At 69.1% G+C, this 115,343-nt stretch carries 76 protein-coding genes (1 of these 76 only partly in view); 44 read left to right on the top strand and 32 right to left on the bottom strand.

The genetic code is table 11. The annotated features are described in order from the left end of the window. Together IU450_RS31450 and cobF are read right to left on the bottom strand one after the other, a co-directional pair. On the bottom strand, positions 1–66 hold the beginning of the coding sequence (locus tag IU450_RS31450) for an Fpg/Nei family DNA glycosylase (protein ID WP_195153362.1). Its footprint begins 804 nt before the window's first position; the window shows 66 of its 870 coding nt (coding positions 1–66); it begins with the start codon at positions 64–66; its stop codon lies off the left edge, out of view. A gap of 60 nt (positions 67–126) precedes the next feature. After that, positions 127–870: a precorrin-6A synthase (deacetylating) gene (cobF, locus tag IU450_RS31445; protein WP_195153361.1), complete on the bottom strand. Its 744-nt coding sequence runs from the start codon at positions 868–870 to the stop codon at positions 127–129. 110 nt (positions 871–980) lie between these two features. Here cobF and IU450_RS31440 point away from each other — a divergent pair, with 110 nt between their 5' ends. The 7 genes from IU450_RS31440 (at position 981) to IU450_RS40210 (ending at position 7,305) form a co-directional block, all read left to right on the top strand. Then, on the top strand, positions 981–1,808 hold the full coding sequence (locus IU450_RS31440) for a thymidylate synthase (protein WP_195153360.1): 828 nt from the start codon (positions 981–983) through the stop codon (positions 1,806–1,808). Beyond that, entirely contained in the window at positions 1,805–2,311 is a 507-nt protein-coding gene (locus IU450_RS31435; RefSeq protein WP_195153359.1) for a dihydrofolate reductase, read from the top strand. The genes IU450_RS31440 and IU450_RS31435 overlap by 4 nt, the downstream gene beginning before the upstream one ends. Positions 2,312–2,510: 199 nt before the next feature. Then, on the top strand, positions 2,511–2,837 hold the full coding sequence (locus tag IU450_RS31430) for a cupin domain-containing protein (protein ID WP_195153358.1): 327 nt from the start codon (positions 2,511–2,513) through the stop codon (positions 2,835–2,837). Positions 2,838–2,894: 57 nt separating this feature from the next. Further along, a complete protein-coding gene (locus IU450_RS31425; protein WP_195153357.1) occupies positions 2,895–3,953 on the top strand; it encodes a Dyp-type peroxidase in 1,059 nt (352 codons plus the stop codon). Next, positions 3,950–4,750 (top strand): family 1 encapsulin nanocompartment shell protein, encoded by an 801-nt coding sequence (locus IU450_RS31420; RefSeq protein ID WP_195153356.1) that lies wholly within the window; start codon positions 3,950–3,952, stop codon positions 4,748–4,750. Before IU450_RS31425 ends, IU450_RS31420 begins: the two co-directional genes overlap by 4 nt. A 102-nt stretch (positions 4,751–4,852) precedes the next feature. Next, complete coding sequence (locus IU450_RS31415; protein WP_195153355.1) at positions 4,853–5,383, top strand: hypothetical protein; 531 nt, start codon at positions 4,853–4,855, stop codon at positions 5,381–5,383. 77 nt (positions 5,384–5,460) lie between these two features. Next, a complete protein-coding gene (locus IU450_RS40210) occupies positions 5,461–7,305 on the top strand; it encodes a TerD family protein (protein ID WP_228835406.1) in 1,845 nt (614 codons plus the stop codon). A gap of 3 nt (positions 7,306–7,308) precedes the next feature. Here IU450_RS40210 and IU450_RS31405 read toward each other — a convergent pair whose 3' ends face one another. Next, on the bottom strand, positions 7,309–7,983 hold the full coding sequence (locus IU450_RS31405; RefSeq protein ID WP_195153354.1) for a TetR/AcrR family transcriptional regulator: 675 nt from the start codon (positions 7,981–7,983) through the stop codon (positions 7,309–7,311). 205 nt (positions 7,984–8,188) lie between these two features. Here IU450_RS31405 and IU450_RS31400 point away from each other — a divergent pair, with 205 nt between their 5' ends. From IU450_RS31400 to IU450_RS31385, 4 genes are all read left to right on the top strand, one after another. Then, a complete protein-coding gene (locus tag IU450_RS31400; protein ID WP_195153353.1) occupies positions 8,189–9,724 on the top strand; it encodes an amino acid permease in 1,536 nt (511 codons plus the stop codon). A 48-nt stretch (positions 9,725–9,772) separates the two neighbouring features. After that, positions 9,773–10,558, top strand: a complete 786-nt coding sequence (locus tag IU450_RS31395; RefSeq protein WP_195153352.1) for a DUF1989 domain-containing protein — start codon at positions 9,773–9,775, stop codon at positions 10,556–10,558. Then, on the top strand, positions 10,555–11,169 hold the full coding sequence (locus tag IU450_RS31390) for an urea amidolyase associated protein UAAP2 (protein WP_195153351.1): 615 nt from the start codon (positions 10,555–10,557) through the stop codon (positions 11,167–11,169). Before IU450_RS31395 ends, IU450_RS31390 begins: the two co-directional genes overlap by 4 nt. Positions 11,170–11,249: 80 nt before the next feature. Then, positions 11,250–13,223 (top strand): 5-oxoprolinase/urea amidolyase family protein, encoded by a 1,974-nt coding sequence (locus IU450_RS31385; protein WP_228835405.1) that lies wholly within the window; start codon positions 11,250–11,252, stop codon positions 13,221–13,223. Positions 13,224–13,283: 60 nt separating this feature from the next. Here the strand turns inward: IU450_RS31385 and IU450_RS31380 are convergent, their stop codons facing one another. Then, on the bottom strand, positions 13,284–14,438 hold the full coding sequence (locus tag IU450_RS31380) for an epoxide hydrolase family protein (protein ID WP_195153349.1): 1,155 nt from the start codon (positions 14,436–14,438) through the stop codon (positions 13,284–13,286). Between the two features lie 62 nt (positions 14,439–14,500). Between IU450_RS31380 and IU450_RS31375 the strand changes: the two genes are divergently transcribed. After that, positions 14,501–15,451: a helix-turn-helix transcriptional regulator gene (locus tag IU450_RS31375; RefSeq protein ID WP_195153348.1), complete on the top strand. Its 951-nt coding sequence runs from the start codon at positions 14,501–14,503 to the stop codon at positions 15,449–15,451. Between the two features lie 199 nt (positions 15,452–15,650). Beyond that, on the top strand, positions 15,651–15,827 hold the full coding sequence (locus tag IU450_RS31370; RefSeq protein ID WP_195153347.1) for a hypothetical protein: 177 nt from the start codon (positions 15,651–15,653) through the stop codon (positions 15,825–15,827). Between the two features lie 13 nt (positions 15,828–15,840). Here IU450_RS31370 and IU450_RS31365 read toward each other — a convergent pair whose 3' ends face one another. Next, positions 15,841–16,851, bottom strand: a complete 1,011-nt coding sequence (locus IU450_RS31365) for an NAD(P)-dependent alcohol dehydrogenase (protein ID WP_228835386.1) — start codon at positions 16,849–16,851, stop codon at positions 15,841–15,843. Positions 16,852–16,941: 90 nt separating this feature from the next. Between IU450_RS31365 and IU450_RS31360 the strand changes: the two genes are divergently transcribed. Then, the gene (locus IU450_RS31360; RefSeq protein WP_195153346.1) at positions 16,942–17,595 is read left to right on the top strand and encodes a TetR/AcrR family transcriptional regulator C-terminal domain-containing protein; all 654 of its coding nucleotides are present in this window, start codon (positions 16,942–16,944) and stop codon (positions 17,593–17,595) included. 3 nt (positions 17,596–17,598) lie between these two features. On the opposite strand, the gene IU450_RS31355 is transcribed toward IU450_RS31360, so the two are convergent. Further along, positions 17,599–18,072 (bottom strand): MarR family winged helix-turn-helix transcriptional regulator, encoded by a 474-nt coding sequence (locus IU450_RS31355; RefSeq protein WP_195153345.1) that lies wholly within the window; start codon positions 18,070–18,072, stop codon positions 17,599–17,601. A gap of 104 nt (positions 18,073–18,176) precedes the next feature. Here IU450_RS31355 and IU450_RS31350 point away from each other — a divergent pair, with 104 nt between their 5' ends. After that, positions 18,177–19,313 (top strand): GDSL-type esterase/lipase family protein, encoded by a 1,137-nt coding sequence (locus IU450_RS31350; protein WP_195153344.1) that lies wholly within the window; start codon positions 18,177–18,179, stop codon positions 19,311–19,313. Between the two features lie 40 nt (positions 19,314–19,353). Here the strand turns inward: IU450_RS31350 and IU450_RS31345 are convergent, their stop codons facing one another. Further along, complete coding sequence (locus tag IU450_RS31345) at positions 19,354–19,965, bottom strand: TetR/AcrR family transcriptional regulator (RefSeq protein ID WP_195153343.1); 612 nt, start codon at positions 19,963–19,965, stop codon at positions 19,354–19,356. Positions 19,966–20,039: 74 nt separating this feature from the next. Between IU450_RS31345 and IU450_RS31340 the strand changes: the two genes are divergently transcribed. From IU450_RS31340 to IU450_RS31330, 3 genes are read left to right on the top strand one after another with little or no spacing between them, the layout of a single operon-like run. After that, positions 20,040–20,597 (top strand): peroxiredoxin-like family protein, encoded by a 558-nt coding sequence (locus tag IU450_RS31340; protein WP_195153342.1) that lies wholly within the window; start codon positions 20,040–20,042, stop codon positions 20,595–20,597. Beyond that, entirely contained in the window at positions 20,594–21,076 is a 483-nt protein-coding gene (locus IU450_RS31335) for a DUF1772 domain-containing protein (protein WP_324197897.1), read from the top strand. The genes IU450_RS31340 and IU450_RS31335 overlap by 4 nt, the downstream gene beginning before the upstream one ends. Further along, the gene (locus IU450_RS31330) at positions 21,073–21,687 is read left to right on the top strand and encodes a YHS domain-containing protein (RefSeq protein ID WP_195153341.1); all 615 of its coding nucleotides are present in this window, start codon (positions 21,073–21,075) and stop codon (positions 21,685–21,687) included. Before IU450_RS31335 ends, IU450_RS31330 begins: the two co-directional genes overlap by 4 nt. 106 nt (positions 21,688–21,793) lie before the next feature. Here the strand turns inward: IU450_RS31330 and IU450_RS31325 are convergent, their stop codons facing one another. The 4 genes from IU450_RS31325 to IU450_RS31310 all read right to left on the bottom strand — a co-directional run bounded on the left by IU450_RS31325 (position 21,794) and on the right by IU450_RS31310 (position 68,752). Then, positions 21,794–22,393: a Uma2 family endonuclease gene (locus IU450_RS31325; RefSeq protein ID WP_195153340.1), complete on the bottom strand. Its 600-nt coding sequence runs from the start codon at positions 22,391–22,393 to the stop codon at positions 21,794–21,796. Positions 22,394–22,516: 123 nt separating this feature from the next. Next, on the bottom strand, positions 22,517–66,241 hold the full coding sequence (locus tag IU450_RS31320) for a non-ribosomal peptide synthase/polyketide synthase (protein ID WP_195153339.1): 43,725 nt from the start codon (positions 66,239–66,241) through the stop codon (positions 22,517–22,519). A gap of 917 nt (positions 66,242–67,158) precedes the next feature. Continuing rightward, a complete protein-coding gene (gene cobM, locus IU450_RS31315) occupies positions 67,159–67,926 on the bottom strand; it encodes a precorrin-4 C(11)-methyltransferase (RefSeq protein WP_195153338.1) in 768 nt (255 codons plus the stop codon). A gap of 400 nt (positions 67,927–68,326) precedes the next feature. Next, complete coding sequence (locus IU450_RS31310) at positions 68,327–68,752, bottom strand: PPOX class F420-dependent oxidoreductase (protein WP_195153337.1); 426 nt, start codon at positions 68,750–68,752, stop codon at positions 68,327–68,329. 174 nt (positions 68,753–68,926) lie between these two features. Here IU450_RS31310 and IU450_RS31305 point away from each other — a divergent pair, with 174 nt between their 5' ends. Both IU450_RS31305 and IU450_RS31300 read left to right on the top strand, forming a co-directional pair. Continuing rightward, positions 68,927–69,754, top strand: coding sequence for an alpha/beta fold hydrolase (locus tag IU450_RS31305; protein ID WP_195153336.1), 828 nt, complete (start codon positions 68,927–68,929; stop codon positions 69,752–69,754). A gap of 152 nt (positions 69,755–69,906) precedes the next feature. Continuing rightward, positions 69,907–70,314, top strand: a complete 408-nt coding sequence (locus IU450_RS31300; RefSeq protein ID WP_195153335.1) for a hypothetical protein — start codon at positions 69,907–69,909, stop codon at positions 70,312–70,314. 228 nt (positions 70,315–70,542) lie between these two features. Here the strand turns inward: IU450_RS31300 and IU450_RS31295 are convergent, their stop codons facing one another. Then, positions 70,543–70,776, bottom strand: coding sequence for a hypothetical protein (locus IU450_RS31295; protein ID WP_195153334.1), 234 nt, complete (start codon positions 70,774–70,776; stop codon positions 70,543–70,545). 758 nt (positions 70,777–71,534) lie between these two features. Between IU450_RS31295 and IU450_RS31290 the strand changes: the two genes are divergently transcribed. Next, the gene (locus IU450_RS31290) at positions 71,535–71,954 is read left to right on the top strand and encodes an ATP-binding protein (RefSeq protein ID WP_195153333.1); all 420 of its coding nucleotides are present in this window, start codon (positions 71,535–71,537) and stop codon (positions 71,952–71,954) included. 3 nt (positions 71,955–71,957) lie between these two features. On the opposite strand, the gene IU450_RS31285 is transcribed toward IU450_RS31290, so the two are convergent. Then, positions 71,958–72,200, bottom strand: a complete 243-nt coding sequence (locus IU450_RS31285; protein ID WP_228835384.1) for a MerR family transcriptional regulator — start codon at positions 72,198–72,200, stop codon at positions 71,958–71,960. A gap of 411 nt (positions 72,201–72,611) precedes the next feature. On the opposite strand from IU450_RS31285, the gene IU450_RS31280 reads away from it, so the two are divergent. Both IU450_RS31280 and IU450_RS31275 read left to right on the top strand, forming a co-directional pair. Next, positions 72,612–72,899, top strand: a complete 288-nt coding sequence (locus IU450_RS31280) for an ANTAR domain-containing protein (protein WP_324197896.1) — start codon at positions 72,612–72,614, stop codon at positions 72,897–72,899. 730 nt (positions 72,900–73,629) lie between these two features. After that, on the top strand, positions 73,630–74,097 hold the full coding sequence (locus IU450_RS31275; protein WP_195153332.1) for an RICIN domain-containing protein: 468 nt from the start codon (positions 73,630–73,632) through the stop codon (positions 74,095–74,097). A gap of 640 nt (positions 74,098–74,737) precedes the next feature. Here IU450_RS31275 and IU450_RS31270 read toward each other — a convergent pair. Next, positions 74,738–75,817, bottom strand: coding sequence for a pentapeptide repeat-containing protein (locus IU450_RS31270; RefSeq protein ID WP_195153331.1), 1,080 nt, complete (start codon positions 75,815–75,817; stop codon positions 74,738–74,740). Between the two features lie 191 nt (positions 75,818–76,008). Further along, the gene (locus tag IU450_RS31265; RefSeq protein ID WP_195153330.1) at positions 76,009–76,341 is read right to left on the bottom strand and encodes a hypothetical protein; all 333 of its coding nucleotides are present in this window, start codon (positions 76,339–76,341) and stop codon (positions 76,009–76,011) included. 550 nt (positions 76,342–76,891) lie between these two features. Between IU450_RS31265 and IU450_RS31260 the strand changes: the two genes are divergently transcribed. The 3 genes from IU450_RS31260 (at position 76,892) to IU450_RS31250 (ending at position 78,604) form a co-directional block, all read left to right on the top strand. Continuing rightward, positions 76,892–77,479 carry a DUF4190 domain-containing protein gene (locus IU450_RS31260; RefSeq protein WP_228835383.1) on the top strand — a complete coding sequence of 196 codons (588 nt, stop codon included), beginning with the start codon at positions 76,892–76,894 and terminating at the stop codon, positions 77,477–77,479. A 237-nt stretch (positions 77,480–77,716) separates the two neighbouring features. Next, complete coding sequence (locus IU450_RS31255) at positions 77,717–78,103, top strand: hypothetical protein (RefSeq protein ID WP_195153329.1); 387 nt, start codon at positions 77,717–77,719, stop codon at positions 78,101–78,103. Positions 78,104–78,127: 24 nt separating this feature from the next. Further along, entirely contained in the window at positions 78,128–78,604 is a 477-nt protein-coding gene (locus IU450_RS31250) for a hypothetical protein (protein ID WP_195153328.1), read from the top strand. Between the two features lie 90 nt (positions 78,605–78,694). On the opposite strand, the gene IU450_RS31245 is transcribed toward IU450_RS31250, so the two are convergent. From IU450_RS31245 to IU450_RS31225, 5 genes are all read right to left on the bottom strand, one after another. After that, positions 78,695–78,985: a hypothetical protein gene (locus IU450_RS31245; protein WP_195153327.1), complete on the bottom strand. Its 291-nt coding sequence runs from the start codon at positions 78,983–78,985 to the stop codon at positions 78,695–78,697. Positions 78,986–79,114: 129 nt separating this feature from the next. Then, on the bottom strand, positions 79,115–79,387 hold the full coding sequence (locus IU450_RS31240) for a hypothetical protein (protein ID WP_195153326.1): 273 nt from the start codon (positions 79,385–79,387) through the stop codon (positions 79,115–79,117). A gap of 345 nt (positions 79,388–79,732) precedes the next feature. Beyond that, positions 79,733–80,923, bottom strand: coding sequence for an FAD-dependent oxidoreductase (locus tag IU450_RS31235; protein ID WP_195153399.1), 1,191 nt, complete (start codon positions 80,921–80,923; stop codon positions 79,733–79,735). 1 nt (position 80,924) lies between these two features. After that, entirely contained in the window at positions 80,925–81,524 is a 600-nt protein-coding gene (locus tag IU450_RS31230; protein ID WP_195153325.1) for a TetR/AcrR family transcriptional regulator, read from the bottom strand. Between the two features lie 152 nt (positions 81,525–81,676). After that, complete coding sequence (locus IU450_RS31225; protein ID WP_195153324.1) at positions 81,677–82,117, bottom strand: hypothetical protein; 441 nt, start codon at positions 82,115–82,117, stop codon at positions 81,677–81,679. Between the two features lie 118 nt (positions 82,118–82,235). On the opposite strand from IU450_RS31225, the gene IU450_RS31220 reads away from it, so the two are divergent. Next, complete coding sequence (locus IU450_RS31220; RefSeq protein ID WP_195153323.1) at positions 82,236–83,540, top strand: helix-turn-helix domain-containing protein; 1,305 nt, start codon at positions 82,236–82,238, stop codon at positions 83,538–83,540. 50 nt (positions 83,541–83,590) lie between these two features. Here IU450_RS31220 and IU450_RS31215 read toward each other — a convergent pair whose 3' ends face one another. Then, positions 83,591–84,517 carry a LysR family transcriptional regulator gene (locus IU450_RS31215; protein ID WP_195153322.1) on the bottom strand — a complete coding sequence of 309 codons (927 nt, stop codon included), beginning with the start codon at positions 84,515–84,517 and terminating at the stop codon, positions 83,591–83,593. Between the two features lie 368 nt (positions 84,518–84,885). Here IU450_RS31215 and IU450_RS31210 point away from each other — a divergent pair, with 368 nt between their 5' ends. The 3 genes from IU450_RS31210 (at position 84,886) to IU450_RS31200 (ending at position 88,770) form a co-directional block, all read left to right on the top strand. Further along, a complete protein-coding gene (locus IU450_RS31210) occupies positions 84,886–86,370 on the top strand; it encodes a purine-cytosine permease family protein (protein WP_195153321.1) in 1,485 nt (494 codons plus the stop codon). Positions 86,371–86,641: 271 nt separating this feature from the next. Next, entirely contained in the window at positions 86,642–88,027 is a 1,386-nt protein-coding gene (locus IU450_RS31205) for an MFS transporter (protein ID WP_195153320.1), read from the top strand. Continuing rightward, entirely contained in the window at positions 88,024–88,770 is a 747-nt protein-coding gene (locus IU450_RS31200) for a 3-hydroxybutyrate dehydrogenase (RefSeq protein ID WP_195153319.1), read from the top strand. The genes IU450_RS31205 and IU450_RS31200 overlap by 4 nt, the downstream gene beginning before the upstream one ends. Positions 88,771–88,778: 8 nt before the next feature. Here IU450_RS31200 and IU450_RS31195 read toward each other — a convergent pair whose 3' ends face one another. Then, positions 88,779–89,372, bottom strand: coding sequence for a TetR/AcrR family transcriptional regulator (locus IU450_RS31195; protein WP_195153318.1), 594 nt, complete (start codon positions 89,370–89,372; stop codon positions 88,779–88,781). Positions 89,373–89,465: 93 nt separating this feature from the next. Here IU450_RS31195 and IU450_RS31190 point away from each other — a divergent pair, with 93 nt between their 5' ends. The 6 genes from IU450_RS31190 (at position 89,466) to IU450_RS31165 (ending at position 97,734) form a co-directional block, all read left to right on the top strand. Beyond that, a complete protein-coding gene (locus IU450_RS31190; RefSeq protein WP_195153317.1) occupies positions 89,466–91,064 on the top strand; it encodes a carboxyl transferase domain-containing protein in 1,599 nt (532 codons plus the stop codon). 5 nt (positions 91,065–91,069) lie between these two features. Continuing rightward, positions 91,070–93,124: an acetyl/propionyl/methylcrotonyl-CoA carboxylase subunit alpha gene (locus tag IU450_RS31185; protein ID WP_195153316.1), complete on the top strand. Its 2,055-nt coding sequence runs from the start codon at positions 91,070–91,072 to the stop codon at positions 93,122–93,124. Next, positions 93,121–94,281: an acyl-CoA dehydrogenase family protein gene (locus tag IU450_RS31180; protein WP_195153315.1), complete on the top strand. Its 1,161-nt coding sequence runs from the start codon at positions 93,121–93,123 to the stop codon at positions 94,279–94,281. Before IU450_RS31185 ends, IU450_RS31180 begins: the two co-directional genes overlap by 4 nt. Beyond that, a complete protein-coding gene (locus tag IU450_RS31175; protein WP_195153314.1) occupies positions 94,278–94,763 on the top strand; it encodes a MaoC family dehydratase in 486 nt (161 codons plus the stop codon). Before IU450_RS31180 ends, IU450_RS31175 begins: the two co-directional genes overlap by 4 nt. Positions 94,764–94,941: 178 nt before the next feature. After that, positions 94,942–95,754: an HpcH/HpaI aldolase/citrate lyase family protein gene (locus tag IU450_RS31170; protein WP_195153313.1), complete on the top strand. Its 813-nt coding sequence runs from the start codon at positions 94,942–94,944 to the stop codon at positions 95,752–95,754. Between the two features lie 30 nt (positions 95,755–95,784). After that, positions 95,785–97,734 carry an acetoacetate--CoA ligase gene (locus IU450_RS31165; protein ID WP_195153312.1) on the top strand — a complete coding sequence of 650 codons (1,950 nt, stop codon included), beginning with the start codon at positions 95,785–95,787 and terminating at the stop codon, positions 97,732–97,734. A gap of 134 nt (positions 97,735–97,868) precedes the next feature. Here IU450_RS31165 and IU450_RS31160 read toward each other — a convergent pair whose 3' ends face one another. After that, entirely contained in the window at positions 97,869–98,051 is a 183-nt protein-coding gene (locus IU450_RS31160) for a hypothetical protein (RefSeq protein WP_195153311.1), read from the bottom strand. Positions 98,052–98,838: 787 nt separating this feature from the next. Between IU450_RS31160 and IU450_RS31155 the strand changes: the two genes are divergently transcribed. The 3 genes from IU450_RS31155 to IU450_RS31145 all read left to right on the top strand — a co-directional run bounded on the left by IU450_RS31155 (position 98,839) and on the right by IU450_RS31145 (position 102,503). After that, positions 98,839–100,080: a TetR/AcrR family transcriptional regulator gene (locus IU450_RS31155; RefSeq protein ID WP_195153310.1), complete on the top strand. Its 1,242-nt coding sequence runs from the start codon at positions 98,839–98,841 to the stop codon at positions 100,078–100,080. A gap of 149 nt (positions 100,081–100,229) precedes the next feature. Next, positions 100,230–101,468: a TetR/AcrR family transcriptional regulator gene (locus IU450_RS31150; RefSeq protein WP_195153309.1), complete on the top strand. Its 1,239-nt coding sequence runs from the start codon at positions 100,230–100,232 to the stop codon at positions 101,466–101,468. 147 nt (positions 101,469–101,615) lie between these two features. Beyond that, positions 101,616–102,503 (top strand): aldo/keto reductase, encoded by an 888-nt coding sequence (locus IU450_RS31145; RefSeq protein ID WP_195153308.1) that lies wholly within the window; start codon positions 101,616–101,618, stop codon positions 102,501–102,503. 144 nt (positions 102,504–102,647) lie between these two features. Here the strand turns inward: IU450_RS31145 and IU450_RS31140 are convergent, their stop codons facing one another. From IU450_RS31140 to IU450_RS31115, 6 genes are all read right to left on the bottom strand, one after another. After that, positions 102,648–102,899 carry a hypothetical protein gene (locus IU450_RS31140; RefSeq protein WP_195153307.1) on the bottom strand — a complete coding sequence of 84 codons (252 nt, stop codon included), beginning with the start codon at positions 102,897–102,899 and terminating at the stop codon, positions 102,648–102,650. Between the two features lie 500 nt (positions 102,900–103,399). Then, a complete protein-coding gene (locus IU450_RS31135) occupies positions 103,400–104,479 on the bottom strand; it encodes a hypothetical protein (RefSeq protein WP_195153306.1) in 1,080 nt (359 codons plus the stop codon). Between the two features lie 37 nt (positions 104,480–104,516). Next, the gene (locus IU450_RS31130) at positions 104,517–104,996 is read right to left on the bottom strand and encodes a hypothetical protein (RefSeq protein WP_195153305.1); all 480 of its coding nucleotides are present in this window, start codon (positions 104,994–104,996) and stop codon (positions 104,517–104,519) included. Between the two features lie 358 nt (positions 104,997–105,354). After that, entirely contained in the window at positions 105,355–105,669 is a 315-nt protein-coding gene (locus tag IU450_RS31125; RefSeq protein ID WP_195153304.1) for a hypothetical protein, read from the bottom strand. After that, positions 105,666–105,914 (bottom strand): hypothetical protein, encoded by a 249-nt coding sequence (locus IU450_RS31120; protein WP_195153303.1) that lies wholly within the window; start codon positions 105,912–105,914, stop codon positions 105,666–105,668. The genes IU450_RS31125 and IU450_RS31120 overlap by 4 nt, the downstream gene beginning before the upstream one ends. Before the next feature lie 76 nt (positions 105,915–105,990). Beyond that, positions 105,991–106,479, bottom strand: coding sequence for a DNA-directed RNA polymerase subunit beta (locus IU450_RS31115; protein ID WP_195153302.1), 489 nt, complete (start codon positions 106,477–106,479; stop codon positions 105,991–105,993). A 265-nt stretch (positions 106,480–106,744) separates the two neighbouring features. Between IU450_RS31115 and IU450_RS31110 the strand changes: the two genes are divergently transcribed. Beyond that, positions 106,745–107,923: a helix-turn-helix transcriptional regulator gene (locus IU450_RS31110; protein WP_195153301.1), complete on the top strand. Its 1,179-nt coding sequence runs from the start codon at positions 106,745–106,747 to the stop codon at positions 107,921–107,923. A 420-nt stretch (positions 107,924–108,343) separates the two neighbouring features. Here IU450_RS31110 and argS read toward each other — a convergent pair whose 3' ends face one another. Further along, complete coding sequence (argS, locus tag IU450_RS31105; protein ID WP_324197895.1) at positions 108,344–110,110, bottom strand: arginine--tRNA ligase; 1,767 nt, start codon at positions 110,108–110,110, stop codon at positions 108,344–108,346. 286 nt (positions 110,111–110,396) lie between these two features. After that, positions 110,397–110,975, bottom strand: a complete 579-nt coding sequence (locus tag IU450_RS31100) for a dihydrofolate reductase family protein (protein ID WP_195153299.1) — start codon at positions 110,973–110,975, stop codon at positions 110,397–110,399. A gap of 152 nt (positions 110,976–111,127) precedes the next feature. Here IU450_RS31100 and IU450_RS31095 point away from each other — a divergent pair, with 152 nt between their 5' ends. The 4 genes from IU450_RS31095 to IU450_RS31080 all read left to right on the top strand — a co-directional run bounded on the left by IU450_RS31095 (position 111,128) and on the right by IU450_RS31080 (position 114,812). Then, on the top strand, positions 111,128–112,147 hold the full coding sequence (locus IU450_RS31095) for a sigma-70 family RNA polymerase sigma factor (RefSeq protein WP_195153298.1): 1,020 nt from the start codon (positions 111,128–111,130) through the stop codon (positions 112,145–112,147). A 321-nt stretch (positions 112,148–112,468) separates the two neighbouring features. Further along, on the top strand, positions 112,469–113,392 hold the full coding sequence (locus IU450_RS31090; RefSeq protein WP_195153297.1) for a trypsin-like serine peptidase: 924 nt from the start codon (positions 112,469–112,471) through the stop codon (positions 113,390–113,392). Then, the gene (locus tag IU450_RS31085) at positions 113,389–113,643 is read left to right on the top strand and encodes a carboxypeptidase-like regulatory domain-containing protein (RefSeq protein WP_195153296.1); all 255 of its coding nucleotides are present in this window, start codon (positions 113,389–113,391) and stop codon (positions 113,641–113,643) included. Before IU450_RS31090 ends, IU450_RS31085 begins: the two co-directional genes overlap by 4 nt. 35 nt (positions 113,644–113,678) lie before the next feature. Beyond that, positions 113,679–114,812: a S8 family serine peptidase gene (locus IU450_RS31080; protein WP_324197894.1), complete on the top strand. Its 1,134-nt coding sequence runs from the start codon at positions 113,679–113,681 to the stop codon at positions 114,810–114,812. 203 nt (positions 114,813–115,015) lie between these two features. Here IU450_RS31080 and IU450_RS31075 read toward each other — a convergent pair whose 3' ends face one another. Then, on the bottom strand, positions 115,016–115,282 hold the full coding sequence (locus IU450_RS31075) for a hypothetical protein (protein ID WP_324197893.1): 267 nt from the start codon (positions 115,280–115,282) through the stop codon (positions 115,016–115,018). Between the last annotated feature and the right edge of the window lie 61 nt (positions 115,283–115,343).

The following is a 115,343-nucleotide window of genomic DNA, read 5'->3' as shown; positions in this document are numbered from 1 at the left end:
CACGGCGCCGACCGCATGCTCCCGCAGGAACTGCGCCAACGCCTCCACTTCCGGTAGCTCTGGCACGGGGACCAGACTACCCAGCCCCGCCGACAACCTCCCGGTTCTCGCGCGGCGCCGTGCGGCTCACGCGCCGCGGCGCAGCAGGTAGATGTCCATGATCCAGCCCTTGCGCTCGCGCAGCTCGGCGCGGCGGCGGACGATCCGCTCCCGCACCGCCGGCAGCGGCCCCTCGATCAGCGTCTCGTCCGGCATACCGAGATAGGCGCCCCACCAGATGTGCACGTTCTCGTCCGCGATCGCCGTGAACGAGCACTCGCCGTCCAGCATCACCAGCGCGTTCTCCGCGCCGAGTCCCTCCTCGCGCAAGCGGCGGCCGGTGGTGATGCACACCGGTTCACCGATTCCGTGCAGCACGATCCGATGCCGCGCGGCCAGCGCCTGGGCACTGGTGATGCCGGGAACGACCTCGTGCTCGAAGTGCACCACGCCACGGGCGAGCACCCGTTCGACCATGCGCAGCGTGCTGTCGTACAGCGCGGGATCGCCCCAGACCAGGATGCCGCCGACGCCGTCGGCCGCGGCGAACGCCGACTCCAGCAGCGCCGAGCGGCGATCGTGCCAGTCGTCGACCACGTCGAGGTAGTCGGCGGGCGTCCGGTCGCGCGGCGGGTCGGCGATCGGCACGATCCGGTACGGCCGGTCCATGTGCGCGTCGAGGATCGCGGTCCGCACGTCGACCAGCTCCCGCTTGGCCTCGCCCTTGCCGATCACGAAGAACGTCTCGACCCGGCGCATCGCCTTGATCGCCTGTACGGTGACCTGGTCGGGATCACCGGCGCCGATGCCGATCACGTAGAGCTTGCGCATGGGTTCGAGCTTGCCAGGTGGGCGGTGGACTACCGGGGCCGGGCGGCGACGGGGACGCGGCCGATCCGGCTCGCCGAGCTCGGCGAGGGCGACGACTAGAGTGGCGAGGCGTGGCTCATGACGCGCTCGATCCGGCTTTCGCCCCCGACACCCAGTACGAAGACCTGCTGCGGCTGGTACTGGCGTCCGGCACGAAGAAAGCCGATCGCACCGGGACGGGAACCCGCAGCATCTTCGGTCACCAGTTGCGCTACGACCTCTCGGCCGGGTTTCCGCTGATCACCACGAAGAAAGTCCACCTGAAGTCGATCGTCTACGAGTTGCTGTGGTTCCTGCGCGGCGACTCCAACGTCGGCTGGCTGCGCGACCACGGCGTGTCCATCTGGGACGAATGGGCCGACGCGAACGGCGAACTCGGGCCGGTCTACGGCGTGCAGTGGCGGTCATGGCCGACGCCGGACGGCACCCACATCGACCAGATCTCCCAGGTGCTGCAAACCCTGCGCACTGACCCGGACTCCCGGCGCATCATCGTCTCCGCGTGGAACGTGGCCGACCTGGACAAGATGGCGCTGGCGCCTTGCCACGCGTTCTTCCAGTTCTATGTGGCCGACGGCAAACTGTCCTGCCAGCTCTACCAGCGCAGCGCCGACCTGTTCCTGGGCGTGCCGTTCAATATCGCCAGCTACGCGCTGCTGACCCACATGGTCGCCCAGCAGGCCGAGCTGACGCCGGGCGACTTTATCTGGACCGGCGGCGACTGCCACGTCTACGACAACCATCTCGACCAGGTCGCCGAGCAGCTCAGTCGCGACCCCTACCCGTTTCCCACATTGCGGCTGCGTCCCGCGCCGACGCTGTTCGACTACCGCTACGAAGACGTGGAAGTGGTCGACTACCGGCACCACCCGGCCATCAAAGCTCCGGTGGCGGTGTGAGCAAGAGCCGCACGATCGGATTGATCTGGGCGCAGACCCTGGACGGGGTGATCGGGTTGCGCAACACCATCCCGTGGCGGTTGCCCGAGGACATGGCGCAGTTCAAGGACGTCACCTGGGGACATTGCGTGGTGATGGGCCGAAAGACCTGGGATTCGCTGCCGCCGCGGTTCCGGCCGCTGGCCGGGCGGCGCAATATCGTGGTGACCAGGCAGCCGGACTGGTCGGCCGAAGGCGCCGAGCGCGCGGCGTCGGTGTCCGAGGCGCTGGCCCGGTGCGCCCCGCACACCGTCTGGGTCGCCGGTGGCGGTGAGATCTACCGCGCCGCACTGGAATTCGCAACCGACCTGCGCGTCACCGAGATCGACACCGCGGTCGAGGGCGACGCCTTCGCGCCGCCGATCGGGCCGCAGTGGCGACCGGACGACCCGGAGCCCTGGCGGACCTCGGCCACCGGTCTGCGGTTCCGCATCAGGCACTACGTGCGCGAGCGACCCGCCTGACGCTCGCAGCCGTCGACGCCACGCCGCGTCGGCCCCGGGAACGCCGCCCCCAGCGGCGGGGCCGGTCAAACCCGGCCCGCACCGCGGCCGACTCGGGCATACTCCTCGTTATACGGCGATCGGACCCGTGTCCGGTCGGACGCCTCGAGCCGTTGCCACCAGCCCGGCATCGGCTGTGGTGATCTGCGAAAGGCGACCCATGGAAAAGAAATCGCTGACTGCGGTAGCGCGCCAGCAGCTGAAGCTGGCAGCCGTCGCCACGAGCGGACGCAGTTCACAGACACTCTATGGCGGCCATGCGCACTCGCTGCGGCAGACGGTGGTCGGCCTGACGGCCGGGCAGAGCCTGGCCGAGCACGACAACACGGGCGAGGCGACCTTGCTGGTGCTCAGCGGCACCCTGATCCTGATCAGCGGCGCCAACGAGTGGAAGGGCTCCGCGGGCGACCTGATCGTGGTCCCCAAGGCCCGCCACAGCGTCAAGGCGATCGACGACGTCGCGTTCCTGCTGACCGTGGCGATGTAGTCGCCACGGCGCGGGTCCGCACCGCGGCCGGACCGGCCGGGCGTTAGGGTGTCGATCATGGGTGAGCCGCAGCCGATCCTCGAACCGCTCACGCCGTCCGCGATCTTCTTGGTCGCCACGATCGACGAGGGTGGCGAGGCAGCGGTCCGCGATTTGCTCGCCGACATCACCGGCCTGCGCCGGTCGGTGGGCTTTCGCCTGCCGGGGGCGAACCTGACCTGCGTCACGTCGATCGGCTCCGACGCGTGGGACCGGCTCTTCGCCGGGCCGAAACCCGCTGAGCTGCATCCGTTCCCCGGTTACGTGGGCGCACGCCACACCGCGCCCGCGACACCGGGCGACCTGCTGTTCCACCTCAAGTCCGAGGTGCAGGACGCCTGTTTCGAACTGGCCATGGCCATCGCCGACCGGCTCGCGGGCGCGGGGACGATCGTGGACGAGACCGTCGGCTTCCGCTACTTCGAGCAGCGCGACCTGCTCGGCTTCGTGGACGGCACCGAGAACCCGGAGGGCCGTGCGGCCGCCGCGGCCGCGCTGGTGGGCGAGGAAGACCCGCGGTTCACCGGCGGCAGCTACGTCATCGTGCAGAAGTACACCCATCCGCTGGCGGACTGGCGCGCGCTGTCGGTCGAGGAGCAGGAGCGGGTGATCGGCCGCACCAAGCTGGACGATTTCGAGCTCCCCGACGAGATCAAGCCCGCCGACTCGCACGTCGAGGTCAACACGCTGATCGATCCGGACGGCACGGAACGCCAGATCCTGCGCGGCAACATGCCCTTCGGCAGCGTGCGCGAGGGCGTGTTCGGTACCTACTACATCGCCTACGCGGCCACGCCGAGCGTCACCGAACGCATGCTCACCCGCATGTTCCTCGGCACCGACGAGGCCGCCTACGACCGCATCCTGGATTTCTCCGTCGCCCTCACCGGCACCTCGTTCTTCGCACCCACCGTCGATTTCCTCGACGATCTGCCACCGGCGCCGTGGGAAACGGCGGAACCCGCGGTGTCCGTGGACACCGACGGCGCCGGTCCAGCGGATCTGCCCGGCACCGCCGCGCCCACGGGCGACGGCGCCCTCGGTATCGGCTCGTTGAAAAGGAGCACCCGGTCATGAACAACCTCCATCGCGAACTGGCGCCGATCACCGCCGAGGCGTGGGCGGCCATCGAGGAGGAGGCGACGCGCACCTTCAAGCGGCACATCGCGGGCCGTCGCGTCGTCGACCTGTCCGGCCCGCACGGCATCGACTACTCCGCGGTGAGCACGGGGCACACCACGGCGATCGACTCGCCCGACGCCGGGGTCTTCGCCCGGCAACGGGTGGTCGCGCCGCTGATCGAACTGCGCGTGCCGTTCACGCTCTCCCGCGAGGAACTCGACAATGTGGAGCGCGGCGCCCAGGACGCCGACCTGGACCCGGTGAAGGACGCCGCCAAGAAGATCGCGTTCGCCGAGGACCGCGCGATCTTCGAGGGGTACCCGGCCGCGCAGATCACCGGCATCCGCGCCAGCTCGTCCAACGAGCCGATCACGCTGCCCGGCGACACCCGGCTGGTACCCGAGGCGATCGCGCAGGCGCTGAGCGCCCTGCGGCTGGCCGGTGTCGACGGGCCGTACTCGGTGCTGCTCAGCGCCGAGCTGTACACGGCGGTGAGCGAGACCTCCGACCACGGCCACATGATCCGCACGCACATCGAGCGCCTGATCCCGGAAGGCGAGATCATCTGGGCGCCCGCCATCGACGGCGCGATCTTGCTCACCACCCGCGGCGGCGACTTCGATCTGCGCATCGGCCAGGACCTGTCCATCGGCTACCTGTCGCACGACAGCACGTCGGTCCAGCTGTACTTCCAGCAGAGCCTGACGTTCCTGGTGTACACCGCCGAGGCCGCGGTCCCGCTGAACGTCTGAGCACCGCCCGTCGCATCGGCCACAGCTGGGAAACGGCCAGGTGTGCGCCGGTGCGCGAGGCGGTAGCCTGAGCCGGAGATGCGCCCGAGGCAGGTAGGTGAGATGACAACGGTGCGGGCAGGTGTGGTCCCGACCCAGCGCGCCGCGCTCTACAGCGTGTTCGGCGTCCTGGCGACCGTCACGATCTGTGGCTCGTTCGTCGTCGCGTTCGGGGTGAACCGGGTGTTCACCGGCCTGCTGGCCGGGGCCGTCGTCGGAATCGCGGTGCTGGCCGCGCTGTTCACCAGAGACGCGATCGTGCTCACCGACCACGCCATCTACCGGCGCACGCCGTGGACGGTCTCCAGCATCCCGTGGGACCGGGTGGTGGCCGGGCGGTTCACGCTCGACGAGCGCGCCCGCTGGTCGCTGGCGCTGGATCTGTCCGGTGGCGACGAACCGCACGGCGAACTGGTCCTGCTGTCCATCCCGCCGGTGGTCCGCCCGGTCGCGGGCGCTTACGACCTGCGCAAACGCGACCAGGTGACGGAGATCCGGGCGATTCTGCGGCACAAGCGGATTCCGGTGACCGTGCTGCCGCAGATCGCGGGGGCACTGCAGGAACACTGGCAGATCGCGCCGCCGACGCACTGAGACCGCGTCGGCGTCCGGCAGAGCGCGCGGATGCGAGACGCCGTACGCCGGTTTCGGTTACGTTGACAGACGTGTCCATGCCGAAGGGCGCCAACGTGCCGGTGCCGAGTTCCGCCGTCCGGATCGAAGTGGGCCGGCGCGCCGGGGCGGGTGCGCCGGACGCCGATGCCTCCGCACTGCTCGTGGTGTCCGGAAAGGTGCGCTCCGACCGCGATTTCGTCTTCTACAACCAGCCCGCCCACCCCTCCGGCGCGGTCCGGCACGAAGGCAAGCGGCCGGGATCGATCGTGCTGGACGTGCTGTCCGCGGACTTGGCGCAGATCGAATCGCAGATCGACGGCATCGTGATCGCGGCGTCCACCGAGGGCGGCACGGTCGGACTGCTGGAGGGACTGTTCGTGCGCGTCGTGGACGCGGGAACCGGAGCGGAGCTCGCCCGCTTCGACGGCATCGGCGCGACCAGCGAGACCGCGGTGGTGCTCGGCGAGCTGTACCGGCGCGACGGCGGGTGGAAGTTCCGCGCGGTGGGCCAGGGGTACACGTCGGGTCTGGCCGCCCTTGCCGCCGACTACGGCATCGCCGTGGACGACGCGCCGGCCCCGCCCCACGAATACACGCCACCGCCACCGCCCCCCGCGCCGCCGCACGAGTTCACGCCGCCACCGCCACCGACCGCACCGGTGCCGCCGGAGCCGGGTCGGCTCGTCGCGCCCGTTCCCGGGACCGGCTCCACCGACCCGCACCAGGTCCCATCACCGCCCGGCACACCCTCACCGCCGTTCGCTGGACAGCCGCCATCGGTCTCCGCACCGGGTCCCGGTACCGGTCAGTCCGCCGTGCCGCCACCGATGACCGAACCCGACCGGTCCGGCCCGGCGACCGGCCCAGGCACCAGCCAGTACGCCCCGGCGGGCGGTCACACACCACCGCCCGCCCCGCCGAGCCCACAGACGATGCCGCACCAGCCCGACCCGTCCGGCGCGACGACATGGCAGGCCCAGGCCGTACCACCACATGGTCAGTACGGCCCGCCGGGTGGGTACGCACCGCCCTCCGGTTCATCCGGGTCTTCCGGCCCAGTCCCAGGACCGCCGAGCGGTTTCGCACCACCGGGGCAGCCGATACCGCCGGGCTCGTATGCGCCCTTCGGTCAAAGCACGCCCGGCAGTTACCCGCCACCCGGCCGGTACCCGGCATCCGGGCACCACGCGTCGCCCCCGGCGTACTACCCACCTGGCGCGTACATGCCAGCGGGACAGTCGGTGCCGCACGGACGCAACGTTCCCGGCTGGGTAGCGGCGACCGGACAGTCTTCCGGCAAGCTCTCGCTGACCGAGGACTTCCCCTCGGTGTCGCTGACCGCGCTGGGCGCGACCTCCGGCATCATGCGGGTCAACCTGAGTTGGACTTCTCCGTCGGGCACGAGCGAGGGCGCCGCGCTGGATCTGGACCTGTGCTGCTTCTGGGAATTGGCCGACGGCCGCAAGGGCGATATCCGTCCGGTCGGCGACTTCGGTTCGCTGGAGCGGCCGCCGTTCATCCGGCTGGACGCGGACGACCGTTCCGGGACCGGCGCCGCCGGGGAGAACCTGGAGATCGATCTCGGCCACACCGCCGAGTTCCGCCGAATACTGGTCTTCGCCACCCTTTACGACGGCGCGGCCGACTTCCGCGGTATCCGGGCGACCGCCGCGCTGTACCCGGCAGGCGTGCCGCCGATCGAGCTGACCGTGGACGGTTGCACGGACGGCTCCAGGGATGTGGTGCTGGTGCTCATCGAGAACACCGGCGCGGATCTGGTGCTGCGCCGGGAAGGACGCTTCGTCCCGCCACCGCCGAACCGGCCGCGCTGGGGCGTGACCGAGGTGGACAAGGCGTACCACTGGGGGCTGGACTGGGTAAGGGGCACCGGCAAGTCCTGACGCTCAGACAGCGGGGGCGGCCAGCCGGTCCAGCAGGACGACCGCCTCCGCCCGTATCGCGTCGAGGTCCCCGGTCCAGCCGAGCGCGCGCAGCACCGCCCCCGGGATGGTCCGCTCCGCGTACCTGGGCGCGGCGCCCTCGTCGGAGCGGATGCTGATCACGGTCTCCACCAAGCGGAACGGCAGCAACTCCGTGCCGGGCACGCTCGGCGCGCCGCCCTCGGCGAGCACCTGCGCGGCCAGAGTCTCGTACTGCCCGCGCAATTCGTCGCGGCGCAAGCGGAAGGCGGCGAACCGCTCGGTGCGCAGCTCCGGCAGCAGATACAGCGCACCGAGGTTCCAGCGCGAGGCGCACAGCTGCCGCACGTCGAACACGGCCAGCGCGTACAACCGGACCGGCGCCGGGTCGGGCGCGGCGCGCAGCCGCTGCGCCAGTTCGATCGGGGCGGCGACGGTTTCGGCGAGCAACGCGTCCAGGATGTCGTCCTTGGCCGCGAAATGGTGGTAGAGCGAAGCCTGCCGGATCCCGACGGCGTCGGCGATCGCGCGGGTGGAGGTGTTGGCGTAGCCGTTGGTGGTGAACAGTTCGCCTGCGGCGTCCAGGATCTCGGCGCGCGGCGTCGATCCGCGTCGGCGTCGCTGTTCGACGCGCGGCCGTCCGGGACCGAGGTTCGCCACTGTCCCATTCTGGCAGGTGGGCGGGCGGCGGCCGTCCGCGCCGTGCGTGAACGGCCGGCGTGCGTTTCCTGTCACTTGATAGAAATAGCGGCAACACAAAAGTTACCGGAGGTACCGGAAGCGATACATCGAGGTCACCGAAAGCGCGATCACGGACGCAAAACTGTCACCTGATAGTTATTGGCCGCACGCCGAAGGACCGCCCATGGCCACCACGCTCGCCCCCACCCCGCCCTCCGACCTCAGCGGCGACGGCGCCGACCTCGCCCGGTTCGGCTACCAGCCCGTCCTGCACCGCAAGCTCGGCCGCTACGCCTCGTTCGCGGCCGGCTTCTCGTTCGTCTCCATCCTCACCACGATCTTCCAGTTCTTCGGCTTCGGCTATTCGTTCGGCGGAGCCGCCTTCTTCTGGACCTGGCCGATCGTCTTCGCCGGGCAGTTCCTCGTCGCGCTGAACTTCGCCGAACTGGCCGCGCGCTACCCGATCTCGGGCTGCATCTACCAGTGGTCACGACGGCTCGGCGGCGAACTCGTCGGCTGGTTCGCGGGCTGGATGATGATCATCGCGCAGATCGTCACGGCCGCCGCTGCGGCGATCGCCCTACAGGTGGTACTGCCCTCGATCTGGAGCGGATTCCAGCTCGTCGGCACGGACACCGCGCTCAGCTCGCCGTCCGGCGCGACCAACGCCGTGCTGCTCGGCAGCATCCTGCTCATGATCACCACGCTGATCAACGTTTTCGGCATCGATCTGATGGCGCGGATCAATTCGATCGGCGTCACCGTCGAGATCGTCGGCGTCCTCGCGATCATCGCGCTGTTCTTCACCGGCACCGAGCGCGGGCCCGGTGTGGTGCTGCAGACCGATCAGGCCGCGCCGGGACCCTACTGGGCCGCGTTCCTGGTGTCCGGGCTGATGGCGGCTTACGTCATGGTCGGATTCGATTCCGCGGGCGAGCTTTCCGAGGAGACCAAGAACCCGCGCCGCGTGGCGCCGCGCACCATCCTCACCGCGCTGGCGGTCTCGGCGCTGGGCGGTGGGCTCATGCTGCTGGGCGCGCTGATGGCCGCGCCGAGCCTGTCCGACGGTGCGCTGGCCTCCGACGGACTGGCCTACGTGCTCACCGCGAAGCTGAACAGCCCGGCGGGCAAGGTGCTGCTCGGCTGCGTCGCGGTCGCGATCACGGTGTGCACCTTGGCGATCCAGACGGCTGGTTCACGGCTGATGTTCTCCATGGCACGGGACGGGAAGCTGCCGTTCGCGGGCAGGCTTGCCGCCGTGCACCCGCGATACGGCACGCCGGTGCTGCCCGCCGTCGTGATCGGTGCGCTCGGCATCGGCCTGCTGGTGCTCAATCTCGGCAACGCCGCGATCTTCGCGACGCTGGCAAGCGTCTGCATCGTCACGCTGTACCTGGCCTACCTGCTGGTGACGGTGCCGCTGCTGGTTCGCAGGTTCACCGGTCTGCCGGACGCGGACACCGACGCGCGGCTGTTCAGCCTGGGCCGGTTCGGCATTCCGGTCAACGCGCTCGCCGTGGTCTGGGGGGTCGCGATGGTGGTGAACCTGGCCTGGCCGCGGGCGGAGGTCTACGCGCCGGACGGCGGCGGGTGGTGGATGCGCTGGGCCGCACCGCTTTTCGTGCTCTTGGTGCTGTCCGTCGGCGTGGTGGTGCATCGCTTCGTCGTCGGTTGGTCACGCGACGTCGCGAGCGGCGAGCCCGCACCGCAACCGGCCTGAGCGACCCGGTGCGGCGGTGCACCACCCGGCGCCGCCGCACCCGGCCGCATGCCCAGGACAACCAGCACGAAAGGAATCACCGTGACAAGCACTGCGGACACCTCCGGCGCGCGAGCACACGCCCGAGCGCAGGCCGCGGCCGCGACCATCGCGCAGCCCGCGCTGCCCGCCGGGGTCCTCGCCTCGAAGATCACCTTCGCCCAGCGGATTCCGGCAGGCGGCTACGCGAACATCGCGCTCGGCCGCGGTACCCGGATCCGCCTGCGCGACCCGGACGGCGCGGCCTGCGCGCACCTGCTGCTGGTGCGCACCGAAGCGCCGTGGGAGCGGCTGAATGTCGCCGACACGATCAAGGTGCCGTGGCAGGCGTACCTGGGCAGCGGTCACCCGCTGCTGTCGGACCAGGGTCGCGTCCTGGCGACCGTGCTCGCCGACACCTCCGGCCACCACGACACACTCTGCGGACCAACCGCCCAGGCCCGTGACCTGCTGCGGCTGGCTGGCGCCAAGCACGGGCTGCATCCGGCGGACATCGGGCCGACGGTCTCGTTGTTCCGCGGCGTGCGGGTGCAGCGGGACGGAGCGCTCACCGCCACCGGCAGCGCCGCTCCCGGCTCGTCGGTCGATCTGCTCGTGCACCTGCCGGTCACCGTGCTGATCGCCAACGCCGCCCATCCACTGGACGACCGGCCCGCGACCGATCTCGATGTCGTCGCGTGGGCCGCGCCGGAAGACCTCGCCGTACCCGCAAACCAGGACCCGGAATACCGACGGGCCGTGCAGAACACCGAACAAGCCTGGACGGCCGCGCTGACCATGGAGGCAACCGCATGACTTCGGCCCGCACCATCGTGCTCGACGAGACCGTCCCCGCCCGCGCGCCGTGGTCGGCCGTGGTCCGTGCGGGCGAGCACCTGGAGATCATCGATCTGCACGGCAACCAGGCGGTGGACTGCCTGCTGTACTCGGCGGCCGACCACTGCGACCGCTACAGCGCGCAGGCCACGGTCGCCGCCCAGCGCAACATCTTCCTCACCACAGGCAGCGAACTGCGCACCGACGCGGGCACCACTCTGATGACCGTGGTGGCCGACGAGGTGGGCAATCACGACACCATCGCGGGCGCCTGCTCCCAGGAGTCGAATACGCTGCGCTACGGCCACCACACCCGCCACCAGCACGCCTGCGTGGAGAACTTCTTGACCGAAGCTCTGCGCTGGGGTCTGGGCAAACGCGACCTGGTGTCGAACATCAACTGGTTCATGAACGTTCCGGTCGAGGCGGACGGCACGCTGGGCATCGTGGACGGACTGTCCGCGCCGGGCAAGCGGGTCACACTGCGCGCCGAGGTCGACACGCTGGTGCTGGTCTCCAATTGTCCGCAGATCAACAACCCCTGCAACGGCTTCGACCCGACTCCGGTACGCATGGTGGTGTCGCGATGACGGTCGCCGAGCTACCGGTGGCCGGGACGGCGCAGGCCGAACCGCCGCACCCCAGCCGGGTGGAGGTTGTTCGCCCCGGCATGCTCACCACCGTGCAGGACTGGCCGGGCCGGGTCGGGTACTGGCACGTCGGCGTCCCGCCGTCGGGACCGATGGACGATCTGTCGTTCCGTCTGGGGAATCGTGCGCTCGGCAACGACGAGGGCGCCGCCGGGCTGGAATGCACCCTCGGCGGCCCCGCGCTCCGGTTCACCGCGCCGACCTGGGTCTGCGTCACCGGCGCCCCGGCGGACGTCGTGCTGGACGGCGTCCGGGTGCCCCAGTGGCGCACGGTCCGGGTGCCCGACGGCGGCGTGCTCGACGTCGGCGCGGTGCGCGGACCGGGCATGCGCTGCTACGTCCTGATCGCGGGCGGCATCGACGTGCCCGAATACCTCGGCAGCGCGGCCACCTTCACCCTCGGACGCTTCGGCGGCGGCACCGGGGGCGCGGTGCGCGCTGGTGCGTCGCTTCCGCTGGGCGCGCACCGCGGCCGGGTCGCGACCGCCGTGCCGATGGACGAGCAACCGGTGCTCACCAGGCATTGGGAACTCGCGGTCACCGAGGGGCCGCACGGCGCGCCGGACTTCTTCACCCGCGCCGACTTCGACACCGTGATCGGTACCGACTACGAGGTGCACTTCAACTCCGACCGCACCGGCGTCCGGCTGATCGGGCCGAAGCCGGAGTGGGCCCGCGCCGACGGCGGCGAGGCGGGCCTGCACCCGTCCAATATCCACGACACCCCGTATTCGGTCGGCGCGCTGGACTTCACGGGCGACACCCCCATCCTGCTGGGCCCCGACGGGCCGAGCCTGGGCGGTTTCGTCTGCCCGGTCACGGTCGTGGCGGCCGACCGCTGGAAGCTGGGCCAGTTGTCGCCCGGCGACCGGGTGCGCTTCGTGCTGGTCCGCAGTGACCGCGCCGCCTCGATCCGCGAGCTCGGGGCCGCGCGCCGCGCCGCATGGCCCACCGTGCTGTCGGCGGGCGGCGACGGCGACGACGGCGTGCTGCGCCGCGCCGAGGTCGACGACGAGACCGCGGTGACCTACCGCCGCGCAGGCGACGACGGCGTGCTCGTCGAATACGGCGCGATGACGCTGGATCTCGGCCTGCGCGCCCGGGTGCACGCCCTGCACCAGCATCTGCTGGCCGCGGCAGTGCGTGGCGTGACCGAGCTGACCCCCGGCATCCGCTCGTTGCAGATCCGGGTCGATCCGCACGTGCTGCCGGTGCCCGCACTGCTCGACCAGCTCGCCGAGGCCGAAGCGCGGCTGCCCGCCTCCGATCGGCTCGTCGTGCCCAGCCGGGTCGTCCATCTGCCACTGTCCTGGGACGACCCGTCCACCCGCGAGGCGATCACCCGGTACATGCACGGGGTGCGGGCAGACGCGCCCTGGTGCCCGTGGAACATCGAGTTCATCCGCCGCGTGAACGGCCTGGCTGACGTATCCGACGTCTACGACACGGTTTTCGGCGCCGAGTACCTGGTGCTCGGCCTCGGCGACGTCTACCTCGGCGCGCCGGTCGCCACCCCCACCGATCCCCGCCACCGGCTGGTCACCACGAAGTACAACCCCGCCCGCACCTGGACGCCGGAGAACGCGGTCGGCATCGGCGGCGCCTACCTGTGCGTCTACGGCATGGAGGGACCGGGCGGCTACCAATTCGTCGGGCGCACCACGCAGGTGTGGAACCACGGGGCGGGCGCGGCGCCCGCGGTGCCCCCTGGTGCCGACCGCAGCGGATCCGGAGGCGAAACACCCTGGTTACTGCGCTATTTCGACCGAATCCGCTGGTATCCGGTGGAGGCGGAGGAACTGCTCGACATGCGCGCCGACTTCGCCGCGGGCAACGTCCGGGTGCAGGCGGAGGACGGCGAATTCCGCCTCGCGGAGTATCGGACGTTCCTTGCCGACAACGCCGAAGACATAGCGAGCTTCCGCGCGAAGCAAGCCGAAGCTTTCACCGCCGAACGCAATTCCTGGCGCTCGGCGGGTGAGCTCACGGCGTGAGTTCTCAGCGCAGGTCCTGACCGCCCGGAATCTCAGCGCAGGTTCTCACGGCGTGACCGCTCAGCGCAGGCTCCGAAAGAACTCGCGGATGTCGGTGGTGAGCAGTTCGGGTTCCTCCATGGCGGCGAAATGGCCACCGCGGTCGACGTCGTTCCAGCGGGTGATGGTGTTCTCGGTCTCGGCGTAGCGGCGGATGCCGATGTCGTGCGCGAAGACCAGGGCGGCCGTGGGCACGCCGGAGTTCTGCTTCGGCTCGCCCCACGGGGCGTTCTGGGCGTAGCCGACGTAGGCCGCCGAGCCCGCCGTACCGGTGAGCCAGTAGAGCATCGCGTTGGTCAGCAGCCGATCCCGGTCGAGGATCTTGTCCGGCTCGACACCGCGCGGGTGGGTCCACTCCCGGAACTTGTCCATGATCCAGGCCAGTTGCCCCACCGGCGAGTCGACCAGTCCGTAGGCCAGCGTCTGCGGGCGGGTGGACTGGATGGCGATGTAGCCGAACTCCTCCTGCATGAACGCCTCGATCCGCCGGATGCGATCGCGTTCCAGATCGGTCAGGCTCGCCAGTTCTTCCTCCCCGAGCGGCAGCGGCGGAAACGGACCGGGCCCGCCGTTGGTGTGCACGCCGACGACCCGGCCCGGCGCTGTGCGGCCGACCTGCGGGCTCACCGCCGCTCCGATGTCGCCGCCCTGCACGCCGTAGCGTTGGTAGCCGAGCCGGTCCATGAGTTCGGCCCACGCCGCGGCGATGCGCTCGACGGCCCAGCCCGCCTCGGCGACCGGCCCGGAGAACCCGAATCCAGGCAGCGAGGGAATCACCAGGTGGAAGGCGTCGGCCGGGTCGCCGCCGTGCGCCCCCGGGTCGGTCAAAGGCCCGATGACGTCGAGGAATTCGGCCACCGAGCCCGGCCAGCCGTGCGTCAGCAGCAGTGGCAGGGCGTCCGCCTCGGGCGAGCGGACGTGCAGGAAGTGGATGGTCTGCCCGTCGATCACCGTCGTGTACTGCGGGTGACCGTTCAGCTGCGCTTCGGCGGCCCGCCAGTCGTATCCGGTGCGCCAGTAGTCGACCAGCTCGCGCAGCCAAGCGGCCGGTACGCCGGTGTCCCAGCCGTCGCCGGGGAGCGGGGCGGGCCAGCGGGTGGCGTCGAGCCGGGAGCGCAGATCGTCGAGCTGCTGCTGCGGGATGTCGATGCGAAAGGGGCTGATCTCGTTGCTCATGAAATAGACGGTATGACCCGCCTAGGACAACTTCCGCCCTAGGTTTCGGGCAGACTTTTCCCATGTTGGAATCCTCGGCGCGACTGTTGCGTCTGTTGTCGCTGTTGCAGACACCCCGTGACTGGACCGGCGCCGAACTGGCCGAGCGACTCGAGGTGGACGTGCGCACCGTGCGCCGGGACATCGACAAGCTGCGCACGCTGGGTTATCCGGTGGACGCGACGCCCGGCGTCGCGGGCTACCGGCTCGGCGCGGGAGCGAATCTGCCGCCGTTGCTGTTGGACGACGACGAGGCGGTGGCGGTGGCGCTCGGCTTGCGCACCGCGGCGGGCGGCACCATCGCGGGCATCGAGGACAGTTCGCTGCGCGCTCTCGCCAAGCTCGAGCAGGTGCTGCCTTCTCGGCTGCGCCACCGCGTCGGCATGCTCCAAGCGGCCACGGTCACGGTGCCCGCGGGCGGCCCGACGGTCGACCCGGACGTGCTCACCGCCGTCGCGGCCGCCATCCGCGACTGCCATCGCCTGCGGTTCGACTATCGCGCGCACGACGGCGCGATGTCCCTGCGCACCACCGAGCCACATCGCCTGGCGCACACGGGCAGGCGGTGGTACCTGATCGGCTGGGACGTCGATCGCGCGGACTGGCGCACCTACCGCGTCGACCGCCTGCACCCACGCATCCCGACCGGCCCCCGCTTCACCCCACGCGAAGCCCCCGACGCCGACCTGTCCGGGTACCTGTCCCGCGGCGTGACCACCGCGCCGTACCGGTACGAAGCCCGCGTCACCCTGGGTGTCCCCGCCGAGGTGGCCGCCGAGCGCATCGCACCGACCGTCGGGGTGATCGAGGCGTCGGACGCCGAGAACTGCGTGCTGCGAACCGGCTCCGACTCGCTGGACGAGCTGGCGATCTATCTCGCCACCTTCGGTTTCCCGTTCCGGGTGCACGAACCGCCGGAACTTCTCACGCACATCCGCGAACTCGCCGCGCGTCTCGGCGCGGCGGTCGACTGACGCGCTTCGGGCCACACCGGCGGCGAGGGCTTCCACGAATCGATTCGCCGGTCCTGCGAGCGCTGCGCCCCGCGCCCACCGGTGCGGTCTACGGCCTTGGCGGCGGGAGATGAGTCGCGACCGGGGACAACGCGACGATCGACGCCGTCGCCACCCGGCCACTACTGATCCCGGAACTGCGACGCGACAGCGCTACCGGATGGCCACTCCCGAAGCGGCCGCGACCCTGCCGACACCCGCCCGCCACGCCATCCTCCGGTTCTCCATCCGCGTGTGCGCAGACGACGATCGCGGCCTGCTGTTCATCGACTCCTGTCTCGGCCGCCGCTGGCGCTCGAACCTCGCGCAGCGGGCGGGCGCCGTCCGGGCCGGATGACCGGCCGACCGGCTCAGACGACGATCACCGTCTTGCCCTGGGCGTGCCCTTCGGCGACATGGCCCACCGCCGCGGCGGCAGCGGTGAGCGGACAGCGCCGCTCGATCACCGGGCGCAGCTTGCCTTCCGCGGCCAGCCCGGCAAGGAATTCGAGGTCCGCCCGGCGCGGGCGCATCAGCAGGGGGCGCATGGTCTGGCCGACCACCAGGCCGGTGAGCACCACCTTGCCCACCCACAGCACCGGTCCGAGCCAGTCCCCGCCGGGCGCACCCGCCGAGGAGACGAAGACGCCCTTCGGTGCGAGCACCCGGCGGCAGGCGGTCAGCGACCGGTTGCCCACCAGATCCAGCAGGACGTCGTATCGATCGGTGTCGCGCGTGAAATCCGCCGTGGTGTAGTCGATCACCCGGTCCGCGCCCAGCGAGCGCAGCGTCTCGACGTGACGCGTGCTGCACACGGCCGTCACCTCCGCCCCGAGCGCCTTGGCAATCTGCACCGCGCTCGTTCCCACGCCGCCCGACGCGCCGTTGACGAGCACTTTCTGCCCGGCACGCAGTCCGCCGACATCGCGCAAGCCCTGGAGCGCGGTCATTCCGGAATCCGGCAGGGCCGCAGCCTCCGCCATGGTCACACCGTCGGGGACGCGCGCGAGCCGCTCGACCGGGACGCACACGTACTCGGCGAAGGCCCCCGCGTCGACAGCGCCGAAAACCGGTTCTCCGCACTCGAACTCGACAACTCCCGCGCCGACCTCGACCACTTCGCCTGCTAGATCGTGCCCGATGATCGGGTCCTTCGGCCGCCGCAGCCCGAAACCGAGCCGGATCGCGTAGGGCTTGCCGGTGAGCAGGTGCACGTCACCGCTGCACACCGCCGCCGCGCGCATGCGAACCAGTACCGAACCGGCGCCTGCGACAGGGCGCGGCACCGTCTCCGTTCGGAGGACTTCGCTGGAGCCGTAGCGCGGCGCGACGACCGCGCTCATCGTCGCGCGCTCGAGGGTGGACTGCTGGCCGTCGGACATGACATTCCTCGTCTTCACCGGGCACTTACAGTGTAAGTGCGACACCGCCGACGGTACGCTTACGCTGTAAGTGCGTCAAGAGGGGAAACCATGCCGGAGGCTCGCCCGCCGCTCACCAGGGACGCGGTGCTGCACGCCGCCGTCCGGCTCGCCGACGAGTACGGCTTGCCCGCGCTGTCCATGCGACGCCTGGCGCAGACGCTCGGCGTCGAGGCGATGTCGCTGTACAACCACGTGCGGAACAAGGACGACCTGCTCGACGGCATCGCCGATCTGGTGGTCGCTGAGATGACGCCGCCCGCCGTCGGCGGCGATTGGCGGGCCGCCCTGCGCGCCCGGTCGGTTTCGGCCCACGAGGTCCTGCTGCGCCATCCGTGGGCGACCGGGCTGATCGGCACCAGGATCAACGTGGGCCCCGCCATGCTGCGCTACGTCGACGCCACCGTGGGCTGTCTGCGCGCAGCGGGCTTCTCCCTGCCCCAGGCGGACCGTGCGTGGAATGCGCTGGACAGCCATCTCTACGGCTTCACGTTGCAGGAGTTGAGTTTTCCGCTCGAGCCGTCCGAATACGGCTCCGCCGCAGAGCAGTTCCTGCCGCGCATACCGGCCGACGAGTATCCACACATGCACGCGCTCGCCCAGCTGGTGATCGACGGAAAGCACTCGGGCCTCGCCGATTTCGCCTTCGGACTCGAACTGATCCTGGACGGCCTGGAGCGGCTGCTCGCCGCGAAGGCGGACTGACGTTCAGTCCATCCGGAACGTGGCCTCGGGGTTGGCCGTGTCCCGGACGACCCGCAGCGCCTCGGACAACGCCGCGAGCTGGGCCGGAGTCAGCAACCCGACGAACCAGCGGTCGACGGCGGCGAGATAGTCCGGCAACACCTGCGCGAGCCGCGCCGCGCCCGCCTCGGTGAGCACCGCATAGGCGCTGCGCCGATCCGCTGTGTCCAGCTCGCGTTCCACCAGGCCCGCACGGGCCAGCCGATCGACCAACCGGGTCACGCCGCTGGTGGACAGCGCGGTCTGCACCGCCAGCTCCGACATGCGCAACCGACGGCCGGGCGAACGACTCAGCCGCATCAGGGCGTTCAGATCCAAGCCGGACAGGCCGTGGGCTTTCCACACCGGCTCCAGCTTCGCGACCACGCCACCGTACGCCTCGAACAGCAGGCCCATCGTGGTCAGGCGCGGGTCGTCGAAAAGCTCGGTCACGGTCATGGGGGGAACCTACCCGAAGATCGTCGAATAGTTGACACGCGGAATAACTAGCCGGTAGAAATATGCATACGCATTATTCCTCGCGTCAACTAGTGGAGGTTCCCATGTCACAGACCGCCTGGATCGCCGGATTCCGCACCGCGGTGATCCGTCCGGATGAGCAGATCAAGTTCGCGGACTCGCGCGCGTTCACCGACCAGACGGTGCGCCAAGTACTGCACCTGGCGGGCGGCGGCGCGCAGGTACGGGTGGGCCTGACCAACCGTTACGGGAAGACGCCACTGGTCGTCGGCGCGGCGCGGATCGCCCTCCGCAAGACCGGCAACGAGATCGTCGCCGAGACCGACGCCGTGCTGCGGTTCGACGGCGCCGAGCGGGTCGTCGTCCCGGTGGGCGGCGAAGTTTTCAGTGATCCGGTCGATCTGGCCGTCTCGGCGGGAGCGGATCTGGCGTTGAGCCTCTACCTGCCCGGCCCCACCGGTCTGGCGACGTTCTCACACCAGCCCGGCGAAACCGCGTACATCGCCGACGGTGACGTCACGGCCCAGCCCGCGCTCACCGTCGTCGAGGAGGTGCCCGCGCGGTTCTTCGTCGTCGGCGTCGACGTGCTCGCGCCCGCGGCAACGCCGGTGGCCGTGGCGTTCGGCGATTCCTGGTTCGAAGGCGTCGGCACCACGCTCGGCGCGAACCGCCGGTCGGTGGACGTGCTCAACGCGCGCCTGGACCGCGGCTGGGTGGTCAATCAGGGCATCGCGGGAAATCGGCTGCTGACCGACGTGGTCGGCGAGCCCGGCCTGGCGCGCTTCGACCGCGACGCGCTCGGCGTGCCCGGCGTGACCAGCGTCCTGGTCAACTTCGGCATCAACGACCTCAGCCTGGGTGGCATGCTCGGCCAGCCGCCGGCGACCGCGGACGACCTGATCGCGGGCTTCACCACCCTCGCGCGGCGGGCGCACGCCGCCGGACTCACCATCCACGCCGCCACGATCGGCCCCTACGCCGGCGTCATCTACGAAGGGCTGCACGTCGACGAGGCGCAGCCGACCCGTCGGCGCGTGAACGAATGGCTGCGCGCCAGCGACGTCTTCGATTCGGTGTTCGACGTGGCGCGCGCGGTCGAGGATCCGCAGCGGCCGGACTTCATCCGCCCCGAATTCGACAGCGGCGACGGCATGCACCTCAACGACGCCGGAGCCCGCGCCATGGCCGAAAGCGTCGACGTGACGGCAATTTTCGGCTGAAGAGCGCACGCGGGGCGGCGGGGCGCGACCCGGCCGGCTCCTAGGGCTCGAGACCGCGCAACACGATCTCGACACCACCTCGGAATTCGTCCTCGGCCGACATGCCCTTGGCCTGCCCCGCGGTCTGCGCCAGATGCGGATAGTCCGCGGCGGGGAGATCGGCCATCACGATCGTCCCCCGCCCCGGCAACGGCGCGTAGTGCTTGTTCTGGAGGTAACCGATCAGGAAGGCGACCAGCGTGCGCTGGGCGATGACGCGGGCGCGTCCGGTGAATCCGCCCTCGGTGAGCACGGCGAGCATCGCCTCCATCACGCGCAGCGATTCCACCGACGACTGCCGATGCCGCAGCACGAGCGGCACAGCGGCCGGATGGGCCGAGAACCCGTCACGGATGTGCTCGAGCAGCGCCGTCACCCGCGCTTTCCAGTCGCTTCCGGCGGGCAGCGACGTGTCGATCGAAGCGAACACGTGGTCTGCCACGAGCACCTCCAGCGCATCGCGGTCGCGGACGTAGCGGTACAGCGCCATGGTGGCCGTGCCGAGTTCCTTCGCCACCGCACGCATCGTGAGCGCGGACAAGCCGTCGCGGTCCAGCACGGCGAGGGCCGCCGCGGCGAGATCGGCGGTGGTCAGCGAACGGGGACGGGGCACGGATTGACAGCGTACAAGCTACGCGCATACTTGTCGTAGGCGTACGAAGTACACCTACGACGAAGGAGCCCATCATGTCGCTGCCGACCGCAGTCTCCGGTCGCACCCTGCTCACCATCTCCGGTGCGCGAGTCCGGATACCGGACCCGGACCGCCTGATTCACCTCCAGTTCCGGCGCTTCGCCGGATGCCCGGTGTGCAGCCTGCACCTGCGTTCGATCGTCACCCGGCGCGACGAGATCGCCGCCGCGGGTATCCGCGAAGTGGTCGTCTTCCATTCCAGCGCGGAGGAATTGCGCAAGTACACCGCCGAACTACCGCTGGACGTGATCGCCGACCCGGACCGCAAGCTGTACCGCGAATACGGCGTCGAGACCTCGCCCCGCGCGCTGCTCGACCCGCGCGGCTGGCCCGCCATCCTGCGCGGCGTCGCCCACGCCGCTTACGCGACCCTGCGCCGCAGGCAGGTCGCTCCGCCCGTCAAGCCCGAGGGCGGCGCCCTCGGACTGCCCGCCGACTTCCTGATCTCCCCCGACGGACGCGTGCTGGCCGCGAAGCACGGCGCGCATGTCGACGACCAGTGGTCGGTGGACGAACTGCTCACGCTCGTCCCGGCGGAGCGTCGCGCGTGAGAATTGCCGAAAGACCCCTGCCGGCACGGGCATTCGCGTTGCTGTTCGGTGGGCTGCTCGCCGGTGCGTTCGGCTATGGAGCGGTCAACGTCCTCTACGCGTTCCGCAAAGTCCCGCTGGAAGTGCGCTTCACCTTCCACACCGCCTTGATGAGCGTGAACGGCCTGGTCATGCAATCGCTGATGGGCCTGACCATTCTCAGCACGGCGGTGCTCGCCATCCGTTCCACGGGCCGGTCCCGCCTGCTCGCCGGTGGCGCGGGCATTCTCGCTGTCGCGGCGTTCCTCATCACCCGCCTCGGCAACGTCCCGATCAATCAGAAGATCAAGGCGTGGGCGGTCAGCGGCCCACCGGCCGACTACGCCGAAATCCTCAGCCGCTGGGAGGCTTTCCACTTCGCGCGCACCGCATGCGCGCTGGTGGCGTTCCTCCTCGTCGTGCTGACCACCCTGCTTTCCGCGAAAGAAGCACGCCCATGATGACCGTCGAACTGTTCGTCTCCGACCCCGCTCTCACCACCGACCGCAAACGCGCCCTCGCCGACAGCATCCTGCGCGTCTTGACCACCGAGCCCAGCGCTCCGGACTCGGTCATGTCCAAAGCCCGCGAACTGACCCACGTCCTGGTGCGCGACACCGACGTGTGGGCGACCGGCGGACCGGCCCTGGACGACGCGCCGCGCTACCTGGCGCGGCTCACCGTCCCCGGATCATGGGCCAACAACACCGAATTCGGCGGCCACGTCATCCCGCTGATCACCGAAGCCATCGCCGCAACCGAGGCCGACCCGGACCGCCTGACCCGAGACCCGCACTGCGTGGTCCAGATCATCGGCCTGCGCGAGAACAACCTCGGCACCTTCGGCCACACCCTCACCGCCACCGAGATCACCAAACTGATGACCGAGGACTACCGAGCCTCCGGCACCCCCACCGACGCTCCCGAAGGTCACGCCATCGACCCCGTCTGCGGCATGGCCGTAAACCTGTCCACCGCCCGCTTCACCCTCACCCACAACGGCACCCACTACGCCTTCTGCGCCCCTGTCTGCCGCAAGGTCTTCGCCGAAGACCACGCCGTCCCCCTCTGAACCGTCCCGCGAGTGGTACGTGGCGGAGAGGCCTCCTCGCACCTTGCCGCAGCCATGGGCCACTCGCGGCTACTTCGAGCTTTGCGGCGGCTTGCGCGAGAGGTGGTCAGGGCTGTTCGAGTACGTCGAATGGAATGGTCGCCTCGACCGGGTCGTCGAGGAGCAGAACACGTCGGTGAACCGTGTGGGCAAGATAGCGGCGACCGGACCAGTCGAGACGGTATTCCTCGATTTCTTCGATGCGTTCTTCCTTCTGATCGAGCCGGACGATCAGATACCGGGGGATACCCGCGGCTGCGTATTGAATTCGCTTGTCGCTTATATCGGCGTCGATGGTCGACTCGGAAGTGACCTCGACCACCAGCAGTAGGTGCTCACGCACGGTGTTGACGTCGTAAGGTTCACAGTCCCGGATCCAGATGTCGGGGTAGCGGATGTTCAACCGCCGATCGGCGGCTGTGGATTCCGCGTCAGCGAATCGTGCGGCAACGTCGGAGTCCACGACCATATACGGCCCGCCGTCGCGCCGGGCCGTCTCCAGCATCCCGGCCAGCCGCCGCACCACTCGGCTGTGCACGGGGCTCTGGGCCATCAGTCGCACCACACGCCCGTCGACGATCTCGATGTCACCGAGCTCGGCAGTCGCCCCTTCGGCGAACTGCTCGGCCGTCACACGCAGTATCTGTTGCTCGTCGGGAGCGCTCATAGCGGACATCATTGCAGTTCGAATCCGAGCAGACGAGCCCCTCCCGTTCAGAGGGGACTCGTCTGCTCCGACTGGCAACACCTGATCCGGGTGCTCATCCAGAGCCCACGGAGCTGGACTCGCCTATTCCGCGATGACGATCCGAATCTCGTCGCCCGCCGCGTCGGTCGCTTCGCCCGGCGCCGCGAACCAGTGGGTGACCTCGCCCTCGGAGAGGTCGGTGTCGGGGTCGCCGGTCGGGACGACGGACAGAGCGCCCGCGGTGGCGGAGGTGAGGAACTCGAGTATGGCGGCGCGGCCGGATACGGCGGTGGTGTACGTGGTCGACTCGTAGTCGATCTCGTACTCCTCGCGTACCCGTTCGGCCTCGTCCAGCGCCTCGGACTGGGTGATCGCGACCACCCCGTCCGCCGTGGTGACGACGAACGCGGGGTGTTCCTCGCCGAGCGGGCGCACCCGGTCGGCGTAGGACACCGGGTGCGACGGGGCCGCGGCGATGTCCTGCTTCACCTGCGCGTCGGACAGCGCCACCCAGCGGATGTCGCTGTCGGCCACCGGTTCGGAGGAGATCCCGAACCCGGCGCCCGCGCCGGTCAGCTCCTCGGCGGTGAGGTCGCCCGCGAACAGGCATGCCGCACCGGCCTTCTGCACCGCCCAGGCCGCGACCACCGCGTCCACCGAACGCGGCAGCGACACCGCGACGACGTCGCCCGGTCCGGCACCGCGATCGATGAGCACCCGGGCCAGCTGGGAGGAACGCCGGTCCAGCGTGTGGAAGGCGACTTCGTCCTCGCCTGCCAGCAGCGCGGGGGCCTCCGGGTCCTCCTCGACGACCTCGGCGAGCACCTTGGCCACCGTGCGCGCACCGACCCGGCCCACCGGCTCCGGCGTGGAAGTCGCTGCCGCGACCCCGGATTCGACCAGCAGCCGCGCCCGTTCGCCCTCGTCCAGGATGTCGATGTCGCCGACCAGGGCGTCCGGATCGCCGATCAGCGCCTCCAGCACCCGCACCAGCCGCTCGGCCAGTGTCTCGACCTCTTCGGCGGTGAACCGGCTGCCCAGGTACTTCAGGGTCAGCTCGATCGTGGACTCCGAGATCACCAGCAGCGTCATCGGGTAGTGCGTGGCGTCGTTGACGCCGACACCGGTCACCGACATGCCGTCGATCGAGCTGGCGGCCGAGATCGCTTCCTTGTCCATCGGGTAGGACTCGAACACCAGCAGCGTGTCGAACAGCGACCCGGTGCCCGCCACCCGCTGGATGTCGGTGAGCCCCACGTAGTGGTGCTCGAGCAGGCCGGCCTGATCGCCCTGCAACCGCGCCAGCAGCTCGCCGATCGACTGACGGTCATCGATGCGCAGCCGCACCGGCAGCGTGTTGATGAACAGACCCACCATCGACTCGACGCCGGGCAGCTCGGCCGGGCGGCCGGACACCGTCGCGCCGAACACCACGTCGCCCCGGCCGGTGAGACGCCCGAGCAGGATGCCCCAGGCCGCCTGCACCAGCGTGTTCACCGTGACGCCGAGTTCGGCGGCGTGCTTGGTGATCCGGCGCGTGCGGTCGGCGTCGAGCTCGGTGACCACCTTGCCGATCTCGTAGCTCTCCGCGCCCCGCGGTTGCGGTGCGAGCTGGGTGGGTTCGTTGACGCCTTCCAGCGCCGCCGACCAGGCGCGCAGCGAGGCGTCCCGGTCGCGCCCGGCCAGCCAGCCGAGGAAGTTGCGGTAGGAGGCCACCCGCGGCAGCGCGGTCTGGTCGCCGCGCACCGCGTACAGCACCAGCAGGTCCCGCATGAGCAGCGGCATCGACCAGCCGTCCAGCAGGATGTGGTGGGTGGTGATGGCCAGGTGCCATTGCGCCTCGTCGCTGCGGAACAGGGTGAACCTGATCAGCGGCGGGGTGGCCATGTCGAAGTGCGTCGCCTGGTCGGCCGCGACCTGCCTGCGCAGTTCCGCGGTCCGCTGCTCGGCGGGCAGATCGGTGAGATCCACTTCCCGCCACGGCGCCTCGACGCGATCCAGCACCACCTGCACCGCCTGCCCGTCGGCGTCGGTGACGAACGCGGTGCGCAGGTTCGGGTACCGGTCGACGATGCCCTGAGCCGCCGCCCGCAGCCGTACCGCGTCCAGCGCGCCACCCAGGTCCACCACGGCCTGCATGGTGTACACGTCCACGGTGGACTGGGTCATCATCGCGTGGAACAGCAGACCGGACTGCAGCGGCGAGAGCGGCCACACCTCGGCCAGCGCCGGGTAGGTCCGTTCCCACTGCTCGATGTCGTGCTGCCCCACCCGCACCAGCGACATGTCCGACGGCGTGAAGCCGCCCGCGTCCGGCCGCCGCGCGTGCGTGGCCAGCGCGGTGAGCGCCTCGACCCAGAGATCGGCGAACTCCTGGACCCGCTCCTTGGTCAGCAGACCGGTCGGGAAGGCGAACGACGCGCCCAGCCGCGGCCCCTCGTCGGAGTCGGTGACGATCGCGTTGATGTCGATCGTCGCGTTGGCGGGCATGTCGAGGTCCATGTCGACATCCAGCTGTCCCAGGTCGGCCACCGGCACCCAGCCGATCTCGGCGAGCTGCTCGGGGATCTCCCCGGCCGACATCCGGCCCAGGTAGTTGAAGCTGATCTGGCCGGACGAGCCCAGACCCGCCGCGGTCTCCGGATTCAGCTGCCGCAGCAGGCCGTAGCCGAGGCCCTTGTCGGGCACCGCGAGCAACTGCTCCTTGATCGACTTCACGACCTCGCCCAGCGCGGCGCCACCGGCGAACGCGTCGGTGAGGTCGGCACCGGCCAGATCGAGCCGGACCGGGTAGGCCGAGGTGAACCAGCCGACCGTGCGCGACAGATCCGCGCCCGGCACCACGTCCTCTTCACGACCGTGGCCTTCCAGCTTGACCAGTGCGGCCTGCGAGCCATCCCCGCGCCAGCGCGCGACCGCCATGGCCAGCGCCGAGAGCAGGCCGTCGTTCACACCGCCCCGGTACAGGCCGGGGATCGCGGTGAGCACCGCGTCGGTGACCTCGGCGGGCACGGTGACCTCGACCCGTTCGACGGTGGCGAACGTATCGACCGCCGGGTCGAACGCGCGCTCGCCGAGCAGCGGGTCCGGCGTGGCCGAAACCTGCTGCCAGAACGGCAGTTCCGCGACCCGGTCCGGGGCGCTCGCCGCCTCGACCAGGCTGTGCGCCCAGCGCCGCATCGACGTGCCGTTGGCCGGCAGCGCCACCGGCTGACCGGCGACCAGCTGCGACCAGGCGACCGCCAGATCCGGGATCAGGATGCGCCAGGAGACGCCGTCGACCACGAAGTGGTGCGCGACGATCAACAGCACGTCCCGCCGCGGGCCTTCGAAAGCGAACCAGACGAACTGCGCCATCGCGGCGTTCGCCGGATCGAGCCTGCCCAGCGCGCCGTCGAGCGCCTCGGTGGCGACCCGGGCCAGCTCCGCCTCGTCGACGTCGGCGGCCAGGTCGACCCGGTGCACCAGGGCGTCGACGTCCACCGCGCCGTGCGGCAACGCCTCGAACGTCCAGTCGGAGCCGTTGCGGCGCAGCCGCGAACGGAGCACGTCGTGGTGGTCGAACACCGCCGCGATGGTGGCGACCAGGGTCTCCCGGTCGATGCCATCGGGCAGCCGCAGCGCCATGGTCTGCGAGAACCGCTGGTAGGACGAGCCGCTCGCGAGGATCTGCCGCATGATCGGGGTCAGCGGGATCTCGCCGACACCGCCGCCGGGCAGCTCCTCCAGCTTCGCCTGCTCCGTGCCCGTGCCGAGCGCCGCGATCTCGGCCAGCGAGGCCACACTGCGCCGCTCGAACACGTCACGCGGAGTGAACAGCACGCCGCGCGCCTTGGCCCGGGACACCAGCTGGATCGACAGGATGCTGTCGCCGCCGAGTGCGAAGAACGAGTCGTCCAAGCCGATCTGGTCGACGCCGAGCACCTCGGCGAACACCTCGGCGATGACGGCCTCGACCTCGCTGGCCGGCGCGCGGAACTCGCGCGGGGCCAGCTCGGGCTCGGGCAGCGCCTTGCGATCCAGCTTGCCGACCGGGGTCAGCGGGATCTCGTCGATCACCACGATCGCGGTGGGCACCATGTGCGGCGGCAGGCTGCGCGAGGCGTACTCGGTCAGCCTCGCCGTGTCGATCTCACGGCCGGGCGCGGCCAGCACGTAGGACACGAGAATCGTCGCGCCCGCATCGGTCTTGCGGCCGATGGTGATCGCGTACTCGACGTCCTCGTGGCTCGCCAGCACGGTGTCGATCTCGCCGAGCTCGATGCGGAAGCCGCGGATCTTCACCTGGAAGTCCGAGCGGCCCACGTAGTCCAGCTCCCAGCGCACCGACGGCAGCGCGGCGTTGCCCGCCCGCTCGCCGGGTTCGGCGAACCAGCGCACCACGTCACCGGTGCGGTACATCCGCGCGCCCTCGTTGCTCCACGGGTTGGCCACGAACCGTTCCGCGGTGAGGTCGGGGCGGTTGTGGTAGCCACGCGCCAGCGCGCCACCGGCCAGGTACAGCTCGCCCGCGACGCCCGGCGGCACCGGGTTGAGCCGGTGGTCGAGCACCAGCGCGGACATACCGCGCACCGGGCGGCCGATGGTGATGTGCCTGCCCGGCGTGAGCTGGGCGTAGGAGGAGATGATCGTCGTCTCGGTCGGGCCGTAGGCATTGAAGTACTTGCGGCCCGGCCACCACTTGGCCAGCAGTTCCGCCGTGGTGACGTCACCGCCGACGGAGGCCACCTCGAGCGCCTCCATGCCTTCCGGATCGACCGTGCCCAGCACCGCGGGGGTGATGATCGTGTGGCTCACCCGCTCGGTGCGCAGCAGCTCCGCCAGGTCCGGGCCGCCGATGATGGTCGAGGGCACGACCACCAGCGTGGCGCCGGTGTATGCGGCGCACAGCCACTCCAGCACCGACGGGTCGAAGCTGGGCGAGCAGATGTGCAGGAACCGGTGGTGCGATTCCAGCTGGTACAGGTCGGTCGCGACGCCGACCAGGCCGCCCATTCCCGCGTGGGTCACGGTGACGCCCTTGGGCATACCGGTCGAGCCCGAGGTGTAGATGACGTACGCCGGGTGGCGCATGGCCAGCGAGGAGATCCGGTCGGCGTCGGTGACCTGCTCGGCGGACTGGCTCTCGATCAGCTCGCCCAGTGCCGGGTCGTCGATCCGCAGCCACTCGACGTCGCGCGGCAGCCGGTCCACGTACTCGCTCGCGGTGATGCCGATGACCGCGCCCGAGTCGTTGACCATGTGCCGCATGCGGTCTTCGGGGTAGGTCGGGTCGATCGGCACATGCGCGCCACCGGCCTTCGCCACCGCCCAGAACGCGGCGACCATCTCGTAGGAACGCGGGAACGACAGCGCCACGATGCGCTCCGGTCCCACGCCGCGCGCGATGAGCACCCGCGCCAGGCGCGAGGAGTACTCGTCCAGTTCGCGGTAGGTGATCGAGCGGCCCTGGTAACGCACCGCGATCTGCTCGGGGTCCAGCCGCGCGCCGTACTGCAGCAGGTCCGGCAGCAGGCCGGTGGCCATGACGTCCTCGCCCGCCACGTGTGTGAGCAGGTGGTACTCGGCCGCGTCCAGCATCGGCAGGTCACCGATCGGGGTCTGGCGGTCGGCGGTGATCGCGGTGAGCAGCCTGGTGAAGCGCTCCGCGAACACCTGCACCGTCTCGTCGTCGAACAGGTCGCGCGCGAAGGAGAACTCCGCGTACATGCCCGCCTCGTCGGGATTCTCCCCCGCCTCGCGGATGGTCAGCGACAGGTCGAACTTGGCGGTGTCGACGTCGAAATCGACCGCGCCCACGTGCAACCCGGGCAGTTCGAAGCTGCTCTCGGGCAGGTTCTCGAACGACAGCGCCACCTGGAACAGCGGGTGGCGCGCGGTGGAGCGCTCCGGGTTGAGCAGTTCCACCAGCCGCTCGAACGGCAGGTCCGCGTGCGCGAACGCCTGCAGGTCGGCGTCCTTGGTGCGGGCCAGGAACTGGCCGAAGGTCAAGTCGCCGTCCACGTGCGAGCGCAGCACCAGGGTGTTGACGAACATGCCGATCACGTCGTCGAGTTCGGCTTCGCCACGGCCCGCGATGGGCGTGCCGATGGCGATGTCGTCGGTGCCGGACATGCGCGCGAGGAACAGCGCGAGCGCGGCGTGCACGACCATGAACAGCGTCGCGTTCTGCTCCCTGGCGATCTCGGTGAGCATGCGGTGCAGCTCGCCGTCGATCGGGAACACCACGCGCCCACCGGCGAACGACTGCGTCGTCGGACGCGGCCGGTCGGCGGGCAGGTTGAGCTCGTCGGGCAGCCCGGCCAGCGCGGTGCGCCAGTACTCGGCCTGCTGCGAGATCAGGCTGTCGGGGTCGGTCTCGGAGCCGAGCACGTCGCGCTGCCAGAGGCTGAAGTCGGCGTACTGCACCGGCAGCGGCGCCCAGCCCGGTTCCACGCCGGCCGAGCGGGCCGCGTAGGCCAGCATCACGTCGCGGGTCAGCGGGCCCATCGACCAGCCGTCCGCGCTGATGTGGTGTGCGACGAACACGAGCACGTACGCGGTGTCGGCTTCCGAGCCGCCCGCATCGGTCACGCGGAACAGCTTGGCCCGCAGCGGAACCTCGGTGGTCACGTCGAATCCGGCCGAGATCACCTCGATGATCCGATGCCGGATGTCCCCGGGTGCGACCGCTTCCGGCGTCAGGTCCGGCAGAGCCCGCTCGACGGGCACGATCACCTGATGCGCCGTGCCGTCCTGTTCGGGGTAGACGGTGCGCAGCGTCTCGTGCCTGGCGATGACGTCGCCGACCGCCGATTGCAGCGCCTCGACATCCAGTTCGCCGGTGAGCCGCACGGCCACCGGGATGTTGTTCACCGCCGAAGCGGTGTCGAACTGGTTGAGGAACCACATGCGTTGCTGTGCCAGCGACAGCGGAATCCGCTCCGGTCGCGGGCCCGCGACCAGTTCGCGACGGCCACCGGCGCCCGCGTGCTGCTCGACCTTGGCGGCGAGCCCGGCCACGCTGGAGGCCTCGAACAGCACACGCACCGGAACACGCGCGTCCAGCGCCGCGCCGATACGCGCCGCGACCTGCGTCGCCAACAACGAGTTACCACCCAAAGCGAAGAAATCATCATCCGCGCCGACACGCTCCACACCGAGCACCTCGGCGAACACCGTCGCCACGATCTCCTCGATCGGAGTCGACGGCGCACGGAACACCTGAACCTCGAACTCCGGTTCCGGCAACGCCCTGCGATCCAACTTGCCGTTCACATTCAACGGCAACGCGTCCAACACCACGAACGCCGACGGCACCATGTACGACGGCAAACCGGCAGTCAGCTCCGACTTCACCTGCGCCACATCGACACCGGCATCAACATCCGCGGCAACCAGGTAAGCCACCAGGCGGTCACCGGTCCTCGGATCCGACTTGGCGATCACCGCCGTCTGCGCGACCACCGGCAACGCCAACAAAGCAGCTTCGATCTCACCCAGCTCGATACGGAAACCACGGATCTTCACCTGGAAATCCGTACGACCCCGATACTCGAGTTCACCGTTGCCGTTCCACGCGACCAGGTCACCTGTGCGGTACATCCGAGCACCGGGCTGGAACGGGTTGGCCACGAACCGATCCGCGGTCAGATCCGCACGACCGAAGTATCCGCGTGCAAGCTGCGCACCGGCCAGGTACAGCTCACCGGAAACACCGTCCGGCACGGGCCGCAAGCGGCCGTCGAGGACGTAGACCTGGCTGTTCCATTCCGGCGCACCGATCGACACGGATGTCTCATCGGCGAGGGTGACGCGGTGGCTGGTGATGGACACCGCCGCCTCGGTCGGACCGTACAGGTTGAACAACTCGGTGCGCGGGTTCTCCCGCAAGAACCGCTGCGCCACCGAACCCGGCAACGCCTCACCGATCGCCAACACCCGCCACAGCGAATTCGGCATACCAGCCGTCAACAACGCATCCAACATCGACGGCACCACATGCAACGTGGTGACCCACTCGCGTGCCATCAACTCGTTCAGATACGCCGGATCCCGATGACCGTCGGGCGATGCGATGACCAAACGACCACCACACACCGCCGCCGACCAGAACTCCCACACCGAGAGGTCGAACGTCGCGGCGGTCTTCAGCAGAATCGCATCCGCAGCGTCCAAACCGAACTCGATGTTCTTCCACTGCAACTGGTTCGCGATCGCGCCATGCGGAACGGCGACGCCCTTCGGGCGACCGGTGGAACCGGAGGTGAAGATCACGTACGCCGTGTTCTCCGGACGCAACGGAGCGACCCGATCAGCATCGGCGATCGGGGTGGCGGGGATACCCGACAGATCCAGTTCATCGATGCGCACCACCTCGGCGACATCGGTGCTGAACTCGGCATCGGCGTTGGTCAGTACACAGACCGGTGCCGCCGTCTCCAGGATGTAACTCGTGCGCTCGGCAGCCTGATCCGGATCCACCGGCACATACGCACCACCGGACTTCGCCACCGCGTACATCGCCACGATCAAATCGACCGAACGACGCAACGCGAGCGCGACCCGCGACTCCGGGCCGACACCCATCGAAATCAAGTGCCGCGCAAGCCGGTTCACCCGAACATCGAGCGCACCGTAGGTGATCGACTCGCCGTCCTCGGTGACGAGCGCGACTTCCTTCGGTCCGGCCGCCACCGTGGCGTCCAGCAGCGACACCAGCGTGGCGGAGGTGTCCACCGGCTGGTCGGTCGCATTGCGTGCGGTGAGCAGGCGGGTCCGTTCGGCGGCGTCGAGCAGTTCGAGGTCGCCGACCGGGGTGCGCGGCGCGGCGACGATCTCGCCGAGCAGACGCGCGAACCGGTCCACGAAGCCCTGCACCGTCGCGCGATCGAACATGTCGGTCGCGTAGGTGAAGAACCCGGTGATGCCCTCGGGCGCGCCGCCGTCGTCGTAGCGGTCGGTCGCGATCAGATGCAGGTCGAACTGGGACAGCTCGGTGTCGATGTCCAGGCCGGACACGCTCAGACCGGGCAGCTCCAGCGCGGACTGCGCCAGGTTCTGGAACGACAGACCCACCTGGAACAGCGGGTGCCGCGCGGTCGAGCGCACCGGGTTGAGCACCTCGACCAGGCGCTCGAACGGCACGTCGGCGTTGGCGAACGCCTGGATGTCGGTCTCGCGCTGACGGGCCAGCAGGTCGGTGAACGCCTCGCCCGCCTCGACCCGGGTGCGGAACACCAGGGTGTTGACGAACATGCCGATCAAATCGTCCAGCGCGGCTTCGCCACGACCCGCCATCGGCGTGCCGATCGCGATGTCGTCGGTGCCCGACAAGCGGGCCAGCAGCACCGCGAGCGCGGTGTGCACGACCATGAACAGCGTCGCGCCCTCCGCACGCGCCAGCTCGATCAGCGCCTGATGGGTCTGCGCGTCCACCCGCAGCTCGACCTTGCCGCCCGCGAACGACTGCACCGCCGGACGCGGCCGGTCCGAGGGCAGGTCCAGCTGGTCGGGCAGCTCGGCCAGCGCCTGCTTCCAGTAGGCGACCTGCTTGGCGGCCAGCGATTCCGGATCGTCCTCGTCGCCGAGCAGTTCGCGCTGCCAGATGCTGTAGTCCGCGTACTGGACCTGAAGCGGCGCCCAGTTCGGCGCCTCGCCCGCCGCGCGCGCGGCGTAGGCGATCATCAGGTCCCTGGTCAGCGGGCCGACCGAGGAACCGTCACCGGAGATGTGGTGCACCACCATGGCCAGCACGTAGTCCACCGACCCGTCCGGCCCGGTCGGCGCGCCCTCTCCGGCGATCTGGAACAGCGCGACCTTCATCGGCACCTCGGTGGTGACGTCGAAGATCGTCGACGTCAGCGCCACCACGGCGGACTCGATCTGCGTGGGCGCGACCACCCGCACCTCGAGACGCGGCATCGCCTGCGCGGGCGGCAGGATGACCTGCACCGGACCGGACTCGGTCTGCGGGTAGACGGTGCGCAGGATCTCGTGGCGGCTCACCAGGTCCGCGATGGCGGCGCGCAGCGCGGCCACGTCCAGCGCGCCCGACAGCCGCACCGCGATCGGCACGTTGTAGGCCGCCGACTGGGTGTCGAACCGGTTGAGGAACCACATGCGCTGCTGCGCCAGCGACAGCGGAATGTGCTCCGGCCGCTGCCCCGCGGTCAGCGCGCGGCGGCCGCCCATGTCGGCGTGCTGCTCCACCCGCACCGCGAGCGCGGCGACGGTGGACGCCTCGAACAGCAGGCGCACCGGCACCCGCGTGTCCAGCGCCTCGCCCAGGCGGGCGGCGACCTGCGTGGCCAGCAGTGAGTTACCGCCCCAGGCGAAGAAGTCGTCGTCCAGGCCGAGGCGCTTGGACTCGCCACCGTCACGATCGGAGATGCGCAGCACCTCGGCGAAGGTGTTCGCCACGATCTGCTCGATCGGGGTGACCGGCGCGCGGAATACCGCCTTCTCGAAGGTGGGCTGCGGCAGCGCCTTACGGTCCAGCTTGCCGTTCGCGTTGAGCGGCAGCGCGTCCAGCTCGATCAGCATCGACGGCACCATGTACGACGGCAGCTCGGCCGCCAGCGCGGACTGCAACGCGCGCTTGTCCAGCGTGCCGGTCCTGGGCACCACGTAGGCGACCAACCGGTCGCCGATGCTCGGATCGTTGTGCGCGACGACGGCGGCCGCGCTCACCACGTCCTGCCGCAGCAGCGCGGCCTCGATCTCGCCGAGCTCGATGCGGAAGCCGCGGATCTTCACCTGGAAGTCGGTGCGGCCGCGGTAGTCCAGTTCACCGGTGGCGCTCCAGGCCACCAGGTCGCCGGTACGGTACATCCGCTCGCCCTGCGCGCCGAACGGGTCGGCGACGAACCGGTCGGCGGTCAGGTCGGCGCGACCGAAGTAGCCGCGCGCCAGCTGGGCACCGGCCAGGTACAGCTCGCCGGAGACGCCGACCGGCACCGGCCGCAGGCGGGAGTCGAGCACGTAGACCCGGCTGTTCCACTCCGGCGCGCCGATCGAGACCGCCGCCTCGTCGGCATCGGTGACCAGGTGACTGGTGATCGACACCGCCGCCTCGGTCGGACCGTAGAGGTTGTGCAGTTCGGCGGCGTTGTTGCGGCGCAACCGCTGGGCGGTCGCGGCGGGCAGCGCCTCACCGATGGCCAGCACGCGCCGCAGCGAGGCCGACAGGCGGCCACCGGATTCGGTGAGCAACGCGTCCAGCATGGACGGCACCACATGCAGCGTGGTGACGCCGGTGGCGCGCATCAGCTCGTTCAGGTACGCCGGATCGCGGTGCCCGTCGGCCGCCGAGATCACCAGGCGGCCACCGGAAACCGCGGCCGACCAGAACTCCCACACCGACAGGTCGAACGTCGCCGCCGTCTTCAGCAGCACCGCGTCCTCGGCGCCGAGCTCGAAAACGGCCGTCTCCCATTGCAACTGGTTGACGATCGCGCCGTGCGGGACGGCGACGCCCTTCGGCTGGCCGGTCGAGCCGGACGTGAAGATCACGTACGCGGTGTTCGCGGGGGTCAGCGCACCCGTGCGCTCGGCCGCGGTCACCGGCGTGTCCGCGTACCCGGCGAGGTCGAGCCCGTCGATCTGCACGGTCTCGGCCGCCGCGGTGCGGAAGCCGTCGCGCGCGGTGGTCAGCACGCACACCGGCGCGGCGGTGCCGAGGATGTAATCGGTCCGCTCGGCGGGCTGATCCGGATCGATCGGCACGTAGGCCGCGCCGGCCTTCGCGACCGCGTACATGGCGACCACGAGATCGCTGCTGCGGCGGATCGCCAGCGCGACCCGGTCCTCCGGGCCGACGCCGCGGCCGATCAGGTAGCGGGCCAGGCGGTTGACCCGCGCGTCCAGCTCGGCGTAGGTCAGCTCGCGGCGCCCGGTCGACTCGTCGGCGACCAGCGCCACCGCCTCCGGCGTCGCGGCCACGGTGGCATCCAGCAGCGACACCAGCGTCGCGGTGCGCGTGGAGCCCGCGGAACGCGCCGCGAGCAGAGCGTCGAGATCGTATTCGGTGTCGTTCCAGGCGGTGAGGATGCGCTCGCTCTCCTGCGGCGCGAGCAGATCGATCTCGCCCACCAGCACCGAGGCGTCGGCCAGCACGGCGTCGAGCACGCGCAGGAACCGGTCGGCGAAGCCCTGCACCGTGTCCTCGTCGAACAGGTCGGTGGCGTAACCGAATTCGGTGATGATCTCGGCCGGTGTGCCGTCCTCGGCGTACCGGTCGTACAGCGTGACGTGCAGGTCGGTCTTGGCCAGCTGCGAGTCGAAGTTGACCGCGCTCACGGTGAGCCCGGGCAGCTCGAAGGTGGTCTCGGCCAGGTTCTGGAACGACAGGCCCACCTGGAACAGCGGGTTGCGCGCGGTCGAGCGCACCGGGTTGAGCACCTCGACCAGGCGCTCGAACGGCACGTCGGCGTTGGCGAACGCCTCCAGGTCGCGTTCCTTCACGTCACCGAGCAGGTCGGCGAAGCGCTCGGCGGGCCGCACCCGGGTGCGGAACACCAGGGTGTTGACGAACATGCCGATCAGGTCGTCGAGTTCGCGTTCGCCGCGACCGGCGATCGGGGTGCCGACCGCGATGTCGTCGGTGCCCGACAGCCGCGACAGCAGCACCGCCAGCGCCGCGTGCACCACCATGAACAGCGACGCGTTGTGCGCGCGCGCCAGCTCGTGCAGGCGGGCGTGCCGCTGCGGGTCGATCTCGAAGCGGATCGCCTTGCCCTGGAACGACTGCGCGGGCGGGCGCGGGCGGTCGGCGGGCAGCTCCAGCTGATCGGGTAGATCGGCCAGCGCCGAGGTCCAGTAGGCCACCTGCCGCGCGGCCAGCGATTCCGGGTCGTCCTCGGATCCGAGCACCGCGCGCTGCCACAGCGCGTAGTCGGCGTACTGCACCGGCAGCGGCTGCCACTGCGGCGCCTCGCCCTGCACACGGGCCACGTAGGCGGCCATCACGTCGCGGGCCAGCGGGCCCATCGACGAGCCGTCGGCCGCGACGTGGTGCACGGTGAACGCGAGCACGTGGTCGCTGTCCGAAATACGGAACAGCGCCACCGCAAGCGGCACCTCGACGGTGACGTCGAAGGTGGTCAGCGCGAAGCCGATGACGGTGCCGAGCAGATCCTCCTCGGCGACGTCGATCGGGGAGAGCGCCGCCGCGGACCGGTCCGCGGGACGGATCACCTGGTGCGGCCCGTCCGCCGAACGCGGGTAGGTGGTGCGCAGCACCTCGTGGCGGGCGAACACGTCGCCGATGGCCTGTTCCAGCGCGGCCACGTCGAGCGTGCCGGACAGCCGGACGGCCAGCGGGATGTTGTCCACCGCCGAGGTGGCCGTGTCGAACTGGTTGAGGAACCAGTACCGCTGCTGCGCGGGCGACAGCGGGATGCGCGCCGGACGCTCCCCCGCCTCCAGGCGCGGCCGGTCCCGGCCGGACCCGGCGTTGTGCTCCACCCGGGCGGCCAGCGCCAGCACGGTGGACGCCTCGAACAGGTCGCGCACCGCGAGCCCGGTGTCCAGCGCGGCGCCGAGCCGCGCGGTCACCTGGGTGGCCAGCAGCGAGTTGCCGCCGAGTTCGAAGAAGTCGTCGTCCAGGCCGACCCGCGCGACGCCGAGCACGTCGCCGAAGGTGCCCGCCACGATCTCCTCGATCGGGGTGGACGGAGCGCGGAACACCTTGGCCTCGAACACCGGAGCGGGCAGCGCCTTGCGGTCCAGCTTGCCGGAGGCGTTCAGCGGGAACGCGTCCAGCACGACGAACGCCGATGGCACCATGTACGCGGGCAGCTCGCCGCCGAGTTCCGCGCGCACGCCCTCGATGTCCACCGAACGGCCCGCGGTCGCGATGACGTAGGCGACCAGCTGGTCGCCCAGCCGATCGTCCGAGCGCACCACGACCACCGCCTGGGCGAGCGACTCCAGCGCCGTGAGCGCCGACTCGATCTCGCCCAGCTCGATGCGCAGACCGCGCAGCTTCACCTGGAAGTCGGTGCGGCCCAGGTACTCCAGCTCGCCCTTGTCGGTCCAGGTGACCAGGTCGCCGGTGCGGTACATCCGCGCGCCGGGCTCCCCGTACGGGTTCGCCACGAACCGATCGGAGGTCAGATCGGGACGCGCGACGTAGCCGCGGGCCAGTTGCACGCCCGCGAGGTACAGCTCACCCGCGACGCCCACCGGCACCGGGTGCAGGCGCGAATCCAGCACGTACACCTGGGTGTTGAACACCGGAGCGCCGATCGGCACCGACACCGTGTCGTCCTCGGTCACCTCGTGATAGGTGACGTCGACCGCGGCTTCGGTCGGGCCGTACAGGTTGTGCAGGCGCGCGCCGGTGAGTTCCTGCATCCGCTGCGCGGTGGCGGCGGGCAGCGCTTCACCGGAGGCGAAGACGTTGCGCAGGCTGGTGCACTCGTCGGCGCGTTCCTCGGCCACGAACACCGACAGCATCGAGGGCACGAAGTGCGCCGTGGTGACCTGCTCGTCGGTGATGACCTGCACGAGGTAGGCCGGGTCGCGGTGGCCGTCCGGCTTCGCGACCACCAAGCGGGCGCCGACCTGCAACGGCCAGAAGAATTCCCACACCGACACGTCGAACGTGGCCGGTGTCTTCTGCAACACCACGTCGGTGTCGTCCAAGCCGTACTCGTCCTGCATCCACACCAGGCGGTTGACGATCGCGGCGTGCGAGACCGCCACGCCCTTCGGGCGGCCGGTCGAACCGGAGGTGAAGATGACGTACGCGGTGTTCGACCCACGCAGCGGCGCACGGCGTTCGGCGTCGGTGACGGGCTCGTCGGAATAGTCGGCCAGCGACACCAGGTCGATCTCGATCGCCCGGGTCGCGCCCGCGTCGAATCCGTCGCGCGAGGTGGTCAGCACGCACACGGGGCGAGCGGTGTCGAGCACGTAGCGCGTGCGGTCGGCCGGGTGGTCCGGGTCCAGCGGCACGTACGCGCCACCGGCGACGCTCACCGCGTACATGCCGACCACCAGGTCGATCGAGCGGCGCATGCCCAGCGCCACCATCGAATCCGGGCCCACGCCCAGCGCGATCAGATGGCGGGCCAGGCGGTTCACCCGGGAAGCGAACTCGGCGTAGGACAGACTCGTCCCCTCGAACGTCACCGCGGGCGCGTCCGGGGTGCGCGCGAGCTGCGCGGCGAACATCGACACCAGGGTGGCGGCCGGGTCGACCGGGTGCGCGGTGTCGTTCCACCGCTCGATGACCTCGGTGCGCTCGACACTGTCGAGCAGCTCGACGTCGCCGACGGTGACGGACGGATCCGCGGCGACCGCGGTCAGCATCCGCACCAGGCGCGCCGCCACGCCGGCGATGGTGTCGGCATCGAACATGTCGGTGGCGTAGGCGAATTCGGCGGTCATGCCGTCGACCGCACCGGCGGCGTCGAACCGGTCGGCGAGGTTGAGATGCAGGTCGAACTTGGCGGTGACCACGTCCAGCGGCACACCGGCCACCTCGAGCCCGGGCAGCTCGAACGCGGCCTCACCGGTGTTCTGGAACGACAGCATCACCTGGAACAGCGGGTGACGCGCCTGCGAGCGCGCCGGGTTCAGGATCTCCACCAGCCGCTCGAACGGCAGGTCGGCGTGCGCGAACGCCGCCAGGTCGGTGTCCTTGGTGCGGTCGAGCAGGTCGGTGAACGACGTCGCTGGATCGACCGCGCTGCGCAGCACCAGGGTGTTGACGAACATGCCGATCGCGTCGTCGAGCACCGCCTCACCGCGGCCTGCGACCGCGGTGCCGATGGCGATGTCGTCGCTGCCGGACAGCCGCGCCAGCAGCGCGGCGAACGCCGCGTGCACCACCATGAACAGGCTGGCGCCGTTCGCGCGGGCCAGCGCGTTCAGCTCGCGCAGCAGCCGCGCGTCGAGCGAGAACTCGTACACGCCACCGCGGTTGGACGCCACCGCAGGGCGGGAGCGGTCCGACGGCAGGTCCAGCTGATCCGGCAGCCCGGCCAGGGTGTCGGACCAGAACGCGACCTGCTGGGCGATCAGCGAACCGGGATCACCTTCGGAGCCCAGCGTCTCGCGCTGCCACAGCGCGTAGTCGGCGTACTGCACCGGCAGCGGAGCCCAGGCGGGCGCCTCGCCGCGCGAACGCGCCGAGTAGGCCACCATCACGTCGCGCGCCAGCGGACGCACCGACCAGCCGTCGCCGGAGATGTGGTGCACCACGAACACCAGCACGTGGGTGTCGGGCTGCGAGCCGTCCATCGAGCCCGCGATGCGGAACAGCTCGGCCCGCACCGGAACCGCGGCGGTGACGTCGAAGCCGGTCAGCACCAGGTCGCTGATCCGCTCCTGGATCTCGGCCTCGGACACCTCGATCGGGGTGAGATCGATGGCGCTGTGCCCGGCGGGCAGCACGACCTGCACGCCCTGGCCGTCGGCGGTCTCCGGGTAGACGGTGCGCAGCACCTCGTGCCGGTCGACCACGTCGGCGACGGCCTGGCGCAGCGCCTCGGTGTCCAGGGTTCCGGTGAGCCGGACCGCGAGCGGGATGTTGTTCACCGCGGTCCGGTTGTCGAACCGGTTCAGGAACCACATCCGCTGCTGGGCCAGCGACAACGGGATCTTGGACGGACGCGGGCCCGCGACGAGCTCGCGGCGGCGGCCGGTGCCCTGGTGCGCCTCGACCCGTGTGGCCAGCGCGGCCACGGTGGGCGCCTCGAACAGCACGCGGACCGGGATCCTGGTGTCCAGCGCCGCGCCGAGGCGGGCGACCACCTGGGTGGCGATCAGCGAGTTGCCGCCCAAGTCGAAGAAGTCGTCGTCCAGGCCGACGGCTCGGTCGGCCTGCGCCAGGCCGAGCACCTCGGCGAAGACGTCGGCGACGATCTCCTCGACCGGTGTCGACGGCGCACGGAACGCCCGTGCCTCGAAGACGGGTTCGGGCAGCGCGCGCCGGTCCAGCTTGCCGTTCGGGTTCAGCGGCATGGCGTCGAGCACGACGATCGCGGCGGGCACCATGTACGACGGCAGCAGCGCGGACAGATGCGCGCGCACCTGCTCGACATCCACCGTCGCGCCGCCCGCGGGCACCACGTAGCCGACCAGCTGATCGCCGGTGCGTGCGTCGGAGCGCACCAGCGCGACCGACTGCACGACCGATTCGTGCGAGGTCAGCGCGGCCTCGATCTCGCCGAGCTCGATGCGCAGACCGCGCAACTTCACCTGGAAGTCGGTGCGGCCCAGGTATTCGATGGCGCCGGTGTCGTCCCGGGTGACCAGGTCACCGGTGCGGTACATCCGCGCGCCGGGCTCCCCGTACGGGTTGGCCACGAAGCGGTCGGCGGTCAGGTCGGCGCGGCCGACGTAGCCGCGCGCCAGCTGATCGCCGGCGAGGTAAAGCTCGCCCGCGACGTTCGGCGGCACCGGGTGCAGCCGCGCGTCCAGGACGTAAGCCTGCGCGTTCCACACCGGCAGGCCGATCGGCACAGCGCCGTCCACCTGCTCGGCCACCGGACCGTGCGTGGCGTGCACGGTGAACTCGGTGGGGCCGTACAGGTTGTACAGGGCGGCGTCGCTCACCCGGCGGATGGCGACGACCGCGTCGGCGGTGAACGCCTCACCGGCGACGAACAGCGTCCGCAGCGAGGCGAGTTCGGCCGCGTCGGCCGGGTCGATCCCGCCCGCGAAGACGGTCAGCATGGACGGCACGAACGAGGTCATGGTGACCCGCTGCGCGGCGATCACCTCGGCGAGATACTGCGGGTCGCGGTGCCCGTCCGGGCTCGCCACCACGATCCGGCCGCCGGTGCTCAGCGGTCCGAACAGCTCCCACACCGACACGTCGAAGGTGGCCGGGGTCTTGAACAGCACGACGTCGTCGGCGCCGATGCCGTATTCGCCGGTGATCCAGCGGATCTGGTTGACAACCGCGGCGTGCGGCACGGCGACGCCTTTCGGGCGGCCGGTGGAGCCGGAGGTGAAGATCACGTACGCCGGGTGCTGCGGGCGCAGCGGCGCGATGCGATCGGCATCGGTGACGGGTGCGTCCGGGTAGCCGGACAGGTCCAGCTCGTCGATGCTCAGCGTCGCGCGGCCCGCGCCGTCGAACGCGTCGCGCGCGGTGGTGAGCACGCAGACCGGGTCGGCCGAGTCGAGCACGTAGTGCACGCGATCGGCGGGCTGGTCCAAGTCCAGCGGCACGTAGCCGCCGCCCGCGGCGTGCACCGCGTAGGCCGCCACGACCAGGTCCACCGAGCGACGCAGGCCGAGGGCGACCAGCGTCTCCGGGCCGACGCCCGCCTCGATGAGGCGGCGCGCGAGCCGCCGCACACGCGCGGCGAATTCGGCGTAGGTCAGCGACGTTCCGGTGGCCGGGTCGATGACCGCCACCGCGTCCGGCGTTGCCGCCGCCTGCGTGGCGAACTCCTCGACCAGCGTGGTCGCCGGGCCGAGGTCGCGGACGGTGTCGTTCCAGCCGCGCAGCGCCTGCGCGGTCTCCTGCTCGTCCAGCAGCGCGATGTCGCCGATCGGCCGGTCCGGCTCGGCCGCGACGGCCTTCAGCAACCGGCCGAAGCGGCGGCCGAACTCCGCCATGGTGGCCGGATCGAACAGGTCGGTCGCGTAGATCAGTTCGGCGGCGATACCCGCGGGGGCAGCGCTCGTACCGACAGCCGCCTCGGCGGCGTCGCGTTCGGACAGCACCAGTTGCAGGTCGAACTTGGCGACGTCGATCGGCAGGTCGACACCGCTGACCGTGAGGCCGGGGAGTTCGAGGCTGTTCTGGCCGGTGTTCTGGAACGACAACATCACCTGGAACAGCGGGTGGCGCGCCTGCGAGCGCGCCGGGTTCAGGATCTCCACCAGCCGCTCGAACGGCAGGTCGGCATGCCCGAACGCGGCGATGTCGGTGGCGCGCACCGAACGCAGCAGGTCGGTGAACGTCGCCGCGGGCTCGATCGGGGTACGCAGCACCAGGGTGTTGACGAACATGCCGATCAGGTCGTCGAGCGCGCGCTCGCCACGGCCCGCGATCGGGGTGCCGATCGCGATGTCGTCCTCGCCGGACAGGCGCGACAGCAGCACGGCCAGCGCGGTGTGCGCGACCATGAACAGCGTCGCGCCCCTGGTGCGGGCGAGTTCGGTGAGCTGGGCGTGGGTTTGGGCGTCGATCTCGAAGACGTGCGTGGCGCCGCGGCCGGAGGCGACCGCGGGACGCGGCCGGTCGGCGGGCAGGTCCAGCTGCTCGGGCAGCCCGCGCAGCGTGTCCGACCAGAACGAGATCTGCTCGGAGATCACCGAATTCGGGTCGTCCTCGGCGCCGAGGACCTGGCGCTGCCACAGCGCGAAGTCCGCGTACTGCACGTCCAGCGGACGCCAGGCGGGCTCGCCGCCGTCGACGCGGGCGCCGTAGGCGGTCATCACGTCCCGGGTGAGCGGGCCCATGGAGAACCCGTCGGCCGAGATGTGGTGCACCACCAACGCGAGCACGTGCTCGGTGGGGCTGATCTCGAACAGCCGGGCGCGGAACGGCACCTCGGCGGTGACGTCGAACGCCGTGCCGATCAGCTCCGCGAGCCGCTCGGGCAGTTCGGCTTCGGTCACGTCGACCGGGGTGAGGTCGGGGATGACCTTCGCGGTGGCCACGGTCTGCTGGTGCGCGGCGCCGTCCACCTCGGGGTAGAACGTGCGCAGCGACTCGTGGCGGGCCAGCACGTCGGCGACGGCGATCTGCAGCGCCTGCCGGTCGAGCAGGCCGGACAGCCGCACGGCGGCCGGGATGTTGTCCACCGCCGAGTCGGGGTCGAAGCGGTTGAGGAACCACATGCGCTGCTGAGCCAGCGACAGCGGCACCAGCTCCGGCCGCTGCTGCGGCGCCAGCGGCGCCCGGCCGCCCGCGCCCGCCTTGGTCTCCGCGCGCGCCGCCAGCGCCACCACGGTGGACGCCTCGAACAGCTCGCGCACGCCGAGGTCGGTGTCCAGCGCGGCGGACAGCCGGGCCGCGACCTGGGTGGCCGACAGCGAGTTACCGCCGAGGGCGAAGAAGTCGTCGTCCAGGCCGACCCGCTCCAGGCCGAGCACGTCGGCGAAGGTGGCGGCGACGATCTCCTCGACCGGCGTGGTCGGGGCGCGGAACACCGCGGCCTCGAACACCGGCGCGGGCAGGGCCTTGCGGTCCAGCTTGCCGGAGGCGTTGAGCGGGAACTCCTCCAGCACGATCACGACCGACGGCACCATGTACGCGGGCAACTGCCGCGCCAGGTCCTCGCGGACCAGGTCGGTGTCCAGCGCGGCGTTCGGCGCGGGGATGACGTAAGCGACGAGCTGATCGCCGGCGTGCGCGTCCGAGCGCACGACCACGACCGACTGCGCGACCTCCTCCAAGCCGGTCAGCGCCGACTCGATCTCGCCCAGCTCGATACGCAGACCACGCAACTTCACCTGGAAGTCGGTGCGGCCCAGATACTCCAGCTCACCGTGCTCGGTCCACGCCACCAGGTCACCCGTGCGATACATCCGCGCGCCGGGCTCCCCGTAGGGGTTGGCCACGAACCGGTCACTGGTCAGATCCGGGCGCGCGACATAACCGCGCGCGAGTTGAGCACCCGCCAGATACAGCTCACCCGCGACACCCACCGGCACCGGACGCAACCGCGCGTCCAACACGAACACCTGGGTGTTGAACACGGGAGCACCGATCGGCACCGTCTCGGTGTCTGCGTCGACAACTTCGTGGAAGGTGACGTCGACCGCGGCTTCGGTCGGGCCGTACAAGTTGTGCAGCGCGGCACCGGTCAACTCGCGCAGGCGATGCGCCGGTTTCGGCGGCAGCGCCTCACCCGAGGCGAACACCAACCGCAACGAGTCACACCGCGCGGCAGCCGCATCAGCGACGAACACAGCGAGCATCGACGGCACGAAGTGGGTGACGCTCACCTTCTCGCCGCTGATGACCTCCGCGAGGTAGGCCGGGTCACGGTGCCCGTCGGGCTTGGCCACTACCAGGCGCGCACCGATCTGCAACGGCCAGAAGAACTCCCACACCGACACGTCGAACGTGGCCGGGGTCTTCTGCAACACCACATCATCAGCGGTCAACTGGTAGGCAGTCTGCATCCAGACAAGGCGGTTGACGATCGCCGCATGCGACACCGCCACGCCCTTCGGGCGACCCGTCGAACCCGACGTGAAGATCACATACGCCGTGTTCGACGGACGCAGCGGCGCGCGACGATCGGCATCGGTGACCGGCGCCTCCGACAGGCCCTTCAGGTCGAGCAGATCGATACGCACCTGCGCGGTGTCGATGTCGAGGTCACTGCCCGAGGTGAGCACGCACACCGGATCGGCCGTGCCGAGGATGTATTCGGTGCGCTCGGCCGGGTGATCCGGGTCCAACGGCACGTACGAGCCACCGGCCACGGCGACGGCGTACATGCCGACCACCAGATCGATCGAGCGCCGCATGCCCAGCGCCACATAGGATTCCGCGCCCACGCCGCGCGCGATCAGCCAGCGCGCCAGCTGGTTCACCCGCCAGGAGAACTCGGCGTAGGACAGACTCGTCCCCTCGAACGTGATCGCGGTCGCGTCGGGGGTGCGTTCCACCTGGTCGTAGAACATCGACACCAGAGTCGCGCCCGCATCCACCGGGTGCGTGGTGTCGTTCCAGTCCGACACCACGAGCTCGCGCTCGGCGGTGTCGAGCAGCTCGATGTCGCCGACGACCGCGCCGGGCTCGGCGGTGATCGCGGTGAGCACCCGGGTCAAGCGGTCGGCGATGCGGCGCACGGTCTGCTCGTCGAACAGGTCGCGCAGGTAGCCCGCGCGCACCCGCAACCGCGAATCCAGCTGCGCGATCAGGGTCAGCGGGTAGTGCGTGGCGTCGGCCGCGTCCAGGCCGACCACGGCCATGCCGTCGATGTCCGCGGCCTGCGCCTGCAAGCCCGCCGCGTCGACCGGGTAGGACTCGAACACCACGAGGGTGTCGAACAGGCCACCGATGCCGGTGACAGCCTGGATGTCGGCCAAGCCCACGTAGTGGTGGTCGAGCAGATCGGCCTGCTCACCCTGGGTGCGCACGAGCAGGTCGCGCACCGACTCCGACGGATCGAAGCGCACCCGCACCGGCACGGTGTTGATGAACAGACCGACCATCGCCTCCACGCCGGACAGCTGCGCGGGACGGCCGGAGACGGTGGTGCCGAACAGCACGTCGTCGCGGCTGGTCATCCGGCCGACGAGAATGCCCCACGCCGTCTGCAGCACGGTGTTCGGGGTGACGCCGAGCGAGCCGGCCAGCGCGGTCAGCCGCGCGGTGGTCGCCTCGTCCAATTCGAAGAAGTACTCCCCGGACAGCGAGGTGATCTCGCGACCGGCGTCCGGACGCGCCAGCAGGGTCGGCTCGCCGACGCCGCGCAGCGCGTGCGCCCACGCGGCCAGCGACGCCGTGTGGTCCTGCTGCCGGGTCCAGTCCAGGAAGTGCCGGTAGGAGCGCACCGCGGGCAGCGCGGAGGCGTCCGCGTGGGCGGCGTAGAGCACCAGCAGGTCCCGCATGAGCAGCGGCATCGACCAGCCGTCGAGCAGGATGTGGTGGTTGGCCACCACGAACTGCCAGCGGTCGGGCGCGACCTGGATCAGCGTGAAGCGGATCAGCGGCGGCGCGGTCAGGTCGAACCGCTGCATGCGGTCGGCCTCGATCAGGTCCTCCGCCGCCCCGGATTCGGTCCGGTCGTGCTCGGTCCAGGCGACGCGGACGCTGTCCAGCACGATCTGCACCGGGTTGCCGTCGTGGTCGCTGACGAACGCGGTGCGCAGGTTCTCGTAGCGGTCCACCAATGCCTGTGCGGCCGAACGCAACCGGGCGGCGTCCACCCGGCCGGTGAGCGTCAGCACCGCCTGGGCGGTGTACACGTCCACCGAGCTCGCGGCGAGGCGAGCGTGGAACAGCAGACCTGCTTGCAGCGCCGACAGCGGCCAGACGTCCGACAGTGCGGGGAAGCGCCGCTCCCAGGTGTCGATATCGCGTTGCGTGCTGCGCACCAGCGCGAAGTCCGACGGGGTGTGCCCACCCGCGCCGGTCGAATTGGCGTGGCGGGCCACCGCTTCCAGCGCCGTGGTCCACAGCTCGCCGAACTCGCGCACCTCGGCGGCCGACAGCAGGGTCGACGGGTAGCCGATGTTGGCGGTCAGCTTGTCGCCGACCACGATCGCGTTCACGTCCAGCGGCGCCATCGCGGGCATGTCCGCGTCGTAGGCGCCGCCCAGCGCGCCGAGTTCCGGCGCGGGGATCCAGCCGAAGCCGCGCAGCGACTCCGGCACGTCGCCCTCGGAGATGCGACCGAGGTAGTTGAAGCTCACCTGACCGGGCAGTTCGCGCGGCAGCTCGGCCGCGGTCTCGGGGTTCAGGTAGCGCAGCAGGCCGTAGCCGATGCCCTTGTCCGGCACGGAGAGCAACTGCTCCTTGACCGCTTTGACGGCCGCGCCCAGCGCGGGCCCGCCCGCGAACGCCGCGTCGACGTCGATGCCGGACAGGTCGAAGCGGACCGGGTAGATCGCGGTGAACCAGCCGACGGTGCGCGACAGATCCGCACCCGGCACCACGTCTTCCTCGCGGCCGTGACCCTCCAGGCGGATCAGCAGCGAGTCCTCGCCGCGTGCGGCCACCCGGCGCGCCCGCCACTTCGCGGTGGCCAGCGCCAGCGCGGTGAGCAGGCCGTCGTTCACGCCGCCGTGGAACAGCGCCGGAACCGTGGTGAGCAGGGCCTTGGTGACCTCGGCGGACACCTCGACCTGATGCTTCTCGATAACACCCGAGGTGTCGAGCGCGGGGTCCATCGGACGCTCGGTCAGCAGCGGATCGGCCGCGGCGACCACCGAACGCCAGTAGTCGAGTTCGGCCAACCGGTCCGGGGCGGCCGACTCGCGCTCCAGCGCGTGCGCCCAGGCCCGCATCGACGTGGCCGGGGCGACCAGCTCCGGGGTCTGCCCCGCGGTGCGCTGGCCCCACGCCGTGACGAAATCCGGCACCAGGATGCGCCAGGAGACGCCGTCCACCACCAGGTGGTGGGCGACGACGATCAGGCGTCCGGCGCGCTCGGCGGAATCGGGTTCCAGCCAGACGAACCGGATCACCACGCCCGCGGCGGGATCGAGCCGGTCCAGCGACTCGTCCAGTGCGGCAGAAGCGATCTCGACCAGTTCGGCGTCGGTGACGTTCGCGGCGAACTCGGTGCGATCGATCAGGGCGTCCACCTCGACCGTGCCCGGCGCGGCGGTCTCGACGATCCAGTCGTCGCCGTCGCGGCGCAGGCTCGCGCGCAGCATGTCGTGCCGATCGATGACGGCGCCGACCGTGGCGGCGATGCCCGCCCGATCGATGCCTACCGGCAGTTCCAGCGCCAGCGTCTGGTTGAACCGGCCGAACGAGCCGCGCCGCTCGGCCATGAACCGCACGACCGGCGTCAACGGCATGACGCCGATCCCGCCGCCCGGCGGCTCGGCCAGAGTCGTGGCCGACGCCTCGGCCGCCTCGGTCGTCTCGGCGACCGACGCCAGACCGGCCACCGTGCGCTGCTCGAAGACGTGCCGCGGGGTGAACACCACGCCGCGCGCCTTGGCCCGCGACACCAGCTGGATGGAGACGATGCTGTCGCCGCCGAGGGCGAAGAAGGAGTCGTCCACGCCGACCCGCTCCACACCGAGCACCTCGGCGAACACCTCGGCGATGGTCTGCTCGACCGGGGTGCGCGCCGCGCGGAACACGACCTCGGTCGCGAACACCGGCTCCGGCAGCGCCTTACGATCCAGCTTGCCCACCGGGGTGAGCGGCACGTGGTCGATCACCATGATCGACGAGGGCACCATGTAGGCGGGCAGGCGATCCTCGACATGCGCGGTCAGCGCCGCCACGTCGATCGAGTGCCCCTGCGCGGCAACGACGTACGACACCAACGACACGGCGCCCGCGGCGCTCTTGTGGCCGACGGTGACGGCGAAGTCGACGGTCTCGTGCGCGGCGAGCGCGGCGTCGATCTCACCGAGTTCGATACGGAAGCCGCGCACCTTGACCTGGAAGTCGGAGCGACCTACGTATTCGACGACGAGCGATTCGACTCCTCCAGCGGGCGCGGAGCCTGCGGAGTGCCCGACCCGGGTCCAGCGGACCACGTCACCGGTGCGGTACATCCGTGCGCCGGGCACATACGGGTTGGCGACGAAACGCTCCGCCGACAGCCCCGGGCGCGCGTGGTAGCCGCGCGCCAGCTGGACGCCCGACAGATACAGCTCACCCGCGACACCCACCGGAACGGGCCTGAGCTGGGCGTCGAGGATCAGCGACTGCATGCCGCGGGTCGGGCCACCGATGGTGACCCGGTCGCCGGGCGCGAGCGCGTCGCTGATGTTGGTCATGATCGTGGTCTCGGTCGGGCCGTAACCGTTGTGGAAGCGGCGGCCCGAACCGTCCGGCGCGCCACCCCACTTGGTGACCAGATCGGCGGGCACGGCCTCGCCGCCCGCCACGATCACCCGCATGCCCGCCAGCGCCGCCGAATCCAGCGAGGCGAGCACCGACGGGGTGATGAAGGCGTGCGTGACCCGCTCGGCGCGGATCAGCTCGGACAGCTCCTCGCCGCCGTAGACGCCGGGCGGGCAGACCACCAGGGCGCCGCCGCGGCCGATCGCGAGCAGGAATTCCAGGATCGACGCGTCGAAGCTGGGCGAGGCGAAATGCAGTGCGCGCGTGTCGGAATCGACGTCGTAGCGGGCGTTCTGCTCGTCCCGGAAGTTGGCAAGACCGGCGTGGGTGACCACGACGCCCTTGGGCACACCGGTGGAACCGGAGGTGTAGATGACGTACGCGGGATGCTCCGGCCGCACCGGGCGCACCCGATCGGCGTCGGTGACCGCGGCGTCGTCGAATCCGTCGAGGTCCAGCTCGTCGAGCACCAGCCACTCGACCGACTCGGGCAGCTCGGCGCGCACCGAGGCCACGGTGAGACCGATCGGGGAGCCCGAGTCGGTGACCATGTGCGCGATGCGGTCGGCCGGGTAGGTCGGGTCGATCGGCACGAACGCGCCGCCGGACTTGGACACCGCCCACTCGGCGAAGTACGACTCGTCCGAGCGCGGCACGGCGACCGCCACCAGATCCTCGGTCCCGATGCCACGCTGAATCAGCAGGCGGGCCAGGCGGTTCGAACGCGCGTCCAGCTCGCCATAGGAGACACTTCGCCCCTGGAACACCACGGCGGGCGCCCCCGGGTCGATGGCCGCGGCCTCGGCGATCAGGTCCGGCAGCGTCCGCGCGGGCGTGGCGGGCGCGCCGGTGCGGGCGACCAGGTCGGCCCGCTCGGCGGCGTCGAGCACGTCGATCGCGCCGACGGTCACCGACGGATCGGCCGCGACGGCCGCGAGCACGCGTTCCCAGCGGTCCACGATGGCCGCCGCGGTCGCCTCGTCGAACAGCTCGGTGGCGTAGGTCAGCGCCAAGGCCATGGCGCCGGAACCGTTTTCGCCGCGCTCGGCGAGGGTGAACTGGAGATCGAAGCGAGCGACGTTCTCTTCCAGGTCCAGCGCGGACACCGACAGACCCGGCAGCTCCAGGGTGGTGCGCTCCAGGTTCTGGAACGCCAGCATCACCTGGAACAGCGGGTTGCGGGCCTGCGAGCGCTCCGGCGCGAGCAGTTCCACCAGCCGCTCGAACGGCACGTCGGCGTTGCCGTAGGCATCGAGGTCGGTGCGGCGCACGCGGTCGAGCAGGTCGGCGAACGACTCGCCCGGCTCGATACCGGTCCGCAGCACCAGCGTGTTGACGAACATGCCGACCAGGTCGTCGAGCGCGGCCTCGCCGCGGCCCGCGATCGGCGTGCCGACCGCGACGTCGTCGCTGCCGGACAGACGCGACAGCAGCACCGACAGCGCGCCGTGCATCACCATGAACAGCGACGCGCCGCGTTGCCGCGCGACCTCTTCCAGCGCGGCGACCAGTTCACCGGACAGCTCGCGATGCAGCGTCGCGCCGTGGTGCGATGCGACGGCCGGACGCGGGCGGTCGGTGGGCAGGGTCAGTTCGTCGGGGACGTCGTCGAGCGCGCGCCGCCAGTACGCGACCTGCTTGGCCAGCAGCGAGTCCGGGTCCTCCTCGGACCCGAGGATCTCGCGCTGCCACACCGCGAAGTCGGCGTACTGCACCGCCAGCGGAGCCCAGCCGGGGGCGCTGCCGGTGCTGCGCGCGGTGTAGGCGGCCATCACGTCGCGGGTCAGCGGGCCCATGGAGAAGCCGTCGGCCGCGATGTGGTGCACCACCACGACGAGCACGTGCTCGTCCGGCCCGGCCGCGTACAGCCGGGTGCGCAGCGGAACCTGTTCGGCCACATCGAATCCGGCGGTGACGAACTCGGTCACCGTCTCGATCAGCCGCTCCGGGTCGACCGCCACGGGATGCAGGTCCAGGACGATGTCCTCGGCGGGCACGATCACCTGGACCGGGGTGCCGCCGTGCTCGGGATAGCGGGTGCGCAGCGACTCGTGCCTGCGCACCACGTCGGCCACCGCCAGCCGCAGCGCCTCGACGTCCAGCGCGCCGGTGAGCCTGATCGCGATCGGCAGGTTGTAGGCCGCCGAGGCGGTGTCGTACTTGTTCAGGAACCACATGCGCTGCTGCGCGAACGACAGCGGCACCAGTTCGTCGGCCGCGCGCTCGCGGGCGACCAGGCGGGCCCTGGCCGCGCCGTCGGCGTGCGATTCCACCCGCGCGGCGAGCGCTTCCACCGTGGAGGCCTCGAACAGGGTGCGCACGGCGACGGTCGTGCCGAGCGCGGCGCCGATGCGGGCGACCACCCTGGTCGCGATCAGCGAGTTGCCGCCGAGGTCGAAGAAGTCGTCGTCCACGCCGACTCGGTCCAGGCCGAGCACGTCGGCGAACACCGCCGCCACGGTTTCCTGCACCGGAGTGACCGGCGCGCGGAAGGCGCGCGCCTGTGCGGTCGGGGCGGGCAGCGCACGGCGGTCCAGCTTCCCGTTGACGGTCAGCGGGATCCACTCCAGCCGCACCACGGCCGAGGGCACCATGTAGGCGGGCAGCTGCGCGGCCGCGCCGTCGCGGACCGCGTCGAGCACGGGTTCGGCGCCCGGCTCGGACACCACGTAGGCGACGATCCGCTGATCACCGGGCTGGTCCTCGCGCACGATGACCGCGGCCTGGGCGATGCCGGGCTGGGCGAGGATCGCGGACTCGATCTCGCCGAGCTCGATGCGGAAGCCGCGCACCTTGACCTGGTCGTCGGCGCGGCCGAGGTATTCCAGCTCGCCGAAGCGGTTCCAGCGGGCGAGGTCGCCGGAGCGGTACAGTCGCCCGCCCGGCACGTCGCCCATCGGGTCGGCGACGAAACGAGCGGCCGACAGATCGGGACGGCCGAGGTAGCCGCGGGCCAATTGCGGTCCCGCCACGTACATTTCGCCCGCGACGCCGACCGGCACCGGGCGCAGCCTACTGTCGAGCACGTACACCCGCAGACCGGCGATGGCGCGGCCGACCACGCTGCCGGAGGCGGCGGCGATGGTCGCGGCGTCCAGCGCGCGGTAGGACACGTGCACCGTGGTCTCGGTGATGCCGTACATGTTGACCAGCAGCGGCCCCGCGGCGGACGGACCGGTGCCGTCGCCGTGGCGCGCGACCCAGTCCGACAGCCTGCGCGGCTCCAGCGCCTCGCCGCCGAACACCACGTAGCGCAGCGCCAGCGGCGCGGCGTCGGGCGCGGCGTTCCGGTCGGCTTCGGCCAGCTGGTAGAACGCCGACGGGGTCTGGTTGAGCACCGTGACGCGTTCGGCGCGCAGCAGTTCCAGGAACTGCTCCGGCGAGCGCGAGGTGTAGTAGTCGACCACCACGAGGGTGCCGCCGAACAGCAGCGGGCCCCACAGCTCCCACACCGAGAAGTCGAAGGCGTAGCTGTGGAACAGCGTCCAGGTGTCCTCGGGCCCGAAACCGAAGTCGCGGTCGGTGTTCGCGAACAGCCGCACCACGTTGCGGTGCGCGACGGCGACGCCCTTCGGGCGGCCGGTCGAGCCGGAGGTGTAGATCACGTACGCGACGTTGTCGGGCGTGAGCGCCGCGTTGCGGTCGGCGTTGGTGATCGGGGCGTCGTCGGCGTCCTCGACATTGCCGGTCTCCACCGCGAACCCGTCCAGCACGACGGCGGGCAACCCGGCGGGCACCTCGACCTGCACCGTGGAGTCGAGCACCACGCTGGTGGGCCGGGAATCGGCGAGCACGTAGGCGATGCGCTCGGCCGGGTAGGTCGGGTCGACCGGCACGTAACCCGCGCCCGTCTTCACCACGGCCAGCAGCGCGACCACGAGATCCAGCGAGCGCGGCAGGATCACCGCGACCAGTGTCTCGGGCCCCGCGCCGTCGCTGATCAGCCTGCGCGCCAGCACGTTCGCGCGCCGGTCCAGCTCGGCGTAGGTCAGCGTCTCCACGCCGAAGCGCGCCGCGACCCGGTTCGGGTGTGCGGCAACAGCCGCGTCGAACAGCCCGACCAGCGTGATATCCGGATCGGCGAACGCGCCTGCGACGCTCTCCGCGCCGGAGGACACCCAGCGCTGCGACACGTCCAGCCGCTCGCTCTCGCCGAGCAGGTCGATATCGCCGATGGCGGTCTCCGGGTCCTCCGCGATGCCGCGCAGGATCCGCACGAGACGGTCGGCGAAGGCCGTTACCGTCTCCGGGTCGAACAGTTCGGTGGCGTAGTTCCACGACAGCGTCAGCCCGCCGTCGGCGGCCTCGCCCACGGTGAGCTGCACGTCGAATTTCGCGGTGCCGGGGTCGAAGTCGACGGCGGCGAGTTCGAGGCCGCCGGGCAGCGCGACGGCGCCGAGCTGGGCCGCCGAAGCGGCCTCGAAGGTCAGCGCGACCTGGAACAGCGGGTGGTGCGCCTGCGAGCGCGCCGGGCTGAGTACGTCCACCAGCCGCTCGAACGGCACGTCGGCGTTGGCGAAGGCGGCCAGATCGGTGCGGCGCACCTGGTCGAGCAGCGCACCGAAGTGGGCGCCCGGGTCGACCTCGCTGCGCAGCACCAGCGTGTTGACGAACATGCCGACGACGTCGTCGAGCGCGCGTTCGCCGCGGCCCGCGATCGGCGTGCCGATCGCGACGTCGGTGCTGCCGGACAGCCTGCCCGCCCACACCGCCAGCGCGGCGTGCACGACCATGAACAGCGTCACGCCGCGGGCGCGCGCCAGCTCGGCGAGCGCCTCGTGCACCTGTGCGTCGACCGAGAAGTTGTGCGTGCCACCGGCATTGGAGGCGATCTCCGGCCGGGGCCGATCGCTGGGCAGCTCGATCTGGTCGGGCAGGTCGCGCAACTGCTCGGTCCAGTAGGCGATCTGGCGCGCCGCGACGGAGTCCGCGTCGTCCTCGGCGCCGAGCGCCTCGCGCTGCCACAGCGCGTAGTCGGCGTACTGCACCTCGAGCGGGGCCCAGGAGGGCGCCTCTCCGCGGGCGCGCTCGGTGTAGGCGAGCACGACATCGCGCAGCAGCGGCCGCAGCGAGAAGCCGTCCGCGCTGATGTGATGCACGACCAGCACGGCGACGTGCTCGGTGGAAGACAGCGCGAGCAGGCTCGCCCGGAACGGGATCTCGGTGGTGACGTCGAACCCGACGCTCGCCAGCTCGACGACCCGCGCGGACAGCTCGTCCGCGCCGACCGATTCGGCGACCAGGTCGAAACCGACCTCGCCGACCGGCAGGACGCGCTGGTAGCCGGTGCCCTCCACTTCGGGGTAGACGGTGCGCAGCGCCTCGTGCCGCGCGAGCACGTCGCGGATGGCCGCGCCGAGCGCGGCCACCTCCAGCTCACCGGTCAGCCGCAGGGCCACCGGGATGTTGTTCACGGCGGTGCGGTTGTCGAACCGGTTGAGGAACCACATCCGCTGCTGGGCGAGCGAGAGCGGCACCAGCTCGGGGCGCTCCCGCGCGACCAGCGGCGTCCGGCCGCCCTGGCCCGCGGCCGATTCCACCTTCGCCGCCAGCGCGACGACGGTGGACGCCTCGAACAGCGCGCGCACCGGGACCTGCGTGTTCAGCGCCTCGCCCAGACGAGCCGCCACCTGGGTGGCGACCAGCGAGTTGCCGCCCAGTTCGAAGAAGTCGTCGTCCAAGCCGACCCGCTCCGCGCCGAGCACCTCGGCGAAGGTCTCGGCCACGATCTCCTGCACCGGCGTCGCGGGCGCGCGGAACACCTTGGCCTCGAAGACCGGTTCCGGCAGCGCCTTGCGGTCCAGCTTGCCGGAGGCGTTCAGCGGGAACTCGTCGAGCACCACATAGGCAGCGGGCACCATGTAGCCGGGCAGCCGCGCGCCGAGCTCGGCCTTCACCGACTCGACGTCCACCACCCGGTCCGGGTCCGTCACCAGGTACGCGACCAGCTGGTCGCCGGTCCGCTCATCGTTGCGCACCACGACCACCGCCTGCGCTACCGAGTCCAGCGCGGTGAGCGCCGCCTCGATCTCGCCCAGCTCGATGCGCAGACCGCGCACCTTGACCTGGAAGTCGGTGCGGCCCAGGTACTCCAGCTCGCCGTGTTCGGTCCAGGCCACCAGGTCGCCGGTGCGGTACATGCGCTCGGCGTCGCCGAACGGGTTGGCCACGAAGCGTTCGGTGGTCAGGTCGGGACGGCCCACGTACCCGTGCGCCAGCTGCGCGCCCGCGAGGTACAGCTCACCGGGCACGCCGACCGGAACCGGCCGCAGCCGCGAATCCAGCACGTACACCTGGGTGTTGAACACCGGAGCGCCGATCGGCACCGACACCGTGTCGTCCTCGGTCACCTCGTGGAAGGTGACGTCGACCGCGGCTTCGGTCGGGCCGTACAGGTTGTGCAGACGCGCGCCGGTCAGCTCGCGCAACTTCTGCGCGGTCACCGCGGGCAGCGCCTCACCGGAAGCGAAGACGTTGCGCAGGCTGGTGCACTCGGCCGCGCGCTCCTCGGCCACGAACACCGACAGCATCGACGGCACGAAGTGCACCGTGGTGACCTGCTCGTCGACGATCAGCTGCGCCAGGTAGGCGGGATCGCGGTGGCCGTCCGGCTTCGCGACCACCAAGCGGGCGCCGACCTGCAACGGCCAGAAGAACTCCCACACCGACACGTCGAACGTGGCGGGCGTCTTCTGCAACACCACGTCGTAGGCCGCCAAACCGTATTCGGCGTGCATCCACACCAGGCGGTTGACGATCGCGGCGTGCGAGACCGCCACGCCCTTCGGGCGGCCGGTCGAACCGGAGGTGAAGATCACGTACGCGGTGTTGGCCGGACGCAGCGGCTTGTGCCGGTCGGCGTCGGTCAGCGGCTCGCCGGAGAACTCCGACAGGTCGAGCTGATCGATGCGCACCTGCCGGGAGACGGCGGTCTCCAGGTCGGAGCCGGAGGTCAGCACGCACACCGGGCGCGCGGTCTCCAGGATGTAGTCGATGCGCTCGGCCGGGTGGTCCGGGTCCAGCGGCACGTACGCGCCGCCCGCGGCGTTCACCGCGTACATGCCGACCACCAAGTCGATGGAGCGGCGCATGCCCAGGGCCACATAGGATTCCGGCCCGACGCCGTTGACCTTGAGCCAGCGCGCCAACCGGTGTACCCGGCGGGCGAACTCGGCGTAGGACAGACTCGTCCCCTCGAAGGTCACCGCCGGACTGTCCGGGGTGCGCGCGACCTGCGCTTCGAACAGCGAGACCAGGGTCGCCGCGGCGTCGCCGACCGGCGAGGTGAGCGCGGCGTCCACCGGGAACTCGGTGGCGTTCCACCGCTCGATCACCAAGGACCGCTCGGCGTCGTCCAGCAGGTCGATGTCACCGACGGCGACCGACGGATCGGCGGCGATGCCGCGCAGCACCCGCACGAACCGCTCGGCGAACGTACCGGCGAACAGACCGTCGAAAAGGTCGGTGGCGTAGACGAGTTCGGCGTCCATCGCCGCTTCGGCGCCGGGCACCTCACTGAGCGTGAGCTGGAGGTCGAACTTCGCGGTCGGCTGGTCGATGCCCAGCTCGGAGACGGTGAGACCGGGCAGCTCCAGCGCGGTGCGGCCGAGGTTCTGGAACGACAGCATCACCTGGAACAGCGGGTGGCGCGCCTGCGAGCGGGCCGGGTTGAGCACCTCGACCAGCCGCTCGAACGGCACGTCCGCGTGCGCGAACGCCTGCAGGTCGCGCTCGCGGACCCGGGCCAGCAGGCCGGCGAACGACTCGGCGGCATCCACCTGCGCGCGCAGCACCAGTGTGTTGACGAACATGCCGACCAGATCGTCGAGCGCCTGCTCGCCACGGCCGGCGACCGGAATGCCGACGGCGATGTCGTCGGAGCCGCTCAACCGCGCCAGCAGCGCGGCGAAGGCGCCGTGCACCACCATGAACAGCGTGCTGCCGTGCGTGTGCGCGACCCGGTTCAGGTCCTCGATCAACTCGCCCGGCACACGGAACCGGTAGGTCCCCGCGCCGTAGGAGGCGACGGCGGGGCGCGGGCGACCGGCCAGGCGCAGTTCGTCGGGCAGACCGGCCAGCGCTCCGCGCCAGTAGTCGAGCTGCTCGGAGATCAGCGAGGTCGGGTCGTCCTCGGAGCCGAGGGTGTCGCGCTGCCACAGCGCGAAGTCCACGTACTGGACCGCCAGCGGCGGCCAGCCCGGCTGGGCGGCCGACGTGCGCGCCACGTACGCGGTCATCAGGTCGCGCACCAGCGGACGCATGGAGAAGCCGTCGGCGGCGATGTGGTGCACCACCACGACCAGGACGTAGTCGTCCGGACCGAGCCGGTAGGCGCGCAGGCGCACCGGCGGTTCGGTGGTCACGTCGAAGCCGCGCTCGACGAACTCGTAGAGCACGCCGAGCAATTGCCCCTCGGCCACCTCGACGAGATCCAGCTCCGGAATGGCCCGGCCCGCGTTGAGCACCCGCTGGTAGGCGACACCGTCGCGGGACGGGTAGACGGTGCGCAGCGATTCGTGCCGCCCGACCACGTCGGCGATCGCGCCGCGCAGCGCGTCCAGGTCCAGCGCGCCTTCCAGCCGCACCGCCGCCGGGATGTTGTTCGCGGCGGAGTCGGCGTCGAAACGGTTGAGGAACCACATCCGCTGCTGCGCGAGCGACAGCGGCGGATGCTCGGGACGGACCTGTGCCGTGAGCGCTTGGCGCGCACCGCTGCCCGCGTGCGACTCGATCCGGGCGGCCAGCGCGGCCACGGTCGGGGCTTCGAACAGCACGCGCACGCCGACGTCGGTGTTCAGCGCCGCGCTCAGCCGCGCGACCACCTGGGTGGCCACCAGCGAGTTGCCGCCGAGTTCGAAGAAGTCGTCGTCCACGCCGACGCGCGGCACGCCGAGCAGATCGGCGAACAGCTCCGCCACGATCTCCTCGATCGGCGTCGAGGGCGCGCGGAACACCCGCGCCTCGAACACCGGCGCGGGCAGCGCCTTGCGGTCCAGCTTGCCCGAGGCGTTGACCGGGAACGCGTCCAGCACGACCAGTGCGGCCGGGATCATGTAACCCGGCAGCACGGCCGCCAGCGCGGCCTTCACGTCGTCGGTGTCGACGGTCGCGAACGGCTCGCAGACCAGGTAGCCCACCAGCTGATCGCCGGCGTGCGCGTCCGAGCGCAGCACCACGACCGACTGCGCGACACCGGCCTGCGCCAGCAGCGCGGACTCGATCTCGCCGAGCTCGATGCGCAGACCGCGCAGCTTCACCTGGAAGTCGGTGCGGCCCAGGTAGTCCAGTTCGCCATCCGAAGTCCAGGCCACCAAGTCACCGGTGCGGTACATCCGGGTGCCCGGGGCGCCGTACGGGTTGGCCACGAACCGGTCGGAGGTCAGGTCGGGGCGGCCCAGGTACCCCAGCGCCAGCTGATCGCCCGCCAGATACAGCTCACCCGCGACACCCGGTGCGACCGGATGCAGACGGCTGTCGAGCACGAAGACGCGGGTGTTCCACACCGGGCGTCCGATCGGCACCGACACCGTGTCGGCTTCCGTCGCCTCGTGATACGTCACGTCGACGGCGGCTTCGGTCGGGCCGTACAGGTTGTGCAGCCGGGCGCCGGTCAGCTCACGCAAACGCTGCGCCGTCTGCGCGGGCAGCGCCTCACCGGAGGCGAAGACCTGCCGAAGCCGCGACGCGGGCAGGCCGTCGCCGTTCTCGTTGCCCAGCGTCGACACGAAGACCGAGAGCATGGACGGCACGAAATGCGCTGTCGTGATCTGCTTCTCGGCGATGATCTGGGACAGGTACACCGGGTCGCGGTGCCCGTCCGGGCGCGCGACGACCAGCCTGGCCCCGGTCTGCAACGGCCAGAAGAACTCCCACACCGACACGTCGAACGTGGCGGGCGTCTTCTGCAGCACCGCGTCGTCGGGGCCGATGCGGTATTCGTGCTGCATCCACAGCAACCGGTTGACGATCGCGGCGTGCGAGACCGCCACACCCTTCGGGCGTCCGGTCGAACCGGAGGTGAAGATGACGTACGCGATGTTCTCCGGCCGCAGCGGCTGCGTGCGCTCGGCGTCGGTGATCGGCGCGCCGCTGGTCGCGGCGAAACCGGGCACGCCTTCGATGCCCTCCACCGACAGCGCGGTCACCCGCGGCTGCGGGTCGAGGCCGAAGCCGTCCGCCGAGCGGTACAGGATCATCCGCGGCCGCGCGGTCTCGATGATGTAGTTGACGCGGTCGGCCGGCTGGTCCGGGTCGAGCGGGACGTAGGCCGCGCCGGTCTGCACCACCGCGTACATCGCGACGACCAGTTCGGTCGAACGCCGCAGCGCCAGCGCCACCAGCGATCCCGGGCCGACGCCCGCGCCGATCAGCTGCCGGGCGATGCGGTTGGCCCGCTCCTGCAACTGGCGGTAGGTCAGCCGCTCGTCCTCGAAGTCCAGCGCGATGGCATCGGGCGTGGCCGCCGCCTGCGCGTCGAACAGCGAAACCAGCGTCGCGAGCTGGTCCACCGGGTGCCCGGTGTCGTTCCAGTCGACCAGCACCCGCGCTTGTTCGTCGGGCGCGAGCAGGTCGATGTCGCCGATCGGCACGTCCGGGTCGGCGGTCACGGCCGCGAGGATGCGGTCGAGGCGGCGGGCGAACGCCGCGACGGTCGGTTCGTCGAAAAGATCCAGCGCGTAGGAGAACTCGGCCGACATGCCCGCCGATTCGCCCTGTTCGTCCTGGGTCTCCGAAAGGGTCAGCTGCAGGTCGAACTTGGCCAGCCGGGCGTCGTAGTCGATGCCGTTGACCGAGAGTCCGGGCAGTTCCAGGCTGGCCTGCCGGGTGTTCTGGAAGGTCAGCATCACCTGGAACAGCGGGTGGCGCGCCTGCGAGCGGGCCGGGTTGAGCACCTCGACCAGCCGTTCGAACGGCACGTCCGCGTGCGCGAACGCGTGCAGGTCGGTCTCGCGGGAGCGGGCGAGCAGATCGGCGAAGCTCGACGCGCCGTCCACCTCGGTGCGCAGCACGAGCGTGTTGACGAACATGCCGATCAGGTCGTCCAGCGCGGCCTCACCGCGACCGGCGACCGGGGTGCCGATGGCGATGTCGCTGGTGCCGCTGGCGCGGGCGAGCAGCACCGCCAGCGCGCTGTGCAACACCATGAACAGCGAGGCGTTGTGCCTGCGGCCCAGCTCGATCAGAGCGCGCTGGGTCTCGCCGGAGATCACGAACGGGTAGGTGCCGCCGCGGTAGGAGGCGACGGCGGGGCGCGGCCGGTCCGAGGGCAGCACCAATTCGTCCGGCAGGTCGGCCAGTTCGCGGGTCCAGTACCGGATCTGGTTGGAGATCAGCGAACTCGGGTCGTCCTCGGCGCCGAGCACCTCGCGCTGCCACAGCGCGTAGTCGGCGTACTGCACCGGCAGCGCCGACCAAGCCGGCGCCTCCCACGACGTGCGGGCGGCGTAGGCCACCATGACGTCGCGGGCCAGCGGTCCCATCGACCAGCCGTCGGCGGAGATGTGGTGCACCACCATGCCGAGCACGTACTCGGTCTCGCTGATCTCGAACAGCCGGGCGTGCAGCGGCACTTCGCTGGTCACGTCGAACGCCATCGAGGCCAGCTCGACCAGGTGATCGATCAGGTTGTGCTCGGTCACCGGCACCGGGGTCAGGTCCGGCACGATCTGCGCGGCGTCCAGCACCACCTGCACGGGGCCGGTCCTGGTCTCCGGGAAGACCGTCCGCAGCGACTCGTGCCGATCGATCACGTCGATGACCGCGACCTGCAACGCGGCGATGTCCAGATCGCCGGACAGCCGGATCGCGACGGGGATGTTGTTGACCGCCGAGGACGTGTCGAACCGGTTGAGGAACCACATGCGCTGCTGCGCGAGCGACAGCGGCACCTGCTCCGGACGCTGCCTGGCGACCAGCGCCTTGCGGGCGCCGTCACCGGCGTGCGATTCCACCCGCGCGGCCAGCGCCGCGACCGTGGACGCCTCGAACAGCATGCGCACCGGCACCCTGGTGTCCAGCGCGATGCCGAGGCGAGAGGCCACCTGGGTGGCGATCAGCGAGTTGCCGCCCAGCTCGAAGAAGTCGTCGTCCACGCCGACGCGCGAGATGCCGAGCACCTCGCCGAAGATCTGCGCGACGATCTCCTCGATCGGCGTTGTCGGCGCGCGGAATTCGCGCACCTCGAACACCGGAGCGGGCAGCGCCTTGCGGTCCAGCTTGCCGGAGGCGTTGAGCGGGAACGCCTCGAGCACCATGATCGCAGAGGGCACCATGTACGCGGGCAGCGTGCGGTGCAGCGTGTTCTTGATGCTGTCCAGGTCCACCGGGCCACCCCCGGTGACCACGTAGGCGACCAACTGGTCGCCCGCGACGGTGTCCATGACCAGCACGACGGCCTGGGTGACGGCCGGGTGGTCCAGCAGGGCGGTCTCGATCTCGCCCAGCTCGATGCGCTGACCGCGGAACTTCACCTGGAAGTCGGTGCGGCCGATGTACTCCAGCACACCCGCGCTGCCCACCTCGGGATCGCGCGGCTGCACCCAGCGCACCAGGTCGCCGGTGCGGTACAGGCGGGAACCGGGCGCGCCGAACGGGTCGGCGACGAAGCGCTCTGCGGACAGGTCGGGACGGCCGTGATAGCCGCGGGCGGTCTGCACGCCGCCGAGGTACAGCTCGCCGGGCACGCCGACCGGAACGGGCGCGAGGCCCTCGTCCAGGACGTAGGTCTGCGCGTTCCACACCGGGCGGCCGATCGGCACCGACGTGGGCGCGACCTCGTTGAGGTGCCAGGCGGTGGCGTGCACGGTGAACTCGGTGGGGCCGTACAGGTTGTGCACCGCGGCGGTGGAGAACTGCCGGAACGCGGTGACGGTCGCGGGCGGCAGCGCCTCACCGGCGACGAGAACCGCACGCAGCGAAGCGCATTCGGCCGTGGACGCGGACCCGGCGAACACCGAGAGCATCGACGGCACGAACGAGGTCATGGTGACGCGGTGCCGTCCGATGATCTCCGACAGGTAGATCGGATCGCGGTGGCCGTCCGGCGCGGCGATCAGCATGCGGGCGCCGACGGCCAGCGTGCCGAACAGCTCCCACACCGACACGTCGAAGGTGACCGGCGTCTTCTGCAGGATCACATCCGCCGGGCCGATCCGGTATTCGGCGGTGATCCAGGCGATCTGGTTGACCACCGACGCGTGGCTGACCGCGACGCCCTTGGGGCGGCCGGTGGAGCCGGAGGTGTAGAGCACGTACGCGGTGTTGGTGGCGCGCAGCGGCGCGCGGCGCTCGGCGTCGGTGACCGGCCCGTCGCCGAACTCGTTCAGGTCCAGGGTGTCCAGCGTCAGCACCGGGATGCCCGCGGCGGTGACGTTGTCGGCGGTGGTGGTCAGCACGCAAACCGGCGCGGAGCTGTCGAGCACGTATTCGGTGCGCTCGGCCGGGTGGTCGGGATCGATCGGCACGTAACCGCCGCCCGCCGTCATCGTGGCGTAGATCGCCACCAGCATGTCCACCGACCGGCGGATGCCGACGGCGACCAGCTTCTCCGGGCCGACGCCCGCGTCGATGAGCTTGCGCGCCAGGCGATTCACGCGCGCGGCGAACTCGGCGTAGGTCAGCTCGACCGGCGCGCCGAACTCGTCCGCGCCGCGAAGGCCGCCGTCGAACACCACGGCCGGGTCGTCCGGCCGGGCCCGCACCTGCTCCTCGAACAGCTCGAGCACCGTCGCGGCGGGAACTTCGCGGGTGGTGTGGTTCCACTCGGTCAGCACGCGGGCGCGCTCGGCCTCGTCGAGGATCTCGATGTCGCGCACGGCGGTTGCCGGCGCGGCGACGGCGGCTTCCAGCACACGCAGGTAGCGGCGGCCGAACTCGGCGACGGTCGGGGCGTCGAACAGGTCGGTGGCGAAGGAGATGACCGCGCCCATGCCCGCGGGCTCGCCGTTCGCGCCGCGCTCCTCGGTGACCGTCCACTGCAGGTCGAATTTGGCGATGTCGACCTCGAGCTCGTCGGCGGTGACCGAGAGACCGGGCAGTTCCAGGGTCGCGTGCGACATCTCCTGGAACGACAGCATCACCTGGAACAGCGGGTGACGCGCCTGCGAGCGGGTCGGGTTGAGCACCTCGACCAGGCGCTCGAACGGCACGTCGGCGAAGGCGAACGCGGCGAGGTCGGTTTCCCTGGTGCGGCCGAGGAATTCGGCGAACAGCTCGCTGCCGTCCACCTCCGAGCGCAGCACGAGGGTGTTGACGAACATGCCGATCAGGTCGTCCAGCGCCTGCTCGCCACGTCCGGCGACCGGCGTGCCGATCGCGATGTCGTTGGTGCCCGACAACCGGGCCAGCAGCACGGCCAGCGAGGCGTGCATGACCATGAACAGGCTGACGCCCTGCGCGCGGGCCAGCGCGACCAGCCGCCGGTGCAGCTCGATGTCGATGTCGAAACTCACCCGGCTGCCGTGAAAGCTCTGCACCGGCGGACGCGGACGGTCCGCGGGCAGGTCGAGCTGATCCGGCAGGCCCGCCAGCGCCCTGCGCCAGTAGGCGATCTCGCGCGCCGCCATCGACGCGGGATCGGACTCCGCGCCGAGCAGTTCGCGCTGCCAGACGCTGAAGTCCTGGTACTGCACCGGCAGCGGAGCCCAGCTCGGCGCCTCGCCCGCGGCGCGGGACAGGTAGGCGGCGGCCACGTCGCGCGCCAGCGGGCCGAACGAGAAGCCGTCGGCCGCGATGTGGTGCACCACGAACGCCACCGCGTAGTCGGCGGTGCCGTTGCCGCGCCCGCCGGTGACCGCGAACACCCGCACCCGGATCGGCAGCTCACGCGAGACGTCGAAGCCGCGTGCGGCGAATTCGGCCAGCGCGCCGTGCAATTCGGCCTTGTCGATCGGCTGCAACTCGATGCGGAGATCGACTTGGTCGACCGGAAGCACCTGCTGGTAACCGCCGTCGCCGGACTCGGGGAAGATCGTGCGCAGCGACTGCTGCCGCTCGACCACGTCCAGCAGCGCCGACTGCAACGCATCCAGGTCCACCTGGCCGCGCAACCGCACCACGAAGGGCAGGTTGTAGGTCGGCACGGTCGGGTCGAACTGGTTGATGAACCACATGCGCTGCTGCGCCAGCGACAGCGGCACCCGCTCCGGTAGCCGCTGGGCCACCAGCGGCGGACGCGATTCGCCGACCGGAGCGGCGTTCTCGGCCCGCGCCGCGATCCCGGCGACGGTCGGGGTCTCGAACAGCGCGCGCACCCCGATCTGGGTGCCGAAGGCCGCGCCGATGCGCGCGACCACCTGGGTGGCGACCAGCGAGTTGCCGCCCAGGTCGAAGAAGTTGTCGTCGATGCCGATGCGGTCCTGGCTCAGCACGTCGGCGAAGATGCCCGCCACGATCTGCTCGGCCTGGGTGCGCGGTGCGCGGAAATCACCCGCGTCGGCGCTGAACACCGGCTCGGGCAGGGCCTTGCGGTCCAGCTTGCCGCTGGTGTTCAACGGGAAGGCGTCCAGCACCATGATCGATGCGGGCACCATGTAGCTCGGCAGCTGCTCCGCGGCGAACCTGGTCAGCTCCACCGGGTCCACGGTGTGGCCGGGAGCCGGGACGACGTAGGCGACCAGCTGCTGACCGGTGGCCGTGTCCGTCACCAGCACCACGGCCTGGCTGACCGCCGGGTGGGCGAGCAGATCGGTTTCGATCTCCCCCAGCTCGATGCGCTGACCGCGGAACTTCACCTGGAAGTCGGTGCGGCCGATGTATTCCAGCGTGCCCGCGTCGTTCCAGCGCACCAGGTCGCCGGTGCGGTACATGCGTTCACCGGTAGTCGACAGGGGGTTGGCCACGAAGCGGTCGGAGGTCAGGTCCGGACGGCCGCGGTAGCCGCGGGCGAGCTGACGCCCGCCGAGGTACAGCTCACCCGGCGCGCCGATCGCGGCCGGGCGCAGTCGCGAATCCAGCACGTAGACCTGGACATTCCACTCTGGGATGCCGATCGGCACGGTCACCGTGTCGGCGGCCGTGGCCTCCCAATAGGTCACCGAGACCGCCGCCTCGGTCGGGCCGTACAGGTTGTGCAGCCCCGCGTCGGTGATCGCGCGGAAGCCCGCGGCGGTCTCCGGCGGCAGCGCCTCGCCGATCACGAAAACCGCGCGCAGCGTGGCGCATTGGGCCTGCGTGGCGTGGGCCACGAACACCGTGAGCATGGACGGGACGAAGTCGGTCACGGTGACCCCGTGCCGGGAGATCATCTCCGCCACGTACAGCGGGTCGCGGTGCCCGTCCGGCGACGCGATGACCAGTTTCGCGCCCACCAGCAGCGGCAGGAAGTAGCCCCACAGCGACACGTCGAACGTGGTCGCGGTCTTCTGCAGATACACGTCTTCCGCGGTCAGCCGGTACTCGTCGAGCATCCACAGCTGCTGGTTGACGATCGCGTGGTGGGTGACCGCCACGCCCTTGGGGCGACCGGTCGAACCCGAGGTGTAGATGACGTAGGCGGTGTTGTCCGGGCGCAGCGGCGCGAGGCGCTCGGCGTCGGTGACCGGGGCGGCCGAGTACGCCGAGGTGTCCAGGGTGTCGATCTCCACCCGGCGCACCGCCTGCGGCAGCTCCAGCTCGTCGGCCGAGTGCGTCAGCACGCACACCGGCGCGGCGCTGTCGAGGATGTAGGCGGTGCGCTCGGCCGGATGATCCGGATCGATCGGCACGTACGCGCCACCGGCCTTCAGCACCGCGTGCATGCCGATCACCAGCTCCAGCGAGCGGCGCATGCCCAGGGCGACCAGCGATTCCGGGCCGACGCCGTCGGCGATCAGGAAGCGGGCCAGCCGGTTGACCCGCGCGTCGAACTCCGCGTAGGTGAGCGTCGCGCCCTCGAAGTCGAGCGCGATGTTGTCCGGGGTCAACGCCATCTGCGCGTCCAGCAGGGCCGCGAGGGTGGTCTCCGGGACGTCCTGCTCGGAGTCGTTCCACTCCAGCAGCGTCCGCTCGCGCTCACCGGCGGTGGTGACCGGAAGGTCCCACACCGTCTCGTCCACCTCGGCGGCGAGGAAGCGATCGAAGAACTCGAGGAAGCGGCCGTGATGGCGGCGTGCCTCGTCCTCGGTGTAGAGGTTCGGGTTGGTCTCGAAGTCGATGTGTGAACGGGTGCCCGCGACGGACTGGTAGAAGTTGACGCCCAGATCCTCGATGCTGCCGGTGGACAGCACGCTGAGCTGCCCGACCATCGGGCCCATCACCAGCTCGTCACCGAACAGCATGATGTTGACCCACGGCCCGAAGAACTCCGTGGTCACCACGCCGTCGCCGGCCGCGTCGCGGCGGATGTCCTCGTGCCGATAGCGCTGGTGGCGCAGCGCGCCGGAAACCTCGACCTGGACCTGCTTGAGCAGCTCCGACACCGTGGTGTCATGACCGACGTGCAACCGCAGCGGCACGATGTTCGACGACACACCACCCGAGCGGCGCATCGCCGCGGTGGTGCGCGCGGTCACCGGCAGGCTGAGGATGACGTCCTCGACGCCGTTCCACTGCGCCAGATACGCGGCGAAGCCCGCGAGCAGCAGACCGGCGGGCGAGGAATCGTGCCGGGCCACGGCCGCGTCCAGCAGAGTGTTCTGCTCGTCCGACAGCGCCGCACTCACGATGCCGTTGATCGCGGCGGGCGGGGCGGACCGGCCGGTCAGGCTGGTGCCCTCTTCCAGGCCCGCCACCCGCTGCGCCCAGTACTCCTTATCGGAGACGAAGCGGGAGCTTTCGCGATACGCGATCTCCTGCTCGTAAAGAGTGTGCAGGTCGGTCGCCTTGGACGCGGCGGGTTCGGTTCCGCCGACGTAGGCGGTGTAGAGCTCGGCGATGCGATTCAGGTTGGTCATCGCGCCGAAGCCGTCGAGCGCGATGTGGTGGGCGCGGGAGTACCAGTACCAGTGGTCGTCGGCCAGTTGCAGCGCCGCGATCATGATCAGCCGGTCACTGGTCAGGTCGAGCGGGCGGCTGTACTCGGCGCGCATCCATGCCATCGCCGCGGCGGCCGGATCGGCCTCGCCGCGCAGGTCGACGTAAACGACCTTGTCGTAATCCGCGATGGAATGATCGATGAACTGCAACGGCTCGCCGTCGCGCTCGATGATTCGGAGGAAGCCCGAACCCAGCTCGTGCGAGGCGTCGATGCTGGCGCGCTCGAGCACATCGATATCCAGCTCACCGTGCAGGTCCACGTACTGCGCGATGGTGACCGGCACCTGCGGGTCGACATGCTGCGCGTACCAGATGCCCAGCTGAGCAGGAGACAACGGGAAAGCGCCGGACAGGCCGGGTTCTACCCCAGAACCAGCGTGTGCCCGTTCGCCACCAGTTTCGCCGTTTCCGCCGAAATCCAGCCGGTCCAACCGTAACCTCGCTTCCGGAACACCACGCAAGCGCTCCCCGACCACACCCGGAGGGGGCGCGCACCTATCCGAGCGTGGCGCCTGCGTCCCCAGGTTCAGTTCTCACATCAAATCAGGCAAAAAATGTTCATTTGAACTATCTGTCCAACATGCCGGGCTCGTTACATGGGCTCGACCGTGCCCAGAACCCACCGACCGGCTCCGCCGGGACCTTCTTTGCGAATCACCGGATCAATCTACCGTCGCCCCCGGCACCCGACCAACCACCGGACATAGCGAGCAAACATCACCGCAGGCAGGGGCATTGCAGTGAGTTCGCCAGATGATGTTGCGGTTCTCACATACGTCACTCCTGCGCCATCAGGGCACTTTCGCGCCGCGCTCCGGCAGGCGCCTACGGCACCCGCCCTCGGTGGACCGCCCGCCGGACGACCAAGATCATCGCGGCCGGGTCGGGCGCAGGCCGAGCCGAGCGTCTCGAACCTCGAGCCGAGCGCGCCTCAGCCGAGCAGCGCGCCTGCCGAGTTGCGCCGACCGCAGATCCGAGCACTCGAAGGCCGCAGGTGCCGCTGCGCTGCGCGACCCGCGAACCCGCCGGGTTCCGGCCCGAACGAGAGCCGCACGCTGCGCGCGGAGCTGCGCGGCAACGCGCCGCTGCCGGGGTCGTATCGGAGTAACGGGCCGCTTCCTACTTGTCGCCGGTTCAGGCCACCCACCTGCGCCGTTGCTAGTTGCGCTGCGCACTGGCCAGCCGCCCGCAGCGTCGGAGCAATGGGCTCGCTGCCGCTGGCATTCGCCGTTCAGGCGGTCCACCCGCGCCGTCGTCATCCGCCCTGCGCGCCGTCCAGCCGCCCGCAGCGTCGGAGCAACGGGCCGCCGCTGCCATGAACCGTCCAGGCGACCCACCCGCACCGCTGTCAGTCGCGCTGCGCACCGGCGGGCTTGCGTACCCGCGAGGGGTCGTAGAGGTGGGATTCCGCGCACGAGACCGCAGGTGTGAGCGCGCGGCCCACCAGGATCACCGCCGCCTGCCGCAGTCCGGCGGCTTCGACCTGGTCGGCGATGTCGGTCAGGGTGCCGCGCAGGACCAGTTGCTCGGGTTGACTGGCGCGGTAGACGACGGCGACCGGGCAGTCGGGGCCGTAGTCGGCAGCCAGTTCGGTGGCCAGGGCGCGGACGCGGGTGATGGCCAGGTGCAGCGCGACGGTGGCTCCGGTGGCGGCGAAGTTCGCCAGCGCTTCGGACTCTGGCATCGCGGTGGAGCGGGCCTGGGTGCGGGTCAGCACGACCGACTGCACCAGCTTCGGCACCGTCAGCTCCGCGCCGAGCACCGCCGCGGCGGCGGCATAGGCGGGCACGCCCGGCGTGACGTCCCACGGCACGCTGTGCGCGTCGAGCCTGCGGGTCTGCTCGGTCAGCGCCGAATACAGCGACGGGTCTCCCGAGCACAGGCGAGCCACGTCCTTGCCTTCCGAGGTGGCGCGCACCAGACGCTCGGTGATCTGGTCGAGGTCCAGGTGCTGGGTATCGACCAGCTCGGCGTCCGGCGCGCAGTACGCCAGCACGTCGGGATCCAGATAGGTCCCCGCGTACAGGCAAACAGGCGACGCGCGCAGCAACTCGACCGCGCGCACCGTCAACAGATCGGCCGCGCCCGGCCCGGCCCCGATGAAGTGCACGGTCATGCGCGCGAGTGTATTGACCGCCGTCCACCGCCAACCCAGCGACCGAGCGCCGAAGCTTGCGACTCGATCGCGGCAGGGTCGACAGCGAACCAGCCGCGCCCCGGCCGCGGTACTACGACGACCCCCGGCGACGAGCGCCGAAGCTTGCGGCCCGAACGCCGCGAACCAGTAGCCGGGCAACGGCGGCACCTGGCGACCAAGCGAAAGTTTGCGGCCCGATCACACCGGCTCGACGGCGAACCCAACCCGAGCACCGGTATAATAGCGACACCCCGCGACGAGCGCCTGAGCCCGCGGCCCGAACGCGGCAGGATCTGCGGCGAACCGGCTCGAGCACCAGTAGCGGATACGCCTGCGACACCCGACCACCGGCGAAACGCAGCGGCGGCGATTCGGCCGGTCAGGCGGTGGCGTCGAAGTGGGCGATCACTTTCGTGGGTCGCAGCCGGACCACCAGTTCGCCGGGGACGCCGTTGCGCTTGCCGAATTCCTCGGCGCGGTCCGCGCCCATGTAGCGGCCGCCGATCTCGGTGGCCGTGCGCAGCAGCTCGTCGGGGTCTTCCGAGAGCGTGACCGAGCCCTGCAACTGAACCGACGCATAGGGCGGTTCCTCCAGGTCCACGCACACGGCGATGCGCCCGTCACGGGCGAACGCCTTGCCCTTCGCGGTCGACTTGCCGGTGTTGAAGACCAGCTCGTCTCCCTCGAGGACGAACCACACCGGACTCACCACCGGCCTGCCGTCCGCGGCGACGAACGCCACCTTGCCGGTACGGGTGCCGTGGGTGAGGAACTCGCGCACTTCGGGATCGGAAAGAGAGGCCATCCGCTCACCCTAGGTCGCGGTCGGCCACAGATCACGCGACGAATCGCCGGAACGACTTGCCGGACGACTCCAGCCTCTGTCGTCCACAAGGCGGCAGAGCGCGGCAAATCGTGTCAGTGGCCGTGTCAGGTCGGTGTCAGGGTGTTGTCAGGTCAGACGCTGAAAGTTGTCGCCATGACAAAGGACAACACTTCCTCGACCATCTCGAAGTGGACCGGCATGGTGTCGGTCGACGATACGGCCTTGGCCGTCACCGACACCGGCGGTGCGGGTATCCCCGTGGTCTATCTCAATGGCCAGTTCGCCACTCAGAGCTACTGGCGGAAGGTCATCGCCGAACTCGGTTCCGGGTTCCGGCACATCACTTACGACGAGCGGGCTCGCGGCAAATCGCGGCGTTCGGCGGACTATTCGTTCGAGGCCGCCGTCCGGGATGTCGATGCCGTCCTGGCGGCCAGGGGTGTGGACCGGGCGCTGGTGGTGGGCTGGTCCTACGGGGCAGTCGTCGCGGCGCACTGGGCCGCCCGGAATCCGGACCGTGCCGTGGGTGCGGTGCTGGTCGACGGCGCGTTCCCGCACGACTGGCTCGATGAGGCCATGGAGCAGCGGATCCGCAAGTTGTTCAAGCGGCTGGGCTGGATCACCCCGCTGCTGCGCCCGACAGGGCTGACCCCGCGGATGACCGCCGAACAAATGGCCGACAGCAACATCGAACTCGGCAAACTCTCCCGCGAGCAGGAGCTGGGGCCCGTGCTGGACGACATCACCGTGCCGATGCGGTATGTGGTCGCTTCCGGGACGTCGTTCGGAAGCCGCGGTGATGAGCAAGAACGGATCCGCACCAGCCTCGACGCGGTGACCGTCCGCAACCCGAACATCCGCATCAGCGCGAAGGTCCCCAGCAACCACGGCGCCCTCCTGCGGAAAGACTTCCGCGCCATCGCCGAAGCCGTACACGAGACGGCAGCGGCCCATGACCAGCAGGGTTCGCCGAGCCGATAACCATCGGGTACACGACCGGTCGGCCGGGTTCACCGACGCCGCGACGTACCCCGACCCACCCTGCTAATCCAGACACCCCGGGCATCGACCCGCCCGAATTCCACCATCCGTTCGATCGAACACCCCTAACAGATTTGAAGGAGCACACCACCATGTCCATCACCCTGACCGACCAGGACAAGAGCACTCTGCGGACCGCCGCGTACGGTGCCGTGTCGCTGATGGCCGCCGCTGATGCCACCGGCAAGCCCCACAAGGTCGCCACGAACGGTTCCATCGCCTTGTCGTCGGCGACCGGCCTGGTCGGGCACGTGCTCGCCGCCAAGTCGAAGGACATCAAACTGCCGGGCAAGTCCGTCGCCGAACTCGCCGATCAGGTACTGCCGGCCCTGACCGCCACCATGAGCCTGCTCGAGAAGCAGGATCCGTCCGAGGCCGACAACTTCCGCAACACCGTCCTCGTCGCCCTCGACGCAGCCAACCGGACCCACCAGGGCGAGCCCAGCCCCACCCTGGCCGAGATGACCCGCAAGATCACCGCAGCCCTCGATGCCGCTTGATGGAATGTCGACCCGCAGCGACAGCCGTGTCACGGAGTCCTCTCCGGACCCGTGAGACGGCGTCGCAAACGCGCGCTTCACGTCGGTTCTCGTCGGTCAGCGCACTGTGTTCACGGCCACCGGCCCCACCCGACCACTGGGCACAGCTGAAACCGAACTGATGAACGGTCGTGAAGCCGAGCGTTGCGGCAGGCGCTATCGCGCGGATGCTTTACCGCACCTTTGCTCCTACAAGGCGCCGATGGACCAGGTCGCGCCGAGCTGGTCGACCATTTCGATTGCGGTCACAGGACGCCGAGTGGCGTGGGTGATCTCGGCGGCGCGGCCGGCCGGGCACGTTCTCAGGCTGAAGACTGTGGCGCAGACCGTGCAGTCCTCGACACTGTCGGTGAGGTGGGCTTGGATGTTGCGGCCGTCGAGTGCAGCAACCAAGCCGAACAGGCTGAACGAATTTATGGACATCAGGTATGGAGTTTCTGGTTCGTGGCGTTGCGGAACCCCGCCGCGCGACCGACTCCTTTGTCGGCCTACCGACGCCGTTGTCGAGGGCGGATTCAGGTGACGGCGCTGTCACCACTTGTGCTTGCTGCACGGCAACCAGCCTCATCGAATACGTACCGCCCCCGCATCCGTAGATTCACCTAGACATATACCTATCTATGCAGTCGGCGTTCAGATGAACGACACATGTGTACTTGGGGTACACCAGCCGGTCGACGACTCGTTCCCGCACAATCTCGTGTACCCGCTCGCTCTCTTCGTGCTCGCGCCGTCGATCCCCCGTCTCCGTCCTCGTCGATCTATCCAAAGCCATCCCCACCACCCAACGGCTTCGGACGCGACAAGGTGCCGATGCGCGTCTAGGTCGGTGGCCTCAATTCGACCGCCGCCGTGCCCGGCCGACGACTCCACGGCTGGGCACGCTGCACCGACGGCAGCTGGGTCGGCTTGGTCGAGCTCCTGGCCGCACGGTCACGCCGACCGCCACGGCAGGAGCCGACGAACCGCCTTTCGTCCCGAGGTGATGTGCGGGGGTTGCGACATCAGGGAATCCTTGCCCCGAATACACCACCCGAACGCCAATTCTCGACACCTCAGCTTCTGCGGCGAGGGTGGAGGAGGTGGTGGTTTTCGCGGGGGCGCGGTGGGGGTATGTCGTCGCCGAGATAGTGCTGTCCTGGCGGAGGTCGGTACTGGGCGTATGGAAGGAGGGGTGCAGGGTGGGCGTTTCGACACTGAATCCGGCGCGTACCGATGAACGCGTGGACGGCGCTGTCGTGGAGTTGGATCTCGAGGCCGTGTCGTTGGGGCAGCTGCGTGCCGCGGTGCGGTGCCTGCTCGAGGATGTCGCCGGTCTCGGGATCGAGGACGCGGTGCAGGTATGTGATGAATTGGCCGGCAACGCCGTCGTGCATGCCCGAGCGCCGCGCGGGTGCCGGTTGATCGTCGCCGGCCACGGCTGGTTCCGGGTGGAAGTCGACGACGCCTCACCCGCGCGAGCCCGGATCCGTCGGCCCGATCACACCGGCGGGCGCGGGTTGATCTTGGTCGACCAGCTCGCCACCCGCTGGGGTGTGGACTACCACGGCGGCGGCAAGACGGTGTGGGCCGAACTCGGTACCCGGCGCGGCGGCTGGTGACGTTCAGCTGTCGGGGTCCGGTGCGGGTGGGTCTTGTCGGGAGAGTTCGGCGTTGAGTTCGAGGGCTTCGGCGAGCTGGTCTTCCGGGACGATGATCCGGCACGCCGCCTCCAGCGGGGTGCCCTGATCGACCAGCGCGCGGGCGCGGGCGGCGATACGCAGCTGGTAGCGGGAGTAGCGGCGGTGCCCGCCTTCGGAGCGTCGGTGGGGTCTGTGTTCGGTTGCTGCGCAACACCTCTGTTTCAACGCCGACGGGCCCCGGCGCACAGTGCGCCGGGGCCCGGGATCGAGGGGTTTCTATATCAATTCCAATCGCCGACCCGCAGAGCCGACGTCGAACACCGCGCCCGGCATTTCTTCCCGGGCGCGCAAGGTGTATGCAACTGCTTCAGCGACCACCTCCCGGATCGACAGTTCTGCCTGCGGTAGTTCTTCATCCCCTCCGGCGGCCCGGCCGACTGCACCGGCTTCTCTTCTCCGCCGGAGGGGACGGTAGTTCTTGCTTTCCGGGCAGTTCACCTGCCCGGCCAACCAGACTCTTCATCTCCAACGACAGTGACTGTATACCGGCCTTCACAGAATGTCTACATCCTGGAGGGTAGTTTTTTTCATCCAGGTGAGGTGTTCTTCACGCCGGAACTTCGGTAGAGGTGGAGTGTGGACATCGAAGCGCCCCCAGACGAAGCCGATCGGTTCGCGTTCGAGGCCGGCCGCACGGTGATCGAGCAAGCCAAAGGCATGCTGATGCTGGTTTACGGGATCGGCGAGCAGCAAGCGTTCGAGCTGCTGCGGTCCTGCTCGCAGCACATCAACGTGCGAGTACGCGAGCTCGCCCAGCGCATCCTCACCGAACTACCGACCGCAGGCGGGCAAGCCCCCAAAGCCCCGCTGCGCGTCGATATGAACCGGATCCTCGCCGGACGGTCCCCCCAGCCCGACCAGTAGAGCGCACCTCGGATTCTGCACGACGATGGCCAGGCCGCCCCTGCCTCAACCAATCATCGCACCGCCTCATGGTGTTGAGAATCGATCGATTCTCGGACACCCGCTTTGGAGGGCCTGCCGCGCCCGATCCTGGAGCCGAGACCTTGCCGGCCGGCACTCACCGCCCACTGTTGTTGCGATACGGATCCCTGGACGGTGGGTAGCGCCCTTAAGACGCGCACCAAGAGTGCGATGACAGCGACTCGTCGGTATCGACGTATTCGGCACCCCTCGGATGGCGTGACACTGCTGCGCGCATCATCCACCTGCGCAAACGCCCCGCAGCCCAGGGCGTCTCGCGGACATTCGTTGCCGTCACGCCTCGATTGCCTCGTGTGGCGTGATTCTTACCGGCACCCCGATTTCGGGCCCGCTCGAGCGACCAGCTCGGCGCTGCCGGCCTCGACCGGGCGACGCAGCGGGGCATTACCGGATCCGCAAGCAAGCTGCTCCACGAAATCTACAGTGGGGGTGTGAGAGTGAAAATTTGCGCTGGGCGAACTCGGCACCGAAACGCATGACCCCACCCGACGGCCGAACTGTAACGCTTCGCAACCCCATACTACCGAAACCCACTGTGCCGCAACATTATTGACATACCCGCAAACCGGCGTGTCGGACCTGCGACCGACGTAGACTCTCGAACCGAACCGCCTGTAAGCAAGTAGAGGGAGTTCGGCCATGCTCACAAATGCGCTACCGACTCAACGGAAGTCGACTTACCGTTTATGGAGACGCACTCATCGATGGAGCGATCGTCGTCAGTGTTCGCTATGCCTTGCACGACCATCGTCGGCAACGGTGGACGACACATGAAGTGGGAAAAAAAGATGGCTATACCGTGGTCCGAATTGAAATCTCCGACGACAAGGATACCTACTGCCTCGATGCGGGCAACGCCCAGATCAACTCCGAAGTCAATCTCAGGATCAAAAAATCTAACGGCTCCGACCAGCAGAAATGGTGTTATCGCGAAGACTCACGGGGTCCCAAGATATTCAACTACATGCCCTATTTGAATACGTCCGCCGCATTGAGCCTCAGAGGCGATTTCGGAAACGTCCAGTACGACGCTGTTGTACTGGATAGAAGTTTTTCCGCCGTAAGTCAACTCTGGTATTTCAACGCAAACGATTATCTCGACGAAATCCCGAACTGACGGATCCCTCCCAGGGCCATCGGTGGCGCCACCGTCTAGGGGCGCAGTGGGCAGTCGAACGCAGTCTGACTGTCGCGATTTCACATTCTCAGTGCCCTGATACCGCCGCACGAACGTGCCCCACGAGTAGGTGACCACTTCCACCCTGACAGTGACCGGCCTCGCCGCAAGCTCATCAAGTCGGGGGAAGGCACCGAAGACTTACCGACGCAATTCGTGCACAAGCACGGCCTGGGATCCCGCATCACCGCCAGCGCGACTGGCGCTAACAGGACCATTGCAAAAACGAAGGCTACTGCCTTGAGGAGCGTCCACGCCCCGTGGATAACCGGCATGACGACCGTCCACGCCGCGTAGATTACCAACGCGAGGATCATCCACGCCGCGTGGAACAGCCGTCGTACGGACCGCCGAAACGCGCGCCAAGCGATCTCCAGCCTCCACTGCAACAGCAGCCGTGTCCATGGCGGCCTCTCTGGGGTCTGGGTGCGCTGGATCGCTGGTGCACGATCATCCAGGACCACCGGTCGGCCGTCTAGGGATTACAGCTGGACCAATGAGCCGCCGCCGCGGCCGGCTGATCCGATGACAGCTTTGAGAATCCGGGCCTGGTGCTTCAGAGGCTGGAGCACCTCAACATTTACGAGGGTGCCAGCGGCACTGCTACGGTCGGTGGCCAATCCTGTGGCTCGACATTGGCGGGCTTCTGGCTGAGGTCCTGATCCCAGTCGAATGCCGGTGCCGGTGGCCCCCATTGTCTTGGAGCAACGAACGAAGCAGTCCCGCTACCGAAGCTCACCTTCATGAACCGGGCATCGCCGGTGAAGCTCGCATCGTGGAACGAGACATCGCCGGCGAAGGTCGCACCATTGAACGAGACGTCGCAGGTGAAGGTCGCACTGTTGAACCAGGCGCTGTGAGCAAAGGTCACATAGTGGAACCAGATTTTGCCGGTGAAGGTCGCCTCTCCGAACTCAGCGGTGCGGGTGAAGGTCGCCTCCCCGAACTGAACGTCGCCGGTGAAGGTCGCATCGTGGAACCAGGCACCGCTACTGAAGGTCGCATTCTGGAACCATGCACCGCCGGTGAAGGTCGCACCGCCGAACTGGGCTTTGCGGGTGAAGGTCGCGTCTCCGAACTCGGCGATGCCGGCGAAGGTCGCGCGGCTGAACTCGGCAGAACCCGTAAACGTCGCATTGCTGAAATCGGCACCTTCCAGGTAGGCATTGCGGAAGTCGAAATCGCTTGTCGACCAGCTGTATTCGGTGCGTGGGCGGAGGCGGTTGGCAATGACACGGAGGATGGTCGCGCGGACTTCCCGGTCGTTCTGCCGGTACTCGATGTGATCTTCTGTCTCACCGCGAACTCGCCCATGTTCGATCCGGGGGGCTTTGACCACGAATTTGGTGCGCCCGCTAGCGCCGTGCTCGGTGTCGTAGGGCAGCCGGAGGTATCCGCACAGCACGTCGATGCATTGCTGGCGGCGGAGGCCTTCGGATTCGTCGGCGACGCCGGCCATGGCATAGACCCCTGCGATACGGACCGCGACATCGGTAGCGCCGAGTTGAGCAGCTGCGGCACCGAAGCGTTCGACGAACCGACTCTGCTCGAGGTCGCGCTGGCGGCGGTAGGCGATGACCAGCGCGACGACGCCACCCACGCCGGCGACGACGGTTAAGGCGATGCGGGTTATGTCGATCTCGGCGGCGGTCTTGCTCACGTCGACGGGTGTAATCCACCGTAGGAACCCGTAGGCGGCGACGGCCACCCCCAAGCCCGCAGCAAGGGCGAGTAAGACCGCCGGCAGCAACCGGATCCGTCCCGTGCGGCGCCTGAGCGACGAGCGGGAGTCTTTGATCAGCCACGTGCGCAACGTGGTGGTTCTTGAACGTACTTGCGCGCCAATAGCACTCACCCACCCGGACATTGCTCAATTCTGCTCGACACAACGCCCTGCCACCGAGTGCTCCGTTCAACCCGATGACGAGCAGCACGTTCGAGAGGCCAGAATCGGCCGATTGTGGAGACGCGGCCGTAGCCGATGAGCACACCACCGCCACCGATCGGATCGAGCGCGTCGCTGTCGAGGGTGTCGGTCTCTGCCTTCTGCTCGAGTTGGATCCGGGCGTTCGCGAATTCGGGAAACTCGGCGACCTTCGTTGTCAGCACCGAACGGATAGCGTCCGCCTCCGCAGGGGTGCAATACAGTTGGATCACCACGTAGCTGCTCACTTCGTCGTGCATTTCTCAGATTCTGTGGCAGTGCCGCTTGTGGTAGAACGACCCAGCCAGCATGAAGCCGATCATCGATGCTCTCCGTATGTTTCCCATGTCATTCCCTGAGTTCGGCCTACTCCACGGCTGATCTCGCCGGGCCGCAGGTTGCTTGAACGTGGCGACGGTGTCGATTCCTTACCCCGTGAGGAATGAGCCCGAAGTTGTTGGCCGTCAATGGGTTGGACGGAGAGAACGGCGGAACGATTCCAGAGAACGACCCCCCTGTGGCGCAGGTCACTACGCTGGCGATGTGTGCCTACCGGGGCGAGCGTCGGTGGCAGGGGCCTTGGGGAGGCTCCGGCCACGTCTCGGAGATGGAGACGAGAAAGTCGAGGTGCCGAAGAAGCGATCAATCCGCACACCTCGTCCGAAGTCGGCTGAACTTATGCCTGAACTCGTGCAGACGGTTTCACCAGATGCCATCACAACGCTGCGCCGAGTCTGTAGCTTGACTGGACGACGACGCCCCAGTACCAGCGGACGTACGAGATGGGTGGCTCCACGCGGAAGGACCGGCATGTCCGAACACGCTGACACCGAAGATTCAGACGCTATCCGCAACACACGGTCGAGGCTCGTGTCGTTGGTACTGGCTGGGACCGGACTAGTGCTGATCGTATGGGGCATCCTGCTTATACAGACCAGCCACATGAACATCGCCACTGGCTACCGGACCGGAGGACGGCCGGAGATCGGCGTTGGGATTGCATTGCTCATCGTTGCCGCATCAGTCTTTCTGTGGTCAACCGGCAGGTTGAAGTCCTCGGCAGCCACTACCGGGGTACAGCCCATCGGATTCACCGAAACCGGTCAACCGGTCTATCCGGTCGTTGGATCCACACTGGATGGGCAACCGGTAACCGCGAACCAGGTTCCAGGTGGAGTCCGAGTCGCGTCAGCACGCACGAATACCTTGGCGATTGTCGCGCTGGTGTGTGGTTTCGTGCTCGCACCATTGGCGATCCCGATCGGCCACATCGCGCTGGTGCAGATTCGCCGGACTAGCGAACAAGGGCGGGTGCTAGCGATCGTCGGCCTGACGCTTGGGTATATCTGGACAACACTGATAGTCATTGCCGTGCTGGTGGTCTCAGCAGGAGCCTAGAAGCAGCGACACAGAGTCGGCTACGCAGCTCTCGAACTGGGCTACAGGACGTCGCGCACGGCTCTGCGTCGCTATCCAAGCCGACGGACGATGTCCAAGAATCGATCGATTCTCGACACCCTTGCGGTGCGGCTACGAGGCTGTTGCGACAGCCGGTGGCCAATCTTGTGGCTCGATGTTGGCAGGCTTTGGCTGACGTCCTGGCCCCAGCCGAATGGCGGTGCCGGAGTTGGTTGTGTGGCCGCGCTGGTGATCACCTACCGGCCGCAGCGCATTTCCGAGCAGGACGGTTTGTGGGGCACTGCCGCGATCGGGGTCAGGACGGGGTACTCGTGGTCGCGGCAGGATCAGCTCGAGCGCACCGAGCAGTTCGGAGACACCGATGAGCCGCAGTGTGCCGCCCGAGACGTCTTCGACCCATGGCAGCTCCTCGGCGAGCTGATCCCTGGACTAGGTGGACTTCGCCACCCTGGCCATACCGGACATTGCGGCCGACACCCGGCCACGGCCCATCGGGCAATGTCCACCGCACAACTCCTTAGTCATCAGGTGCGGGATGTGATGTCCCAGGCGGGTGTCGTCGCAGGCGGTCGTCACAACCGCTACCAGCGATTGCCGATTTGATATGCGTCTGCATATCATCTGTAGATGCATACTAATTCTGCCGACCACACACCCACTGACGCGCACGGTGCCGCAGGTGAACAGCCGTTTTCCGAGGGCACCGTGCTCATGCCATGGCAAGCCGGGCCGCGACACGACAGCGCAGGTTCGGTGTTCGTCAGCGTGACCGACTTTCTGGCCGCCTCCGAAGAAGACGTTCAGGAGATATACAAGACAGGGATGCGGCTGGGCCGGAACTGGCCCGTGATGCACGGTGCGGTCGGCTTGTGGCTGTGGGCTCGACCGTCGGAGGCACGCGGCGGCTCGATCTCGGTGTGGGAGACCGAAAAGGACATGCGGCGGTTCGTGCGCTGGCCGGTGCACGCCGACATCATGCGGAAGTGGCGCGGGCGGGTCGGCCTTGCCACCGACTCGTGGAAGGCCGCCCGGTTCGACGCCCAGGAGGTGTGGGCACGGGCGCGCGACACGATCGATGTGCGCCCACACCCCCAGGCCGGATGACCCATACGGCGGCCGTTCACCGGGTCTGCGATTAGACCACTGCTCCGGAAGATCCTTGTGGCCCAGAGGCGTCCGGTAGACCGGTCTACATCACGGGCGGCGCATGAACGCCATCAGGCAGCACTCCTTGGTTCTCTCGCTGTCGACGCTCCGTTCGATCACGCTGACCAGCTCCCAACCCTGGGATTCGAGCAGTTCGATGCCATTGAGCAGGTGGACAACCGGCTCGAAGATCACGGACGTGTTGTCTCCCATGGTGCGGAACTCCAAACGCGGAGGCGAGCTCAGAACCAGGTTCCGGCGCGGATAGGATCGCAGGTCCACCGCGCCGTTCAGCACGGCGATCACGTCGAAGACAGGTCCGGGCGCAGGAGTGCTCACCTCCCCATAGTCCTGCATACGCGGCACTCTCGACTCTCCGGCCAAACCAAAGACTTTCTCGCTCAGTGCGTGCGGAGGGATTGTCTGGTGCGCGGATCAGGGTGGCATCCCGGCGAACTCTGTTGTGGATCAGCGCTGCCAGGGCAGGCAGCCCGCGGCGCGCAGGCGGGTGGCCAGGCCGGAGCCGATGGTCGTGCTGGAACCGTTGCCCGCGGTGAGAGCCAGCAGCAGGTCGAGGCCGAGTCCGGCGCCGAGGGAGCAGCCCAGCAGGTTGATGTCCACCGAGATGATCTCGTCCTTCGGTGCGCCGGGCAGGGTCTCATCGGCATGCGCCGAACTCGCTCCGGCCACCGTGGCGGCAACGAGCATCACGACGATGAGACCGGCTCGGATGGATCGCACTTGTCCTCCTTCTGCGCCCTGATCGGGCGCGATCCTGGTGCCGGGCAATGGGTGCAGTCGCCGTCGGCGTCCGCGCCCCCGACCGGCGGTCCGCCGCATGGTTTGTTGACCGATCGACAGCGCGGGAAACCCCGTTTCCGTCCGGAGCCGGTGACGCAGATCCTCGGCGACGATATCGGCAAATCATCGGGCAATCGGTCGGCAGATGATCGGACACTTCGTCGGCAGATCGTCGGTTTGCGGGGTTCGAACTGCGCTCGGACGCGCCGGCGCAGCATGTTCTTGCGGCGACGGCTCGATTTCCGATCGCGAAGAGCGGAAACCCGCGCTCGTCTGCGACGGCGTTCAGGCGCGGATGTGTTCCGGCCGGACGCCGAGTCCGATGAATCGGCCCACCGCGTGCCGCAACGCGGGCAGCCGCCGGAAGATTCGGAAGATCGGCGGGACGTGGGTGGCTGTGTCGTCGTGCAGATTCTTGGGGTAGAGGTCGCGCAGAATGGCCAGCTGAAACAGCTGAGTCAGTTTGACGGGCAGTTGGCGGCGGGCCTGTACGCGGGGCGGATCGGCGTCGGTCAGGTTGTGGGCGAGCAGTTTCGGGCCGAGGATGTTCGCGGCCGCGACGGCATCCTGGATCGCCAGGTTGATGCCGACGCCGCCCGCCGGTGACATGGCGTGCGCGGCATCGCCTATGCAGAGCAGGCCCGGTCGATGCCACTTGTCGAGCCTGTCCACACGGACCGTGAGCTGATGAACGTCATCCCAATCGGCGAGTTCGTGGACGCGATCCCGCAATGCGGGGGCGAGCGCGCCGATTCTGTCGCGTAGCTCGCCGATGCCGAGCGCGCGCAATTCTTCGTAGGCGTTCGTGGGAATGGTGTACGCCACCTGCCAGTAGTCCCCGCGGTCGATGGCGACCATCGCCCCTTTACCGCCTTGGAAGAACTCGACCCGGTCCGTCGCTCGCCGCGACAGTCGAAACCACAGGACGTCCATAGGTGGCGAGCTCGCCGCTGCCTGCAAACCGGCCGCTTCTCGCATACGCGAGTGGCGGCCGTCAGCGGCCACGACGAGATCGGCGCGGATTTCGAAGCTTCCGGAGTCGGTGCTCGCCCGCACACCGAGGACTCGATCGTTCTCGATGACCAGATCGATTGCTTCCGTGCGCTGTAGGAGCCGGAAGCCGGGGAAGGTCGCGGCTTTGGTCGCGAGGAAGTTCAGGAATTCCCATTGCGGCATGAACGCGATGTACGGGCTGCGGACCGGCAGTTTCCGGAAATCCGCGAACGTCACGGGCGTGCCACCCACAGCGACGGTGACCCGATCCATGGTGCTGTGCGGGAGGCGGTGGAATTCGTCCAGCCAGCCGAGTTCGTGGATGAGTTCCTGAGTGGACGGATGGATGGTGTCGCCCCGGAAATCGCGCAGGAAGTCGGCGTGTTTCTCGAGCACGATCACCTCGACACCCTGCCGGGCCAGCAGCGTGCCCAGCATCATTCCGGCGGGGCCGCCGCCCACCACGCAGCATTGCACGTTCATGTCATGCACCGGCGATCTCTCCTTCTTCGGATGGCGCGCTTCGAACAAGTCCGTGGAGCACGAGATCGACCAACTCGGCGACATCGACCGGGATGCCGGTGCTGCGGCCGACGGCGAGAGTCGCGAACAGGGCGGTCGCGGTCGTGTGCGCGTCGTGGTCACGCAACTCCCCCGCAGCCACGCGGGAGCGCAGATACTCGGCCATCACGGCCTGCCCTTCCCCGACGAATTCCGCCAGCACCGCCCGCACGTTCTCGTGTGAATGCCCGGCGGCGAAGAACAGCCTGATCAGCTTGGCGTTGGCGGCAAGAACGCCGTCGAACTCGCGCATGACCCGAGGCAAAACGTCGGTAGCCGGCCTGCCCTCCGCTCGCTCCAGCGATTCGCGCAACTGCCGGGAGAACCCGCGCTCCCGCAGCAACGCGGTGACCAGCGCCTCTTTACCGGCGAAATAGTGATACAGCAGGCCCGGCGCCACCTCGGCGGCAGCCGCGATGTCCTTGACCGAAGCTCCGTCGATCCCCTTGTCGGCGAACACTTCCAACGCCGCGTCCAGCAAGCGTTCGCGCCGCCACTGCGCCTGTTCCCGTCGACTTGCCACGCCACTCCATTGATTGAACGATCATTCAACGAAGTGAACGTACCACGCGAGTCACGAGAATCGAAGCTCCCCCGACTCACGTGGGCATGGATCACGTCAGGCATCCCGTCGATCACTCATGCGTGGTCCGAGGGGCCATGGGCGGCGAGGGGCTACATGCCCCGCAATGGAATGTGCCTCGAATCGAGGGTGATCAGCCCGCACACCGACATGATCACGTCCGTGCGGTCCTCCAAATGGCCCCGCGACGGGGTGATCACCGCGACCGCGCCGACGCGGCCGATCACGACGAGCAGGGCCTCGAGTGACGCGGGGGCGGTCGGGCCCGCGACCAGCGTTCGCGCCAGATCGAAACCCGACGCCTTCGCCAGCGCGCGGATTTCCAATTCGTGCCTGCGTGCGCGACGCCCGGAGATATCGCGGCGCAGATACCCGACCACTTTCGGCTTCATGATCACCTCTCGTTCGATGGGTGCGCCCGCCGCCGGGGGCTTTCGCCACCGCTCGCGGCTCACCGCGTCCGGAGTGCCCTGCCGACACGACATCACCCCGGCGGCGCGCGCACCTCGAGCCTCGAGGAACGGGCGGGACATCGCGACGCTGTCAAGCGCGCGACACCGGATGTGCGATATCTGCGGTTGCCCCTCCCCGCCTGCGGTTTTGTGCTTAAAGTTCGCGCATCACAGTGGATTTCGGGACAGGGGGCCGAACGTGATCGACAACGAGATGGACGGCGTGTGGACGACGCCGCAATTCCGCAAGTTGCTCGCCGAGGGGCGGCCCGGTCAAGCCCTGGCCCTCGTCCGCAGAGAAATGGGCCTGTCCCAAGCCGAATTCGGCGCACTCCTGCACTGGGACCGCACCCACGCGGGCCGGGTGGAACGTGGAGAAGTGGGGACCATCTTCGACATTCGCGAACTGGTCCGAGCCGCCGACGCGCTGGGAGTGCCGCGTACGGCCTTGCTTCCAATCTTGCTGGGACCGGTTGATCCGAGGACCATCGAAGACAGGGGTAAAGGAGCCGACGACATGGACCGCAGACAATTCGGCCTGGCAGCAACAATCACCACGGTGGCCGCAAGCGCACCTGCACCGTCTGTGCCGCCCCGGGTCGGGTCCGGTCATGTCGCCTACTTCCAGACGCTGACGCAGCGCATGTGGAATCACGACAATCACTTCGGCGGCGCGGACATCGCCGAATTCGCGCTTCGTCAATACGGTTCGGCTCGCCGCCTGCTCGACCACGGTGGCTACGGCCGACCTACCGGCCTGCGCCTGTTGGCCGAAACGAGCCGCCTTGCCCGCTGCGCCGGCTGGCTCTGCCTGGACGCTGGGCGAGCAACTGTCGCGCGGCAGTGCTACGTCGAAGCGGTGCTGATGGCCGAGCAGGCCGACAACGACGAATTGCTCGCCAATGCGCTCGCCAGCTTGACGTTTTTGACCACCGACAGACCGACCAGCCGCGAACCCGTGCGGCTGGCTCAGCGCGCCAGCCATCTGGCTCGCCGAATCCCGTCGGCCCGGCTGAACGCGGTGCGATCTGCCCGCGAGGCCGTGGCGCACGCGGCGATCGGGGAACGCCAGGACTTCGAGCAGGCGATGACCCGGGCCTGGCGCGAGGTCGAGCGAGGACTCGACGATGTCGACGAGCCGGTCTGGCTGCACCACGTCACACCATTCGAGATCAGATCGATCGAGGCCCGTGGCCGCGTCTACTTGGGTCAGCACGACCGGGCGGTGTCCATCTACCGAGAAACGATCGGCGAACGCGGCACCCAGCGTCCACGCGACGAAACTTCGTACCGCGTCTATTTCGCCGCCGCTCTCGCCGGTCTCGGCGACACGACTTCGGCGATCACCGAAGCGCACGCCGCCCTGACCCTGCTGGAAGGCCCGGTCAACTCTCCGCGCCTGCTGGCCGAGCTGCGCCCGGTTCGCGTAGCCGCCGCCCGCACGCGCGGCGACGACGCGGAGCACTTCCGACTCCGATTCGACGCCCTCGCCCGCGCGGCGTGATTCGGCATATCGCCGCTGCTCGAGTGCGCGAATAGAGGGTTCGCGCGAAGTCAGGCCGGGCGGCCGAGGAGGGTGTCGCGCTGTTCGGCGACCATGGCTCGGATCGCGGCGACGACGGCGGCGACCTCCGGACGGCGGAGGGTTTCGGTGCGGGCGACCAGCCAATAGCCGAGGGTGACGGTGACCGAATCGGCCAGGACGCGAACGAGATCCGCGTGGCGGTCGGCCATGAAGCAGGGCAGCAGGCCCAGACCCGCCGAAGCGCGCGTGGCCTCCACGTGTACGAAGACATTGGTGGAGGTGACGGATTCGCGCATCGCGGGGGCGAAGCTGGAGGCCAGGTCGAGGTCATCGACTTGGAGCATGGAATCGATGAAGTACACCAGCGGATACTCGGCCAGGTCATCGATGGTTCCGGGAGCGCCGTGTTCGCGCAGGTATTCACGGGAGCCGTAGAGGCCGAGGCAGTAATCGGCCAGGTGCGTGGCGGTGGCGCGGTGCACCTGCGGCTCGCCGACGACGATCTCGAGGTCGAGTCCCGAACGCTGTTGTGAGGCACGCCGTGTCGTCGCCACGATCTCCACGGTGATCTTCGGATGCCGCCGCTGCACGTTCGCGGCGGCGGGTGCGGCGATGTAGGCGCTGAAGCCGTCCGTCGCCGAGATCCGGACCACCCCTTCCAGCGATCGGTCCCCGCTCCCGTCGGCGGCCAGCGACTTCACGGCCGACTCCACCGCCTCGGCCGCGGCGAGCGCCTCCCTGCCGAGATCGGTCAGCTCCCAGCCACCGGCCACCCGGGTGAGCACCCGTCCGCCGAGGGTCTGTTCCAGCGCGGCGATGCGGCGGGAGATCGTGGTGTGGTTGATGCCGAGTTCCTCGGCCGCGGTGACGAAGCGGCCGGACCGTCCGACCGCGAGCAGAACGAGGAGGTCATCGGCGCTGGGACGGCGAGCAGACCCTGCGGAAGCCGGGCTCATATCTGCATCTTGGCAGAACGCTCGACGCGCGCAGAACGTCGACACCACCAGATTTGCGCGTCACTGGCACATACGCCAACGAACAACGGATCGCTGTCTAGGTGTCTAATTGACTGCGTCGTGGCACCGAGTGTGAAGCAGCGGTGCACCTTACGCGCGACTCACGCACAGCTTTGGACGTTGACGTGCACTGACCTCGCGTGAGCGCCAAATCTGTTGCGCCTCAAGTTGCGCCGTCAACTATGGTTCCGCTGACCACTCAACCGCCATACAATGAGCCATCGTCTAACGGCACTATATGTAAGTAGATGGAATGGTCGGGGCCCGTGCCCGTAGCCGGTCGCGGCCCTCGGCGGATGGATCTGGGCATGGCAATGGCTTCAGCGAAACTTTCCAAGTGGTCCTTCGAGCGAAAAGGCGCCGAATGGGTCGCCGATGAGGAGCGTCGAGGTAGTCCGCGCGAGCAGTTCTGGCCGTGGGCGGGCACCAGTTGCAACGTGCTCCTGGTGTCGTTCGGTCCGTATGTCATGGCGCTCGGCCTCGACTGGCACCTGGCAGCGCTGGCGGCGGCGGCCGGCGCCGTTCTGTCCTTCCTGCTGCTCGGCCTGGTGTCACTGGCCGGGCAGCGGGGCGGGGCGGCGACCATGGTGGCCGGCCGCGCGGCGTTCGGATTCCACGGCAACAAGATCCCGACCTTCATCAGCTATCTGGCGTTGGTCGGATGGGAGACCTTCTCCGCGGTTCTGGCGACGCTCGCGGCCCGCACCGTGGCCCACCGGCTCGACCCGGACATGGATACCAGGCCTTTCATGATCGTCACCCTCTGCATCGTCGTCCTGGCCAGTACGGTGGTCGGAATCTACGGGTGCCACGTGATCCTGCGGATTCAGAAGTGGTTCGCCCTGGTATTCACCGCACTGTCGGTGGTCTATGTCGTGCTGACGCTGCCCGAGATTTCGTTCGCGACGCACGGCCAGGCCAGTTCGGGCGCGTTCATGGGCGGGATCATGCTGGCCGCCAGTTTGCTCGGCCTGAGCTGGGTCAACTGCGCGGCCGACTACACCCGTTATCTGCCGCGCGAGACCGGTAAACGCGCACTGGTGGGATGGATCACCTTCGGCGGCACCGCGCCCGCCATCGTGTTGATGGGCTTCGGGACATTGCTGGCCTCTGGCAACCCCGAGGTCGCGGCGGTGGCCGCGACCGACCCGATCAGCGCCCTGTCGGCCCATCTGCCCACCTGGTTCCTGGTGCCGTATCTGATCCTGGCGCTGGTGGGTTTCGTGTCCGGGTCCATCATCGGCCTGTACTCCTCGGGCCTCGCGCTACAGACCTTGGGCGTGCGGATGCCCCGGCACTACACCGTCCTGATCGACGCGGTCCTGATCGCGATCGCTGGCGGCTATGTCGTCTTCGCCGCGCCGGGCTTCTTCGCCCCGTTCCAGGCATTCCTGACCACGACCGCGGTGGTGATGGCCGCGTGGTCCGGAATCTTCGTGGTCGACCTGTGGCAGCGCCGCCATATCGGCTACGACCGGACAGCCCTGTTCAGCCCGGTCGGCAGCTACGGCAGGGTGAATCGTGCCGGGATCGGCTGCCTGACCGTCGCGACCATCGTGGGGTTCGGCCTGATCACCTCTCCCGATCCGCATGTCGGCCCACTGCTCGGATATCTGTTCACTCCAGCCGCCCGCGCCGGCAGCCTGGGCAGCAGCAACCTCGGCATATTCGCCGCGCTGGTCCTCGCGACCGCGGGCTACGCGGCCCTGCACCGAGTACGTCCGCCTGCCCAGCCGAAGACCACCGAACAGATCGAGAACCGTGATACGGACCTGATCCGGGCCACAGCGTGAAGTTCTTCGCCGCCGGACCGGTCGCGGTCGTCGCCGAGTAGACGCGCGCCGGGCGAAGTCCGGATCCGCGCCGTTCTGTCTCCCGTGAACGCGTGCCGCCATCAGCCCGAATGCTGGTGCAGCGCAGCCCGTATCTGCATCTTTGCAGACCTGAACTGCACTAATGGTCATTGCGACGCCAATCGTCTGCACCAATACTCGGTGCAGCCGAGCATGTGTGGGCCGTCACATCGAGTCCGAAGTGTGGCCCCGGGCACGAAGGAGTAGCGCGATGAGGGAGCACAGCGCCGGAGCGACACCGGCGGAGGATCGGGGCGGGACGACCAGCGGTTTGCGCCGCGTGGTGGCCGCGTCGATGGCGGGCACGGTCGTGGAGTGGTACGAGTTCTTCCTCTACGGCACCGCCGCCACGCTGGTGTTCAGCAAGGTGTTCTTCGCCAAGGACACCAGCGATCTGGACGCCATCCTCGCCGCGTTCGTGACCTACGCGGTCGGTTTCGCGGCGCGCCCGCTCGGCGGCGTGGTCTTCGGGCATTTCGGCGACAAGTACGGCCGCAAGAAGCTGCTGCAATTCAGCCTGATCCTGGTGGGCAGCGCGACGTTCCTGATGGGCTGCCTGCCGACCTTCGGGCAGATCGGTTACTGGGCCCCCGCACTGCTGGTGACGCTGCGCTTCATCCAGGGTTTCGCGGTCGGCGGGGAATGGGGCGGCGCGGTGCTGCTGGTCGCCGAGCACAGCCCGAGCCGCAGCCGCGGCTTCTGGGCGAGCTGGCCGCAGGCGGGCGTGCCCGCGGGCAACCTGCTGGCGACGGTGGTGCTGCTGGTGCTCACCTCCACGCTGTCGGACGAGGCGTTCCTCGGCTGGGGCTGGCGTGTGGCGTTCTGGCTGTCGGCGGTGGTGGTGCTGGTCGGCTACTACATCCGCACGAAGATCACCGACGCACCCATCTTCGTCGCGGCGCAGCAGGAAGCCGAGCAGATCAAGGCCACTTCGCTGAGCGTGGTCGAGGTGCTGCGCCGCTACCCGCGCGGCGTGCTCACCGCGATGGGCCTGCGGTTCGGCGAGAACGTCATGTACTACCTGGTGGTCACGTTCACGATCACCTATTTGAAGGTGGAGGTGCACGCGGACACCCAGGTGATCCTGTGGTGGCTGCTCGCCGCGCACGCGGTGCACTTCGTGACGATCCCGCTGGTGGGCAACCTGTCCGACCGGTTCGGCAGACGACCGGTCTATCTGATCGGCGCGCTGACCGCGGGCACCTGGGGCTTCTTCGCCTTCCCGATGATGGACAGCGGCCACAACGCGATCATCATGTCCGCCATCATCATCGGCCTGATCTTCCACGCCTTCATGTACGCCGGGCAGCCCGCGATCATGGCCGAGATGTTCCCCACCCGGATGCGCTATTCCGGGGTGTCCCTCGGCTATCAGGTGACCTCGATCGTGGCCGGCTCGCTGGCGCCGATCATCGCCGTCCGGCTGCTGAACACCTACCACTCGGCGGTGCCGATCGCCTGGTACTTGGCGGGCGCGGCGGCGGTGAGCGCGATCGCTGTGCTGTTCGCGCGAGAGACGAAGGGACTGAACTTGGAAAGCATCGATCACGCCGACGCCCAAAGCCTCGGCGCGCGAGCCGAAGTGACCGTGCGATGAGCGATCTGGCGGGACGCAGCGCCCTGGTCACCGGCGGCGCGAGCGGTATCGGCGCAGCGTGCGCCCGTGCGCTCGCGGCGCGCGGCGCCACCGTCACGGTGGCCGACGTCGACGAGGTCGGCGCGAAAGCCGTGGCCTCCGAACTGGGCGGCAAGTCGTGGGCGGTGGATCTGCTCGACGTCGCGTCGCTCGAGCAGCTGGAACTCGACATCGACATCCTGGTGAACAACGCCGGGGTGCAGCACATCAGCCCGATCGAGGAGTTCGCGCCGCAGCGGTTCCGCGATCTGCTCGCGCTGATGGTCGAGGCGCCGTTCCTGCTGGTGCGCGCGGCCCTGCCGCACATGTACCGGCAGGGCTGGGGACGCGTCGTCAACATCTCCTCGGTGCACGGCCTGCGCGCCTCCGAATACAAGGTCGCCTACGTGACGGCCAAGCACGGGCTGGAGGGGCTGTCGAAGGTCACCGCGCTGGAGGGCGGCCCGCACGGCGTGACGAGCAACTGCGTCAACCCGGGCTACGTGCGCACGCCGCTGGTGGACAAGCAGATCGCCGACCAGGCCAGGGCCCACGGCGTGCCCGAACAGGAAGTGGTGGAGAAGATCCTGCTCACCGAGAGCGCGATCAAGCGCCTTGTCGAGCCGGAGGAGGTCGCGGCGCTGGTGAGCTGGCTTGCCTCGCCGAAGGCGGCCATGGTCACCGGCGGGGCCTACACGATGGACGGCGGATGGAGCGCGCGATGAGGGCGCGCTCACCCGAGGGCGGTCAGCGCCATCCTGCGCAGCACCGGACGGGCCCGGGCAGCGGTCGCGTTGCCCGCGCTGTGCGGGGTGGAGTTGATCAGGCCGAAGGCGGCGTGGGCCTGCACCCGCGCCGTCTCCTCGGGTAGTTCCGGATGCAGCTCGCGCAGCACGCCCACCCAGATCTCCACGTATCGGCGCTGGGTGCGGCGGATCTCGCGGCGGGCGGCGGCGGGCACGTTGTCCAGGTCGCGGTCCTGGATGCGGATCAACTCCGGTTCACCGAGCGCGAAGTCCAGGTGATGGTCGACCAGCCCGGCGAGCGCCCGCTCGGCGGAGTCCGCGCTCGCCACCACCGCCGTGCCGCCGTCGAGCAGGCGCTGGCTCACTCCGACCAGCAGCTCGACCAGCAGCGCCTCCTTGTTGGGGAAGTGCCGGTAGACCGCGGGGCCGCTGATGCCGACGGCGGCGCCCAGGTCGTCCAAGCGCATGCCGAGGAAGCCGCGATCGGCGATCAACCGCGCCCCGGCTTCCAGCAGTTGCGCCCTTCGTTGCGCCTTCAATTGCTCACGACGCGTGGGCGCGACGGATTCGGCACTGGTCACACGCGTTCCTTCCCGCCGACCTGGACATCTCGGTTAATCAACACTAACCTGAATTTCAGTTACCGTCGACTAACTGGACGACAGGATGGCGTGATGACCGTTACCGAAGAGGCCGTCGGCAACCGCGCCGCGCACGCGGCGTTGGTCGACGACCTGCGCGCCCGGCTGACCGCCGCGGCGCTCGGCGGGCCCGCGAAGGCGCGCGAGCGCCACGTCGCGCGCGGCAAACTGCTGCCCCGGCAGCGCGTGGACCAGTTGCTGGACCCGGGGAGCCCGTTCCTCGAGCTGTCCCCGCTGGCCGCGACCGGGATGTACGGCGACGAGTCCCCCGGCGCGGGGATCATCACCGGGATCGGGCGAGTGTCCGGGCGCGAGTGCGTGATCGTGGCCAACGACGCGACGGTCAAGGGCGGCACCTACTACCCGATGACGGTGAAGAAGCATCTGCGCGCGCAGGAGATCGCGTCGCAGAACCGATTGCCGTGCGTGTACCTGGTCGACTCCGGCGGCGCGTACCTGCCGCGCCAGGACGAGGTGTTCCCCGACCGGGAGCACTTCGGGCGCATCTTCTACAACCAGGCCACCATGAGCGCCAGAGGCATTCCGCAGATCGCCGCGGTGCTCGGCTCGTGCACCGCCGGTGGCGCCTACGTGCCGGCGATGAGCGACGAGGCCGTGATCGTGCGCAACCAGGGCACCATCTTCCTCGGCGGCCCGCCGCTGGTGAAGGCCGCGACCGGTGAGGTGGTCACGGCCGAGGAACTCGGCGGCGGCGAGCTGCACTCGCGCACCTCGGGCGTCACCGACCACCTGGCCGAGGACGACCAGGACGCGCTGCGCATCGTGCGCCGCATCGTGGCCACGCTCGGACCGCGTACTCCGGTGCCGTGGGACGTCCGGCCCGTCATCGCGCCCGCCGCGCCGGAATCCGAGCTCTACGACGTGGTGCCGGTGGATCTGCGCACCCCGTACGACGTACGCGAGGTGATCCACCGCCTGGTCGACGGCACACCCGAGGGCGCGAGCGGCTTCCACGAGTTCAAAGCCGAATACGGCAAGACCCTGGTCACCGGTTTCGCGCACATCCACGGGCATCCGGTGGGCATCGTCGCCAACAACGGCGTGCTGTTCAGCGAATCCGCCATGAAGGGCGCGCATTTCATCGAGCTGTGCGACAAGCGCAGTATTCCGCTGCTGTTCCTGCAGAACATCACCGGCTTCATGGTCGGCCGCGACTACGAGGCGGGGGGCATCGCCAAGCACGGCGCGAAGATGGTCACCGCGGTGGCCTGCGCGCGGGTGCCGAAGCTCACCGTCGTGATCGGCGGCTCCTACGGCGCGGGCAACTACTCGATGTGCGGGCGCGCGTATTCGCCGCGATTCCTGTGGATGTGGCCGAACGCCCGGATCTCGGTGATGGGCGGCGAGCAGGCGGCGGCAGTGCTGTCGACGGTGCGCGGCGATCAGCTCGACAGCAGCGGGCAACCCTGGTCGGAGGCAGCCGAGGAAGCGTTCAAGGCCCCGATCCGGGAGCAGTACGAAAGCCAGGGCAACCCCTACTACGCGACCGCCCGGTTGTGGGACGACGGAGTCATCGATCCCGCCGACACCAGAACCGTGCTCGGGCTGGCGCTGTCGGTGTGCGCGCAGGCCCCGCTCGAACCCGTTTCCTACGGCGTTTTCCGGATGTGATGGCGATGCTGAACAGATCTGTTCCGGTCGGATTCGACACCGTGCTGGTCGCCAACCGCGGCGAGATCGCGGTGCGGGTGATCCGCACACTGCGCGCCTTGGGCATCCGCTCGGTGGCCGTCTACAGCGATGCCGACGCCGACGCCCGGCATGTCCACGAAGCCGACACGGCGGTGCGCCTCGGCCCGGCCCCCGCGCGGGAGAGCTACCTCGCGATCGACCGGGTGGTGGCCGCCGCCGTGCGCACCGGCGCGCAAGCGGTCCACCCCGGCTACGGGTTCCTCTCGGAGAACGCCGCTTTCGCCGCCGCGCTGGCCGAGGCGGGCATCGTCTTCCTCGGCCCGCCTGCCCGCGCCATCGAGGTGATGGGCGACAAGATCACCGCGAAGAACACCGTCGCCGCGTTCGGCGTCCCGGTGGTGCCCGGCATCGCCACACCCGGCCTCACCGACGACGAGCTGATCGCCGCGGCCGCCGAAGTCGGCTACCCGGTGCTGGTCAAGCCGTCCGCGGGCGGTGGAGGCAAGGGCATGCGCCGGGTGGACGATCCGGCGCGGCTGCCGGAGGCGCTGCGCAGCGCCCGGCGGGAGGCGGCCGCCGCGTTCGGTGACGACACGCTGTTCCTGGAACGGTTCGTCAGCCGGCCGCGGCACATCGAGGTGCAGATCCTGGCCGACCAGTTCGGCAACGTGCTGCACCTGGGCGAACGCGAATGCAGCTTGCAGCGCCGCCACCAGAAGGTGATCGAGGAGGCCCCCTCCCCGCTGCTGGACGCGGCCACCAGGGCCAGGATCGGCGCCGCCGCCTGCAACACCGCGCGCAGCGTGGACTACGTGGGCGCGGGCACCGTGGAGTTCATCGTCTCCGCCGACCGGCCCGACGAGTTCTTCTTCATGGAGATGAACACCCGCCTGCAAGTGGAGCATCCGGTGACCGAACTGGTCACCGGCGTCGACCTGGTGGAATGCCAAGTCCGGGTGGCGGCCGGGCAGAAGCTGGCGGTGGCCCAGGACGACATCCGGATGGTGGGGCACGCGATCGAGGCCCGGGTGTACGCCGAGGACCCCGGGCGCGGGTTCCTGCCCACCGGCGGCACCGTGCTCGACCTCGACGAGCCCGAGGGTCACGGGGTGCGGGTCGATTCCGGCCTGCGGATCGGCACGCACGTCGGCAGCGACTACGACCCGATGCTGTCGAAGGTCATCGCGCACGCCGGTGACCGCTCCGCCGCGCTCGCGAAACTCGATCGGGCGCTGGCCGACACCGTGCTGCTCGGCGTGACCGGCAATATCGAATTCCTGCGCTTCCTGCTGGCCGATCCGGACGTGGCCGAGGGACGACTGGACACCGGCCTGCTGGACCGGCGAGTGGCCGACTTCCGTCCCGCCGCCATCGGCGACGACGAGTTCGCCGCCGCGGCGGCCTGGCACTGGCTGCGCCGCTGGCCTGCCACGCCGCGCGATCCCTGGGAGATCCCGTCCGGCTGGCGGATCGGGGCCGCCGCGCCCACACCGATCCGGCTCGCGGGCGGCGAGCGGATCGAGCACGTCTACATCTCGAGCACGCCCGACGGCGGCGCGGTGCGGGTGGGCGAGGGCGAAACCCGCTCGCTGACCGCGACCTTCACCGCTTCCGATCGCTATGCGGGCGTGCTCACCCTGACCCTGGACGGGCTGCGCCGCACCTACCGGGCCGCCGAACACGAGGGCCTGCTGTGGGTGGCCGGACCGTCCGGCATCGCGGCGCTGCGCGAAGTGGCCGAGGTCAACGTGCGCGGCGGTGACGAGCACGTGGGAGACGCCGAGATCCGCTCCCCCATGCCGGGCTCGGTGATCGCGGTACCGGTGGCTTCGGGCGCCGCCGTCGCCGCGGGCGATCCGGTGGTCATCGTGGAGGCGATGAAGATGGAACACTCGCTCACCGCGCCGGTCGCCGGAACCGTGGAACTACTGGTCGAGCCGGGCGCCCAGGTGCGCCTCGACCAAGTGCTGGCGCGCGTCGTCGCGCAGGCCGCAACGAACCCCGCCGAACAGGCCGAACGAGAAGGAATCCCCACATGACCGACTTCCTGTCCACCGGCACGCTGCCGGAGGAGTACCGGGATCTCGCGCTGACCGTGCGCGACTTCGCACGGTCGGTGGTCGCTCCGGTGGCGGCCGAGCACGACGCGAACCACACCTTCCCCTACGAGGTGGTCGCGGGGATGGCCGAAATGGGCCTGTTCGGCCTGCCGTTCCCGGAGGAGTACGGCGGCATGGGCGGGGACTACTTCGCGTTGTGCCTGGCGCTCGAGGAACTGGGCAAGGTCGACCAGAGCGTGGCGATCACGCTGGAGGCGGGTGTCTCGCTCGGCGCGATGCCGATCTTCCGCTTCGGCAACGACAAGCAGAAGCAGGAATGGTTGCCGCAGCTGACCAGCGGCCGCAACCTCGCCGCGTTCGGGCTCACCGAACCGGGCGCGGGCAGCGACGCGGGCGGCACCAGGACCACCGCGGTCGCCGACGGCGGTGAATGGATCATCAACGGCAGCAAGCAGTTCATCACCAACTCCGGCACCGACATCACCGTGCTCGTCACGGTGACCGCGGTGACCGGGCAAGCCGGTGGCAAGAAGGAGATCTCGACCATCCTGGTGCCGGCCGACACTCCCGGTTTCGTCGCCGAGCCCGCGTACAACAAGGTGGGCTGGAACGCCTCCGACACCCATCCGCTCAGCTTCACCGACGTGCGCGTGCCCGAGGAGAACCTGCTCGGCGAGCGCGGGCGCGGCTACGCGAACTTCCTGCGCATCCTCGACGAGGGTCGCATCGCCATCGCCGCGCTCTCGGTCGGCGCCGCGCAGGGCTGTGTGGACGAGAGCGTGCGCTATGCCAAGGAGCGCGAGGCGTTCGGCCAGGCGATCGGGCGCAACCAGGCCATCGCGTTCAAGATCGCCAGGATGGAAGCGCGCGCGCACGCCGCCCGCACCGCCTACTACGACGCGGCGGCGCTGATGCTGGCGGGCAAGCCGTTCAAGAAGCAGGCCTCCATCGCCAAGCTGGTGGCCAGCGAGGCCGCCATGGACAACGCCCGCGACGCGACGCAGATCTTCGGCGGCTACGGCTTCATGAACGAATACCCGGTGGCCCGGCACTATCGCGACAGCAAGATCCTGGAGATCGGCGAGGGGACGACGGAGGTGCAGCTGATGCTGATCGGACGGGAACTGGGCCTGTGACCCGGCGGACGGTCGTGCAGCGCGGCCTGTGGTTCGAGGAGTTCGACACCGAGGTGGTCTACGAGCACCGCCCCGGCCGCACCATCACCGAGGCGGACAACGTCCTGTTCACCACGCTGACGATGAACACCCAGGCGCTGCACCTGGACGCGGCGTTCAGCGATCGGCTGCCCCCGTTCAACCAGCGACTGGTGAACTCGATGTTCACTCTGTCCACGCTGATCGGGCTTTCGGTGGCGCAGCTGACCCAGGGCACCATCGTGGCGAACCTCGGCTTCTCCGAGGTGGCGTTTCCCAAGCCGCTGTTCCACGGCGACACCATGTACGCCGAGACCGTGGTCACCGACAAGCGCGAGTCGAAGAGCCGTCCGGGCGAGGGCATCGTGACCTTCGCGCACACCGCGCGCAACCAGCACGGCGACGTCGTCGCCACGGCTGTTCGCAAGACGCTGGTCCGCAAAGCCCCGGAGGCCGGGGCATGAGCGGTCAGGACCGGAGGCGGCAGCGCAGCGTGACCACGCCGGGCCCCGCACATGCCCCCAGAAGACACAGCATGAGCGGTCAGGACCGGAGGCGGCAGCGCAGCGTGACCCCGCAGGGCCCCGCACATGCCCACAGAAGACACAGCATGAGAGCGGTCAGGCCAGGAAAGGACACAGCATGAGCTGGCAGATGGCGGGTCCGGCGTGGTTGTTCTGCCCGGCGGATCGCCCGGAACGCTTCGCGAAGGCGGCCGCGGCCGCCGACGTGGTGATTCTCGACCTGGAGGACGGCGTCGCCGCGCACGACAAGGCGGCGGCGCGCAAAGCGCTGCTGGACACCCCGCTGGACCCGCAGACCACGGTGGTGCGGGTCAACGCGGCGGGCACCGATGATCACGCGCTCGATCTGGCGGCGCTCGCCGACACCGCATATCGGCGGCTCATGCTGTCGAAATGCGAGTCGGCCGAACAGATCACGGCGCTGTCGGACTACGAGGTGATCGCCCTGATCGAGTCGCCGCTCGGTGCGCTCGCGGTGGGCCAGGCGGTGACGGCGGGCAACGCGATCGGCGTCATGTGGGGCGCGGAGGACCTGGTTGCCGGGCTCGGCGGCACCGGGAGCAGGCACGCCGACGGCAGCTACCGCGACGTGGCCCGCCACGTGCGTTCTGCCACCCTGCTGGCCGCCAAGGCGTACGGCAAACTCGCGCTGGACTCGGTGTACCTGAACATTCGCGATCTGGACGGCCTGCGCGCCGAAGCCGAGGACGCGGTCGCGGTCGGCTTCGACGCCAAGGTCGCGATCCATCCCAGCCAGGTGGCGGTGCTGCGGGCCGCCTACGCGCCCTCGGAAGAAGAGCTCGCCTGGGCCAGGCGGGTGCTGGAGGAGGCGCCGAAGCACCGCGGGGTATTCGCCCTCGAGGGCAGGATGGTCGATGGCCCCGTTTTCCGGCACGCCGAGCAGATCGTGCGGCGCGCCGACCACGCCTGATCACCGAGTTCCACAGCCAGGAGGAATGCGATGCAACCCCAGTGGGTGCCGACCGAGCAGGACGTCACCGAGGCCAGGATCACCGACTTCGCGCGGTTCGTCGCGGAGCGCACCGGCGTGCGCTCGCGCGACTATCACGCGCTGTGGCAGTGGTCGGTCGAGGATCTCGCCGGATTCTGGCATGCGCTGTGGGACTACTTCGAGCTCGGCGACATCGCGGGGGAAGTGCTGCCGAGCGCCGAGATGCCGGGGGCGCAATGGTTTCCCGGAACCAGGCTCAACTACGTGGATCAGGTGATCCGGCAGCTGAACACCGACCGGCCCGCGATCAAGGCGGTCAGCGAGGACGCTCCGATCCGGGAGGTGTCCTGGGCCGAATTGATCGACCACACAGCGGCTTTCGCGCAGACGTTGCGCTCGCTGGGTGTGCGTCCCGGTGATCGGGTGGCCGGGTATCTGCCGAACATCCCGGAGGCGGTGATCGCGTTCCTGGCCACGGCGAGCATCGGCGCGGTGTGGAGCGCCTGCGGGCAGGACTATTCCCCGAAGGCCGCGCTGGATCGGCTCGGGCAGCTGGAGCCGACCGTGCTGGTCACCGCCGACGGCTACCGTTTCGGCGGCAAGGCGCACGACAAGCGCGACGACATCGCCGCCTTGCGTGCGGGCCTCGCCTCGCTGAAGGGCACGATCGCGGTCTCCCGGCTCGGGCTGGACGTACCGGACGCCACCTCGTGGGACGACGCGATCACCAGCACCGAGTCGCTGCCCCCGCTGATCACCACGGAATCGGTGGATTTCGACCATCCGCTGTGGATCGTGTTCTCCTCCGGCACCACCGGCCTGCCCAAGGGCATCGTGCACGGCCACGGCGGCGTACTGCTCGAACACCTCAAAGCGGTTGCCCTGCAATCGGACATCGGCCCCGAGGACACCTTCTTCTGGTACACCAGCCCGAGCTGGATGATGTGGAACTTCCAGATCGCGGGCCTGCTGGCCGGGGCCACCATCGTCACCTACGACGGCAGCCCCACCGCACCGGCTCCCGACGCACTGTGGCGCATCGCGGCCGAGGTCGGGGCCACCGTGCTGGGCGCCAGCCCAGGCTACGTGCTGGCATGCATCAAAGCGGGGTCCGTCCCGCGCACCGATCACGATCTGTCGGCGCTGCGTACGGTCGGTATCACGGGTTCCTCGCTGCCCACGTCGTCGGCGCTGTGGCTGGGCGAGAACGTAGGCGAGCACGTGCAGGTCTCCTCGATCAGCGGCGGCACCGACGTCGTGTCGGCGTTCATCGGCGGCGTGCGCACCGTGCCGGTGTGGCCGGGTGAGCTGTCGGCGCCCTATCTCGGCGTCGCGCTGGACGCCTACGACCCGGCCGGGCAGCCGGTGCGCGGCGAGGTGGGCGAACTCGTCGTCACCGCGCCGATGCCGTCCATGCCGGTCGCGTTCTGGCGCGACGAGGACGGAAAGCGTTATCACGACGCATATTTCGACACGTATCCCGGCGTGTGGCGGCACGGCGACTGGATCACCATCACCGACCACCACAGCGTCGTCGTGCACGGGCGTTCCGACTCCACGCTCAACCGACACGGCATCCGGATGGGTAGCGCCGACATCTACCAGTCGGTCGAACGGCTCCCGGAGATCGCCGAGGCGCTGGTGATCGGAGCCGAGCAGCCCGACGGCGGATATTGGATGCCGCTGTTCGTGGTCCTGGCGCCCGGCGCGGAACTCACCGACGAACTGAAAGCGCGCATCAACAACACCATCCGCACCGAGGTGTCCCCCCGGCACGTGCCCGACGAGATCATCCTCGCCCCCGGCATCCCGCACACCCGCACCGGCAAGAAGCTGGAGGTGCCGATCAAGAAGCTGTTCCAGGGTGCCGACCCGGACCGCGTCGTCGAACGCAGCGCCGTGGACAACCCGGACCTGCTCGACTGGTACGGCACGGTCCGGCCCGGCGGGCGCGCCTGAGTCGCTCTCGAGTGCGGCTGATGGGTGCGGTTGGCGCACCTTTCCACGGCGACCGCGTGTGACGCGACCACCTTGCCGCCCTGTGGCTCGATTGCACTCGTCGCGAGTTTCGCTGCGGTACAGCGGGTTCGGTTCTATCTGCGGTAGGCGCGTCCGCCGATGGACGCGGTGAAGACAGCGGGTCGCGCGCCGCGGGCAGCGTCCAGGTTGCGCTTCTCCTGCGGGGTGAGCCGATAGCGCGCCGTGAGCCGCCGTATCGCGGCGATCACGGCGCCGAGCACCGGGATGGGATCCACCGGGCGCAAAGCCAACGCCATGACGAACTCCTTACCAGAAAGACGCACCGGTACAGTCCAATTCGCGCAAACGAGCGCGGCGGACGCCGATTCGGAACACCGTCGGAGCGTCGGGCGGTTACCGCTCACCGACGCACCAACGAACGCCCCAACGCACCAACGCGCGACGCACGACGCACGACGCACGACGCACGACGCACGACGCACGACGCACGGACGCACGGACGCACGGACGCACGGACGCACGGACGCACGGACGCACGGACTCCGACGTCGCGATGTCCCCGTCCGGACCACCTCCTCGACGGTGAGTGACGCCGAACACCTGGCTACCGTTCGGCGTCGGCAATGCGGCGGCGCGGGATTCTCGCTGCCGAAGGGCGCCACCGTGCTGCGGGGGATCCTCCTCCGTCACGATCTTTCGCTTCCGCCGGACAGCAGGCCCGAGCGCGGCCAGACCCGCAACATCACCACGGTGCCGCGCGGTAGGCCCGGGTGGTCATCCGCATCCGAAGACTCACCTATGTGAACAATGATTCTTTCCAGAATCACCTCTTGTACTGCACGTATATTCGTGTAAGTTTGTCCCTGTTCGACATCCCGTCACGGCACGGCGTTCCTGGTGCCCCCCGCTCGGCCGCGTCGGGTTGTCGGCTTCCGGACGCATCGGCACACACATCCCGCCTTGTCGCGGGCCGGCGCGCGCCGGAGAACAGGTACTGCTCCCGGGGGCCGCTCATCCCCGGGAGCGGTACCGGCGTGGCACGGCCCGGCCCGGCCATACGGCCAGGTCGTTACGATGTTCGTCATGAGTGTCGACAATCGCCGTACGGCGCGGAAGGCGAGCAGCGGCGACTCGGCACCTCGGGAGATCCGGCGCAGGCCGAAGAATCGGCGCGCACAGATCGCGGCGGCGTCGGCGGCCGCGTTCGGCGCGCTGGGCTACCACGGCGTGAGCATGGACGACATCGCCTCCGGGCTCGGGATCAGTTCCGCGGCGCTGTACCGCCACTATCCGAGCAAGTACGCGTTGTTCCGGGAGGAACTGCTGCGTGTGGGCCGGGCGATGACCGAATCGGTGGAGCTGCCCGAGGAGGCGGCGGACTGGCCTGCCGAACAGCGGTTGCGGCACGTGCTCGACGCGCTCGTCGCGGTCACGATCGAGAACCGCCCCACCGTCACGCTGGTGCGCTGGGAGGTCCGATACCTCGAGCCCGACGACCAGACCACGCTCAACCAGCAGCAGGCCACGGTCCTCGGCGCGCTAGGCGGTCAACTGGCCGCGCTGCGCCCTGAACTCGACGAGGCGGACCTGCGCGTGCTGCGCGCCGCGCTGCTCAGCACGATCACCAGCATCGCCGACCACCATGCCGCCCTTCCCGCGAAACCCCTTGCCCGCCTGCTGCATTCGGCCTGCTGGTCGATCGCGCACGCGAAGCTGCCCGCACTGCGCGCGGTGGAGCCGGTCGCGGTGGTGGAGATCCCGGACTCGTTCAAACACGAACTGCTGCTGCGCAAAGCGGTCGAGCTGTTCCACGAGCGCGGCTACCCGAACGTCAGCGTGGAGGACATCGCCACCGCCGCCGGGCTGTCGGCCGCGTCGGCGGTGTACCGGTTCTACCGAGGTAAGAGCGACATCCTGGCCGCCGCGTTCCGCCGGGCCGCCGAACGGGTATCCGGCGCCGTGGGCCCCGCCGTGGCGGCGGCCGCCGATTCCGAGGACGCGCTCACCGCGTTGATCGCCCAGTACGTCACGGGATCGTTCGCCGAACGCGCCCTCACCTTCGTGTATTACACGGAGTTCCAGCATGTTCCGACCGAGGAACGCACCGTGTTGCGCAATATCCAGCGGCTCAGCGTGGAAGAGTGGGCCAGGTTGCTGCGCGAGGTGCGCCCGGAGCTCACTCCGGCCGAGGCGCGCATCCTCGTCCACGCGGCGTTCGCGGTGGTAGTCGATCTGGGCCGCTCCTTCGGCAACGAACCGCTGGCCGCCCAGGATCGGGTGCGTCTGCTGATGCAGCTGATTCTTTTCGACCGACCCGCGCGTTAACCGTTTATGTGATCGGTGATTCTCACCCCACCGTGACAATTGTGCGATATGAAGGCCCAATCGTGGCCATCTTGTGATCTACCATTCATTTAGCACCAGGCGGGGTGAGCGGCGAGGTACCGAGCATCGGGTTGGGCTACCATCGCCGCATGGGTGTCCGGGACGACCGCGCTGCGGACGAGGCGGCCGACGGGACACCGGCACGGGTGATCCGTCGCCGACCGCGCGACCGCCGCGCGCAGATCGCGGCGGCGTCGGCGGAGGCGTTCGGCGCGCTGGGCTACCACGGCGTCAGCATGGAGGACATCGCCTCTCGGCTCGACATCAGCTCGGCGGCGCTGTACCGGCACTACCCGAGCAAGTACGCGCTGTTCCGCGAGGAAGCGCTGCGGCTGGGCACGGTCAGCGAGGAAGCGGCCACGCTGCCGGACGCCACGGGCCTGCCCGCCGGGCAACGACTCGAACGAGTGCTCGACGCGCTGATCACCGCCGCAATCGCCAACCGGCGCAGCGCAGCGCTGCTGCGCTGGCAGCGGCGCTATCTCGAGGATGCCGACGCGGCCACCCTGACCGATCAGCTCGCGTCCGTGAACGCGGCGCTCACGTCACTGATCGCCGCGACCAGGCCCGCGCTGCCCAAGGCCGACCGCGCCGTGCTCGCCGCGGCGGAGCTGAGCGTGCTCAGCAGCATCGGCGATCACCACGTCTCGATCCCGGTGCGCGCGCTCACCGCGCGGCTGAGCGCGGCCTGCCACGCGATCGCCGCGTGCGAGCTGCCGCCGCCCGGCAGCGCCGAGAACTTCGCCGCGAGCGAGATCCCGCTGACCTTCAAGCACGAACTGTTGTTGACGCGCGCGGTCGAGCTGTTCCACCAGCACGGATACCCGAACGTCAGCGTGGAGGACATCGCCACCGCCGCCGGGCTGCCCGCCTCCTCGGCGGTGTACCGGTTCTACCGCGGCAAGGGCGACATCCTCACCGCCGCGTTCCGCCGGGCGGCCGAACGGGTGTCGGCCGCCATCGGGCCCGCCGTCGCCGCCGCCGAGACGCCCGAGCAGGCGTTGCGCACGCTGATCGAGCTGTACGTGGCGGGTTCGTTCGCCGAACGCGAGCTGACCTTCGTCTACTACGCCGAGATCAGCAACGTGCCGCCGGAGGAGCGCACCGTGTTGCGCAACATCCAGCGGCTCAATGTCGAGGAGTGGGCCAAACTGCTGATCGGCGTGCGGCCCGAGCTGTCCGCGGCCGAGGCACGCCTGCTGGTGCACGCCGCGTTCGCCCTGGTAGTGGACCTTGGTGAACGCTTCGGCTCCGATGACCCGGCCTGCTCGCCCCGGCGCGTGATCCGCCTGATGCAGGTGATCCTGTTCGAACGACCGGCGGAGTAGGGCAGGGTCGCCCGGGTATTACGCCACCGGCGAACACCGCGCCGGGAATCGACCTCGCGACGGCGCTGTTGCGGCAGGAGAGCGCGCCGGACCGGCGCGACACTCGTGCAGCGTTCGCAGTTTCCGACTTCGGAAGGTAGACCCTTTATGAGCACAGACCTCGACGCGCAGCCCGCGGCGGCCTCCGGAACCTTTGCCATCGGCGGCGATCTTCCGGTGCACCGGCTCGGATACGGCGCGATGCAACTGACCGGCCCCGGTGTGTGGGGCGATCCGAAGGACCCCGACGAGGCGGTACGGGTGCTGCGCCGCGCGGTGGAACTCGGCGTGAATTTCATCGATACGGCCGACTCCTACGGCCCGTTCGTCAGTGAGAACCTGATCCGCAAGGCTCTGCACCCCTATCGCGAGGACCTGGTGATCGCCACCAAGGCGGGACTCACGCGGCAGGGGCCCAACGAGTGGCGTCCGGTCGGCAGGCCCGAATACCTGCGCCAGCAGGCCGAGCTCAGCCTGCGCCACTTGGGCCTCGACCGGATCGACCTGTACCAGCTGCATCGCATCGACCCGCAGGTGCCGCTGGCCGACCAGCTCGGCGAACTCGTCGCGCTCCAGCAGGAGGGCAAGATCCGGCACATCGGCCTCTCGCAGGTGAGCGTCGAGCAGCTGCGCCAGGCGCGCGAGCACGCCACCATCGCCTCGGTGCAGAACCTGTACAACCTGGCCAACCGCGCCGACGAGGACGTGCTGAACTACGCCGAGCAGGAGAGCATCGGCTTCATCCCGTGGTTCCCCATCGCCACGGGTGAACTCGCCGCTCCCGGCGGTCCACTCGCGGCCATCTCCGCCGAGCACGGCGCGAGCCCCGCGCAACTCGCCCTCGCCTGGCTGCTGCGCCGCTCCCCCGTCGTGCTGCCGATCCCGGGCACCTCCAGCGTCGCGCACGTCGAGGAGAACATCGCGGCCGCGCGAATCACCTTGACCGACGACGAATTCGAGGCCTTGTCCGCTGTCACCGGGGCGACTGGGAAATAGTCGGTCCCGGACGAAGATCGGGGGCACCCACGGCGGCGAGTCCGGGTGCCCCCGAGCCCTTTGGACGGAGCGCGGAGAACTGCGGTAGCGAATCCCGATGCCCGTGATCGATGGCGGGCGCTGAGGATGGCCGGTATTTCGCCGTCACATCAGATGGAGTTCGGTTGCCGGGGGGCGGTCGCGGAAGTAGGCGAAGTCGTTGCAGGAGACGATGATCGCGGCGACCAGGGTTGAGCAGGTGGTGAAACCGCAGGCGCGGTGCAGGGTGGCGGCGATGGCGGCGTTTCGGCGGCTCGATACGGCCCACCGGGGGTTGTCGTGGGCGTATTTCGAGCGCGATCGGTCGGCGCGGACGGGGAACGGGTTGATGGTCGCGTTCGTCGCCGGCTCAGGCATAGCGGGCCGACCTCCTGGGCCCGGGTCGTCGGCCGCAGGCGCGGATCGCCTGGACCACGAGCAGTCCGGACGGGCGGATCGGTCCGCGCGGTGGCTCGACCCAGCGGCGCAAGTGGGCGGACCGATCGCCCGGGCTGGGGAGGGCGATGATGCCGCCGGTGCGGCCGATCGAGAGAATTCACAAGAGGGTATATGAAGACTGCGCAATCGTGCGCCGCGAACTGCGGCGATAGCGATGGGAAATTCGGCAAATTCTGTTGGAGGTTTCCTACTTCTCCTTTCTCCTCTTTCTTCTCCCAGTAGGATGTGCCAACTTTCTTCTGCTGCGCTACAACGAATCCCGAGAACATCCCGCACCCCACTAACCCGCGAATGCTCCCTTGCATCCGAGGACGAGCGGACGCGAAGGGCTGGCACTGCTGCCGCACAACCCACCGTGCGACCCGAACCCATTCCCAACCAGGGGGCGGCCCCACTGTGAGCCGAGCGAGCGCGGACGGCTATTTTTCGCGGGATAGTCCGCGTGAGCGTTCCTGTCCTTGTCCGGTGCCGCCACGAACAACGCCCGGCGCAGAACCAGGTGGCTGTCTCACCGCTGCTAGTGGGTGCTGCGCCTGCCCAAGCCAGAGAACTTTTTCCACCTCCGACAGACGCCCTTTCTCGTCCAACTCCTTGAACGCCGCGTTCCGCGCCTTGTTCAGCTTCTGCAAGGAAGCCTCGCGTTCCTTCTCGGCTGCCGCGCGTGCCTCGGCTGCTTCCCGCTCAGCCGTGGCGGTGTCGGCCGCTTCTCGAGCCGATTGTTCTCCGGCGTCGACGGCTTCCCGTTGCGGGTACTGCCCGGGTGGCGGGAATTCCCGCGCGACCCGTTCGGCTGCTTCCCTTTCCACCCGCGCCCGCTCGGCTTCCGGCGTTCGGAGTGCTTGCCTGGCTCGCTCGGCTTGCTCGCGGGCCTGCCGGTCGCGTTCGACCTGCTGCGGGGCATCCGCCCGGCCGCGCACAGCAGCTTCCCGGAACTGCTGCATCTTCCGGAATCCTTCGGCGCGCTCCTGTGCTCGCACAATTTCGCGTATCTTCGCCAGCCGTTCCCGCGCTCGGTCGGCTCGATTCAGTTCGTACGGCTTGATCAGTTCCAACTGCTGAGATGCCAGCGATTGACCGAGTTGCATTGCGCGGAGTGCGTCGGCGCGAGAAATGATCACGTGCTGGAATTTGTCACCGAAATCACGGGCCATGTCCCGCAGGTCTTCGCGGACTTTGTCCGGAATTGTTTCACCGGCCACTGTTTCCCATCGGGAATGAGTGATCTGGCCGGACTTTAGTCCGTCCCGCTCCTTGCGTAGTTGAGTGCGGGCATCTGCCTCGTTGACGCGACCCGATTTACGTTCGACCCCTTGGACGCCTCGGCCCTGGGTTCGAGCCGAATCCAAGATTCGCGCGCCTCGATCAGTCACTATCCTGAACTGGCGAACCCAACCTTTTTCCGGGGTCTCTCCCCGCTCGTGCGCTCTGCCTAGTTCGAAGTACAAACCGAGTTCGTACCTGGACAAGCTCTTGCGGACGGCGTTGTATTCATCGGGCACGGATGCCCACCCCCGTTACGCAAAGAAATTCAGGTCATTATGTGATATTGCGCGATTTCCGTGTTTGGCGTACAGCCTCAGAGATGTTGTATTCGATCAATCTGGGGCCGTCGCTGTCGGCCAGGTCTTGCGCGATCGCTACCATGCTGCGGGTATCGTCACCCTGCACAGCTGGGCCGAAATCGGTATACAGTGGCTGACCCCATCCGGGCCGGTTCGTCCATTGCAGGCCGCCACGCCGCACATAGCATTCGCCCAGGAATCGGATAAACCCGTCGGCGAGCTCGCGGTTTTCTGTGGCAGTCAATCCGGGCTCGCCGAACAACTGTTTCGCCGCTTCCATGGTCCGGGTCGAAAGCGGCGGCTTCCACCAGGCCGCGTCATCCGCCATATCCGGAACCGTTGCCGAGAGGAATGCGCGCACCCCTGATTCCATGCGTTCGGGCGCAACCCAATCAAGGAATGCTTGGGTTTTGTCATCGAATTCGATATCGAAACCGATCTGTTCGTCGTCCACTGGCCGGGCCTTTCCCTCGTGTTGGCTGTATGGGTATCGCGGGTTCGAGCAGTCAGTTTCGCGCCCGCACGCGTCACCGGGCAAGCGACGCCGGGGGCGGGTGTCGTAGTCGTCGGATGCCGGAACCGGAGTCATCATCGCTCTACATACAGCCGTTCTCCGGGCAACATTGTTGCTCAGAGCTTTTGAGTCAGATCGTGGGAAGGCTGGGGGCGGGTTCGGTTGGGCACACCGATGTGGAGTCCCGTCCGCGCAGCCTTCCCCTTTTGGGTGCCCCTGCACGTGGGTGCTTCCCCTGCGGTGCAAAGGGGGGACCAGGGGGCGCGTGGCGTGCCGGGGCGGTCCGGGGAGGTTGTTGTCAGGTGCCGGTGATGTGCTGGCCGATGATCGCGGGTATCAGCAGATCGAGGAAAGTGAGGTCGTCAGCGGCGGGGATGTTGTCGATGATCGGATCGAGCATCGGCGCGGCGTACAAGCGGCCGGTGTGCGGCGCGGCGGCGGTGCGGGCGCTGGAGATCAGCTCGAAGACGACCATCGCCATCAGGCGGACGCGGGTGGTGTCTGTCATCCCGTCTCGCACGGCATCCGCAGTGGCGGTCATGAGAGTGCCGATCACGTCGGTGAGGACTTCGAGTTCGGCGGCGTTGCGCTCGGCGTCCTGGTCGTCGGTCACCGTCCGGCCTGCGGCGGCTGGACTGGCGGCGGGCCGGGCTGGGTGGCGTGTCCGGGGTATCGCGTGGTGTCGAATACGACGCGGATGCCGATCCACGGGCATTTCTGGCCTGCGAGTGCGATGTCCATCGGGGAGTCGTGATCGGCCATGCGGCCGTTGACGATCTTCACCATTTGTCCGAAGCAGTTCATGGATGGGCATTTCACCGAGGAGACCTCACCGGTTGCCGGATTCAGGGTGGCCATGCCGCAGTGTTCGACGGTGATCCACGGGTCACAGCCTGGGCCGCATCCGAATGGCACTGTGGCCGTGCTGCTGTGGTCAGGCATACGCCATCGCCCGGCGCTGACGCGCGTGCTGGGCGGCGCATCCCCGGATGGCCTCGACCACGACCCGCCCCGGTGGGCGGTAGGGGTCACGGGGTGGGTGTACCCATGCCCGGAACAGGCCGGGGCGCTGTCCAGGTCCGGGCAAGCTGATGCTGCCTCCGGCACCGAGGATGGACACGTTCAGCCGTGACAGCTCCGCATACAGCCGGACGTCGGTCGGCAGGTCAGGGCGGGTCAGGAACGTCCAACGCTGATAGCGCGGGTGAGTCAAGATCGGCCCCACGCGGTAGTCGTGGCGGTGCATCCATGCCTTGACCTCCGAGCCGATGAAGGCGGGCATCATCAACCCACACACCCGGCCCGCACGCAGCGTGATCCGCCCCAGATGTGGCGGGTGAACCTCGGCGGGCAGATCACACACCTTTCGGTAGAAGTGGCACACCGACAATGGTGTGTCCCCAATTCTTTTCGGCGAATCCATAAACATGTCCCCTGACTTGAACGACTGACGCTGCGTCCTGGATGGAATGGTGGACCCGAAACCGGGGCGGGCATTTGCCACCGGAGACAATGCGCCGTGCTCGTCTCTGGTGCCCTCTCGCACGGGGGTTGGGTTGTGCGAGAGGTTTTCCCGGTTCCGGGTACCTATCCAAGGTTGCCGGGGGAGGATTCTGGGTGGAAGGTAGGGCAGGCGCAGGTATTACCAATCGATACCAGTGGAGTCGACAGGGGGCACGGTGACGGGCGTGACGGTGTGGACTGGTGCTGATGTGAAGGCGCTACGGACTGCATGCAGGCTGACACAGAACGGCCTTGCGGAGGCTTTGCGTTGCAGCCAGCGAACGGTCAGTTTCTGGGAGGGCCGTCCTTCGGTGCAAGTGGGTGTCGCCCATCAGGCGGGTCTGGACAGACTGCTGGCGGACGCGGACCATGGGGCACAAGATCGGTTCCGGAAGTTGATTGGAGACGACGTGGATCGGCGACAATTCTTTGCCGCAACAGGAGTGTTGGTGGGTGCATCTGCGCTGCGCGGCGATGATGTACCGATAGTCACCCCGGATGCGATCGGTCATTTGCGCACAACCATCCACTCGGCGATGCTGTTGGATGATCAGCTGGGCTCGAACGCGGCACAGCCGATCATCGAGGCTCAGTCGCGGGCCTGTACTGCGCTGCTGCGTGACTGCCCGTCGAGACTTCGCCCGGAGCTTCAATCCCTCACCAGCGAAGCCACCGCAAGCAATGCATGGGCAGCATGGGACCAGGGCCAATACGAGAAGTCCGATCGGCTCTTTGTTGCCGCGTACGACCATGCGACGGACGCAGGTGATCAGGATGTGGCGGTTGGGATGCTGTGCCACAGAACCCAGCTCGCGATCTGGACCCATCGGTACCAGGCAGCGGCCGACTTGGCCGATGCAACGATGAGGCTGCCCGTGGCAGATCCGAGAATGGCCGACTACATGCTTCTGCAATCCGCGCAGGCGTATGCGTACGCGGGGCGGTCACGTGAGGCGTGGCCGCTTCTGGATCGAATCTCAGGGAAGCACTCCAACCCGACAACGCCTGACGTCTCGTACGCGTACTACATGAGTGATTGGCTCACCGGTCTCCTGACGAGCAAGAGTCTGGAAATGGCAGGCGAGACGCGCGCGGCGGTCGAGACGATCGAAGCATCGATAGATCGCATCCCCGAGACTGACGTACGGGATCGTGCGCTTGCGCTGCTCCACCTGACAAAACTGACTGTCCGGGAGGACCTTGATCGGGCATGCCGGGCAGCGGAACGTGCTGTTGAGCTGTCGAAGATCAACACATCGCCACGCCTGCGGGAGGTTTACCTCAATACACGTGCCGCGCTCGCACCATGGGCACGATCGAGTGCGGTTCGCCGATTGGACTCGATAGCGGCTGACGTGTTGTAGAGGCTGCGCTCTCAGCGCTCCGCGTCGATAGGCACAACTGGGACAACAGACCCGGCCACAATCGGGTCTGTTGTTGTTCCCGCGTGCAGGCGTACCGTTGATGTTGCTGTTGTTGTTCATGTGATTGAGCTAACTTCGGTTAATCAACTTTTCTTTCGTGCCGCAACGGCGTGTCGCCTGTTCGGGTCAAGTGCCAATGGCCGGTTCCGATGCAAGTGCGCAAGTAGCCGCCTCCTGTGAAATCCCATCTTCTGCAACACCTTTCACAGACGCTGGCGGTCGCATGAACGGTTGTTCATACCTTATCGCGGTCGCTTGGTCAATTCGACACGCTCGTACCGGTTTCGCTGCGCGATACGCAGTAGGGATATGGCTGTTGCGAAGTAACTCGGCCACAGCCGTATCCCTACGAGCGAGAGCTCACATGCGTTCGGGCGCTGCGATGCCCAGCAGACCCAGCCCGTGGGCCAGGGTGCGGGCGGTGAGCGCGCACAGGGCGAGGCGGTTGGTGCGGGTCGGTTCGGCGGCGGTCAGGACCGGGCAGCTGTCGTAGAAGGCGGTGAAGTCGCGGGCCAGCTCGTAGAGGTAGCCGCACAAGCGGTGTGGTTCCAGGGTGGCCGCCACTTCGATGACTGTGTTTCCGTACGCGTCCAGTTCGAGCGCGAGTGCGCGTTCGGCCGGTTCGAGCGCCTGTCCGGCATCGACCACAGGGGTGGGTTCACCCGCTTTGCGGAGGATGGAGCGGATGCGGGCGTGCGCGTATTGCAGGTAGACCGCCGTGTTGCCGGTGAGGGCGGTCATGCGGGCGAGGTCGAAGGTGTAGTCCTTGACCCGTGAGGTGGACAGGTCGGCGTACTTCACCGCGCCGATCCCGGACTGCTCGGCGATCGAATCCAGTTCGGCGGCGGTCAGATCGGGGTTCTTCTCCTGTACGACGCGACGGGCATCGGCCACGGCGTCATCGAGCAGGTCCATCAGCCGCACGGTGCCGCCCGCGCGGGTCTTGAACGGCTTGCCGTCGCGGCCGAGGACGGTGCCGTAGGCGATGTGCTCGGCCTCGACCGCCTCGGTGAGCCAACCGGCGCGGCGCGCGGTCTCGAACACCAACTGGAAGTGCAGGGCCTGGCGGGAGTCGGTCACATACAACAGCCGCTCGGCACGCAAAGCGCCGATCCGGTAGCGGATGGTCGCGAGATCGGTGGTGTCGTAGCCGTATCCCCCGTCGCGTTTGCGCACCATCAACGGCACCGGCTGATCGTCGGGGCCGGTCACCGTCTCGGAGAACACGACCAGCGCGCCGTCGCTTTCCACCGCGATGCCCTTGGCGACCAGCTCATCGATGGTGTCCGCGAGCATCGAGTTGTAGAACGATTCGCCCACGCTGTCCTCGGGGGTGAGCAGGACGCCGAGGCGGTCGTAGATGTCGCCGAACGCCTTCTCCGACTCGGCGACGATCTCGCTCCACCGGGCCAGGGTGGGCGGATCACCGGCCTGCAAGGCGACCACCCGCGCGCGGGAGCGGTCGGCGAAGTCCGGGTCGGCGTCGAAGGCGGCCCGCGCCGTCCGGTAGAGCCGGTCGAGGGCCGAGACCGCCGAATTCGCGCCGTCGAGCTCGTCGTGCCGCCATCGCGCCTCCGGGTGCTCGTCGAGATATTGGATGAGCATCCCGAACTGGGTTCCCCAGTCGCCGAGATGGTTCTGGCGGATCACCCCTGCGCCGAGAAAGTCCAGTACGCGGGACAAGCTGTCACCGATGATCGTGGTGCGTAGATGCCCGACGTGCATCTCCTTGGCGATGTTCGGCGCGGAATAGTCGATCACCGTGCGGCGTCCGTCCTCGGTGGCGGGCACGCCGAGCCGCGCGTCGCTCAGCCGCGCCGAGACCTGCTGCCAGACAGCTCGATCGGGCACCGTGAGATTCAGGAATCCCGGGCCGGACAACTCGACCGACCGGAACACCTGCCCGGGCGCGGAAGCCAGTGCCGTCGCCAGTTCGGCCGCGTAATCCGACGGCCGGAGCTTCAGCCGCTTCGCGAGCGCGAGCGCGGCGTTGGACTGGAAGTCGGCGTGGGTGGATCGTCGCACCACCGGGTCTGCCCCCGCCGTCTCCGGTCGGGTTCGGTCGATCGCGTCGGAGACAGCGGCGGCGACCTGATCGAGCAATGGCAGAACCCCGGAATGGGTCACGGGACGAATCCTCCTGGTTGTAGGGATGCGCCAGTATCCCAATGAACCCGGCATCGTTCACGTGACTTTCAGCGCGCACCGCCGTGGCGGATCGCCCGGTGGCCATCGACGCGGTCGAAGCACAGCCCACAGCGCCCCGACACCCTGACCCGCCCGATCGAGCCGCACCGTCGACTGCCCACGGTCGGCCCGACCGCACAATCGAACCGCACCGTCGACTGCCCCACGGTCGGCCCGACTGCCCGATCAGTCGTCGTCGGTATCGGGTAACGGCCGTTCCCGCACGCTAGGCGTGTCGGACGGCCCGGTAGACGAGGAAGACGAGGCTCGCGCCGACGGTGCGGGCGTCGACGAGGCGCAACTGTTTTTCGGCGACGGTCTCGCCGAAGAGACGCCGACCGGCCCCGAGCACCAGCGGATACACGGTCAGCCGCAGTTCGTCCACGAGGTCGTGCTCGAGCAGCGTGTGGACGAGCTGGGCGCTGGCGTAGACGACGATGTCACCGCCCACCTCCCGCTTCAGCTTCGAGACCTCGGGCACCACCTCACCCGCGAGGACGGTCGCGTTGCTCCACTCGGGCTGCCGGAGCGTCGAGGACACCACGTACTTGGGCAGGCTGTTCAATCTGTCCGCCCACGCGCCGCTCCTGGACGGCCAGCGCGCGGCGAACCACTCGTCGCTGCGCCTGCCGAGCAGCAGGGCCTCGGCGGCCAGCGCCTCGCCGAGCAAGAGCTCGGCCCACGCTTCGCGGTCCTCGTCCCCGATCCCGAGGAACCAACCGCCACGCCCGAAGCCCTCCTCACCGGTCGGGTCCTGGATCACTCCGTCGAGGGAGACGTTCTCGCTGATGATGATCTTTCCCATTCGGGTCGCTCCTGGTTCGGCGTCGACACTTACCAGTGATGTAGACACCGCTATGTCGGGGAAGTGGCGCCCCGCGACCGACCCCTTTGCGTCCCGGGTGGTGTCTGTACACGATGGAAGTGCCCCGAGATGCGGGAGAAGGTGACGCGAGGGTGGTAGCCGGCGACCTGAGGTCCCGGGCGCGAGCCGGAGACGGCGAGGCGTTCCGGGAGCTGATCGAGCCCTACCGCCGGGAGCTGCAAGTGCATTGCTACCGGATGCTCGGATCGTTCCAAGACGCCGAGGACACCCTGCAAGAGACGTTGCTGGCCGCCTGGCAAGGCTTCGGCGAGTTCCAGGGACGCGCCTCGCTGCGCACCTGGCTCTACCGAATCGCCACCAACCGGTGCCTCAACGCGCGCCGGTCGGCCGGCCGCCGCCCGGCCAAGGCATGGGATGTGCCCGGCGTCGAACCGCCCGAGCCGACCCGGCTCGGCGAAATCGTCTGGCTGGAGCCGTTTCCCGATGCGCAGGGCGAGGGTGTCATCGAGGCGCCGCTCGGCCCGGAGGCCCGCTACGAGCAGACCGAGGCCATCTCCCTTGCCTTCGTGACCGCCCTCCAGATCCTGCCACCTCGCCAGCTCGCCGTGCTGATCCTGCGCGATGTCCTCGGATTCCGCGCCGACGAGGTGGCGGCGATGCTGGACTCGACCGTCGACTCGGTCAAAAGCGCCCTCAAACGGGCGCGGGCGGGCCTGCAATACCGACGGCCCGCGCCCGACGGCGAACCTCGGCCCGCCTCCGACGCAACCGCGGAGGAGGCCATCGTGGCGAAATTCGTCCGCGCATGGGAATCCGCCGATGTCGACGCGCTGGTGACCTTGCTGACCGACGACGTCTTCGTATCGATGCCACCGATGCCCTTCGAATACCGAGGCCGAGACATCGTGGTCCGCTTCTGCGCCGAAATCTTCCGCGCAGGCCGGAGATTCGACCTCGTAGCGACACGAGCCAACGGTCAACCGGCGTTCGGAGCCTATCTGCGCACGCCGACCGGCATCCGCTACGGAACCGGCCTCTACGTCCTCACCCTGACCGGTGACCGGATCAGCGCCATGACCCGCTTCGACAACAGCGTGCTCCCGTCGTTCGGGCTCCCGCGATCGCTCCCGAGCCCCTGGTCGGCCTCGTAACCGCACCGAGTGCCGGATTCGAGCGCTGACCGAGCAGTGGCGCTCGCCCGCATCCGGGGCCGGAACAGTCGTGCCACTTTGACACCCGACACATCTCCCGCAACTCGCAGGTTATCCACAGTGCTAACTGAGAGCGAATCAAACCGACGGGTCGATTTCGAGTAGTGCATTACGCATGTCCCCCGCAGATGGCCGCGGAAGAGTTCTCGTCGTCGGAGCAACAGCTTCCGACAGCTTCTAGCAATCGTATGGCCAACGCGGACACGGCCGGATCGGGCCGGGTCATCACCATCCGTGGCACCTCGAGATTGGAGAAAACCGATGAACAACGATTTGAAATTGCAGGGCCACACTCCGGTGTCGAGTGCGGGAACCCTCATCGAAGAGGCCGAGCAGCTACCCGCGACCGGCTCTCGCCCCGGCGTCACCGCGGCCGCGGACGATATCGAGGACATCGAGGGCTACGCCGTCTCCGGTGGGGCGGCCGAAACCGACCTCGCCGAGCTTTCCGAACTGCCCGATATCGCCTGGGCGTCCTACGGCTCGCCCGAAGTATCGATGATCGAGAGGGTCATCGGCGACGACGACCGCGTGCAGGTGACGGCCACCGCGGACTACCCGTGGCGAGTGCACGCCTCGCTGCTGATCACCGCGGCGGACGGCTCGCATTGGGGTGGAACCGGCTGGTTCCTCGGTCCGCACACGCTCGGCACGGCGGGACACGTGGTCTTCATCAAGAACAGCGGTGTGCCCAACCGCGACGGCTGGGTGCGCTCGATCCAGGTGATCCCCGGCCGCAACGGCGCCGCGCAGCCGTTCGGGTCGGTCGTCGCCTCGGGCGGCGCGTTCCGGTCGGTGACCGGCTGGACCGTCAACGGCAATCAGAACTTCGACTACGGCGCCATCGTGCTGCCGACCAACCTCGGCAATACGACGGGCTGGTTCGGTTTCGGTGTGTACAACGACGCCACGCTGAGGGCGGCGACAGCGAACATCTCCGGGTATCCGGGGGACAAGCCGGCAGGCACGCAGTGGTACCACGGCTCCAGGGTCTCGGCGGTCAACGAGCAGAAGGTGTTCTACGAGACCGACACCGTCGGCGGCCAGAGCGGCAGCGCGGTGTACCGCCTCGTCGACGGGCAACGGATGGCGTTCGCGATCCACGCCTACGGCGGTGCGACCTCGAACTCCGGCACCCGGATCAACACGTCCGTGTACAACAACCTGCTCGCCTGGCGGGCATGACTCCGGCGGTCATCCGGGGTGCGGTCGACTCGCCGGAGGGGCCGGTCGCGTTCGCGTCGGTCTACATCGAGTCGGCTCCCGCGCCGACGCCGGACGTGGCCGCGATCACCGGCGAGGACGGCGAGTTCGTCCTCACCGGCGTCGGGCCCGGCCGCTACCGGATCGGGGTGAACGCCCCTGGCTACGACCCGCAGCACGTGGAATTGACGCTCGGCGTCGAGGACGCCTTCGTCCGTGTGCGGGTCGGTTGAATCGGCAATCAGCTGCTCAGGAAAGGAATACGACAGTGAACAGCAACGACGACATGGTCGCGGTCGAACGGGTGAGCCCGGTCGAGGCCCCGCTGCAACGCGAAACGAGCAATCCCGAACTGGTCCAGGTCGACGCACTGATCCGCGCGACCGAAGCCCGCCTCGCCTTCGGCGTGGACGGCAGGCGCACCACCGTCGCGGTGCTCGACACCGGTCTGCGCACGACCCACCGCGACTTCGCCGGCCGGGTTCGCGCGAGCCGCAACTTCACCGCCGACAACCAGGGCGACCCCACGGATGCCGGCGACGGCCAGGGGCACGGCACCAATGTCGCGGGCATCATCTGCGCGGGCGACCTGCACGTCGGCATCGCGCCCGGGGCGAGGATCGTCCCGGTCAAGGTGCTCGACAACACGGGCAACGGCTCCTTCACCGCCATCCGGGACGCCTTACGGTGGGTGCGCACCGAGCGCGCCGCGCTCGGCATCACCGCGGTCTGCATGTCGTTAGGAGCCTCCGACAACAGGACCACCGACAGCGACTTGGCCGAGGACGCGATCGGGCGGGCGATGACGGACCTCACCGCAGCCGGGGTGGTCTGCTGCGTCGCCGCGGGCAACGACTTCTTCGCCCACAACAGCGCCCAGGGGATGAGTTATCCGGCGATCTTCCGGCAGACGATCAGCGTCGGGGCGGTGTACGACTCCGATGTGGGGCCGTTCAGCTACGGTTCCGGCGCGCGGGTCACCGCGTCCGGTCCGGACCGCATCACACCGTTCTCGCAGCGCCTGCACGATACCGTCGGCGGCGCGTGCGCGACCGACATCTTCGCCCCCGGCGCACCGACCACCTCCTCGGGAATCGCCGGCGACACCGGTGAATCCGTCCAGCACGGCACCAGTCAAGCGACTCCGGTCGCCGCCGGTGTGGTGCTGCTGCTGCAGGATCTGCACCTGAAGATCACCGGCACCCTGCCCACCGTGGCGGATGTGCGGCGCTGGATGCTCGCCGGCGCGGTCTCGATCAACGACGGCGACGACGAACGCGACAACGTCCGCAATACCGGACTGGACTTCCCCCGGATCAGCGCGGTGGGCGCGCTGAACGCCTGCGCCCGCGATATCGGTGCGGAGGTCGGCGGCGCGGCGGTCGCCGCATCCACCGAATAGCCCACCGCCCGGCCTCATTCCCCTCCGACGAGCCGTACGGGAGGGTCGAGCGGGCACCGGTGAGTCCTCGTATCCCCGTCGTACGGGGATACGAGGACTCCGTCGCTGTCCGGGATTCCCTCGCCACAGTCCCGATCAGCGGGTGACACTCGCCGCCGTGCGGATCACGCTCAACGGCAACGAGTTCGGCGCGCCGACGCTGGTCAGCGCGAGTATCCGTCGGCCCGGCTGTCGGGGACGACGCGGCCGGACGCGACCAGGGTGCGGAAGGCCGCCTGCTTGCGGGGGCAGGCGTCCGCGCGGCAGGGTCGGTGGCCCTGCATCACCCGGTGCGCCTGTTCGATGGTGAACGGCTCATCGGGGGGACGGTGCGAGTCCTCCGCGCCGCCGTGTGACAGACAGGAGCCCACGGCGACTATCGCCGCCACCAGCAGTGTGCAAGCGCCGAGCATGCTCAGCAGCGGTTCCACGGCCGGTCACCGGCCGGTGGCCTGCCCGGAACAGAACGCCGAGGCGGCTAGGTATTGATGG

It is taken from the genome of Nocardia abscessus, assembly GCF_015477775.1.
GTDB classification, from domain to species: Bacteria; Actinomycetota; Actinomycetes; order Mycobacteriales; family Mycobacteriaceae; genus Nocardia; species Nocardia abscessus_A.
Note: the sequence above shows the minus strand (reverse complement) of the source record. Positions and strands in the feature narration are given on the sequence as shown.

What these genes read in the sequence shown, in the direction of transcription:
- cobF (WP_195153361.1), bottom strand. Translation starts at nt 870, where the DNA reads ATGCGCAAGCTCTACGTGATCGGCATCGGCGCCGGTGATCCCGACCAG.
- IU450_RS31430 (WP_195153358.1), top strand. Translation starts at nt 2,511, where the DNA reads ATGGAAAAGAAATCGCTGACTGCGGTAGCGCGCCAGCAGCTGAAGCTG.
- IU450_RS31425 (WP_195153357.1), top strand. Translation starts at nt 2,895, where the DNA reads ATGGGTGAGCCGCAGCCGATCCTCGAACCGCTCACGCCGTCCGCGATC.
- IU450_RS31420 (WP_195153356.1), top strand. Translation starts at nt 3,950, where the DNA reads ATGAACAACCTCCATCGCGAACTGGCGCCGATCACCGCCGAGGCGTGG.
- IU450_RS31415 (WP_195153355.1), top strand. Translation starts at nt 4,853, where the DNA reads ATGACAACGGTGCGGGCAGGTGTGGTCCCGACCCAGCGCGCCGCGCTC.
- IU450_RS40210 (WP_228835406.1), top strand. Translation starts at nt 5,461, where the DNA reads ATGCCGAAGGGCGCCAACGTGCCGGTGCCGAGTTCCGCCGTCCGGATC.
- IU450_RS31400 (WP_195153353.1), top strand. Translation starts at nt 8,189, where the DNA reads ATGGCCACCACGCTCGCCCCCACCCCGCCCTCCGACCTCAGCGGCGAC.
- IU450_RS31395 (WP_195153352.1), top strand. Translation starts at nt 9,773, where the DNA reads ATGCCCAGGACAACCAGCACGAAAGGAATCACCGTGACAAGCACTGCG.
- IU450_RS31390 (WP_195153351.1), top strand. Translation starts at nt 10,555, where the DNA reads ATGACTTCGGCCCGCACCATCGTGCTCGACGAGACCGTCCCCGCCCGC.
- IU450_RS31385 (WP_228835405.1), top strand. Translation starts at nt 11,250, where the DNA reads ATGCTCACCACCGTGCAGGACTGGCCGGGCCGGGTCGGGTACTGGCAC.
- IU450_RS31380 (WP_195153349.1), bottom strand. Translation starts at nt 14,438, where the DNA reads ATGAGCAACGAGATCAGCCCCTTTCGCATCGACATCCCGCAGCAGCAG.
- IU450_RS31375 (WP_195153348.1), top strand. Translation starts at nt 14,501, where the DNA reads ATGTTGGAATCCTCGGCGCGACTGTTGCGTCTGTTGTCGCTGTTGCAG.
- IU450_RS31370 (WP_195153347.1), top strand. Translation starts at nt 15,651, where the DNA reads ATGGCCACTCCCGAAGCGGCCGCGACCCTGCCGACACCCGCCCGCCAC.
- IU450_RS31365 (WP_228835386.1), bottom strand. Translation starts at nt 16,851, where the DNA reads ATGTCCGACGGCCAGCAGTCCACCCTCGAGCGCGCGACGATGAGCGCG.
- IU450_RS31360 (WP_195153346.1), top strand. Translation starts at nt 16,942, where the DNA reads ATGCCGGAGGCTCGCCCGCCGCTCACCAGGGACGCGGTGCTGCACGCC.
- IU450_RS31355 (WP_195153345.1), bottom strand. Translation starts at nt 18,072, where the DNA reads ATGACCGTGACCGAGCTTTTCGACGACCCGCGCCTGACCACGATGGGC.
- IU450_RS31350 (WP_195153344.1), top strand. Translation starts at nt 18,177, where the DNA reads ATGTCACAGACCGCCTGGATCGCCGGATTCCGCACCGCGGTGATCCGT.
- IU450_RS31340 (WP_195153342.1), top strand. Translation starts at nt 20,040, where the DNA reads ATGTCGCTGCCGACCGCAGTCTCCGGTCGCACCCTGCTCACCATCTCC.
- IU450_RS31330 (WP_195153341.1), top strand. Translation starts at nt 21,073, where the DNA reads ATGATGACCGTCGAACTGTTCGTCTCCGACCCCGCTCTCACCACCGAC.
- IU450_RS31325 (WP_195153340.1), bottom strand. Translation starts at nt 22,393, where the DNA reads ATGAGCGCTCCCGACGAGCAACAGATACTGCGTGTGACGGCCGAGCAG.
- cobM (WP_195153338.1), bottom strand. Translation starts at nt 67,926, where the DNA reads ATGACCGTGCACTTCATCGGGGCCGGGCCGGGCGCGGCCGATCTGTTG.
- IU450_RS31310 (WP_195153337.1), bottom strand. Translation starts at nt 68,752, where the DNA reads ATGGCCTCTCTTTCCGATCCCGAAGTGCGCGAGTTCCTCACCCACGGC.
- IU450_RS31305 (WP_195153336.1), top strand. Translation starts at nt 68,927, where the DNA reads ATGACAAAGGACAACACTTCCTCGACCATCTCGAAGTGGACCGGCATG.
- IU450_RS31300 (WP_195153335.1), top strand. Translation starts at nt 69,907, where the DNA reads ATGTCCATCACCCTGACCGACCAGGACAAGAGCACTCTGCGGACCGCC.
- IU450_RS31295 (WP_195153334.1), bottom strand. Translation starts at nt 70,776, where the DNA reads ATGTCCATAAATTCGTTCAGCCTGTTCGGCTTGGTTGCTGCACTCGAC.
- IU450_RS31275 (WP_195153332.1), top strand. Translation starts at nt 73,630, where the DNA reads ATGCGCTACCGACTCAACGGAAGTCGACTTACCGTTTATGGAGACGCA.
- IU450_RS31265 (WP_195153330.1), bottom strand. Translation starts at nt 76,341, where the DNA reads ATGCACGACGAAGTGAGCAGCTACGTGGTGATCCAACTGTATTGCACC.
- IU450_RS31260 (WP_228835383.1), top strand. Translation starts at nt 76,892, where the DNA reads ATGTCCGAACACGCTGACACCGAAGATTCAGACGCTATCCGCAACACA.
- IU450_RS31250 (WP_195153328.1), top strand. Translation starts at nt 78,128, where the DNA reads ATGCATACTAATTCTGCCGACCACACACCCACTGACGCGCACGGTGCC.
- IU450_RS31235 (WP_195153399.1), bottom strand. Translation starts at nt 80,923, where the DNA reads ATGAACGTGCAATGCTGCGTGGTGGGCGGCGGCCCCGCCGGAATGATG.
- IU450_RS31225 (WP_195153324.1), bottom strand. Translation starts at nt 82,117, where the DNA reads ATGTCCCGCCCGTTCCTCGAGGCTCGAGGTGCGCGCGCCGCCGGGGTG.
- IU450_RS31215 (WP_195153322.1), bottom strand. Translation starts at nt 84,517, where the DNA reads ATGAGCCCGGCTTCCGCAGGGTCTGCTCGCCGTCCCAGCGCCGATGAC.
- IU450_RS31210 (WP_195153321.1), top strand. Translation starts at nt 84,886, where the DNA reads ATGGCAATGGCTTCAGCGAAACTTTCCAAGTGGTCCTTCGAGCGAAAA.
- IU450_RS31205 (WP_195153320.1), top strand. Translation starts at nt 86,642, where the DNA reads ATGAGGGAGCACAGCGCCGGAGCGACACCGGCGGAGGATCGGGGCGGG.
- IU450_RS31200 (WP_195153319.1), top strand. Translation starts at nt 88,024, where the DNA reads ATGAGCGATCTGGCGGGACGCAGCGCCCTGGTCACCGGCGGCGCGAGC.
- IU450_RS31190 (WP_195153317.1), top strand. Translation starts at nt 89,466, where the DNA reads ATGACCGTTACCGAAGAGGCCGTCGGCAACCGCGCCGCGCACGCGGCG.
- IU450_RS31185 (WP_195153316.1), top strand. Translation starts at nt 91,070, where the DNA reads ATGCTGAACAGATCTGTTCCGGTCGGATTCGACACCGTGCTGGTCGCC.
- IU450_RS31180 (WP_195153315.1), top strand. Translation starts at nt 93,121, where the DNA reads ATGACCGACTTCCTGTCCACCGGCACGCTGCCGGAGGAGTACCGGGAT.
- IU450_RS31170 (WP_195153313.1), top strand. Translation starts at nt 94,942, where the DNA reads ATGAGCTGGCAGATGGCGGGTCCGGCGTGGTTGTTCTGCCCGGCGGAT.
- IU450_RS31165 (WP_195153312.1), top strand. Translation starts at nt 95,785, where the DNA reads ATGCAACCCCAGTGGGTGCCGACCGAGCAGGACGTCACCGAGGCCAGG.
- IU450_RS31160 (WP_195153311.1), bottom strand. Translation starts at nt 98,051, where the DNA reads ATGGCGTTGGCTTTGCGCCCGGTGGATCCCATCCCGGTGCTCGGCGCC.
- IU450_RS31155 (WP_195153310.1), top strand. Translation starts at nt 98,839, where the DNA reads ATGAGTGTCGACAATCGCCGTACGGCGCGGAAGGCGAGCAGCGGCGAC.
- IU450_RS31150 (WP_195153309.1), top strand. Translation starts at nt 100,230, where the DNA reads ATGGGTGTCCGGGACGACCGCGCTGCGGACGAGGCGGCCGACGGGACA.
- IU450_RS31145 (WP_195153308.1), top strand. Translation starts at nt 101,616, where the DNA reads ATGAGCACAGACCTCGACGCGCAGCCCGCGGCGGCCTCCGGAACCTTT.
- IU450_RS31140 (WP_195153307.1), bottom strand. Translation starts at nt 102,899, where the DNA reads ATGCCTGAGCCGGCGACGAACGCGACCATCAACCCGTTCCCCGTCCGC.
- IU450_RS31120 (WP_195153303.1), bottom strand. Translation starts at nt 105,914, where the DNA reads ATGGCCACCCTGAATCCGGCAACCGGTGAGGTCTCCTCGGTGAAATGC.
- IU450_RS31115 (WP_195153302.1), bottom strand. Translation starts at nt 106,479, where the DNA reads ATGGATTCGCCGAAAAGAATTGGGGACACACCATTGTCGGTGTGCCAC.
- IU450_RS31100 (WP_195153299.1), bottom strand. Translation starts at nt 110,975, where the DNA reads ATGGGAAAGATCATCATCAGCGAGAACGTCTCCCTCGACGGAGTGATC.
- IU450_RS31090 (WP_195153297.1), top strand. Translation starts at nt 112,469, where the DNA reads ATGAACAACGATTTGAAATTGCAGGGCCACACTCCGGTGTCGAGTGCG.
- IU450_RS31085 (WP_195153296.1), top strand. Translation starts at nt 113,389, where the DNA reads ATGACTCCGGCGGTCATCCGGGGTGCGGTCGACTCGCCGGAGGGGCCG.